This window comes from Enhydrobacter sp. (genome assembly GCF_030246845.1).
Lineage (GTDB): Bacteria > Pseudomonadota > Alphaproteobacteria > Reyranellales > Reyranellaceae > Reyranella.
In genome coordinates, this window is the sequence record NZ_CP126889.1 from 1,050,859 (window position 1) to 1,164,232 (window position 113,374).

Here is a 113,374-nt window from a genome sequence, read left to right on the forward strand (position 1 = left end):
CGCTCAGCCCAGTACCGTCGCAGCTCCTGGAGATTGAGGCTGTCCAGTCGGGCAATCTCAGCCTCCAGGGCGGGATCGGGTGTAATTGGCACTGCGGCCTCGTCACCCGGCGATGCGATAGACCCGCTCGGCTCCCTCCTCTTTGCTGGCGGTGATCTTGAGGCCCTGCTTCTTCTTCAGGCTGCCCGACATGGCGCCGCGGACGCTGTGCGCCTGCCAGTCCAGGGCCTTGGAGAGTTGGGCGATGGTGGCGCCCTCGGGGCGCTGCAGCATCGCCTGCAGCTGGCCGAGCTTGGACGTCGGGCGGGCGGCGCCCGCGGTTTTCGATGCTGCCTTCTTGGCGGTACGGCTCTTTGGCTTGCTCATGATCTGCTCCGTGCGTTGCATTACCGGCCTTTGCCGGCGACGCATGCACGCTTCCTTCGGGCACTCGCTCAAGCCGAATGACGGATCATGGCATTGCGATCATTGCTACAATTGAGCAATTCGATGGCTTGCCGCACGGGCGGCAAAACGGCCTAACTTTGCGGCTTTTATGACAACCGCCGCTTCTCCCAGCAACAAAACCGCCAAGATCGCTGAGCTCGTGCAGTTGCGGCGTCAGCCGAATGCCGGCACCCGCCAAGACGGCTATTCGCGGGACTATCGGCGGATTGAGGAGTTCCACGACGGTTTCTATGACCAGCATGGCTGGCTCAGCCCATGGACGGTGTCGGCATGCAACGTCGACAGCGAGCTGATGATCGTCGGGCAGGACTGGGCGTCGGAAGACTTCCTTTCAAAAGAGCCCGATTCCCGGATGCGCGCGCTTGGGCACGATCCGGCGCTGGCGACCAACCGGAACCTCAAGCGCCTACTACATGAAGCGTTCGGCCGGGGGTTCGAGAGTACCTTTGCTACCAACGCCTTCGTCTTCGCGAAGCCTGGTGGCATGAACACCCGTCTCCCAGCGGCAGACGTCGCCCTGAGCGCCAACCGGTTTACCTTGCGGGAGATCGGGATCATTCGGCCAAAGATGGTAATCTGCCTGGGCATGGGCACATTCAACGGCCTTCGGGCTGCACTGAACTGCCGGCCAGTGACGTTGCAGGAGATCAACTACGCCGGCCCTGCGCTGGTCCACCATGGAAGTGAGATTCACGGCGTGCCTCATGTCGGCGCCCGCGGATTGAGCGCCACCGGCGGCTACGACCGATCGCTTGCAATCTGGAAAATGCTCGCGGCCAGGCTGGACCGGTCCTCCTTTCATTCGGCCACATCTTTGAGCAGCGAATGGATCAAGACGGAGACCATATCGGACTCATCGGGCGCCTGACCGGGGGTTTGGCCAAACAACGTCGCAAGCAGCCGTACCTTGATCGCCAGCCCACCTGCCGTCCGTGCGCGAATGGCGGTGATACTCGCATAGACGTCTTCCAGGATGCTGCCTGCCTCTCGTTCGCGCCGAACGGCTGCGGTGTACCAAGCCGGACGGCGCCTACCCTTCCTCGATCCTTCCAATAGCCGCCGCTCCGCGCCCGCAAGCTCGTCCATGGCGGCGTGAAGCGCGTTTTCTGCCGCCTGCATCCTCTTGGCCAGGCGCAGTAGCCGGGCGTCGCCCTGACTGTCCGCCGCCTGGAGCGCCGCTCGCTCGCGCAGCGGCGTTCCCGTCATGCGTTTTTTCCGGGCCATGGCGCTACGCCCTCCCATCGATCCCGGCACCCCAAGAAGTACCGGGATCGACAGGTCCCTTCGTCTCGTCAGACAGTCAACTCACGCTAAGGGCGCTTTTCGGCGATTACTGAGGTTTATGGCTCCAGCCGCTAGGGCGACGAGTCCGACGCCATCAAGAGCGATTAGAGGGCCCTTTCCGCTCGATTGGCGGCACCTCCTGAGGCTTTTCCTCATTGTCCTGCACTTCCCGGAATTGGCGCTGTTGCTCGTCCGCCATCTTGTTGAACTCCTCCACGTTCTTCGCCATGCCCGGAACGAGCAGGAATCCGCCCTTGCTGGTATCTGCCGGCTGGTCGTAGCGGTCATGCAATTCATCGAGCATGCGGACCGCGGTGACGTTGCCCGCAAACGCATGCCTCTGGATGACACGGACCACCAACTCGAACGTGGTCTGCTTGTTCTTGCCTTCGCCCGCGCGCTCGTACGCAACAGTCTCCAATATTGCTACTCGATCCGCGTTCTTGCCTGTCCTCTTGGGACGCGGCACCTCCTCTTCATAGAGCTGTCGGTCGATCTCTTCCCGTGTCGCGCCGGGTGGAACGACGAGGACCCCATGCGTCCTGCGGCGCGGTGGAGTTCGGATGACCTTGTAGACCTCGCAGCGCTTCACGAACTGGATGGCCGCACGAAGGTTGCGCTCATTCACAGCCCGCGTCGCAAGGCCCCGGCAAACGACTTCATAGGCGCTCATCTTGCGCTCGCCGTCCGGCAGGGTGAACTCGGCATTGAGCACGGCCGCGATGTCGATCTCACCGGGCTTCGGCTTGCGGCCAGACTTCTTCGGCCGGCCTCGCGGATTGCCGGATTGGCCCTTCTTGAATTGGTGCTGTTTGGGGGGCCGGCCGTAGCCGACCCCCTCGTTGCTCTTTTCAGGCATCATGGTCAGCGACTCCCTTCATCAAGAGGCGTCTGATCCGAATCGCACTTTGCTGCCGGCTCGCGCTCGAGCGCACGCTCGCGCGCGACGTCGCTGAACTTGTCGCCAAGCGGCAACAGCACCGGCTCGACCTTCATCTCTTCGCGCAGGCGCTTCAGGATGAGATCGCAGTATTTAGGGTCAAGCTCCATTCCAAAGCCGCGCCGGCCAGTCCGATGGGCGGCAACGAGCGTCGTCCCACTTCCTGCAAAGCTGTCGAGCACGATGTCGCGCCGCTTTGAGCAGTCGCGGATGGCGTCAGCCACCAGCGCGACCGGCTTTACCGTCGGATGGCTCGCGAGCTTCTCATCGCGACCCTTGGCGAACGAATTCATGCCCGCGTAGTTCCAGACGTTGCTCCGGTTCCTTCCATGCGCGCCGAGCTGCACATGATTCTGGTGTTGTGCATCTCCCACCCGGAAAACCAGGAAGAACTCGTGCTGGCTTCGATAGAACGAACCCATGCCTGCGTTCTTCTTGAACCAGACGCAGGTGTTGACGTGCTTTGAGTACACACCCTCACTTGCCGCATGGACGTCAATCTCGTGGCGCCAGTCCATCGCGATATAGTTGAGCGCCCCGTCAACGCTCGATGCCGCGAGGTTGGTGAGGGCCTTTCGCAGGAACTCCCTGAACTCCTTGCTCGACATTTCGCCGCTCGCCATGACGAATTCACGGTGCTGGTTCTTGCCAAGGCCGCTCACATGGCCGTCGATCTTCACGTTGTAGGGCGGATCGACAAACACGGCGTTGGCCTTGCGGTCGCCAAGCAGCGTTGCGTAGTCGCGAGGGTCGGTGGCGTCGCCGCAAAGCAAGCGGTGCGGTCCGATTGCCCAAAGGTCGCCGCGCCGGGTCACTGCCGGACCTTCTGCGAGCTGCGGAATCGCCTCGGGCTCTTCGGCCTTGGCTGGCTTCAGCCCCTCCAGGATGTTGTCGATCTCGGCGTGATCGAAGCCCGTGATCGTCAGGTCGAAGTCGAGCTTTGGACCCTGGTCGATCAACCCCTGGAAAGTCTTGCCGAGAAGCAGCAAGTCCCATTCCGCCATTTGAGGCAGCCGGTTGTCGAGCACCCTCAGGGCGGTGATCTGGGCGTCGGTCAGGTCCTCGCACCGCATGGCCGGAAGCTTGTCGAGACCAGCGATCTTCGCAGCTTCAACGCGGCCGTGCCCATTGATGATGGTGCTATCGCGATCGATCACGATCACGCTCTTGAAGCCGAACTCGCGGATGCTCTCGACGAGCTTCCGGATCTGCTTCTTGCCGTGCTTCCTCGGATTATCCGGATGCGGCTTCAGCACCGCGATTGGCACCATCTCGATTCGGGGCATCGAGCCCGAATCTGGTGCCACCATTGAATTGTCCTTCAAGGTCAACTCCTTGGCGGGGAGTCGGCCGCTCATATGAATTAGGGCGCGACTCCGGATGAAACGCCATGGCCGGCCCTAAGCCGGAACATGGATCCATCAGGCGTCACGCCCTCACTTTGAGTGTACCTGCAGCCGTATCGCATCGCGCTAGGCAAGCGCATCTCGCGCCGCCCCGGACTGCCCTCCACTCGGACGGAGCTGACATATTCCCGCTCCACGCGGAATGCAACCCGTGAACGGGCACCGTCGGAGTGTGTGCTACTTGGCCCTCGGCTTTCGCGTGGGCTCATCCAGGAGCCGGCCAGCTGGCACCTTCAGCGCCTCGGCAATCTTCTCCAACACCACCACGGTGGGATTGCGAATCCCGCGCTCGACGCCGCTGACATAGGTGCGGTGCAGGCCGCACTCGAAGGCAAGCCCTTCCTGGCTCAGCCCCCGCTCCCTGCGGACATTCTTCACATTGAGGCCGACCCGCCGGCGCACATCCATGGCGCGAGCGGAGCCCGTATGTATACTACTGATCTACAGACTATGAGTCTCATTTTGCTGGACTTCTGTCGGCCAGCAAGGGACCAACCCTTTGTCGCAATTGAAGAAAGGGTCGACATGGAGAGCACGCCGCCAGCCCCTTCATCCACCACGCCCGTCGAAGCGGCTCATTCGAGCGCCCGGGAGAAGGTCCTGGAACACCTGTTCGTCGGGGAACTGCTGCGCTGCCTTTGGCGACGCGGTATCCGGAACATGGAGGTGCTGCGCGCCGAAGTGGACATGGGCGGCTACGACCTGGTGCTCGAAGCGAACAAGGTGCTGCGCTATGTGCAGTTGAAGTCGAGCCATCGCACCTCGGCCACCACCAACGTCCCGGTAAACGTCAACCTCGAAGGCAAGCCCGGCGGCTGCGTGGTCTGGATGAAGTTCGATCCGGAGACCGTCGAGTTGGGCCCCTATCTCTGGTTCGGCGCAAAACCCGGAGAGCCGGCGCTTTCCCTCGGCTCGAAGATCGCCCGCCATTCCAAGGCCGACAAGAATGGCGTGAAGGCCTTTCGTCCCAATATCCGAGTGCTGCCCATTGGGCGCTTCCAGAAGCTCGCCAGCATCGACGAGGTTGTCGACGCCCTCTTCGGAAGCCGGGTGCCAATCCAGCCGAGCTAGCTTGTCCAGAGCGGTCGCCATCCCGAACGGTGCGGCTTGATCGTCGGTCGATCGCATCGCTCCTGGTACCCTCACATTCGGGCCGAACACCCTGGTCAGCGTGAAGGTCTGGGCCGCCGAGATCTGCTAGCGGCGCCGGTCTCGCGAAATCTGACGGCTCGGCCGCCTTGAATTCTGTTCAGCCGATCCCCACTTCGTTCACACGGATAGGCTCGCGTCGCCTGTCCGGTTCCCGCCTTTTTCCCGATCCTGTTGATCGTCGGCTACGCGCTTTGGCGCATGCCGGTCCTAAGGCCGGCGACGGCCGCTCGTCGGCCGCGAAAGGGACTCCCATGAATATGCCAGCACATACCAAGCCCTGGATCCAGGGCGGCGTCGTCGGCGCCATTGCACTCGCCATCATCGGCTTCAGCTGGGGCGGCTGGGTGACCGGCGGCACGGCGGCCAAGGACAGCGTCGCCGCCTCGCACACTGCCGTGGTCGCTGCCCTTGCGCCAATCTGCGTCGAGCGTTTCCGGGCGCAGCCCGACGCTATCGTGAAGGCCGACGCCCTCCTTAAGACCAGCACTTGGGAGCGCAGCGGCCTGATCGAGAAGAGCGGATTCGCTACCATGCCTGGTAGCAAGATGGCCGATTCCGATGTCGCACGAGCCTGCGCCGAGATCCTGGCGGCGACGCCACCCAAGAGCTGAGGCTCACCTTCTTCAGTGCTTTTTGGCTCGGAATTCCGGTGCACCGCCAAGTGCGGTGCACTTCGTAACGAGGAACGCGATAGTGCCAGCCGGCCATGGCACGCAGCGTTCCTGACGCCTTGCGCGCCCCTAACGCTGCCGGCAGATTCGTGCGCTTCCGCGACATAGACGAGGCGGGCCGTCGATCCGAGCTGTTCCATGTGCGAGTGGCGAAGGTCGACCGGGCCGTGTCCAGTGTAGAGGCTGCTTACCCCTACGGCTGATCGCAACATCACCGGCCACGACCGGCGCCAGCACCTGACACTAATAGTAGGAGCAAGAAATCGATCCTGCTTGGCCTGAAGGAAGTGACCAAGGGCGTACCCCAGGTGCTGATCCCGAAGGAAAGTGATCGCCAAGCTCGCCGCGAACGGCCCAGGCCGCCAACATTGGGAGCGTCGGCTCGGCTGCGGTAGATTGCGGCCCTGCAAGAGGCGTTGGCCGACAGCGCACTATTCGGACGAACCCCCAAGCCATTGGGCTGCCCGCGATGGGATTGAACGATTAGCCTCCATAAGGCTAGTTGGGCGAGACGCCGCCGACAGCTCGATTTGAGCGACAAGCCAGACGAACCGGATGTTGCGCAATTGCAGCCGAAATCTGGCCCTCGCCGTTCCGGCCAGTTACTCCAAGGCCCCGATGCCTAAGGTGACGATGACGCTGTACGTGCCGCGGTCCTTGGCCAGCTTCAGGCGCACCTTGCCGTCAGAAGGAGGGTGGCTTGCTCCGTCGAGTTCCGCGGCGACCACGCCACGGCCGACGCCTTCCGGGTTGTGTATGGAGATCTCGTAGACCGACCCGCGATACCGTAGCGTCATCTCGAAGCCCGGCCATGAAGTAGGGATGCAGGGGTCGATCTCCATCAAGTCAGCCTTGATCCTGAGGCCGAGGATCGACTCGATGCCAGCACGATAGAGCCACCCAGCCGATCCTGTGTACCAAGTCCAGCCGCCGCGCCCGACATGCGGGACCACAGAGTAGACATCCGCTGCCACGACATAGGGCTCGACCTTGTAGCGCAGCACGCCCGAGCGCGTGCTCGCGTGGTTGATGGGATTGACCAGCGAGAACAGCTCAGCTGCCTTGTCGCCTTGGCCGAGGGCTGCGAAGCCCATGATGGCCCACGCGGCTGCGTGCGTGTATTGCCCGCCGTTCTCCCGGATGCCCGGCGGATAGCCCTTGATGTAGCCGGGATCACGCGCGGTCTTGTCGAACGGCGGTGCGAATAGCAGGGCCAAGCGGTCGCCGCGATGCACAAGCTGCCGGTCCAGAGCCGCCATCGCCTGCGCGGCGCGCGCCGGGTCGCCAGCGCCCGACAGGGCCGCCCACGATTGAGCGATTGAATCGATGCGGCATTCGTCGCTCTGTGCGGAGCCTAGCGGCGTACCGTCATCGTAATAGCCTCGGCGGTACCACTCGCCGTCCCAGCCTTCGCGATCGAGTACCTCGGCTAACGCGCCGGCATGCGCCGTCCATGCCGCCGCCCGTGCTCGATCGGCGCGGGCCGAGGCGATCGGGGCGAAGGCGGTCAGCGCGGCATGGAAGAACCAGCCCAGCCACACGCTCTCACCCTTGCCTTCCGCGCCAACGCGGTTCATCCCGTCGTTCCAGTCACCGGTGCCGATGAGGGGCAGCCCGTGCGAGCCGGTCTCGAGGCTCAGATCGAGGCCCTTGGCACAGTGCTCGTACAACGATGCGACTTCGTCTGACAGGCCAGGCTGGAAGTAGAGATCGTGCTCGCCCGGCTTAAGGGTGGGACCGTCGAGGAACGGCACTCTTTCATCGAGGATAGCCACATCGCCCGTAGTCTCGATGTAGTGCGCGACAACGGTTGCGAGCCATGCCCGGTCGTCGGAGATGCGGGTGCGCACCCCTTCCCCGGCCGGCGGAAACCACCAGTGCTGAAAGTCGCCTTCGACGAACTGCCGCGCCGCGGCGCGCAGGATATGCGCGCGCGCCAGCTCGGGTCGTGACACCATGAGCGACATGACGTCCTGCAGCTGGTCGCGAAAGCCGTAGGCGCCGCTCGCCTGGTAGAAGGCTGAGCGCGCCCAATAGCGGCAGGCCAAGGTCTGGTAGAGAAGCGGGCCATTCAACAGGAGGTCCATGGCGCGATCCGGTGTCCTGACCTGCACTGCGCCTAGCGTCTCCTCCCAAAAATCCGTGACCTCGCGGTGGACGGCGTCGAGATCGGCGGCGCGATAGCGCTCGATCAATGCCCGCGCTTCGGCGACATCGGCGCCCTGCCCCAAGAGGAAGACGATCTCCGTCGTCCCGCCGTGCTCGAGTTCCACCGTCGTCTGCAGAGCGGCGCAAGGGTCGAGCCCGGCGCCAACCCGCTGCGAAAGCACGACGCCGGCAGCCAGCGCTGCAGGGTTGCCGATCGAGCCGTTCCGACCGATGAATTCCCGGCGATCGCCCGTCCAGGCCGTCTGGCGGGCACCGAGGTCGGCGAACGCAACGCGCTCGCCGTGATGCATGTTCCAGGGGTTGCGCGCGAACAGTGCGCCGGTCGCGGCATCGCGTTCAGTTACGACAGTCGGCGCCGAGGTGCCGCGCGACAGGCCGAGCACCCATTCGGCAAAGGCCGTGATCGACAGCCGGCGGGGACGATCCGAGAGGTTGCGGAGGGTGAGCCGCGAAATCTTGAGGGAATCCGACAGGGGCACGTACTGCAGCAAATCGAGGCCGATGCCCTGCGTCGCGACTTCGAAGCGGCTGTAGCCGCGCCCATGCCGAGCCAGGTAGGACGCCGCTTCGACCCGGATTGGCAGCGCCGTTGGCGCCCACAGGACACCGCTGTCGAGGTCCTGCACGTAGAGAACCTCGCCGGGGCGATCGCCGACCGGATCGTTGGACCAGGAGGTGAGCTGGTTGTCGCGGCTGTTCCGCGACCAGGTGTAGCCGCCGCCTTCGGCTGCAACCTGGAAGCCGAACGAGGGATTGGAGATGACATTGATCCATGGCGCCGGAGTCGATTGCCCGGGCCCCAGCACGATGACGTATTCGCAGCCATTGGACGAGAAGCCGCCAAGTCCGTTGAAGAACTGCAGCGCCGCCAGATCCAGGCCAGGCTTCTCCGGTGGGCCGGCATCGATCACAGGCTTGCGGGCGGCAGGTGGCATCTCAGGGCGCGGCGCCTGCAGGCGATCGAGCTGATGTGCCAGGCCGCCGCGACGGCTCAGCAGGACGACGCGCGCGACGGCGAGCAGGAGGGCGCGGGTCTCGCCAGCAATCAGGTCGCTGCGCAAGACGAAGATGCCGCCAGCCTCGCGTTCAGCGCCAAGGTGGGTCCGAGAACGGCTGGTGCGGACCAGCATCTCCAAGGCGACCTGCAGGTCCTGCACGTAGGAGGCGCCGCGCTCGTTGAGGATCACGATGTCGACTGCTAGCCCCTTCAGGCGCCAGTACTCGCGGGCACGCAACACCTCGCGGACGACACCCGAATCCTCGACCTCGTCGATGCGCACTACGACGATCGGCACGTCACCGGAGATACCCTGAGCCCACAGCAGGTGCTGTGGGGCCAATCCTCGTGCAATGGTGTCCGATGAGGAGCGTAGCGCCGGATTGGCATAGATCACGTGGCCCGCCAGGCGCTGATAGAGGCTGGCCTGCAGGGGAGTGATGTCGAGATGGCGCAACTGTACCTGGGCCTGCGTCCAGGCCAGCGTGGCTGCTCGCTCGAAAGCATTGGCGTCCTGATGCTTGTCGATGGCATCGAGCAGCGCCTCGCGCGAGTTCGCGACGACCGTCCAGAACGCGACGCGCGCAGACCCGCCGGGTGGGACTCGCACGCGTCGGCGCAGCGCAAAGACCGGGTCGACTACCGTCCCGACGGTGTTGGAGAGCGGTCGGCCGTCGAGGGCGGCAACGGCATTGCCGACGGCATTGCCGCGGCCGAGGAAGCGCGCACGGTCGGTCTCGATCTCGATCCCGCCCACCGCCTCGCCCTCGACGACGGCAAGATGGGCGGCCCACAGTTCCGGCTCGTCCGGACTGCGTCGCCGTCGGGTCGCCAAGATGGCGCCGGCGCTTGCCAGATATTCCGTCTGCACGAACAGCTTGGAGAAGGCTTGGTGCGCGGCATCTGCCGCCGGCGGCGCCAGCACGATCTCGGCGTAGGACGTGATCTCGATATTGCGAGGCTCGCCGCCGGCATTGGCGATGGCGACGCGCCGGACCTCGGCATCGATCTCGGGCGAAACGACGACGTCGAGCGTCGTCGTGAGAATCCCGTCGCGTCGCACGAACTCAGCCCGATCCTCGGCGAACATGACGTCGTAGCTGTCAGGCCGGGTTCCGCGCGGCTGCCACGCCGCGGACCATACATCGGAGCTGTCGACATCGCGCAGCAGGACGTAACTGCCCCAGCCGTCGCAAGTCGTGTCCTCGCGCCAGCGTGACACGGCCTGTTCGCCCCAGCGGCTATAGCCGGATCCGGCGCCGGTAAGCATCACGGAATAGCGCCCGTTGGACAGCAGGTGCATCGACGGGCTGACGGCATGGGGATTGTGCAGGCGCCGCACGATGGGCGGTTCGAGATCATCGACGCTGGCGTCCGCGCCCACCTCCTCGGTACGCGGATGGGCAACAGCGACATCGCGCGGCGTACGTTCCTGCAGCAGAAGCTCCGTGGCCTGGATCATGGGCTCGGCGTGGAAGCGTCCGCGCATCACGCCGTCGAGCAAGGCGTTGGCCAGCGCCACGATCGTCATGCCCTGATGGTGGGCCATGTAGGTGCGCACGACCGCCTGGGTCCGGCCTTCGGGCAGGCGCGATGGCGTGAAGTCGAGCGCCTCGTAGAAGCCGTAGTGGCCGCGCCCGCCGATCCCTGCCAGCGCGACGAAATTGGCCGCCGCTGCGGTCGGATCGACCATGGCGGCGAGTGCCGTCGCGTAAGGCGCGATGACGAGGTTCTCGTTCAGGCCCCGCTTGAACCCCAGGCCCGGCAAGCCGAAGTTGGAGTACTGGTAGGTCAGCTCCTTGTCGCGGGCGTTGTAGGCCGATTCGGAGATGCCCCACGGCACGTCGAGCGCGGCCGCGTGGGCGATTTGCCGGCGCACGATCAGGCTATTGGTCCTTTCAATCAGGCTGCCGAACGGCGCCCGCATGACCAGCGACGGCATGAGATACTCGAACATCGAGCCCGACCACGAGACCAGCGCCGCGCCACCGCCGATCGGCGTCACCTCGCGGCCCAGCCGGAACCAGTGGCGCGCGGGCACCTCGCCCTTGGCGATCGCCATGAAGCTGGCGAGCCGCGCTTCCGACGCCAGCAGGTCGTAGCAGCTCGGATCGAGCGCATCCTCGGCCACCACATAGCCGATGGACAGAAGCTGGCGTTCACGGTCGAAGAGGAAGTCGAACTCCATGCCGTTCGCCAGGGTGCGGGCGGTTGCCTCGATGGCCCGCAGGCGACCGTCAAGCACGACGCGTCCTTTCGCGTCCTGGATTTGGTCGCGGCGACGACTCTCGATCGATCGGTGTATTGCCTCGACCCAGAACAGCACGTCCTCGCTCGCCGCATCGGCCCGCTCGTGGCCGAGCGCGCGGGCCACGTCGGCAGCTCTGGCCCCAAGAAGTGCGAGGTCGTCGAACCGCTCGGGCGATTCGCCCAGCGCCACGGCGAGCTCGTCGAGCACGCCGGCCAGCTCGCCTGGCATGACAAGGTGCGTGCGTCGGTCGTCGGGCAATGCCTCCAAGGCTTCGCGCGCGAGGGTCAGGCTGTCGTGCAGCCCGTCCGCGACAGTCGCGGCTTCCGTGGGACCGCCGCGCCACGAAGCGCAGGTGCCGGCGAGCGCGATCAGATGACCCGCCAAGTTGCCGCTGTCGACCGAGGAGATGTAGGCCGGATCAAGCGGACGAAGGTCGGTCGTGTCGTACCAGTTGAAGAAGTGGCCACGATAACGCTTCAGGTGGCCGACGGTCGCGAGCGTCGCCTCGAGGCGCTCGACGGCTTCGATCGTTCCGATCCAGCCGAATTCACGGGCAGCGGCGGTCGACAGCAGCAGAAGACCGATGTTGGTCGGCGATGTCCGATGGGCAACGACGCTGGCGGGATCCTCCTGAAAGTTGTCCGGCGGCAACATGTTGTCGGCTTCGGTCACGAAGGTCTCGAAGAACCGCCAAGTCCGTCGTGCAATCAGGCGCAGGTCGCGCGCGTCGTTTGGGGAAATCGCCAACCTGCCGGCATCGGCCGGCGCCACGCTTACCCAGCGCGCAATCGCGGGCGAGATCAGCCAGCCGAGAATCAAGGGGGCGGCGACCGGCACGGCCGCACGACCGGTATACCAGACGGCCAGCGCGGCCAACGAAGTGATGAACAGGCTTCCCACCATCTGGCCGGCAAAGGCCGGCCAGCCCGGCCGGAGCAGGCCCATCGACTGGGCGGCGGTGGTCCAGTCGAGCAGGCGACGGCGACTGACATACAGGCGGTAGAGAGTCCGCCCGATCGCATCGAGCATGAGCCAGGCTTGATGGGGAAGAAAGGCCAGGAGCAACGCCGTCTGCGACGCCGCATGCCGGATGTCGGACACGAGCGCCGACAGATGGCTGCGCGTGGTAATGGCGGAGTTGCGAGGCAGCAGCGCCGAAATCACGGGTAGCATGGTCGGCAGGCCGATCGTCAGCACAATGAAGCCCGTCCACACAAGCGCGGCGGGAAGCGGCAGGGTCCAGCCGGCCAACAGGGAGACGAACGCGGCGGGCGCCGACAGGGTGCGCCGTAGATTGTCGAACATCTTCCACAAGCCGACGGCCGTCACGGGACTGGTCCGTCGTTGAGATAGACTGCCTTTCACGCGGCCGAACAGCCAGGGCAGCAATTGCCAGTCGCCGCGCGCCCAGCGATGCTGGCGGGCCGTGGCGACGTCGTAACGGGCAGGAAACTCCTCGACGACCTCGATATCGGAAACCAGACCTGAGCGCGCGAACACGCCCTCGAAGAGATCGTGGCTCAGCATCGTGTTGTCGGGAACGCGGTCGGCCAGAGCGGTCTCAAAGGCGTCGATGTCGTAGATGCCCTTGCCCGAGTAGGAGCCTTCGCCGAACAGATCCTGGTAGACGTCCGATACCGCCGATGAATAGGGATCGATGCCGCTGCTGCTCGAGAAGATCCGCTGGAACAGCGATCCTTCCGCGCCGACCGGCAGGGATGGCGTGACGCGCGGCTGCAGCACGCCGTACCCCTCGACAACCCGGTTCAGCGCGCTGTCCACTCGCGGCCGGTTGAGCGGATGCGCCATCTTGCCGACCAGCCGCTGGACGGCATCGCGCGGCAATCGTGTATCGGAATCGAGCGTGACAACGTAGCGGGCGTCGATCGGCGGACGAGATGCGGTGTCGAGGAACGTCGTGTCTGCTGCCCCGCGCAGCAGGCGGTTGAGCTCATGTAGTTTGCCGCGCTTTCGCTCCCAGCCCATCCAGCGGCCCTGAGCGTCGTTCCAGACCCGCCGCCGGTGCAGCAGGAGGAAGCGATCGGCGCCGTCGACGGTCGGATGGCGGCGATTGAGGCGCGCGATACCAGCGATGGCCGCGGCCAGAAGGTCGGCGTCCTCCGGGACCGTTTCGGCTGCCGCGTCGGCCCAATCCGACAGCAACGCGAAGTGCACGGCGCCGAGAGGATTGGAGAGATAATGCACCTCGAGCCGTTCTATCTGCTCGTCGACGCCGCTGCGGCTCGTGAGCAATGTCGGGATGGCAACCACGGTGCGCAGGGGAGACGGCACACCCCTGCGCAAGTCGAGGCCGGGCAGCAGGGTAGCGCCGAAACCACCGGTGATCGCCCGATTGACCAGCAGCAAGGCGGCGTCGACCGCCGGCAGGAGACCCACCAGGGTCATGATCGTGACCTGCCAAGCGGAAAGTCCGACCTCCGCCATCACGAGCAGCGGAAGGGCCAGAAGCAAGGCGGCGGCGCTGGAGACGCTAGCAACATAGCCGGCGATCCCCATGGCGGTGAAACGGCGCCGCAAGGCGAGGCCGCGGGGACGGAAATCGAGTGAACGCTCGAACGCAGCTCGGCCGCCACCGATGAGGTAGTAGCCGGGTTCGCGCTGCCGCTCGTCGTCATCGCATTTATCCGCCCGCGACGCGGCCTCGAGGGCACGAAGCGCGATCGCCGGTTCCGTGAACCCGCTGCCACGCGCCATCTGCTCGATGGTGGTGCGATAGAGGTTGCGCGTCGCGAAGTCCATGGTGGAGAACATGCTGCCGGCGCGCAGGATATCGTCGACCGGACTCACCTCCTCGAACAGCATCGCCCAGTCGACGTCGGATATCAGCCGCATGCTCGTGATGATGTTGCGCACCGTGACGTTGGTCGCGCCCTGGAGCTGATGCTCCCGGCGCACCAGCTCGTCGGCATTCGTGCCCTCGGCCTTCAGCCGTTCCTCGAGCCAGCCCACGGCGGGCGTCGATTGCGGATCCTGATCCCGCAGCCGCTGTACTAGCTGGACGATGAAGCCTTCGGAGAGCCGCGCTCGCGGGTGGAGCGCGAGCGCGGCCGGATCGGCGACCAGATCGTTCACGCCCAACAGCCGGTCGGCCACGGCATCGGCCTCCTCGCGCGCTGACCAGCGGCTCATGATGGCCACGGCCGATCGCCGCAGGTTCTCGACCAGAACGATGCGCAGCGTGATCGCCACCGCCCAGAGCTCGCCGATACTAAGCGGCTGGACGGTCTGGTAGGCGCGCACGAAGCGCGTCAGGGCCTCCGGGTCGAACCGGCTATCGGTATGGGCGACGAACGCCCAGGCCAGACCGAACACGCGGGGATAGCCGGCCAGCGGGCCACTGCTCAGCTTGGGGAGCTGCTTGTAGTAGCCCGGCGGCAGATCCGTGCGGACCTCGCGTACCTGGCGCTCGACCAGATGGTAGTTGTCGAGCAGCCACTCTCCGGCGGGCGTGATTGGGCGACCCGCGCCAGCAGCTTTCGCGATGGCGCGATAGGATTCGAGCAGGATGCGCTCGTTGTCGGCCAGACGAGCGACCAACGACCTGACCTTCGGTGCCGAGGAGGAGACAGGCTGGCTGGCGGCGAGGCTTATCGCGTGCTGCTCGAGCCGTTCCACGCTGAACAGTTCGCTGCGGATGGGATCGCTTTCATTCCAAAGAGCAATGGATTGCGAGGGGCCAAGAACCTTCTGCAGGAGAGCGTACAATCTACCGCCTTTCCGGGCCCACCGAGTGCGCGAGCGGAGTTCGCCGCACTCGAATTGCTGGACCTGCTCATTGAAGATGGAGAGGACCGTAAGAACCCGAACTAGCTCGATCCGCTCCGCTTGTTTCGATTTTTCCGAAGGATAAGACGACGGGCGTGTGTCTGGAATTGAAGCGCAGGCAAGAGTAGCAGTACGACGGACGGAACAACGCGGCTCGACTTCGTACGAGGAGCGCTAATCAGCCGGTGGCCACTGGTGGCCCGCAGGGTTGGAGATTGAAATGGTGAGGCTCAGATAACCGGCCGACCGCAGGTCCTTTGTGCGGCGTTGCGCCTCTTCGAGCGTCGCGCAACTCTCTCCATGAAACTTGGCCGTGTCCGGGTGGATGCAGGACACGGTGTAAGTCGCTGGCGGATCAGAATCAGCGGAACGGGTCACGGTGAGGCCGCCGGACGCAGAGTCGAGTCCTCTTCTTCGTAGTCGGCCATGCGATCCCAGAGCCGACCATCGTTGAGCAATACGTTACGAGCATCTTCGCTCAAGGCGCTTTCCGCGCGCTCTCGAGCCTTTTTGGCCTTGGCTCGGTACCAGGCCGTCTCCGTTTGGAACCGGGACACGCTGATCATCGCTTCGGCACCACATCAGATGTCGCCAAGATATCGGCGCAAGCACGCGCTACGTCGGAATCAGCCGTCGTGCTGCCAGGCATCGTGGCGAAGCCGCTTTTCTCGATCAATGATCCGCGTTCCCAACTGCTGGCTTTGACCAAGGCGGTACGGACGACGGCGTCGCCCTGAGTGCGGAAGCGCTCGACGCAGATCGGGGCGAGAGCTGCCACTACCGCTTCGTGCGATGCGGCAGCGCTGTTCCTGGCGGACGTGCCGCCGGTCACCCAGCCACCCCCCAGCCAAAACCGCTGATGGCGAGTGCAATGGCCCCGACGATGCCGCCCTGGATCCAAGGCTTGGTGTTGGCTGGCATATTCATGGGAAATCCTTCGCGGCCGGCGAGCGGCCATCCTCGCCGGCCAAAAGACCAGCGTTGGCGCGGGAGTGCGCCTAGCCGACGATCAAGCAAGAAGGAGAACCGAGAACTGAACGGGCTAAATGATCCAGCTCCCCCGAGGACATGGGGATCAGCTCAATCGAATCCAAGGCCACTGATACGAGGTCGGCCGGCGGCGGCGCAGGATCACAATGGCTTTGGTGAGGGCACTCATTGCAAATATCACCGCGTCATTTGCCGCGATGTCCAACCCAAACGGTAGCACGCGCGAAGATATATACCGGCGCCATCCCCTGATAATCGGCCGCCTTCGTGACCATCTCTCGACCAGTGGCGCCGACGCGATGTCTGTTCCGGCAGCTGCTCACCAACAACCATAAGGATATCCAATGACCGATCAGCCTTCGACGGCCTCTCCCAACGCGGCCAACCGCATGCAGGACAATCCTGCCGAGGCCCGGAAGCTCCTGCGTGCCGAGATCGGCAGCAAATGGGGCAAGTTTTCCGCCCAGGAACTCACCGACCTCAAGGACAACGACGACTTGGTGAGCCAGCTCGTTGCCAAGTACGGTCTCGAGAAGAACGCCGCCCAGCGCGATGCCGCGGCGGTCGTCAAGGGCCGCACCTTCTGACGGCTGCAGCCGGAGGACGGAGCCCCCGGGTCGCGCCTCCGGCACGCGTCGAGGATACAACCACGTGCACGCGATCCGAGAGCGCGTCTGTACGCACACTGCTCTTTCTGCCCGGCGGCGCTTCGACCGGGCAGCCGGCGGCGAAAGTAGGAGATGAAATTGTTCGCAACGATGGCCGCGCTGTTATTGGGCGGTCTCCTGGGGACGTCGCTGCTCGGAGACCTTCTGCAGTATCGCGCGGACGCGCCGCATCCGGTCGATCTTCGTTATTCGCCCGGATCCGAAGCTATAACCGACCCTGACGGTTGGCCGACTCGGCGGGCAGTACCCGGTTCGCCTCGGCAGGAATTGCCCATTCTTACCTGGAACGACGAAAGCTGACCTGGACGCTGCAACGGCCCTTCAACTTTCCCGAGAGCGACGACGCAGCCACTAGCAAGCTCGTTTGCTTTCAAGAACCTAGAGTGTCCATCCCAGTTCATGCCCAAATCCTCTCCCAAGATCAAACCCCAGCCAAACGTCCTCTTTGAGGCTACGGTGCGCCGAATGCTGGCTACTCGGCTTCCGCCCAAGTCCGCGATCAAAAAGAAGCCGGCCAAGAAGAAGCGCCCCTAAATCGCATCCTGTGGCTTGAGTGCAGCGAAGGCGGGTGATTGCAACAAAGCATGTGCCGCCGCGAGGCCTCCCGTTCTGGACCACCAAATTGTGCGCTTCGGTCACTCACCAAGGCGACCGCTCTTTCCTCTATGATGAGATCACTGTAGGGCGATCGCATGCCGCCACAGGCGAGGGCGGTAGCTGCCCCTCACGATGACGAGGACGAGGAAGCAGGCCACCACGCGTTAGCCTGGGAAGCGGACTGGCTGCAACGCCGGCGCTCGACAGCTTACGGCGCGCGGCTGCTTCACTTTCGTTGCCGGCGAGAGTTGATTCACATCGTCGTCAGGAGACGAGTTAGCAGCAAGATCGGTTGTCAGGCGGGCCGGATTTGTGAGCCATGTTCCGGAGGACCCAGGCAGTGGCCGCCTACCCTTGGGGTAAACGGTTCTATTCGGCGGTGGCTAGGCGTCGGCGCTGGGCAAGTGCCGAGCGGACGCGGGCAAGGTCTTCACTGCGCCTCTTGACGACGGCGCCGCTTCCGCCCGCGGTCGTGGCGAAGAGGGCGAGCTTGTCCATCTCCTCGTCTACCACCGGCTCAAGCGCGAGATCGGTATAGTCGTAGCGCCCGGGATCGTTCTTCACCTTCTGTCCGATGCGCCAGCCTCGCCATGCTAAACGGCCATAGATCGCGAGCTTCCTCCAAGTTTCCCGCGCCAGCTTGTAGTGGAACACCCCGGCCGGCTCGATCGGAATACCAGAGCGCCGATCGCGGCGATATTTCATGCGCACAATGCCGCCTTCCAGAGGATGGATGCCCTCGGCTTCGAACATGATCTTGAACATCGTCATGAACCGCGCCGGCTCGCCGGGGTTGCGGCCCTTGGTGGCGCCATGCCGGCGCGCCACTTGTTGAGATCGGGATCCATCCATATGCCGGCCTTCCACATCGTCTGGTGGTCTTCGGATCCTGGCAGCGGCGTCAGGATGAACAGCTCGAGAATATCGAGCGGCAGCTCCTTCTTGATGATCTTCATGTCGCGCAGGATCGATTCGCGCGTATCGCCGGGGAAGCCCAGGATGTACCCCGCCAAGGTCGAGGCGCCGCTGGTGTGCCACGCCTGTAGCATCTTGCGATATTCGGTGATCTTGTTTTGGCGCTTCTTGGCCGCCAGCAGATTGTCAGGGTTGATATTCTCCAGCCCGATGAATACGCGATAGACGCCGGCCCAGCGCGCCTTGTGGATGAAGTTCGGGATGCGATGGCACTGGGTGTCTACCTGGATGATCAGCGACACGGCGATGTCCTCGTTCTCCTTGAGCTCGATCAGCCGGTCGAAGAAGTCCTCCCAGTGCTTGTTGGGGGCCATGTTATCGTCGGTGAAGAAGAATGACGTGATGCCCTGCTTATAGTTCTCGCGCACGATCGCCTCGAGGTCGTCGGCGGTGCGGAAGCGGCTCTTGGGCCCTGCACGTTGATGATGGTGCAGAATGAACACTGGAACGGGCACCCTCGGCCGAGGTCGAAGCTTGTGTTGCGGCCTTTCGTTGCGCGCGAGTGCGGCGGCCGGCAGGCGGGGCACCGGCTCGCCTTCAAGGTTCGGTAGATCGCCGACATAGTTGTAGAGCGGCTTCAGAGTGCCGGACCAGGCGTCGCGCAACACAATGTCGAGACGATTTTCCTCCGCTTCGCCGGCGAAGATCGAGATACCCATGTCCATGGCAGCCTGGATCTCGGTGGGCACCACCGGCAGCATCGAGATGCACCCAGCGGTGTGAAATCCGCCAAGCGCCACCGGCAGTCCGACCTTGAGAAACTGGCGAGATCGATGGCTCGGGGAAACTGGTTGCTTTGCACGCCGACCAGGCAAATCAGCCCCTTGCCGCCGCTGCTATGGATGTCGGCGATGATGCGATCAGAACGGATACGGGTGTTGGTCTCGTCGCGTCCGTCGGCACGACCATGCCCACGAGCCAGACTTCTGCCTCGGCGGCGCTTGAAGGTGGTCGCCTGCCAGTCGCGCGCTCCGGACCCGGAGCAGACGAAGCACAGGGTATCGATCTGTGTCATGTCGCGCTTGCAGCCGCCGAAGCGCTCGGCTGGAATCAAAGCGCGCCGCCTGCAGCCGAGGCATTCGATGCCGAGCGCGGCTGCATGCAGCGCATGAAGAACGTGTGCACGTTGCCTCGGCCTTCCGGCGCCGGATCGTAAGTTGGCGGCCGTTCGGGCGGCGGCTCGAGGTGTGGCAACGGCTGCGCGCGTGGCTCGATAGTCCAGTCGAAGCCGCAAGTGTGGGCCCACCGCTGAAAGGCCGCGGCTTGGTCGGGGGTCTTGAAGCCGAACACGGACGCGCCGGCCTCATGCCCCCACCAGCGCACTGCCGGTGACCTGGTAGTGTGCTCTGCTGCAATGGGTCGAAGTGCCAGTCGAGTTCCGACTACCTTGGTTTTGCTCAATTTCTTGTGGCATCTTCGTCCATTCCAAGCCCCCTCCCAAGACCAAGCTCAAGACCAGCCCAATGTCGTCTTTGAGGCTCCGGTACGCCGCATGCTGGCGACTCGGCCTCAGCCTAAGAAGGCAGTGAAAAGGAAAGTGGCGAAGAAGGCGCGCTAAAAGCATATTCTGCAGGGGCTAGCAGGCTTCGACCGCGGTCAGAAGACAGGCTGATTGGAGGGGCGATGGACGAAGATTCTGACGATGCCGCGTTTTCCGCTCCAGTTCGCTCGACACGCCATATGCCGCGACCCCACGTCGTAAGAAGCGTCCGGGCTGCCATTGGATTTGTGAATGACGATTTGAACGAAGCCGAGAGGGCGAGGCCTCATTGGCAGTGGGCAAGAGCCGTTCTGTATGATGCGCTCGCGTCGCCACACAGTCTTGGCAAAGTCGCAGCGGCCGAAGAGGCATTCCGAGCCGCAATGGAGAAGGACCGCTGGTTGATCGGAACCTGACGCGCTCTTCTTACTTTGGGTAAGCACAATACGAATCCGCGCATCTCTCTCGCTCGAGCGCGGGACTGTAAGGGCTGGTTGGTAATCACTGAAAGTCGTGCTCTGGTGAGTAAAGGACGCTGCCGGCTCGCCGACGATTAGGCCGCCGGATTGGTTGATTCGATCGGCGAGAGCTTGATCTCGCTGTCGTCCAGGCGGCTGTCGATCGTCAGCGCGACATCCCACAGCTCGACGCCGGTCGGACCATCGCCCTTGGTCGCCGCTTCCGCGCAGGCGGCGGACAGGCTGGCGGGCGCGTTGATGCCGCCCATCGCCACCTCACGGCCAAGCTCTTTCAGCGTGTCGCTGTTCATCGTCGCGACGAAGTGGGTGATTCCCATGGCCGCCGTCTCGCGCGCGGAGTAGAATAAGCGCTGCAGGGTATCGAGCGTCGGTCGGGGTGAATGTCTGGGCAGGGGCTGCTCCGTGGCGCGCAGAATTGCATAGATGACGAATATCGCCGGTAGGACGAGCGGAAGCACTACAAGCAGGACGAGCCAGTCCTTCCAGACAAACATGGACATATAGCGACCTTCCATCCGGTCGGCGGCGAGCGCCGCTCGGAAGCTCAGCGATCGGCAGAGGCCGGAAACCCTAGCGGGCCCCGACCCCGGTTGCCTGCTCAGAAGGCGCGGCCCTGGACGACCGTCGCGGCATCGCGCGTCGCAGCGCCCTTTTCGAGCCCGTACTTCGCGACGAGCGCCGCCACCTGGGCGTCGTTGTCCTTGAGGTCGTCGAGTTCCTGCGTGGTGAACTTGCCCCACTTCTTGCCGATCTCGGAGCGCAGCATCTTGGCTTCCGCCTTGGCTTGCATCGGGGTGGGCTCGCCCGCGTTGGTGGGCGACGCTGTCGATGGCTGGTTGGTCATGGGAAATCCTTATGGTTGTTGGTGAGCGGCCGCCGGAGCGATCATCCGGCCGGCCACTGGTTGAAACGTGCTTCCCCACGCGACCGATTGTCAGGGGGCATCGTCGGTATATATCTTCGCGCGCGCTTCGGATTGAATTTGACATCGCGGCAAATAGCGAGGTGCTGCTATTTGCTGTCCTGGGTGGATTTTGATCTCGCGGTAGTCGGCGAGGCGGCGGCGCTAGTCGCTGAGGTGATCGGCGAGTTCGCGAAGATTGATCCGGGTACATAGCGGCGGTCGAGCTGATGGAGTCCGCCGCGAACTTCTCGAGCAGCTATGCCAAGGCGATCCTGGCGGCCACAAGGCAAACAGATCTAGCCCAGCCGGACAAGCCGAAGGCCGTCCACGGCATGACCCCGGAGCAAATGGGCCGGACGGAGCGGGAAATGGAGGCGCTGCAACAAGAGTTCAAGCGGTCGAAGCCACCTACGGCGACGATGTCCTGCTGCTGGTGATCGCGACGGGATATCTATCGAAGCTTGTTGGAAACCGGAAGGTGGAGCGGTACCTGTCCCACAATCAACCTGAAATCATTGCATTGGTGAGTTCCGTTCCATCATTACAGCGGCGACACCGGAGCGGCTGAGCACAGCGGCTCATATGTAGGTCGATGGATGAGGTTGTCAGGCCGGCCGATATCCCGCCCAGCTCATGCTTGCCTGATCAGTCACAAAGGTCGGCCAGCATCCAGGAGCGCGGTCGCCTGCCCGCGAGGATCGCCTGCTCGTCGCCGTCGCGGACCGCTGCTATGTCGCCACAGCTGGTTCGGAGCACATGACGCTTGTCGTGGACGGCGAAACGGCGACCGTCAGCCTCAAGGAGGCCACGAAGCGCGTCGAGCATGTCGAGACGCAAGAGGAGGCGGACCGCGAGGCGCGGCGCAGCCAGGCGGCGGCCCGCAAGGGCTGGGACCTTTACACGAGGCTTCACCAGCCACGGCCGCGATGGGACTACAAACATGCTGGCCTCCTTGGCGCTTGAGATCGACAATGCCGGCTACCTCGGCGTGCGCAAGCGCTGGTCCGATACGCCCCATCGAAAGCTGGAGACGATGCTCAACGACGTGCTGGCGGGGTTTGCGGGCCATGCGGCAGCGTGCAAGCTCGACCGCGCAGAACGAGAGAAACGCGAGCGCGAATGGAAACTACAACAACAACGGGCCGAAGAAGCCCGCGCGGGAGCAGCGTTGGAAAGGGCGCGCGTCGAGTTCCTCGCACCGCGCCTGGACGCCTTCGACGAGATGGTCCGGCTACAACGGTTCCTGGGCCGACTGCAGAATGCGACCCATTGGCCACGGCCACCGGAGCGAGGCGGGCTGCCCGGTTCTCCAGCTCAGCGGCATCGCGCATGAGTTGGTCACGGGCGGCGCCTGGCGCTTCGGCTGTCGACAATTTTCGCGTCCGGCGTGCCTCGGCGAAAAGCGCATCGGCCCTACGCAGTAGGGTATCCTTGGTGACGTCCATGTATCGGCCTCCGCCCGAATTGGAATTCGGCGCCTCCCCGCCGCGCGATCCGCCAGTAAAGCCGTGGCCGGCGGCAGCGGGGAAACGAGGGCGCCGCTTCCGGCAGTCCGTATTGATTGGGAATCAGCCGACCCGCTTCAGGTTCTCGGCCGACATCTTGCCGCGGCGATCCTGCACGCAGCGCGATTCGCTTGCCTACCCGACCCATCTTGTCGCGCCAGCGCATACGCGCAGCGCAAGCGGTCGGCGTTCAGTTCAGATGCCCTCTGCTGGCGCGCGGCACGCGGACGAACAGGACATCCGCAAGGTCCGGGGCAATATCCTTGATCTCATCAAAGAACACGGTGAAATAGCGGGGCAAGAGCGCCTGCACTTCGTCGCCGATCAGCATGGCGCCAGTCTGAGACATCATCGTCAGCGAGCTGGCCTGCTGAAACCAGAGCACTACTTCTTCTACCGAGTCCGGATCATCGAGGATGACAAGGAAACCCAAATTGGAGGCGCCGTGCCTTCGCTTGATCTCGGCGATCGTCTCATCGTGCGGGTCAGCGAGCGAGAACCCCACGGTCACCAAATGACCTGCGTCCAGCTTGACGCCGTATTGGCGCCACGCGAGGGTGCCTACCGGTTGGCCTTGGGAACGCGGCAATATGGCCACCAGCTAAGCTGTTGTAGACTGTTCAGCGTAGGCCAGTACCAGCCGCTCCTTCGCAGCCAAATACTCAAGCCATTCTAGCTGAGTGTCCTTTGGGCAGCCGGATAGCTCGATCACGGTATAAGGAAGGGCCGAATTTGCCCGGTCTTCGGCAATATGCAGCCAGGCAGCGTACGCTTCCTGGAGCTCAAGTCGCAGTCGGGCTCGCTTCAGGTCGAGGTTGTTCATCTAACGCTCCTGATCTGTGGTCGTACATCCGACTGGAAGGCGATACGCCGCAGAGTAATGGCTTCATCGTCGATGAGCTTGAATAGATGCGAGAGTTGGCGTGCTTTGGCGCGCCATGAACGAAGACCTCGCCGTTGCGTTCCCCGCATTTCCTTTCTGGAGACGCGGGGCGTCATTGCCTTGCTCCGGCTGCCAGTACATCCGTGGTCAGCCGGAAGAGAAGACGGCGACCCGAACGTCAGCCGACGGTCTTGAGGTTCGCGGCGGACAGCTTGCCGCTGCGCTGATCCGACATCAGGTCGAACTCGATCTTCTGTCCTTCGACCAGATGATTGAGGCCAGCCTATTCGACGGCGCTGATATGGACGAATGCATCCTTGCCGCCATCATCCGGCTCGATGAAGCCGAAGCCCTTCGCCGAGTTAAACCATTTCACGGTTCCCATAGACATGAGGAGAACCCTTTCACTACATAAGTTGACAAAATGCACGCCCGCCCGCTGCTGGACGCAGAGGACTGACCGTCGAATTTGCATTGATTTTCGGAGCAAGTCGCTGGCAGGCGCCTTTAAGGTGAGCGGCGCGGCCAAATCATCAGTCCGTCTATCGACGCGCTACAAGTGGGCCCTTCGCGCAGTCTTTGCAAGGCCCATTTGCAATGCGCAAGCCACGCCCCCGCGAGAACGGGCGTGCGCCAGTTGTCAGCGATCTCTCAGGAGCGCCACGCTGGCGCATCGTCGTTCAGGGGTTGAACATGGCTATACGATCCAACGAGAGCAGCGTTCATTTTCAGCCGACCCTTTGGCACGTTCAGTTCGATCGGACGTAATCGGCTTGCTCTGAGACCCATCTTTGGACCGCCCGGGGTTAGAGTTTCCCGGCTTCGTCATGATGGCGGGCTGGGCATGCCATCACGAACCAGCAATGTTATCGGGGCCTTTTGCCCGATCGCTCCGTGCGGGCGCTCCTCATTGTAGTACCTGCGCCAAGCCTCCATCTTTTGCCGAGCATCTTCACGGCTCATGAACCAGTGGGCGTTCAGGCATTCCGCCCGGAAGCGTCCGTTGAAGGCTTCGATGAACGCATTGTCCGTGGGTTTGCCGGGCCTCGAGAAGTCGAGCACCACGCCTCTCGTGTAGGCCCACAGATCAAGGTCGCGCGACACGAACTCGGTGCCCTGGTCGACACGGATCGTCGCCGGGTAGCCGAGCTGGCTGCAAACCCTTTCCAGAACCTGCACCACGTCCTCGCCGCGATAACTGAACCGCGGATCGATCGCCGGCGAAAAGCGCGTGAAGGTGTCGACCACGGTCAGCACCCTGATCTTGCGGCCGGTCGCCAGTTGGTCGTGCACGAAGTCCATTGCCCAGGTCTCGTTCGGCCGCGTCGCCTTGCGATCGTCCCGCAGCTTGGCCTTGACCCGGCGCTTGGGCGTCTTGTTGCGCAATTGCAGCCCCAGTTCGCGGTAGATGCGACGGGTCTTCTTCTGGTTGATCCGCCAACCCTCGCGACGCAGCAACACGTGAACGCGCCCTTCGCCGCGCCGACCGATCATCTCGTGATCGCCAGCGAGGTCGAGCTGGAGCTGGGCGCTGAGCCGTGGCCGGTGTTCGACATCGCCGCGGCTGCGCTCACCTGGCCGTTCGCCTACACGGCGGCGGACCAGGCCGACCTCGGCGCGCTCGCAATGCCGCAATATATGACTCCGCCGGGCAAGGGTGCGGGGCGGCTGCGCGCCTGGGCGGAGGGATTCGTAATGGGCGAGCGCACCAACACGCTGGCGCTGCTCAAGGACCTCTCGGCGGGCGTCGCCGCACAGATCAGTTACCAGAGCCGCGAGAGCGAGGGCACGCAGTCGCCGCTCGAGACGCTCGACCGCGGGTGGGGCTCGTGCCGCGACCTTGCAGTCCTGTTCGTCGAGGCGTCGCGGTGCTTGGGCTTCGGAGCGCGACTCTGCTCGGGCTACCTGCACCGGCCCGAGCTCGAAGCAATCCCGACGCAGGAAACGACGCATGCCTGGGCGGAGGTGTTCGTGCCGGGCGCGGGCTGGATCACGTTTGACCCGACCAACCGCAGCGTCGGCGGGCGCAACCTCATGCCCGTCGCGGTGGCGCGTGAGATCTGGCAGGTGACGCCGGTCAGCGGCAGCTTCACCGGGGTCAGCAACGCGTTCCGTGCGCTGGAGGTCGAGGTGAGCGTGCGGCAGACCGCAGACGCGATCCGATGACGGGACATCATGACGGCACAGCATGAACGGGGGTACAGCATGAACAGGTTCACCGGAGATGCAGGCCCGATGCCGGACGCGCCGCGCTCGCGCAGGTTCGCGGTACTAATCGATGCCGACAACACCTCGCCCCGGATCGCGGCAGGCCTGTTCGAGGAGATCGCGCGATTCGGCGAAGCGACGGTGCGGCGCATCTACGGCGACTTCTCGAGCACGCGGCTGCGCTCGTGGAGCGAGATCCTGCAGAAGTTCGCTATCCCCAGCAGTTCGCCTACACGTCGGGCAAGAACGCCTCCGACATGGTAGTGGGTCAGTTTGACGGGGAGCGGTACTGTTTTGGATGGACTCGACAGGCCGGCGCAAAGGGCGCACGAATGCATCGGACCTTGGTGTCCTGGTGCGAGCCATGCAGGAGTACATCCGTAGGGCAAATATAGCGAATTATCGTAAGCTGCTAGCAACAACGACCGATGAGCAGCAACGTCGTACGTTGTTGCGACTGCTGCGAGAGGAGAAAGCGAAGGCGCCCCCTCCCGAAGAAAGGCCCGACGCCGACGACTAACGTTGCGTCGCTTCCCACTCTTCGATCATCGTGACTACATCGCCCATGGACCACAGCGTCTTTGACACGCCAGCGGCCATCGCAGGAGTGACGCGAAGGGTCTGGTGAATGCGGACGTAGTTGTAGTGCATGAAGTAGATGGCCAGCGCGTAAACGTGGTTCTCGACCTTCTTGCTGAAGGCGTTGGTCAGGCGGGTGAAGCGACGGATGCCCACGCCCCACATGCGGGCTGGGAACAGCAATAGGATAAATTCAAACAGTGTGACCGGCAGCCACTCGGCAAAGTGCATGTCCCGGAGATGATCGCGTCGAGGCACAAGCCCGACTAGCACTACGGCGAAGCGCTGGCCCGGGCAGCATGCCAACACACGCCGCGCCTCTCGTGCCTTAATCTAAGATCGCGGCGTTAGCGAGCGCGCCGCGGCGCCGACAACGCTCTGCTATGCCGACCACGGATAACGAGATTGCGTATTTCGCGGCGTGCAAAGGTCACGATCGCGCCGCGTCATTTGGGCCAATGTCCAACGCAATCGGGCGCCTTGGCGAAGATAAATACCACTGATGCCCCCTGATAATCGATCCTACCCGGGCCCATCTTTCAAACAGCGGCGCCGAACCGATGATCGCTCTGCCGCCGCTCACCAACAACCATAAGGATCTTCCCATGACCGACCAGCCTTCCACGGCCAGACCGAATACGTCCGCGTCCACCCCGATGCAAGCCCGGGCCGAAGCGAAGCTGCTTCGCAGCGAGATCGGCAACAAGTGGGGCAAGTTCACCCCGCAGGAGCTCGCCGACCTCAAGGACAACGACGACCTGGTAGCAGCACTCGTCGCCAAGTACGGACTCGCCAAGGACGCCGCGACGCGCGATGCCGCGACGGTCGTCCAGGGCCGCCCTTTCTGAGCAGCAGCCGGCGTCGGGCCCCGCGAGGGTCCCGACTCGGCCTCCGCTGACCGGTTTGCCGATGTCCACGCGATCGACCGAGCGCACGCTCACCTTCCGGCGACAGTTCAGCCTGTCTGCCGTCGACGGGTCGCTGCCCGCCGGCCACTACTTGGTGGTCACCGAGGAGGAGCCGCTCGAGGGCCTGTCGTTCGCCGCCTGGCAACGCGTCCGAACGCTGCTCTTCCTTCCCGCCGATGCGCTGCCCGGCCAGGCGCGCGAGGTGGTTCCCATCGATCCCAACGAGCTCGACGCGGCGCTGGCCGCTGACGGGCTGGAAAGCCAAGACTAAGATGCCGAAGACCCCTTTCGTCTGGAAGGACTGGCTCGTCCCGCCCGTCCTGTTCCCGCTCTTCCTCGCGGCGATGGTCGTCGCCTACGCGCTGCTGCGCACCCCGACTTAGTCTCCGGCCCGGAAGGCGACATGTCGTGACGGAAAAGCCGATCGATCTCGACCAGCATCGCGGGCTTTCTGCCCAACGAGCAACGGAATCGCGGCGGCTGCTCTCCGAAGTCGAAGCGCACGAGGCAAAGCTGCACCGGCTCCGAGTAGAGGCGGAGGAGCAGTTCCTAGCCCTGCCGGCGGCAACCTGGGAAGAGGCCGCCGTGAAGGCGAAATATCTGCTCAGGCTTCACGCCGAGACGCTGGCCGGCGGCGATGCCCGGACGAGGCGGCTGATTGCGGCGGTGCTGGAGGACTTCGAGCGGCTGTCCGTCTCGAGCGCCGAAGACCCGTAAGTCCTTTCGCGGTCCGTCATTTCTTCGACAGCCGGTCGCCCGTGATCGATTCGGCGCGCGGCCAAATGACTAGGGTTGGCGGTGCGATGGAGGGCTGTCGACGTTGTCGGCCTGCAGATCGGCTTGGCCCTGCAGCTCCTGGGCTTCGCTCTCCAGCTGTCGGGCTGTGCGAATCAGTCCTTCCCGATCCGCTTCTCTCGTGACGGAGCCGGCGAGCCGGCGCGCCCGAGCCGCCATCTCCCGCTTTTCCTGCGCTTCGGCCGAGTACGACATTGCCGGTTCTTTCCCACGGGCACTGAAGCGTCCGTGATGCTTTCCCTAAGCAGCCCCCGCCACAGATCCCCGCGGCATCTTTTCCGCCGCCTTCGCCCGCCGCACTGTCGACATCTGCGTCGACGCCGCCCGGCGACTGCTCGCGAGAAGGCGGTGAAGGGCAACTTCGCTTCGCAGGAGACGCTCGACGGTTAGCGGGCCTTCCGGCCGCAAAGCGCTGGCCTTGTGCCGCGACATCATGAGTTCGATTGGCTTTTTCACGTATTTCCTTTGCAGCGAGCGCATCGGGACGACGAACGGGCCCTCAACGAAGCCGGTCGGTCCTGGAAAGATCGTTGGGGACCCGCTGAAAGGGCGGGATCGTCGAGCGACGCTACTTGATAGATGGGCCCGCCGCTCCAAGGTTGTAAGGGGGAGAATGGCCTATTTCTTTCCGGGCGCAGAGACTCCTCCGATCATTTCTGGGCGGGAATGCCCTGTACAAGCACCCATGACCTGGAAAGGACGGATTGCCGGCGCGCTCGGCTTCGGAACCGTGCCGTTTGCCCTACATCGATCGGATGCGGACCTGGCGAAGGCGGCCATCCGGGGAGCCAAGGCCGACGACGGCGCCACCTGCGAAGACTTCGCCTGCGCCGCGATTCGGCGATGCTCGACAAGGCTCTGGAAGCTTTCCGGCTAGATAAGGGTTTACGCGGCCGCCCGCGCGGCCTCGCGGAAGCTGGCCAGCCGCCGCCTCGTCCCTCAGGGTGAGCCACGGCGCGCGCAGCCCGCCCCACAGGCTGAGGGCTTGATCGGCCACAGCGCCTGCACAGCCCTGTGCGCCGCGGCGAGCCGGTAGCTCGGCACGCGCGTGTTGAGATGGTGGACGGTGGTGGAAGCTGATGTTGCCGGTCAGCCAGTGCAACAGACGCAGCGTGCCGAATCAGGACGACGCCTCCATCGACGCCACGGTGGGATCCCAGTCGGAGCGCCGCGCCCAGCGTGCGGTCTCGAAGCGGTGCTACAGCGAGAACAGCCAGACGCCCAAAATCGAGGCGACGACCATGACCGAGAGATGGATCGTGGACGGGATGCGGTCGTGCATCCGACGGAAGGAAGGCCTCGGCAAGAACTTGCAGCGAAGTCCCAGTAGGAAGGTCCATGATGACCGAATGCTTTACAATCCAGTCAATGTCGTTGCGGCAGGTCGCTCACGAAAAAGCTTTTCGACGCTGGTGGAACCTGTCACTCGGCAAGGAGATGCCGCTCGCCGTGGCACTTCTCGTCAGCATCGGGGTGAGCATCGGCTCCTCGGCATTGGACTTGATGGCTTTGTGTAGAGCGGCAGAGCCTGGGGGCTCAGGATTCCCTGCCCGGGCCAGGGACTAAGTCGCTACCTCACGCGGAAGGGTCAATATATGTTCTGTCGGAGCGCTCCCGCGGCGGCGCCTCAATGCGGGTCGAGCTCAATCAGCTCGCCGGTCGTGTAGGGCCGACGTTTGAGCCGCGCTGTCTGCAGCGATGTCCAGTGCTTTCGGCCGGGACTGGGGGGAAATAGAACTGACCTTGCCCCTCACAATGGGGCGTATCGGCACCATCTGCCGGGAGGGCATTCGAGCGACGATCGTTCGACGCACGACACCGGCGACCTGAGGACAAGGAGAAAAGCATGACAACGGGCACAAGCAGCCATTCGTCCACAATGAATCCAGACCGGGAGGATGTTCTCAATGAGATCGCCCGGAAGTGGACTAAATTCTCCAAGCGGGACCTGACCAACATCACCACCAACGATCAGCTCATCGGCGAGATCGTGAAGAAGTACAACATCAAGAAGGAGGCTGCCCAGCGCGAGGTCGACATCCTGATGGACGGACGCAACCTCTCTCCCTGAGAGAAACCGGCGCGTCAAAAAACAGGACGTCCACTCCTATCTCATCGGGACCGGCGGGGCGATGAGCTGACGGCCACACTCAAGGACAGCGGCGACGGCGAGGAGAACGATAAAGGTCTGGCAAGAAGCGCCGCACACCCTGGCTCATGGACGGATTCGACCTCATCTGTGGCGAGCTAGGTCTCGACGCTGCCTGCCCTGTCTGGAGATGGAGCCCATAATGACGCGCATGCGCAGCAGTGAGATCGCGACCACGTTCCGGCATCCCTTCGTTCTTGCTGCCCTGGAAACGACGCAGCCCGCCGGAACCTATCGACTTGTTATCGAGGAAGAGCAGATTCCTGGACTGTCCTTCCTGGCCTGGCGCCGCACGGCGACACTGCTGCATCTGCCCGCCCTCTCGGTGACGGGCGGCCAGCATCAGGTCGTGGCCATCGATCCCGTGGAATGGGCCGCCCTCGTGGAGGCGGATGAACGGGACTAGGACCTATTTTGCCCGTGACGGCCGAAAAGTCGTCGCGATTGGATCATTTCGAACAGACGTCGCTTGTGCGCTGCTTGGGCATCACCATCTCTCTACCAGCTGTTGCATCGCGAGTGCCGAGCGCTCGCCTCCCAACGCCCCGAAAATTTGGAGTGAGATGCCATGAAATTCAGGCCGCTGCACGATCTCGTGCTCATTCGCCGCGTCGGCCCCGAAGGCAAGACGACGGGCGGGATCATCATTCCCGACGCCGCGCAGGAAAAGCCGATGGAGGGCGAGATCGTTGCCGTCGGCCCTGGTGCCCGCGACGACAATGGCGCGGTGGTGCCGCTCGACGTCAAGCCAGGCGACCGCATCCTGTTCGGCAAGTGGTCCGGGTCCGAGATCAAGCTCGATGGCAAAGATCTCCTGATCGTGAGCGAATCGGACATCATGGGCATCATCGACAGCCCGGCCGTCGCCAAGAAGGCGGCGTAAGGCCCTTTCAAGTCTCAAAGCTCAAACAAGGAATAAGAATCATGGCAGCAAAAGAAGTACGATTTGGCGGAGATGCCCGCACCCGCATGATGCGGGGCGTCGATCTCCTGGCCGACTCGGTAAAAGTCACGCTCGGTCCCAAGGGCCGCAACGTCCTGATCGACAAATCCTACGGCGCACCGCGCATCACCAAGGACGGCGTCACCGTCGCCAAGGAGGTCGAGCTTTCAGACAAGTTCGAGAACATGGGCGCTCAGCTTGTGCGAGAGGTGGCGACCCGGACGTCAGAGAGCGCCGGCGATGGCACGACCACGGCGACCGTGCTTGCCCAGGCGATCGTGCGCGAGGGGGCCAAGTCGGTGGCCGCCGGCATGAATCCGATGGACCTCAAGCGCGGCATCGACCTCGCTGCCGAATGGGTGATGGAAGAGCTCAAGAGCCGTTCCAAGAAGGTCTCGACCAGCGCGGAGATCGCCCAGGTCGGTACGGTGTCCGCCAACGGCGACCGGGCCATCGGCGACATGATCGCCAAGGCGATGGACAAGGTTGGCACCGAGGGCGTGATCACGGTCGAGGAGGCCAAGAGCTTCGAGACCGAGCTGGATGTCGTCGAAGGCATGCAGTTCGATCGCGGCTATATCTCGCCGTACTTCATCACCAACGCTGACAAGATGATCTGCGAGCTCGAGAATCCCTACATCCTCATCCACGAGAAGAAGCTATCGGGCCTGCAGGCCCTGCTGCCCCTGCTCGAGGCGGTCGCCCAGTCGGGCCGGCCGCTGTTGATCGTGGCCGAGGACGTCGAAGGCGAGGCGCTGGCGACGCTGGTCGTCAACAAGCTGCGCGGAGGGCTCAAGGTCGCAGCGGTCAAGGCGCCGGGCTTCGGCGACCGCCGCAAGGCCATGCTGGAGGACATCGCCATCCTGACCGCCGGCCAGGAGATCAGCGAGGATCTCGGCATCAAGCTCGAGAATGTGACCCTTGACATGCTGGGCACAGCCAAGAAGGTGCGCATCGACAAGGAAAACACCGTCGTCATCGACGGCGCCGGCAAGAAGAAGGATATCGAGAACCGGGTCGGCCAGCTGAAGGCGCAGATCGAGGAGACGAACTCGGACTACGACCGCGAAAAGCTGCAGGAAAGGCTGGCCAAGCTGGCCGGCGGCGTGGCCATCATCAAGGTGGGCGGCGCCACCGAGATCGAGGTCAAGGAGAAGAAGGACAGGGTCGAGGACGCCATGCATGCGACCAAGGCTGCGGTCGAGGAAGGCGTTGTCGCAGGCGGTGGTGCGGCCCTGCTCTATGCGACCCGCGTCCTGGAAGGCAAGAAGGGTACCAATCATGACCAGCAAGTGGGCATCGAGATCGTGCGCCGTGCCCTCCAGGCGCCGATCCGCCAGATCGCCGAGAACGCCGGCTTCGACGGCGCCGTGGTCGCCGGCCGAATGCTCGACCAGAAGGACAGCAATTTCGGCTTCGACGCCCAGAAGGCCGAGTTCGTCAACATGATCAAGGCCGGCGTCATCGATCCGACGAAGGTCGTCCGCGCAGCGCTTCAGGGCGCGGTGTCGGTGGCCGGATTGCTGATCACGACCGAGGCCATGGTGGCGGAAGCGCCGTCCAGGACCGTGCCACAGGGAATGCCTGGCGGTGGCGATCTGGGCTTCTAAGCCCGGCGCTTCTTGTCCTCGCGGGCAGAGCAGTATCCCACGCCCGCGACGACAGGTGGAACAGGAGGCCTCATGACCTTGCGTCCGGAATACTCCCTCGGTCACTCTCCGTATAACGCGTTTCTGTTCGCCGCCATCGGTGAGGAACAGGTCGGCGGGCCGCTTACGGTTCTTTCCGCGTTGACGCGGCTGGGCTTCGACCCGTGGCAGGAAGCCGCCCGATTGGCGGGCCTGCCCCGAGAGACAGCGGCTCGGGTCTTCGCCGTGACGATTGCGATGCTTCCCGAAGGAGACTGGAAGGCATCGGAATCGGAGGCCATCGCCGCGCGTCTGGTAAACTGGCTGCCGGGGCAAGTCCCGCAGGCCATTCCCCTACTGCAAGGCGAATATGTCGACAACAAGAGAACGAAGTTAAGAATTGCGACAGCGCTGGCCTGGGGCGTGCTTGCCGCCGCCCTGCTCTTTTTTACCCTGCATCTCTTCAGCAAAAACAATTTCGCATTTGGCCACGAGGCCGGCGTGTCGATACATGGTTAGAGGGCCGTCAGTCACTTGTCCCCAGCAACGTCGAAATTTAGGAAAGACGAAGAGAGAAAGTAGACGCCGTCCCGCTATTGACCGCCCCGGTGCTATTAACGTGGTGCACCGTCGTGACATCTTTGGAGTCATCACGGACGATCGTTTCTTCCCTTCACCGCAGCTGGCCTTCCATGCCGCCGAAAAAGTGGCGGCCGACTCGGCATCGGATGGCGATTTAGCCAGTATCCCGCCGCGCGGCAAACGATGCTTTTCGCTAACATCGATCCGCTTCCGAACACTGTGCTGCCGCCATGGAATGGCATCCGGTCATGAGTGGAGAGCCGACGGCTACGAGCAGATGATGATAGGGCATTCTCAGGTCCTTGACATCAGATTGCAGCCATCTTCCGAGTGAGCGTACGCCCGTCAGGGACCCGCCAAAGCCAGTGCCGTCCGCATGAATGACGGCCCCGCTTGCATTGCCCGGATCAGGCTCTAGTCTTACTGAGTCAGAAAGCCACAGGGCGTGCGCGGCGGAGATTGGCGTAGCTTTTGGCGATTCGTTCAGGAAGGAGAGCTTGAATGGATCGCCGGTCAGCGGGCAGCGAGGCGCGATTTGCAGCCTACGTTGATGATCTTGTTGGGGTGATCGGTCACGCGGACCGTGCCAAGCCGCTGCGGGACTACTGCACGGGGCTGTTGATGCCCTGCGAGCGCAAGAGTGTGGAGCCGCTGGCGGCGGTGACTGCGCCGGAGCGGACGGCAGCGCAGCATCAGTCGCTTTTGCATTTTGTCGGCGAGGGCGGCTGGTCGGACGAGAAGGTCCTGGCCAAGGTGCGGACCATAGTGCTGCCCGTGATCGAGCGTGCGGGACCGATCGAGGCCTGGATCATCGATGACACGAGCTTTCCCAAGAAGGGCATGCACTCGGTGGGAGTGGCGCGGCAGTATTGCGGACAACTTGGCAAGCAGGACAATTGCCAAGTCGCCGTATCATTGTCGCTGGCCAACGCCCATGCCAGCCTGCCGGTGGCTTATCGGCTTTACCTGCCGGAGGCCTGGGCCGGCGATCCCGTGCGTCGCAAGAAGGCGGGCGTGCCGACAGAGATCGGCTTTCAGACCAAGATCGAGATCGCGCTCGATCAGATTCGTGCGGCCTGCGCGGCGGGCTTGCCACGCGGAGCGGTGCTGATGGATGCGGGCTACGGTACCCACATCGCGCTGCGCACGGCTCTCAGGGCGCTCGAGCTGTCCTATGTTGCCGGCATTCTGTCGAGCACCACGGTATGGGCGCCGGGCACGAGTCCTCTGCCGCCCAAGCCTTATGTGCCTGGCCGCGGACGGCCCACCAAGCGGCTGCGCCGCGATGCCGAGCACCGACCGGTCAAGGTCAGGGACCTGGCCTTCGGCCTTCCGACCAAGGCCTGGAAAACGATCACCTGGCGCGAAGGCACGAATGTGCCGCTCAAATCGCGCTTTGCCCGGCTGCGCATTCGCATCGCCCATCGGGACTTCAATCGCAGCGAGCCCTGGCCGGAAGAATGGCTTCTGATCGAATGGCCCAAAGGCGAGAAGGAGCCGACCAAATACTGGCTCTCGAGCCTGCCTTCCGACATCGGCTTTGCCCGTCTCGTCGAGCTCGCCAAGCTGCGCTGGCGCATCGAGCGTGACTACCAGGACCTCAAGCAGGAAGTCGGCCTCGGGCATTTTGAAGGGCGAGGCTGGCGCGGCTTCCACCATCACGCCACGCTCTGCATCGCCGCTTACGGATACCTGATCTCCGAGCGGGAGACGATTCCCCCCTCAGGACTGCGTTCCTCCACGGCTTTCCAAGCGCCTCGCCTTCCCGACAATTATCGACCCCGCGGATCCGCCGCTTAGAACCGAGCGTCACATTCCCAACTCGATCACGACCTTGCGGCGAAGACTGGCCGCAGCGATTGTCCGGCGCCTCGTACGATGTCCGTGCTGCGCAATAACCATCAAACAAACATCAACGACCCGGAACTTGTGACGCAGTAAGACTAGAACCGTGGCTCCCCAGACTGAGCAAAGTGCTTGCTTCAGAACCGTGGCCCAGGATCGCGCTGAATCATCAGTCTTCCTCCCGACGTCGGTCCATCTCGCGAGGATACTGGACCGGGCCGAACAACCACGCGTCTCGGTCGGCTGGCTGATGCAGCAGCTTGGGGAGCGTTCGTTCGGCCTGACCCTCTTTATGATGGCCGTTATCGCGTTCATTCCCGGCGCCTCCACCGTCATGGGCGTGCTGATTGCCTGGCCCGCGGTCCAGATGATGCTCGGTCACGACGTCGCCGCTCTGCCGCGCCTGATTGTGCGCAAGCAAATCGGCGTCGAGAGGCTGGCGCGGATCATTGGCATCGTCGCACCTCGGCTCGAGTGGATCGAACGGCTGGTGCGCCCGCGCTGGCGCACTCCCTTCGAAACCACCAAACGGCTGACGGGCGCCGTGATGCTCCTGTTGGGCCTCTCGTTGATCTCCCCTGTGCCTTTCAGCCACATCCTTCCGGCGCTGGTCATCATGCTGCTGGCGTTGGCCTACCTGGAAGAGGATGGGGTCGCGCTCGTGGTCGCCCTGATTGCCGCGCTCGCCTCGCTTGCGGCCACCGGGGCGATGCTGTGGGGCACGGTGGAAACCATCGACTGGATCGATCCCGCGACACCAGGCTGAAGCACGCTCGGCACTCGCGTTAGGACGTCACCTGAACCTCGACCGACATACCCTGGTAGGCATCGCTTGTGCCGACAAATGTCCCGGTCATCGGCATCACCTGGTCGATGATGCGGCCGACCGCGACCGGAATAAGATCATGGCCGCCGACCGCGCGGTTGGTCGGATCAAAGGTGATCCAGCCTGCGCCCGGCAGGAATATCTCCGCCCAGGCATGCGTCGAGCCTCCCTCGGAGGTGGCGGCAGCGAGCGGGCGATCGGGATTGTACAGGTAGCCCGAGATCAGGCGCGCTCCGAAACCCAAGGTGCGTGCCGCCTCGGCAAACAGCACGGCGATATCGCGGCACGACCCCCAACCGCGGCCGAGCGTCTGCACCGGAGATTGGGTGCCCTCTTGGTCGCGACTTTGGTAGGAGATCGCTGCCGCGACGCCAGCAGCCAGGTCCTTCAGAAGCGCCAGCGTATCGGTCCCCTGGCTGCGCACGAAGCCCCGCGCCCAATCAGCCAGCCTCGCCGGCGGATCGGGATAATGCGGCTGCGCCAGCGCGCCGAGGTCGGTCCTCTCGTCGTCGGAATAGTCGAACGGATAGCGGATGGCCGAGGCCGCGATATCGAACACCGGCCACGGCCCGGCGGCGAGCTCGACGACGGCCAGGCTTTCGATCGTCAGCTGCTCGGTCAGATCGGAGAAATTCGCCGTGGCGACAGCGTTGCTGAATACGTCATTGGTCCATGACAGCGTTGCCGCAGGCAACATGTCGAGCTGGGAGGAAAGCAGACGCAGGTCGTGGCCTTCGCGTGGCCGCAACATTAAGCGGTGCGGCCCCAGCTGCACCAGCTCGCGATAACGATAGGTCGTCTTGTGGCGGATGCTGAGCACGGTCATTGGAGACTCCCGGCGGCAACTCGAGGCCCGGGCTGCGGAGTCGGGCGCCTGCTGATCCCGACTGCGAACTCGTGCAGCTTGGCCACGCCAAGCCGGACCTCGTGGCGTGAGGACCATGAACGGACGGTCCGCCTGAGTCACGTCCAGGCTGGCAGTCCCTCCCGAGTTCCATCAGCTCGCCACTGGACGTGCGCCCACCTGTACCGTGTACGGATCTTTTAGCATCGCAAACCAAGCGTCGGCTTGCGATGGCTGAGAGGTCCGTGCACTCCCGCCCCAATTCGCGAGGTCACCGATGCGCGGCTGGCTCGCCCCGCCCGTTCTGTTTCCGCTTTTTTCTCATCCTGTTGATCGTCGGCTACGCAATCCTGCGGGCGCCGACATGACGGCCGCACGCCGGCCGTGAAAGGATCTGCCATGCAAGTTCCAGCCAACACAAGGCCCATTCTATGGGGTGCCGTCGGCGGCGCCGTGCTCTGTGCGATCGTCGGCTTCACCTGGGGAGGCTGAGTGACTGGTGGCAGTGCCCGCCAGCAGGCGGTTGGCTCGGCCCGCGACGCTGTCGTCGCGGTACTGGCGCCGATCTGCGCCGAACGGTTCCGCGCCCAGGCCGACGGCGCGGCGCAGGTTGCGGCGCTCGCCAAGTCGAGTTCATGGGAGCGCGGCGCGATCGTCGAAAAGAGCCGGTTTGCACTCATGCCCGGCAGCAAGACGACCGATTCCGACGTGGCACGCGCCTGTGGAGGGATGCTGGCGACTCCAGCAGCTACCAAAAGCTGACGCTGCTCCGGACGGAGCGGCCTCGGCGCCCGGCGCCGCCGCTAAATGGCTATCCCGCGCTGTGGGGTTGGCCACCTTTTGGCGGTCGCTGCTCGGAGGCTTTCCCTTCCCAGATCCGCGGCAGGCAATCCCTGTTCCCAGACTTGGGATTCCCTGTTCGAAATCTCCCCGCAAGTGCCAGAAAGGCCCGGAAAATCGACCTCGGAGTAGGTTCGTGTGGGCTAGGACACCTACGATTCGATGGAATTCCCTGCTATTTTCCCTGTTACGGGCAACGGCGCCGGAGAATAGTTCGTGGCAGACTGCGCCCACCGCCAATCCACTCTCGGAAATGCCACGACACGATGGAGCGGGTACGCGAGGTCAGAAGCCTCGTCATGGACATCCTCTCCGACTGCAACGACAACGACGACCCGCTCCATCGGGTCGACTGTCACCCGACCGTTTGGCGGCCGTGATCCGCGAAGTCGAGTGCCACTGATCAAGATGCGGTCTCGTCGGGAGAGCTGAGCAGGCCGGATGCTAGTCCGCCTCCAACGTTCGCCTGAGTTGCTAATCTGATAGTTGATCGCGCGCCGGGGTCGTGTCCCGGATGGTGGTGTAGCTGGGGAGAGCAAGGCCGCGAGCGAGCGCGCTGTTTGATGGCGCCGTAGCGAGGGAGCGGCCTTGCGGGGGTCACCGGCGATTTCCGGTTAGGGTTTGGTTGCGAGCTCCAACCTGCACGCGAGGAACCACCGATGACCGAAGAGATGATGGACCTGCGTTCGCTTGTCGAGAAGGCCCCTGACGCTGACGTTCTGCGCGAGATGATCGCCTTTGCTGCCGAGCGCCTGATGGAGATCGAGGTCGGTGCGCTGACCGGCGCCGCCCATGGCGAGAAGAGCGCCACGCGACTGGCCCAGCGCAACGGCTATCGCGACCGGGATTGGGAGACGCGGGCCGGCACGGTGGAGCTGCGCATCCCCAAGCTGCGCCGCGGCAGCTACTTCCCCAGCTTCCTCGAGCCGCGCCGCATGGCCGAGAAGGCCCTGACCGCGGTGATCCAGGAGGCCTACATCCAAGGCGTCTCCACCCGATCGGTCGACGACCTGGTCAAGGCCTTGGGCATGAGCGGCATCTCCAAGAGCCAGGTCAGCCGGCTGTGCGAGGAGATCGACCAGCGGGTGAAGGCCTTCCTCGACCGGCCGATCGAGGGCGACTGGCCCTATCTGTGGATCGACGCCACCTACGTGAAGGTGCGCCAGGCCGGCCGCATCGTCTCGGTCGCCGTCATCGTCGCCGTCGGCGTCAACGCCGACGGCCGGCGCGAGGTGCTGGGCATGGATATCGGCCCGTCCGAAGCCGAGACCTTCTGGACGGCGTTCCTCAGGAAGCTGACGCGCCGCGGCTTGCGCGGCGTCAAGCTGGTCATCTCCGACGCCCATGAAGGTATCAAGGCAGCGATCTCCAAGATCCTCACCGCCACCTGGCAGCGCTGCCGCGTCCACTTCATGCGCAACGCCTTGGCGCATGCCGGCCGAAGCGGACGCCGCGTGGTCTCGGCCTTCATCGCCACCGCCTTCGCCCAGGACGATGCCGAGCAGGCGCGTGCGCAGTGGCGGCGTGTCGCCGATCAGCTCCGACCCAAGGTCCCCAAGCTGGCTACCCTGATGGACGAGGCAGAGCCCGATGTGCTCGCCTACATGAGCTTCCCGGCACAGCACCGGGTCAAGCTGCACTCGATCAACCCCCTGGAGCGCCTCAACGGCGAGATCAAGCGCCGCACCGAGGTCGTCGGCATCTTCCCCAATGAAGCGGCCATCGTTCGACTCGTCGGGGCCATCCTGCTCGAGCAGAACGACGAGTGGGCCGTCCAGCGCTCCCGCTACATCACGCTGGAAAGCATCGCCCCCGTAAGCGATGATCCTCTCGTCGGGCTGCCTGCTGTGGCTGCCTGATCGATCCGGCTCACGCCGAAGATCGCTGTGCTGACTCAGCGCCAGCTACACCACGTCTCGGGGCACGATCCGCGCCGGGGACTGGCCGATCCTTGCATGGTCACGGAGAGGAAGCGCCATGGCCATTCCAGCGTACCATGAATTGATGCTGCCATTGTTGAGGCACGCGGGGGATGGAGCGGAGCATCGCTTGCCACTAATTGCGCCTCTCGTCGCACGGGACGCAGGCCTCACGCCCAAAGACCTTGCGGAAGTTCTGGCCTCGGGCCAGAACCGCTATCGCAATCGCTTGGCATGGGCAAAGGTGTACCTGTCGCGAGCCGGGGCCTTGGAGCCAGTGCAGCGTGGCAGCTTTCGGATTACGGAGCGCGGCAAGCAGTTGCTTGCAGCCAGTCCCGCGGGAATTACCCTCGATACGCTCAAGCAATATCCCGAGTTCAACACCTTCCTCAACAAGACCGCACCAGAAGGAGAAAACAAAACTACCGGTTTTGGGGAGGCGGGTGACAAGGACGACACGCCGGAAGAGACCCTGGAAGCCGCGTATGCGTCAGTCCGTGCAGCGCTCGGTCAGCAAGTGCTTGCGGCTGTAATGGCAGCGACACCTTCATTCTTTGAAAACCTGGTCTTGGACTTGATGTTGGCGATGGGCTACGGCGGATCGCGCGTGGATGCCGCTAGCAACATCGCGAAATCGGGCGACGGTGGCATTGACGGCATCATCAGCGAAGACCGCTTGGGGCTGGACTTCATCTACCTTCAGGCGAAGCGCTGGACCAACTCGGTCGGTAGCGACGAGGTCCGCAACTTTTCCGGAAGCCTCGACGCTCACGGTGCCCAGAAAGGTGTCTTCATCACGACGTCGACGTTCACCGCCAGCGCCTTGAAATACGTCCGAGACGTGAAACACAAGAAGATTGTCCTGATCGATGGCGAGCGGCTCGCTGCGCTGATGATGGACTTCAACGTTGGCGTGGCGCCCGCGAAGACTTTCGAGGTCAAGCGGATGGACTTGGAATACTTCGAGGAAGAGACTGCCTGACGCAGGCCGCGCGGCGTTAGCCGCAGTCCCCGACTGGGAGACTGAAGAGGCGTTACGATATCCCCGTCTCAACTGCGACTGTCGGGAAGCGTACCTACAAAAGACGCCAAATGACCCGGCCGCACCGGAGGACAGGGGCTAGCATCCATCATGAGGGTTCCATGCTTTGTCTTGACGCCCGACCGGCACGGACCGGCACTCAACGTGGTCGGCACGCAAGTCACCGTGCTGGCTTCCAACGCCGCGACGCAAAACTATGGGATCACGCTGCAGCGGGGTGACGAGGGCACCGGGCCGCCTCCTCACAGTCACGACTGGGACGAGGCGTTCTACGTGCTGAGCGGCGAGATCCGGTTTCTTTGTGACGGACAGGTCCATATGTGCCTGCCCGGCACGCTGGTTCACATCCCTCATGGAACAGTGCACGGATTCCAGTACGGCAAGGGTGGAGGCCAGATGCTGGAGATTACCGGGGCGAACGCCCGGGCGGCCCAGATGTTCGCCGCCGTCGATCGGGCCATCCCGCCGGGCCCGCCAGACATTCCGAGGCTGTTGCACGTGCTCGAGCAGAACGGGGTCACCGTAGCCGGTCCCACCTGAGGATTTCCGGCCAAGAAGCGGGCCGCCGTCACCGTCGCTCCACCGGCAAGGAACCTTGCCTGTGGCCGGTCGTTCGATCTTGCGACCGCTCTTGCCGAAGAGGTTTCCATGTCGCTCGCTTCGCCGACGATCCGTCTGCTGATGGCCCTGGCTCTCGCCGCGCCTGTCGCGGCCTGCGACGTGTTCCAGGGCAAGCAGAACGTGGCCGAATACGCCGACGATTCCGCCATCACCAACAGCATCCGCGCCAAGTTCGTGGAGGATCCGATGGTTCATTTCGGCGACGTCGGCGTGACCACGCTGAACGGCAATGTCCGGCTGACCGGGCAGGTCAATTCGGAGCGCGAACGCCAGCAGGCGGCCCGTATCGCCCGCGGCGTGAAGGGCGTGCGCAGCGTCAGCAACGAGATCGCCATCCGCTGAGTTCCGTGGCGGACCGAACAGCTCGACCGTATCCGCTTTCAGGCTGGAGGCGAGAAGCGCACGTTTTGCGATATCTCGCGACCGGGATCTGATCCGGGCACCGGCCCCCGAAAACGCTGCGGCAGTCCGTCGCGTCGGCGGCTCGCCCTGCACGTCATCGGCAGAGTCGGTTGCCGCGGCTGGTCGGAAGCCCGACAATGCGCATAACGGACGGCAAAGTCCGGCAATGCAGGGTGGAAGCGCCACTTGCCAGCGCGAAGAACGATCGAATGTCGGGCCGGTCGCCGCAGCCGGCGAGGGCGACCGGACGGCCGAGCAGCTCGGCGCCGATGAGCATTTCCGAACCCTTCATTCGCCGGCCGATCGCCACTTCCCTGCTGATGCTCGGCGTCTTCGTGTTCGGCATCGCGGCCTATCGACTGTTGCCGGTCGCCTCGCTGCCGAATGTCGACTACCCGACGATCACCGTCTCCGCCGATCTGCCGGGGGCGAGCCCGGAGACGATTGCCTCGGCGGTCGCGACCCCGCTCGAGCAGCAGTTCAGCTCGGTTCCGGGGCTCACGGAGATGACCTCGCTGTCGGGCGTCGGGACGACGACGATCACCCTGCAGTTCGATCTCGCGACCGACATCAACGGCGCCGCGCAGGACGTGCAGACCGCGATCAATGCGGCGAGCGGCCTGCTGCCCAAGGATCTGCCGAGCCCCCCGACCTACCGCAAGGTCAACCCGGGCAATTTCCCCATCCTGATCTATGCCGTCCATTCGGATGCCCTGCCCGCCTACAAGGTCGACGAATATGCCTCGACGGTGCTGGCCCAACCGCTGTCCATGGTGCCGGGCGTCGGCGGCGTCTTCATCTTCGGGCAGGAGAAGTACGCGGTGCGCGTCGAGGTCAATCCGATGGCGCTCGCCGTCCGCCATCTCGGGCTCGAGTCGGTGCGCACCGCGCTCTCCAACGCCACCGTCGATCTGCCGAAAGGCGAGATCATCGGCCGGGGACGTGCCGTCAGCATCGACAGCAACGATCAGCTCACAGATGCGGCGCCTTATCGCGATCTGATCATCGCCTATCGGCAGGGCCGGCCGATCTACCTCAAGGACGTCGCCGAGGTCGTCGATTCCGTCGAGAACTCGCAGGTCGGCGCCTGGTACGACAACAGGCCGGCCGAAGGGCTGGCCATCGAACGCGCCCCCGGGGCCAACACCCTCGCGGTCATCCAGCAGGTGAAGGCGCTCATGCCGAGCTTGCAGCAATCGCTGCCGCCTTCGGTCAAGGTCGAGCTGATGTCCGACCGTTCCGAACTGACGCGTGCGGCCATTACCGATGTCCAGTACACGATGCTGTTGACGATCGGCCTCGTCGTCGTCGTCATCTTCGTGTTCCTGCGCAGCCTGTGGGCGACGCTGATCCCGAGCCTCGTCGTGCCGCTGTCGCTGCTCGCCACCTTCGCGGTCATGTACGTGGCGGCCTACACGCTCGACAACATCTCGCTGATGGGCCTGACCATCGCGGTCGGCTTCCTGATCGACGACGCCATCGTCATGATCGAGAACATCGTCCGCCACATCGAGGCGGGCGAGCGGCCGATGCTCGCCGCCCTCAAGGGCGCCGGGGAGATCGGCTTCACCATCGTCTCGATCACCTTCTCGCTGATCGCGGTGTTCATTCCGATCTTTTTCATGGGCGGGATCGTCGGCCGGCTGTTCCACGAGTTCGCCGCAACCGTGGCCCTCGCCGTGTTGGCTTCGGCCTTCTTCTCGCTGACCTTGACGCCGGTCCTGTGCTCGCTGTTCCTCAAGCCGGCCGCCGAACGGCACAAGAACCGGCTCAACGAGGGTGTCGAGCGGGCGTTCGCCACGGTTCTACGCAGCTACGATCGCGGCCTCGACTTCGTCTTCCGCCATCGCTTCGCGACACTCGTCGTAACGCTCCTGCTGGCCGGCGCGACCGGCTATCTCTACGTCGCAATACCCAAGGGCTTCGTGCCGCAACAGGATACCGGGCTGTTCTTCGGCATAGTGGAGACGCGCCAGGACTCGTCGTTCGATCGCACCGTGCAGGCGGCCCGCCAGATTCTCCATATCATCGATCATGATGCGGGAGTGGCCGGCGTCTTCCTGCACGCCGGCTCCTACTCCTACAATCCGGGCGAGAACACCGGGCATATTTTCGGCCAGCTCAAGCCTTATGCTGCACGCGATCCGGCCGAGACCATCCTCCAGCGCATCAAGGACAGGGCGGACTCCGTCATCGGCGCCAAATTGTACATGCAGGTTCCGCAGAACATCCGGATCGGCGCGCGGCTGGCGCGCACCGAATACCAATACACGCTGACCGATACGAATATCGAGGAGCTCAATCACTGGGCGCCGATCCTGGAACGGGCAATGGAGAAGCTGCCCGAGTTGCAGGACGTCGCCTCCGATCAGCAGATCGCCGCGCCGCACATCGATGTCGTGGTCGATCGCCGGCAAGCCGAGCGGCTCGGACTCTCGGCCGCCCTGATCGACCAGACCCTCTACGACGCCTTCGGCCAGCGCCAGGTGGCGACGATCTACGGGGCGACCAGTCAGAGCAAGGTCGTGCTCGAGGTGGCGCCGCAATTCAGCGCCGACCCGACCGTGCTGCAAAAGCTGTTCGTGGCGGCGCCGGATGGCACCGAAGTGCCACTGGCGGCGGTCGCCCACTTCACGTCGCGGGTGGAGCCGCTGACGATCAGCCACCAGGGCGTGTTTCCGGCGGTGACGCTCTCCTTCAATCTCGCTCCCGGCGTGGCGCTCGGCCCGGCGGTGACGGCCGTCGACCGGATGGCCGCCCGGCTCGGCGCGCCGGCCACCCTGCACGGCTCCTTCGAAGGCACGGCGAAGGCGTTCCAGACCTCGCTCGCTTCGATGCCGCTGCTGCTTGGGGCGGCCATTCTCGTCGTCTACATCGTGCTGGGGATCCTCTACGAGAGCTACATCCACCCGGTCACGATCCTGTCCGCCTTGCCGGCGGCCGGGGTCGGCGCGCTGATCATGCTGTGGGTTTGCCACTACGATCTGTCGGTAATCGCGATCATCGGCATCGTGCTGTTGATCGGCATCGTCAAGAAGAACGCGATCATGATGATCGACTTCGCGCTGTCGGCCCAGCGCGGCGGCAAGAGCCCGCAAGCGGCGATCCGCGCGGCGTGCCTGTTGCGCTTCCGGCCGATCATGATGACGACCTTCGCGGCACTGTTCGGCAGCCTGCCGATCGCCTTCGGCCAGGGCGCCGGCTCCGAATTGCGCCAGCCGATGGGCATCGCCTTCATCGGCGGGCTCCTCGTGTCGCAGTGGCTGACGCTGTTCACGACGCCGGTCATCTATCTCTATCTCGATCGGCTCGCCGCACGGCTCGGCCGAGCCTACCGGCTGCCGCGACTGGCCGAAGCGCTGGGCGAGGTATCCAAGGGAGACTAGCGGCAGACCCTCGCCGAGGCCTATGGCGGGCCGAACAGCTTGGCCATGCCCGCCTTCGGGCTGGAAGCACGAAGCGCGCCTCTTACGATGTCCCACAGCCCTTCATAGGCGATGTACAGGGGGTTGTCGGGCCGTGAGCGCGCATGCACGAGGCCGTAGCGGATCGCAACGTCCGGCCGCTCGGGCTGGTAGGTGCCGAAGAGATGATCCCAGATCATGAGCGTGCCGCCGTAGTTCTTGTCGATGTATTCGGGGTTGCTGGCGTGATGCACCCGGTGCGCCGACGGCGTGTTGACGAACCATTCGACCCAGCGCACGTGCGGCACCAGCTCGGTATGAACGAAGAACTGATAGGCGAGATCGGCCGAGACCATGCCATAGACCCAGACGGGGTCGAAGCCCAGCCAGACGATCGGCAGATAGAACAGGAACAGGCCGGACAGGATCGGTGTCCAGGCGAGGCGAAACGCCGTGGTGGCGAGCATCTTCTCGCTGCTGTGATGCACGCTGTGCGAGGCCCACAGGAAATTGATGCGGTGCGAGCAGCGATGCTCGACATAGAAGCCGAGGTCGACCAGCACGAATAGCAGGACCAGGTTCGGCCAGTCGCCGAACGACACCGGGATGGTGGCGAGCCGGTGCTCGTAGACAAAGGCGGCGAACACGCCCAGGACGATGCCATGGGTGGCTGCCTGGGCGACGATGTGGCCGACGGTCATCACCACCGACACCGAGGCGTTCTTCCAGGGATAGGTGCCATCCCGGCGCATGAGGAAGAAGGCTTCGACAACGACGACGATGGCGAATACGCCGAGCGCGATCATCGTCGGCGCATACCGTCCGGCGTCTCCCGCAATTTGCGTGAAGCTAAGGTAGAACTCCATTGGCCATCCCCCGTGCGGTTCGGACACCGCCGCCAATCGACCCCGCCGACATCATAGCGGAACCGGCGTTTCACGACAGCAGGGCTCGCGCCGGAGGTGTCGGCGCGATATTGCTCACCGGTTGCGACAGTGCGGCCGGGCGACGGCTCGGCTAGCATGGCCCATATCGCCGGCGAACAGGCCGGTCCCCGGACCGACCAGGGGAAACGCGATGAAGCGTCCCGGCCTTGCTCTCGTTCTGTTCACTGTCGCCGTCCTGGCGGGCTGCGCGAATTGCCAGTCCTGCAGGCAGATCCCGGGATGGGATGGTCGCTACGCCAACTACTACAGGGGTCCGACAGGGGAAGGCGGACTTGGCCTGCCGATCACACCGTATGTTCCCCGGTAACGCCCATGAATTCTAGCCCTGCTTGCGCAGATCCTCGAGGAGCCGAGCCATACGAGCCTTTCGTTGCGCGGCGACGACGGCCTGCTCGAGGCTCTCCTGCAGCCGGATCAGCCGCAGGTAAACCGCGGCCCAGAGCGGGACGATGACAAGGCAAGGAGTCGGCAAGACGAGGAGATAAAAGACCAGGATCTGCGACGAGAACGGCCGCACGCACAGGGAAAAGAAACACGACAGAACCGCCGTCGAGACGATTGCGAGCAACGTCATGGTCGCGACCCGCAGGATGCCTTTGGCGATGCGGCGCGTTACCTCATAGGTGAACCAGCCGGCGATCAGACCGGACACGCCGATCTGGAGACCGAGCAGGGTGGCGCGCGAGATCCACCGCAGGCTTTCCAGAAAATACGGGACCGCCTGCAAGGCGACTCCAAGCCAAGGCGCTGCGGCGATGAGCAGAAGCCCGCCCAGCCCCACGCCAAATCCGAATCCGTTCTTGCCTGAAGTCATGGCGACGCGCCGCGCTCAACCGGCTATGACGCCCCATGGCGGCAGAAGCCCGCAAGCGCTCCGATCTACAGCCCGATAAACCTAGAACGGCTGAAGCCGGCGATGGTGTGACCGTTGGCCCCTACTCGATCTAATACATGTGCCCCGCGCTGCCCGATGCCGGTGCATGGCCGCGACCGCCAGTCCTGTCCGAAACGACTACCCTTGTGGAGGAAAGCGCTCGAAGGCAGGCAGTTCGTGCGCGCGCTCCATCCAGCGGATCCGTTCGGCGACCTGGATGTGAGCCTGTGGCGGAACAATGCCGGGATCGTCATAAGTCGCGCTCTGGACATCGATCCTGCCCGGCAGCATTTCCGAATTGACATAGAAGAGCCCGGTGCCGCAGTCGGGGCAGAAATGGCGCCGGCCATGCCCGGAGGATGCGTAGACCCTGGGCGCACCCTTCGTCACCCTGACGGCGCCTAGCGGGTACATCGTCCAGCCGACCATCGGCGCCCCGGCATGGCGCCGGCAGTCCGTGCAGTGACAAAGCGCATGCGTCAGCGCCTCGCCCTCGATCTCGTAGCGGATCGCGCCGCAGTGGCAGCCGCCGGTGATCATGCTCTCCCTCCTCTCTCGCGAGGCATCCGCGCTTCGCGCCTCTCGCGATACTGACTGCGGCCGAGCAGAGAATGCTCGTTTGCCCCGCAAGGCGTCGTCAAGGGCCGCCCATGGCTTGCGTCGCTTTGCGCCTCACGAGGAGCGCCGCCGCCTCCGGACATAGACGAATACGGCGACGGCGATCGCCAGCACGACGAGCCACAGGATCTCGGTCGAACCGTCGCCGTTGTCGGGCGAGAGGCCGAAGAGTCGCTCGATGAAGTCCATCTCGCCCTCCTTGTCGATCAGGCCGTGGCCACGTGCCGGATGCGCGCCTTGACCAGCGCGGCGTTGAGCTCGGCGACGTCGCGCGCGGCGATCGCCTCGAACTTCGCCACCTCGCTGTCGACCCTGGCCATGACCTCGCGCGACACTTCGACGGTCTGGCTGGTCGGCGGCCGGTCGGCGGTGGTCGCCATGGCGACCATGTCGAACAGCGTGTCGTTGAGGCCGGCCGGGTTGCGCAGCACGTCGCGCACCGATTTGCGCTCGGGGTCGACCATCACGCGCTCGATGTCGGAAAGCTTCCGGCCGATCGCCAGGGCCCTGGTCCTGAGGGCGCGCTCGCCCCGGCCGAGACGACCCGCGGTTTCACCGAGCTGACGCTTCACGCTGCGCAGGCGGTTGACGGCCTGCTTGAGCTTCGAGAGCGAGGCCACCAGGGCGCGGTGAAGCTCGAACTGCGCGGCGTACTCGGCGTCGGTGGTCGAAAGGCGCGGGTCCTTGACGACGGTGAAGGTCGCGGAATGGAGGTTGGTTTTGGTCCTGCCCTTGCTGTCGCGGCCGACGGCCAGTTCCACGCGATAGAGGCCGGGGATGGCCGTCGGGCCGGGCGGATTGTCGGGATCGGGGATCAGCGGCCTGGGCCGGGGCGGCGCCAGGCTGTAGTCGAGCCGGGTCGGCCCGGGATATTTCATGTCCCACACGAACCGGTTCAGCCCCGGCTTGGCGGTCGGCCGTCGCGCCGGCGGGATCGATTCGTCGTCGCTCCTATAGTCGATGATCTTGCGGCCTGCCGAATCGCGGAAGGTGAGTGTCACCGGTCCCTGAGCCTTCTCGGCCAGCCAGTACCAGACGATGGCGCCGTTGGGCGGGTTCTCGCCGACGTCGAGATGCTCGCGCACCCGCGTGCCGTCGGGCCGCTCGACCATCACCGTGCTGCCGTCGATGCCGAAGGCGGGACCGTAGGCGATGCCGGTGCGCACATTGGCGCCGGCGCTCCAGTGCAGCTTGGTGCGAATTGCGGTGCGCGGCGCGAAGAGCCGCGTCGACCGGCGACCGTTCACGAGACCGCGCAGCGCCGTCACGTCGTCGAGGATCCAGAACGAGCGGCCGTGCGTTGCGGCCACGAGGTCCGTGTCCTTGAGCTTGAGATCGTAGACCGGCACGACCGGCAGGCCGCCGCCCATGCGTGCCCAGTGCGCGCCATCGTCGAGGCTGAAAAAGATCCCCGTCTCGGTACCGACGTAGAGCAGGCCCCGGGCGACCGGATCGGCGCGCACGACACGCGTGATCTCGCCGGATGGCAGATCGCCCGCGATCGACTTCCAGCTTCGCCCGCCGTCGCCGCTCTTGAAGAGATAGGGCTTGTAGTCGGCGAGCTTGTAGCGCGTGGCGGCGACATAGATCGTGTCGGGATCGTGGGCGGAGAGCTCGACCGTGCCGATATAGGCGAGCTCGGGCATCGCCTTCGGCGTCACGTTCTGCCATGTCTTGCCGGCGTCGCGCGTGACATGGACCAGGCCGTCGTCGGTCGAGGCCCAGATCTCGTCGCGCCGGTGCGGCGATTCCACCACGCAGGCGCAGGTCGCGTGGACCTCGGCGCCGGCGCTCTCGCGCGTGATCGGGCCGCCGGACGCACCCTGGCGCTTGCGCTCGTTCAGGCTGAGGTCGGGCGAGATCCGCTGCCAGCTCATGCCCTCGTCGCGGCTGCGGAACACGCAGTTACCGCCGGCGTAGAGCGTGCCGGGATCGTGCGGCGAGAACACGATCGGGAAGGTCCAGGCGAAGCGGTACTTGAGATCCTCCGGGGCGATGCCGGTCGATTCCTCGGGCCACACGTTGACGAGCTGGATCTGGCGCGTGCGGTGGTCGTAGCGCTGCAGCGCGCCGGCGCCGCCCGGGCTCGAGCCGATGGCGCCGACATAGACGACGTTGTGGTCGCGCGGATCGACGGCGATGAAGCCGCTTTCGCCGGTGCCGGGATAGGAGCAGTCGGCGAGCGTGATGACGCCCCATTCGGACGCGCTCGGCACCGAGATCGACGTGTTGTCCTGCTGGGTGCCGTAGACGCGATAGGGATACTGGTTGTCGATGTCGAGGCGGTAGAACTGCGCCGTCTTCTGGTTGTAGATCGTCGACCACGAGGCGCCGCTGTTGAACGACACGTGGGCGCCCCCGTCGTTGCCCTCGATCATGCGCTGCGGGTCGCGGGGATCGATCCAGAGGTCGTGGTTGTCGCCGTGCCGGGTCGAAACCTCGGCGAAGGTCGTGCCGCCGTCGGTCGACTTCCACATCTGGAGGTTGGTGACGTAGACGGTGTCGGCGTGGCCGGGGTCGGCGAAAACGTGGGTGTAGTACCAGGGCCGGTGCATCAGGTCGCGGTTGGGCGACACCATGGTCCAGCGCATGCCGAAGTCGTCGGAGCGGTAGAGCCCGGTCTTGTCGCCCTCGGCCTCGACCAGCGCCCACACGCGGCCGGCGCGCGCCGGAGAGACCGAGACGCCGATCTTGCCCAGCAGCCCCTCGGGCAGGCCGGGCCGGCGCGAGATCTCCTCCCACGTGTCGCCGCCGTCGGTGCTGCGGAAGAGGCCGCTGCCCGGGCCGCCGCTCGATATGTTCCAGAAGTTGCGCCGCGCCTCCCAGATCGAGGCGAACAGGAGGCGCGGGTTGGCGGGATCCATCGTGAGGTCGATCGCGCCGGCGACGTCGCTGCGGTGGAGGATCCTCTCCCAGTGCGCGCCGCCGTCCCTGGAGCGATAGACGCCGCGCTCGGCGTTGGGGCCGAACACGTCGCCCAGCACCGCCGCATAGACGAGATCGGGATTCTGCGGATGGATGCAGAGGCGGCCGACGAACTTGCTGTTCCCGAGGCCGACATGCCGCCAGGTACGGCCGGCGTCGGTCGATTTGTAGATGCCGTCGCCGTAGGAGACGTCGAGGCGGATCGCGGTCTCGCCGGTGCCGGCATAGATGACGTTGGGGTCCGAAGGCGCCACCGCGATCGACCCGACCGCCGCGCTGCCCATGAAGCCGTCCGACACGCAGCGCCAGAACACGCCGCCGTCCTCGGTCTTCCAGATGCCGCCCGCGCAGGCGCCGAAATAGAAGACCATCCTGTTCATCGGATCACCCGCGACGGCGACGACGCGGCCGCCGCGCGGCGGCCCGATGCAGCGCCACTTCAAGGCGTCCCAGTCCGGTGCGGCCGCCTCGGCGGATTTGCGGCCCGGATTAGAGGGGGCAGGTCTTTTCACGTGCGTATCGGCCCAAACGTTAGGCCGGTTTTGCACGGCAACGCAATCGTTGCAGCGTTTTCTGCTCCGTTTCCTGTGGATGCCGTCGCTTCGCTATCGGTCGATCATCCATGCTGCAACGCCGTCGAGCAGCGCCGCCAGGACCTCCTTGTCGGAACGGCCGCTCCGCGCTGGAACGTGAAACGAGTGATCGGCATCGGGCGCGAGGATCAGCTTGGCGCGCGGGCAGAGCGCGTCGATGGTCCGTTTCAGCAGCGGCAAGTCCGCCAGTGTGTCCCGCGTGCCTTGCAGGAACAACATCGGCAGCGCGATTTCGGCGAGATGCTCGGCGCGACCGGTCGACGGCTTGCCGGCAGGATGGAGCGGAAAGGCGAAGAACACGAGGCCGCGCACGCCCGGCAGCGGCCGGGCGGCCTGGGCTTGCGAGGTCATGCGGCCGCCGAACGAGCGCCCGCCGGCGAACAGGGGAAGCGGGCCAGCGAGTGTCGCGGCTCGCGCACAGGCCGCGCGCACGGCGGCGTGGGCGATGGCGGGTGGATCGGGACGCCGCGATCCGCGCTCCATGTAGGGGAACTGGAAGCGCAGCGTCGCGACAGCGCGCGCGGCGAGGCCGTCGGCCAGCGCCGCCATCGACTTGTGCGTCATGCCCGCGCCGGCGCCGTGGGCCAGCGCCAGGCAGGCACGCGCCCGCGGCGGCCGCAGCCACAGGCCGGAGACGCCCGCGCCTTCGGGCAGCTCGATGGTCACGTCCTTCGCCGTCATGCTAGGCTCGCCGCAAGTTCGGAAATCCGGAGGCCTGCCGTGAACCATAGCATGAGCCTGTCGCAGCGCGCCGACGCGCTGGAAGCGAAGATGGCGCAGGAGCTCGACTACGTCGTCGTCAAGTCGCGCCTGCATGCCCTGGCCGACGGCGAGACCGGCCCGGCGCCGAGCCCGGGCGCGCTCTTGAAGGCAAGACCCGGAGCGCGCCTGCTGATGGGCGACGATCCGCGCCTGCCCGCGATGCCGGAGAAGCCGACCCTGATGGATTTCTTCAAGCTCCGCTTCGGGCCAAGCATGCACCTCCTGCAGAGCGCGCGGCACGCGGTGACGGCCGGCCTGCCGGAGAAGATGGTGCTGGCCTGCCTGCTGCACGACATCGCGGTCGTGGGCTTCATCCGCGGCGACCACGGCTACTGGGGCGCCCAGCTCGTCGAGCCCTATGTCGACGAGGAGGTGGCCTGGGCGATCCGCGCCCACCAGGTGCTGCGCTTCTATGCCGACGAATCGGTGGGCTATGCCTATCCCCAGTCGTACGTCGCCTGGTTCGGCGAGGACTACCGGCCCGATCCCTATGTCGACGCGGAGTACAAACGGCTGCGGAATCACAAATGGTACATGTCGGGCCGGATGATCACCGTGCACGACATCTACTCGTTCGATCCCGATCTCAAGGTGGAGCTGGAGGAGTTCACCGACGTGATCGGCCGCCACTTCCGCCAGCCCGCCGAGGGCCTGGGCTTCGACAACAGCCCTGTCGCCCACATGTGGCGCTCGATCATCCGCCCGTCGAAGTACCTGTAGGTTCCGAATATCCTGTGCCATCCCGAGCGAAAGCGAGGGGTCCTCGGCCAGCGCCGGGAAAGATCTCTCACTGCGGTCGGGATGACACCGGATGTGCGTCGTGCGAGAGATCAGTTGCGTCGAAAAGAACGCTGGACAGCCGCCCCCTATCCGGCGCCCCTGCCCCGCGACCTACCCGGCCGATCGCTCCGACGACATGCGCGAACCGAACGCGCCGGCCTTCGCGAACTTCTCGATCGCGGGCGCCTGCCAGCCGAGCCACTCCGAGAGCACTTCGCCGGTGTGCTCGCCGAGAATCGGCGGCGGCGTCGAGGGCGCCGGCGCTTCGTCGTCGAACCGGATGGGGCGAGCCACGAAACGTAGGTCGCCGGCAACGCGATGCGCGACCGATTGCACCATGCCGCGCGTGACCAACTGTGGCGCCTCGCACACCTCGCCCACCTTCTTGATCGAGCCCGCCGGAATGCCTGCGGCACGGAACGCCGCCAGCCAGGCCTCTCGCGTCCGCGTCGCGAAGATCGGCTGCAAGAGGGCTGCGAGCGCGGCACGGTTCGCGGCCCGCTTGGGCGCGGCATCGAAGTGGCCATCCGCCTCCAGGTCCTTTCGATCGATGACCGAGCAAAAGAGCGTCCAGAATTTGTCGTTCGCCACACCGACGTTGATCCACCCGTCGCTCGCCTCGAATGTCTCGTACGGACTGATGGTGGGATGCACATTGCCACGGCGCTTGGGGTTTTCGCCGGTGGCGAAATACATGCCGGCATTGAACGTCAGAAGGGACGCCATCGCGTCGAGCATCGACACGTCCACCCTGCCGCCCGTTCCCGTCCGTTGTCGCTTCACCAGTGCCGCGAGCACCGCCTGCGATGCATAGAGGCCGGTCACGAGATCGGCGATCGACGTGCCCACCTTCATCGGCGGACCGTCGGGATCGCCCGTGATGTCCATCACGCCCGACTCTCCCTGAATGATCAGGTCGTATCCCGGACGATCGGCGTCCGGGCCGGTCCGTCCGAATCCCGAAATGCTGCACTGGATGAGGCCGCGGTTCTCGCCGCGGAGCGCCTCGTAGCTCAAGCCCCACTTGTCGAGCGTACCGGGCCGGAAGTTGTCGATCACGACATCGGCTACGCTTGCCAGAGCGCGCACGATGTCCCGGCCGGCCGCCGACTTGAGGTCGACCGCGCAGCTGCGCTTGTTGCGATTGACGGACAGGAAGTAGGCGCTCTCGCCCGCGACGAAGGGAGGACCGTAACGGCGACTTTCGTCGCCGTTTCGAGGATCTTCGATCTTGACCACGTCGGCGCCGAGATCACCGAGATGCATGGTGGCGAATGGCCCCGAGACGACCCGGCAGAGATCCAGGACCTTGAGGCCGCTGAGCGCTTCGGCGTCAGACGATCGCATCGGCCAGATCCGCCATCGTCGGCACCAGGATGTCCGGCTGATAGGGTGTTTCGCCGAAGGGACGGCGGCGGCGGTCGATGAAGGCCGTGCGCATACCGGCTGCCTTCGCACCGATGCAGTCGAACGCATGATTGGCAACGAAGAGGATCTGATCCAAGCCGACGCCGCACAGTTCCGCGGCCTTCGTGTAGGTTGCGACATGTGGCTTGAAGGAGTTGGCCTCGGCGACGGAGATGACCTGGTCGAACGGTATCTTGTGATACTGCTTTGCCGTCTCGAGCATGTCGGGATCGCCGTTCGAGAGCACGACCAGCCTGTACCTCGTGCGGAGCCTCGCGAGCGCTTCCGGGACCTCCGGGAACGGCTTCAGCTTCTCGATCTCGCCGACGAGATACCTGACCTCGTCCCTGGTGTACTCGATGCCGGCGCGATCCATCACGTGGGCCACGGCGCGCTGACCGATCTCGCGGTAAGACGTATGCTCCTTGTGGAGCAGCGCGTCGATCATCGAGTTCTCGAAATGGTTGCGTCGCCACCACGTCACGAACGAATTGGGATTGCCCTTCCAGCCCTTCTTCTGGAGGAACGGGGTGGCAATCGCCGTGAGACCGCCCTGCATGTCGACGACGGTGCCGTACTGATCGAACATGCACACTTTCACATCCTTGATCGCGTCGTCGGTCATCGTGCCCATCCCTCGGGTTGTCCTTCAACGGGTGCACACTTATGCGGTCGATCCTCATCTGTTAAATGGATTTATTGTCTATTAATATTCATGAAAGCAATGATTGGGAAGAGCATATCGCTGCGTTCGATCGACCTGAACCTGCTGGTCGCTTTGGATGCCCTGTTGTCGGAGCGGCATGTCACGCGCGCGTCCAGACGTGTGGGACTCAGTCAGCCGGCCATGAGCAATGCGCTGGGCAGATTGCGAAGGATGTTCGGCGACGAGCTTCTCGTTCGCACATCGACCGGCATGATGCCCACGCCGCGCGCCACAGAGCTCGCGGAACCTTTGCAGCAACTTCTGCGCCAGGTCGGACGCGTCCTCGAAAGCGACGCCAGCTTCGACCCGAAGACCTCGAACCGCGCCTTCAACATTCGGATGTCGGATATCCTGGGCTGCCTCATTCTGCCGCCGCTCATGGCGCGCAAACCGGCGACGTCGCAGACGACCTACAACATTCTGCATCTGCCGCCAGCGGATACTGTCGACGCCCTCGAGAGGGACGAGATCGACGTAGCGGTCAGCATGCAGCTCGAGCCTTCCAACGCAATCCGCGCCGAGAAAGTCCTTAGTCCTTAGAGCCTATCCGGAAAGAACTTGAGTCGGAAGAATCTGTTGTGATTCATTGTTCGGCACTCTGTGGTTTGAGACAGGTGCCAGATGTGGACGACAGAGCATCGTCGGGCTCATGAGCGCAAGGCGCTGCGCTACCCCAGCGATTTGACGGATGCGGAATGGGCACTGGTGGCGCCGCTGATTCCCCCCGCCCGCCGTGGCGGGCGGCCGCGCGACGTCAATATGCGGGAAGTGCTGAACGCCGTGTTCTATCTGCTGTCGACCGGTTGCCAGTGGGACGCCTTGCCCAAAGACCTGCCGCCCAAGAGCACGGTGTACGACTATTTTGCGCTCTGGCGCTCGGATCGGACTCTGCTGCGCCTGCATCAGGCCCTGTATGTCCAGGTGCGCGAGGCGGCGGGACGCAAGCCCGAGCCGACAGTAGCAATCCTCGACAGTCAGAGCGCCAAAGCGGCGCAAAAAGGGGGGCCTCGATCGATCCGCAAGGCTACGACGCGGGCAAGAAGGTGACCGGTCGCAAGCGACATATCGTCGTCGATACGCTCGGCCTGTTGCTGAACGTCGTCGTCCATCGCGCCAATGTGCAGGATCGCGACGGCGTCCGCCGGCTGCTGCGCAACGCAAGACGCCGCTTTCCCTCGATCCTCAAACTCTTCGCTGATGCCGGTTATCAAGGGCCACGCGTCGCCCAAGTCGTTGCCGATATCGGCTCCTGGCAGATCGAAATCGTCAAGCGCACCGAGGCGCACAACTTCAGCGTTCTGCCCAAGCGATGGATCGTCGAGCGAACCTTCGCCTGGATCTCTCGCAACCGCAGGCTCGCTCGTGACTTCGAACGCTACGCCTGCACCGTCGTCGCCTTCATTCGCCTTGCCATGATCCGACTCATGCTCAGGCGCTTGACCAGGCCAATACATTGTTCCTGAATCACAACTTCTCGGATCGGCTCTTACCGATCGCATGGTCTGCATCATGCGCGCCGGTCATCCGATCGCCGATCGAGCGCTCACCGTCGAGAACTTCATCGCACAGGAGCACATGAAGCAGTCGATGAGCCCGACCGACATGCGCTTCGTCGACGATGTCCTCGCCGGCATGGGATGCCGGCGGCGAATAGCCTTGAACGTGCCTCACTGGCTCGTGATGCCCGACATCCTCAAGCAAACGAACCTTCTGGCCGTGATGCCCGGCCTCCTGGCTGCGGCTCAGATGGACGACGGTCTGCGGATGCGCGCACTGCCGTTCCGATCAGAACCCTTCGACTGGATGATGTACTGGCATCGTCGATACGATCAGAGCAAAGCGAACTGCTGGCTGCGCGAAGAGCTGCGGCAGGTGTGCGCGAAACTGGCACCCCGGCCGCGTCAGCCCTTGTCGGCGAGGCCGAGGCGATCGCAATCGGTGGCCAGGGCGGCGCCCGCCAGCTCGGGCCGCGGGATATAGAGCGTGCGGGGGTCGACCCTCTCCGTCTTTTGAGCGGGTAAGGCGATCGGATAGCGCGTCTCCTCGGCATGGTCGTGCAAGAGCTTCTCGACATTGTACTGGCGGCCGAACTTCCAGAGGGTTTTTACGAAGTTGACCAGGCCGCGCGCAAGATGGCCTGCGGCGATCGCGGCGCAGCTCCAGAGCGCCTGCCAGCCCATGTGCTTGCGGGCCAGGATCTGCTGGGTCCGCACCAATTCCTCGTAGAACTTGCGCAGCGGCAGCCGCGTGGGCAGCACGGCGTGCTGCACGTCGAACAGCTTGTAGTTGCGGGTCGAGAGGCCGCGCGCGTCGGTCGCCCAGGTCTCGGTCCCGGGATAGGGTGTGTTGACGGTAAGGTGCACGATCTCCGGCACCGAGGCGGACCATTCACGCACCAGGGCGAAGCGGGCCTCGTCCCAGTCGGGATCGGCGATGATGTTCACCGCCCGGAGATGCCGAGCGAGCGCGCGTATTCGAGCGCCTCGAAGCTCTTGCCGAGGCTCACCCGCTTGCGGTGCCGCCGCAGCCCCTCCTCGTCGATCGCCTCGACGCCCAGGAACATGTAGCTGAGGCCGAGCTGCTTCCAGCGCGCGAACACCTCCTTGTTCTTCAGCAGCACGTCGCAGCGCGTCTCGAGATAGTACTTCTTGCGGATATTGCGGCGCTCGACCTCGTCGGCGATCGCCTGGCCGTGCTCGGCGTGGATGAAGGCCACATCGTCGACGATGAAGACGCCAGGCTCGCGCAGCCGCGCCAGGTCCTCGCCGATCACCTCGGCGCCGACCTTGCGGTAGCTACGCCCGTAGAAGGTCCAGGCGCTGCAGAAGGCGCGGTTCCAAGGGCAGCCGCGCGAGAATTCGACCGACGCGCAGGGATCGAGCACGCCGATGAAGTACTTGCGCCGCCGGACCAGCAGGTCGCGCGCCGGCAGCGCTGCGTCGAGCAAGCCGATCAAGCGCGGCGCGGTCCCTCGCCCCCGGTCGTGACCACGCCGGGAAGCGCGCCGAGCGCCCCGCGCGTGGGCCAGGATCTCGCCGGCGGTGAAGCTCGCGGAGTGGCCGCCCACGAAGACGAGCGTGTCGCGCAGCAGATCGCGCGTCAGGCGCGCGAGGTCGACGACCTCGGGAATGTTGGCGAGGTAGTTCAGCGAGAAGCCGACCGCGTCGGGCCGCCAGGTGTCGAGCATCTTCCGGAAATGCCGGTGCCGGAAGACCTGCAGGTCGAGCAGCCGCACCTCGTGGCCGGCCGCGCGGCAGGCCGCCGCCACCCGTTCGAGCCCCAGCGGCTCGAGCCGCAGATAGACCTCGGTGTACATCAAGCCGCTGGGATGAACGAGCAGGACCTTCATCTTGCGCTCCCCATGCCGGTTCAACAGGCCGCATCGGCCGGTCAGTAGTCGTCGCCCGTCGCCCTCTTCACCTCGTCGTAGAGCAGGCGGTGGCCACGCTCGCTGAAATGGATGTCGCCGTGGATGAAGTACTTGCGCACCGCCACGTCGGACGGCTCGCGGAAGAACGGTGCGAAGCCGTCGATGAAGCGGACATGGCGCGCGGCGGCCCACGCGCGCCAGTGCGTCACCTGGATGCTGTCGCGGTCGCCTGCCACGATGTTATCCGGCCACGGATAGACGACCAGCGTCATGCGGCAATGCCAGTCGTGGCACATCGTCACGATCTGGTCGAGGTTGCGGCCCGCGATCTCGAGGCCACGCCGGCCCCACTCGTTCATGAGATCCGGGTCGAACGTCCATCGGGCGCGATCCTGACCGAGAGAGCCGACCGTGGCCAGCGAGGAATGCAGGTAGAGGTCGTAGGTCAGCCGGAAGGTCGCGAAATTGCCCAGCAGAAATTGACCGATATTGTACCAATGGAAGGGCGACGACGTGACCACGCCGTCGGCTCCGACGCGATAGACGTTGGCATCGTCGTAGATGTCGGAGAGATCGAGGAAGACGTAGATCTCGACCGGCTTGATGCCGAGCTCATGAGCGACGGCGCGGATCTTGCGGAAGTAGATCGCCGGGCTGTAGGAGGCGACGCCAAGGTTCCATACCGCCTTGCCCTGCCGTGCGGCGTCGCAGGCCATCAGGCCGGTGAAGCTCTTCTCGTAGCTCGAGCCGATCGGCTCGACGAAGGAATCGCCGATGACGAAGATCGCCGGCCGGTCCTTCTCGGCCTCGCCCGGCGCGCACTTGCCGATCCTGAGGCCATAGCGGTCCGTGTGCCAGGGATAGTCAATGGTGCCCCACACGCGCGTCGAGCTGGCGTTGGGCGCGAGATCATGGTCGTAGGGGGTCCTGATGTAGGCCTGCGTATAGGCCGAGGCCGCGTCCGCCCATTCGCGCTTCCAGCCCGAGAACACGGTCGCGAGCAGGGCGTAGTCGAGGGCCAGCGTTATCGCCAGGATGACCAGCACGCGGCCGGTCGCGCGCAACAGCCACAGGGCCGCCCGCGAGGCCGACCTGCCCAGATCGCCGATCCTGCCGACAACGACGCTCGTCATCTCCGCGGGATATGCTGCGCGAGCCGGTCCTCTCCAATCAACCTCTTTTGCTCGCGAAAGGAGCAGCTACAGCCCGGCCTTGACGAGGCCCTCGCGCAGATGCGCCAGGTCGGCGTTGTCGGCATAGTGCATGGTCGCCAGGAACTTCGGCAGATCCAGTTCCGGATCGAGCTCGCGCACGCGCGCGACATGGGCCGCCGCGGCCGTGCGGTCGCCCAGCCAGCCGTAGCAGGCGGCGACGAAGGCATGCTGCTGGATGTCCATGGTCGACAGATGCATGAAGGCCTCGATCGCCTGCGCATACTGCCGGCCGACGAAGTGCGCACGGCCGAGGTGACTCCAGAAGCGCGCGGGATGATGCGGGTTCAACCGCATCGCCTTGCGGATCCACTCGATCCCCTCCTCGGCATGACCGAGCCAGGTGAACAGCTCGCCCATCTGCACCACGACCAGGTCGTAATTGGGATTGAGCGTCAGCGCCCTGTCCTGGTGGTAGCGTGCGCGATTGAGATCGTCCTGGGCGATGGCGACGGCGGCGAGAATGCGATGCACGTCGGCGTCGTTGTCGTCGAGCGCCAGCGCCTTGCCGAGCTCGAAGGCGACCTCGTTCATGGTCGCCTCCTTGTCCTTGCACCAGCCGTAGGTGAAGGCCTGGCCGAGGATGCAGCCGCGCCAGGCATGGGCGTGCGCATAGTCGGGATCGAGCTGCAGTGCCCGGTCGACGAGCGTCAGCGCCTCGAGGTTGTCCTCGCGCGTGCTGCGATGATGCAGGACCTTGGCCGCCAGCACGCATTCGTAGGCAGCCATGCTCGAAGGCTTCATGCGCGCGAGCTGATCGTGCTGGGCGGCCTCGAGCCGGCCCGGCAGGGTGGCGACGATGGCGGCGGTGATCTCGTCCTGGATGGCGAAGATATCGTCGAGCTTGCGGTCGTAGCGCTCGGCCCAGATGTGCGCGTCGCTCGCCGTGTCGATCAACTGCACCGTGACACGCAGCCGGTCGCCCGCCTTGCGCACGCTGCCTTCGACGAAGTAGCGCGCGCCGAGCTTCTGCGCCACCTCGCGCAGGTTGGCGGCCTGGCCCTTGTAGACGAAGGTGGAGGTGCGCGAGATCACAAACAGCTCGTGCCGCCGGCTGAGCTCGGTCAGGATGTCCTCGGTCAGCCCGTCGACGAAGAATTCCTGCTCGGGATCGCCGCTCATGTTGGTGAACGGCAGCACGGCGACCGTAGGCTTTACCACCGCCTTGGGCACAGCCTGGCCGCCGCCGGCCGCCGGCCTGCCCTCCGGCACGCAGGCCACGATCCGGTAGACCCGCACCGGGCGGCTGATGTTCTTCAGGAGCTTCTCGCCCAGATCCTCGAAGGCGACGTCGAGGCGGCCGTCGACCTGGTCGTGGACGGCGGCCGTGACGCAGATCCCGCCGACCTCGGCGAGCTGCTCCAGCCGGGCGGCGACGTTCACGCCGTCGCCGTAGATGTCACCGTCGTCGAAGATGATGTCGCCGAGATTGATGCCGATGCGGAAGTTGATGCGCCGCTCGTCGGGCACGTCGGTATTGCGCCGGCGCATGCGCTCCTGGATCTCGACGGCGCAGCGGACGGCGTCGGTGACGCTCTGGAACTCGACCAGCATGCCGTCGCCGGTCGTCTTGATGACGTGCCCCTGGTTCTTGGCGACGGCGGGGTCGATCAGCTCGATGCGATGGGTGCGCAGCCGCGCCAGCGTGCCGCGCTCGTCGGCTTCCATGAGCCGGCTGTAGCCGACCATGTCGGCCGCCAGGACCGCTGCCAGCTTGTGCTCCATCGCTTCGACCTCCGGCGCGGGCCGCCGGTCAGGCGGCCTCGCGGCGGCAGAGGCACGATGCCCGGACCGGCACCTCCGCCCGCGCCAGCGCGAGTTCCAGCCGCGACTTGATCAGGGGCGCCTCCACGGTGTCGCCGCGGCGCGTCAGGCACTCGTGGAGGCCGTGCAGGCTCCAGACATTCTCGAAATGCTGGCAGGCACGGCTCAGCTTGCCGTCGAAGCCGAGGTCGGAGCGATAGACCGCTTCCGCCTCCTCCACATGGCCCTGCTCCAGCAACAGCGCGCCGAGCGCATGGCGCGCCGGCTGCATCCAGCCCCACGGCTCGTCGTAGGGCAAAGCGTCGTCGAGCTCGACCGAGCGGCGCAGATGCCGGAAGGCGGCATCGAAGTTGCCGCGGCGATATTCCAGCTCGCCGTTCAGCATCTCCTCGGCGATGCCCAGCAGGTCCTGCACCGTGTTGTTGTGCACGCGCCGGCTGTCGGGCACGCGGGCCTTGGCCTCTAGGAAGGCGGCGCGCGCCTTCTCGGCCTCGGCGATCTCGCCCAGCGTCGAGTGCGCGACGCCCTTGGCATAGAGCATCATCGCCGTCGTCGAGCAGTAGAGCTCGCGATCCTTCGGCAGCTCCTGGGCGATGATCTCCCGCCACTTGCCGAACCGTACCAGCACGTGCTGCTTCATCGGAATGTAGCCCTCGATGAAGTCCGCCATCGGCGGCGAAGGAATGCGCAGCAATTCCTCCGGCGTGGTGTCGATCAGCTCCTGTGCCGCCTGCATCGCGGGCGTGTACTGACCCATGAACATCGCGCCATAGATCGCGAAGTGATGGTTGTGGGTGCGGTAGAGCGCATAGACGTTCATCGGCCCTTCGCGTGCCAGGAACTTGCGGTCGGCGACGATGGCCTTCTGGTTGTAGACCACGACGTCGCGATAGTGCCCGCACAGGACGTCGATATGGGTCGGCATGTGGATCAGGTGCCCGGCATCGGGCACCAGGTCGCGCAACCGGTCGCCAGCCCTGAGCGCCCGTTGCGGGAACGGCGACATCTCCATGAGATGGACATAGAGGTGCAGCAGGCCGGGATGATCCCACGATCCCGGCATGTCCCGGAACGCGCTCTCCAGAACCTCGACCGCTTCCGGGGTGCCGGCATCCGCGGCCGGTCCGCCGGTGGAAAGGTCCCACATCTGCCAGGGCGTCTCGTTCATGATCGCCTCGGTGAACACGCAGCGGACATCGAGGTCGTCGCGGTAGCGCTCGAACACGGAGCGCATGGCCTTGGTGTAGGCCTTGTCCCAGCCGGATTGATCCTCGATCGGCTCGCGCTGCGGATAGCGCGCGGGCAGCGCCTCGATCAGCGCCCGCTCGACCGGCGTCGCGAGATGGGCGCAGGCGAGCGCGCCCTGCATGGCGTCATAGGCGGCGGCGAGCGCCTTGGCCTTGCCGGCCGGATCGTAGAGATGCCAGGGCAGGTTGTAGTTCGGGCCGGCGGCATAGGCGATGCCCCAGTGGGCCATGGCGCAGCCCGGGTCGCGCTCCAGCGCCCGGGCGAAGCACTTGATCGCTTCCTCGTGATTGAAGGCGAAGACCCAGTTCAGGCCGCGATCGAACCAGACCTGCGCCTCGGGCGACTTGGTCGTGACCGGCCGGGCATACGCCCCGAGATCGTAGTAGGTCATGTCTTCCCCCACAGAAGTGGCGGCAACAGGGACACACGACTTGCCGCGTGCAACACCCCAACCCATGACCGCGGCTGACGCCAAGCCGTGTTCGATGCCTTGGCGACTCTAGCCGCCGGCGGCGACGGCCACCAGCCAAGAATGGCTACGTCAGTTTCTCCACGACGCGGCCCAGCCGCTCCAGGGTGCGCAGCACCGTTGCCTGGCCGAGACCCGGCCATTGTACGCGCAGCAGCATGTGATCGGTGCCGGTGCGCTCGCCGTAGCGGGCGATCCGGTCGACCACCTCGGCCTCCGAACCGATGATGAATCGGCTGTCGGCGAACTTGTCGAAGTCGGAGCGGATGCCGTCGGCCGGCACGAAGCCCGAGTCGCCGCCCCAGCTCGCATAGGCCTCGTACTTGAACGAAAGCGGCTCGCGCACCTCGTCGAGCGCCTTCCCGCCAGAGCTGCCCACGTGGCATTCCCGAATGACCGGGAACTCGGCCGCCGGCGCCAGGCCGGCCGCGGCGCGGGTCTCGCGGAACAGCGCGCCCAGCCGGCCCACCTCCTTCTCCGTCACCATGGGCGAGGGCATCCATGCATCGGCGAGCTTCGCCGCGCGCTTCACCGCGGCTTCCACATCGCCCGCCATCCAGATCGGCGGACCGCCCGCTTGCCTGGGCCTCAGGCTGGCGCGCACGCCGGCAAGCGTATGGAACCGGCCGCGATGCTCGACGACATCATCGCGCCAGAGCTTGCGGATCACCTCCACCCCTTCGACGAAGCGCGGCACACGTTCCTTGAAGGGCACGCCGATCGAGTCGAACTCCTCCTTTCGGTAGCCGAGCCCCAGCCCGATGATCGCATTGCCGCCGGTCAGCCAGTCGAGCGTTGCCGTCTCCTCGGCGACCACGACCGGATTGAGGAGCGGCAGCAGCAGGAGGCCCGGCCCCAGCCGCATGCCGTCGGCCTCGGCGGCGAGCCGCGCCAGCAAGGGCATGGCCTGGAACATCTGCAGCGGGCTCGACAGGAAATGCTGGCCGACCATGAGCGAGACCAGCCCGCTCGCCTTGGCCGCCCGCGTCTGCTCGACGAGGTTGGCGAGCTCCGGCCCGAGATCGGCGCCCTCGCGCCACTGCGTCGCCATGTAGAGGCCGAGCTTCATGATGCCTCCTCCTGTGTTTCGCCGTCGGGCGTGCGCGATTCACCCGGGGTGCCTTCCCGGTCAAATGCTGAGTCATCCCGAGCCGAAAGCGAGGGATCTTTCGCAACGCCGACCAAAGATCCCTCGCTGCGCCCGGGATGACACCGAAGTTCGTGGGCATCCGATCCTGCTTCTTATGACTGGCACGTTATGATTGGCACGCACTCCGCTCAGCCTCAGGCACCAGCATAAGGCTGGCCCCAGCGATCCTGATAGACGATCTGCTCCAGCGGCGCGCGCCGGGTCGGGCCGAACTTGCCCATCGGATAGCCGATCGGGAGGATGGCATAGGAATGCACGCCGCGCGGCAGGCCGAGGGCGGCCTCCGCTTCCTTCTCGTAGAGGAGATGCCGGGTGGTGAGCGTCGTGCCGAGGCCGAGCGCCCGCGCCGCCAGGATCATGTTCTGGACGGCCGGATAGACCGATGCGCCGGCGGCGCGGCCGGGATTGGCGCCATCCTCCTGGCAGGCGACGATCCAGACCGGCGCTTCGTGGAAGTGGTCGGTCAGATAGGCCACCGCTTCATGCTGGCGGAGGTAGCGCTCCTTGCTGACGCCGGGCGGCGGCTCGCTCGCGAGGTAGCGCGGGCCGATGGTCTCGTCGAAGGCGCGCTTGTAGAGGACCTGCACCGCCTTCTTGATCTCGGGATCCCTGATCACGAGAAAGCGCCAGCGCTGGAAGTTGCCGCCGTTGGGCGCGCAGGTGCCGGCCTGCAGGATCTTCGCGATCAGCGCGTCGGGCACGGGATCCGGCTTCAGGCGGCGCATCGAGCGGCAGGTCTCCATGATCTCGAACAGGTCGGGCATTGGCTCCTCCATTTTGTTTCGGCAAAGTCACGGGGCGGCGCAACGAAGAGGATGTTCACCCATGGCGCTCTACGAGCTCAGGACCTACACGCTCTACGTCGGCAAGATGGCCGAGGCGGTCAAACTCTACCAGCAGTTCGGCTTCCCGGCCCTGCAAAAGGGCGGTCACGACAAGAACCTGGTCGGCTACTTCCAGGGCGACACGGGAACCATCAACCAGATCGTTCATCTGTGGAAATTCGCCGACGATGCCGGACGCCGCGCGCACTGGGCGGCCGTCTTCGCCAATACCAATTTCACCGAAGGCTTCGCCGCCAAGTTCCGCCCGCTGGTGATGACGCAGGAGGTGAAGCTGCTGCACGCTGCCCCCTGGGGCCCGCACCCGTGAGCTGGGGGCGGACTTGAGGGAAACGGCTCACCGAGACCGAATCACAAAGTAGGTCCGGACCGATCCTTTTCCCTTAAGGTCGACAGCGCCGCGCGGCTCGATCTCATATCGGTCGCCCAACTGCTCGACCACCGTCTCCGAGACCTGGATCCGATTGGGCAACGAACCGCCTTCGAGGCGGTTTGCAACATTCACCGTGTCGCCCCAAATGTCGTAGGCGAAGCGATGCTTGCCGATGACCCCGGCGACCACGGGTCCCGAATGGATGCCGATTCGCATCTCGAGCGACCAGCCAAGCTCGTCGTTCACCTGCTCAAGCTTCGTCAGCATGCCCAACGCCATTTGCACGACGGCTTCACAGTGATCCTCGCGCGGCTGCGGAATGCCGGCCGCCACCACATAGGCATCGCCGATTGTCTTGACCTTCTCGACACCCAGCGCGGCGGCAAGCGCGTCGAACTCGGAAAACAGCCGGTTCAGGTACTGAACGACCTCGGCAGGAGTGGCCGCCGCAGAGCGCGCCGTGAACCCGACGAGGTCGGAAAAGAGCACCGTCGCCTCATCGACACCGTCGGCGATCAGCACCTCGCCCTGCCCCAGACGATCGATGACTGGCTTCGGCAGGATGCTGAGCAAGAGACGCTCGAACCTGGCCGCCTCCTCCTCGAGCCGCGTCAGGTACTGCCGCTCCTGATCGCGCCAGCGCTTCTTGCCAAGGGAAGCGTTGATGCGCGCGCGCAACAGGACAGGATCGAAGGGCTTGGTCAGATAGTCTTCGGCACCGGCTTCTATGCACCGGATGGCGCCTTCGGCTTCGTCGAGGGCAGATATCATGATGACTGGCACCCGCCGCAGCCTCTCGTCGGCCTTCATCCGGACGAGCACCTCCAGGCCGTCGAGATCCGGCATCATCAGGTCGAGAAGGACAAGGTCGAAGTCCTCGCCTGCAAGTGTCTCGAGCGCCTGGCGCCCGCCATCGGCCATGGCGACCCGATAGCCCTCGCGGATCAGCCGTCGAGACAAGACGTCACGATTGGCTTCAATATCGTCGACTACCAAAACATGACCGGCACCCCCGCAGTCGGGCGACCCCCCGGCCGGCAGCAAGACATCCCGAAGAGGATCATGGCCGGCAAGGGGCATCGCCAGAGGTTCTGCATCGGCCGCGGTCCGGCTTCGCGTCGAGGGAAAGCGGATGACGGCATCCAAATGAGACAGCAGTTCGCGCGCGCTCGCGTGCAGCTTTGCAATGTCCGATCGCAGATCGGTGAAGTCCGTGTCGGCGAGACCCTCGATCAGCATCTCGCCATAACCGATGATGGCATTGAGCGGCGTGCGCAGCTCGTGATGCAGGGTATGCTCTTCGTTCGCGGCGTCGGGCTGCGAAGCGGCCCGGCGAGCGTCGTGCCAGGACAGCAACCGCGTGACCCTGTCCACAAGCGTTCGCGCCGCTGCCAAGATCAGCTCGATGTCCCGGACGGGATCATCCAGTGTCCGCCGACGCGCCTCCTCATAGGCGATCTCGGCGTACCCGACGATCGCGTGGACGGGCGCGATCAGCTCCTGTCGAACATGCCAGAGCCAGGCTCTTCGAGCGCGTCGATCGTCTTCCGAGGACGAGTCCGTCACGTCAGGCGGGTCCATTCGCGGCGCCTACGCTTTCCGGGCGTATGTGTGCCGCGCCATGAAATTGTCGAAGGGGTGCTCGGCCACCTGGAACCACAGCTCCTCGTCGCCGAGAAACCGTTTCCATGCGTCGTAGACGTTCTTGAACCCAGCATTCCTGCCAGCGACGTCGTCGTACAGCTCGACTGCGGCCTGGAAGCAGGCCTCGAGCACCGGCCGCGGGAACGGCCTGAGCTGAGTGCCGCCCGCCACCAGGCGCCGCAGCGCCGCCGGGTTCTCGGCATCGTACTTTCCGATCATCCAGTTGGTCATGTCCGAGCAGGCGAGTTCCAGAAGCACCCGGTAGCTTTTGGGCAGCGACTCCCATTGGGCAATGTTGACGTAGACCACCAACTGCGCTTGCCCTTCCCACCAGCCGGGGTAGTAGTAGTACTTGGCTATTCTGTGCAGGCCGAGCTTCTCGTCGTCGTAGGGACCGACCCATTCGGCGGCATCGATGGCGCCCTTTTCGAAGGCCGAGTAGATGCGGCCGCCCGGGAGCGCCTGTGGGACGACGCCCAGCCGGGCCAACGCCTGTCCCGCCAGAACGCTGCCTATGCGGAACTTGAGGCCTTTGAGATCGTCAACGGTTCTGATCTCCTTGTTGAACCATCCGCCCATCTGCGCGCCGGTATTGCCGGCCGGGATCGGATAGACGTCATACTTCCCAAAGAACTCGCGAATGAGCTCACGACCGCCGCCATGCCGCATCCAGGCATTCTGCTGGCGTGCGTTGAATCCGAAGGGCATAGTCGAGTCGAATGTGAAAGTCGGATCCTTGCTGGAGAAGTAGTAGCTCGCGGTATGGCCGAGCTCGACCGTCTTGTTATGCACGGCGTCCAGCACCTCGAAAGCCGGCACGATCTCCCCTGCGGCAAAGACGCGGATCTGGAACTTGTTGTCGGTGGCCTCGGCGATGCGCCGGGCCAGAAACTCGCCGCCGCCATAGATCGTGTCCAGGCTCTTGGGGAAGCTCGACGCGAGGCGCCACCTTATCTCGGGCGCGGATTGTGCAATTGCCGGCGCCGCGATGGCGCCAAGCGCCACGCCGAGTCCGCCGGCTTTCAGGAATGGGCGTCGTCGCATTGATTTCCTCCGTGTCGGGTTACACAGACGCGCGTTCCTTCACTGGCGTGCGTTGGGGAAGAAGCCGATCGATCGCCGCCAACAGGGCCGCCCCGTCGGCGTCACCCTTCTGGACGAATCCCTGCATGTGACTGTTGAGCTGCGCCCGCTCCTCGGCCGTCAAAGTTTTCGCGGTGACCACGACGATCGGGATATCCTGACAACGTGGCTCCGCGCGGACCCGCGCGATGAACTCGAAGCCGTCCATTTCCGGCATCATGATGTCCAGCAGGATGACGTCGGGGCGTGCCTCGGCCAGCCGCTCCAGCCCGGCCAACCCATGTTCGGCTTCGACGACGGTGCAGCAATTCTTCTCCAGGATGCTCCGCATCAGCTCGCGGGTCGGCGCGTCGTCTTCGACGATCAGCACCCGCCGCTCGGCCAATTGCGGGTGGCATCGCCGCAGACTCTGCAGAAGTTGCTCCCGTCCGACGGGCTTCATCAGATAGTCCGAGACGCCCTGCGATATCGCGAGCTCCCGGGTGTCAGTAACCGACACCATGATCACGGGGACGTCGGCGAGCGCCGGATTCTCCTTCATTGCGGCGAGGACCGTCCAACCGTCCATCTGTGGCATCAGCACGTCGAGCGTCACGATGTCGGGTCTTGCGGCGCGGGCAAGCCGCAGCGCTTCCTCGCCGCCGCTCGCCAGGGTGACCGCATAGCCGGCCCGCTGCAGGTATCGCCTCAGAAGATCCCGTGCGCCTGGATCGTCATCGACCACGAGGACAGAGGGCGCGCCGTCGGCGGACAGGCCCTCCACATTCGCGGCCTCTGGGGACGCCTCCGCCGCAGCGGCGTGCGCCAAGGCCGGGAGCCGGGCGGTGAACACCGTGCCCTTGCCCGGCTCGCTCTCGAGCGTGATGTCGCCGCCCAACTGCCGGCAGAAACTTCGGCTGATGGCGAGGCCGAGGCCGGTGCCGCCGTACGCGCGCGTCGTCGATGCATCGGCCTGGGTGAAGGCCTCGAACAACCTCGCCTGCTGTTCGTTCGTCATGCCGATCCCGGTGTCGCTCACGTCGAAGAAAATCCAGTCGGCGTCCGGGCTCGACCCGCGACGGGCCGTCAGAGTGACGACGCCGTTCCGTGTGAACTTGCAGGCATTGCTGAGCAGATTCAGCAAAGTCTGCCGGATCTTGGTCAGATCGCTGCGCATTGCGCCGACGGCGTCGGAGCAATCAACTTCCAGCCGGTTGCCATTCTTTGCCGCAAGCGGTGCTATCGTTCCCGAGACCGATTCGATAAGGGGACGGACCTCGAAGTCCTCGAGGTAGAGCGTCATCTTGCCGGCCTCGATCTTGGAGAGATCGAGAATATTGTCGATCAGCGCCAGGAGATGCTTTCCGGCATCCTGGATCTTCTGCAGGTCCGCGGCGTCGGCTTCGCGGCCGCCGTCCTGTGCGTCCTCGAAAAGCATGTCGCTGTAGCCGATGATCGCGTTGAGCGGGGTTCGCAGCTCGTGCGACATGTTCGCGAGAAACTGCGATTTGAGCTGGCTCGCGGCTTCGAGCTCCCGGCCCTTCACCCGGACTTCCTGGAACAGCCGCGCGTTCTCGATGGCGATCACCGACTGCGAAGCGAATGTCTGCAGCAGCGTCACCACGGATTGCGCGAACCGGCCCGGCGAGCGGCGTCGAACAACCAGCGCGCCGACAATCAAGCCGTCACGCAGCAGCGGCACCGCGAGAAGGGCACGCATCCCCGCACCTAGCAACAGGCCGCGCAACCTGTAATCCTGCTCGTTCTCGACATCCGGGATCTCGACCGGCGCGCGCACCGCCGCGCAGCGACCAACCACTGTGTCGCCGATGCGAATCCGCGATTGCCTGAGCGCCTCCACCAGCTCGCGGCTCAGACCGTAGTTCGCCCTCGGCTCGAACACCCCGGCCGCCGGATCGAACTCGTAGATCGTGCCGGCGTCGCCGCGCGACAGGTGCACGGCATGGCTGACGATGGTGGCGAGCACGGTGTCGAGGTCGAGCGAGGAGCCGACCGCCCGCCCGACTTCACCGAGCGCCCGAAGCTCCTCGACCGAGCGCGCGAGCTCGTCGGTGCGCTCCGCCACTCTCCGCTCAAGCTGTGCTGCAGTCTCCGACCGCTCGGCCAGCAGCCGATCCAGCTCGATGGCGTTGCGCCGGAAGACATCGACCGCCTTGCCCATTGCCGCGATCTCGTCCGTCCCGTGGGTGGCGACGGGCGTGTCGGTCTTGCCTCCGGCGATTTCCAGCATCACGCTGCTGAGCTGTGTCAGGCGAGCCGCGACGTTGCGGCCGACATAGAGCCAGACAACGAAAAAGGAGCTTAGCAGGGCGAGCGCTGCCGCGGCGAGAAGGATCGTCTCGGCATAGGTCTTTGCAGATTGCGCGGTATCGCTGGCCGCCGTGATCTCGTCGCGCGACCTGTTGAAGACATGCCTGACCGCCTCCCTCAAACGCACGGACAGATCCTCGCTTTCCGCGATGAGCCGCCTGCTCTCGCCGTACGCAGTCAACTCCCGATGCCGGAGGGCGACGATGCTGCCGTCTCCTGTGACGCCGGCGCGCAGGCGGTCGATCGGTTCCGACAGTGCCGCAGCGACATCCGGTCCGGCGTCCCGGGCGAGCTCGTTCATCGTCGAGATCGACGTCCGCGCGCGTTGCTGAATATCGTCGATTTGGGCGACGTCGGTGGTCTGCGCCGCACGAACGAGGAATGCGAACGCTGTGCCGGCTTCGCGCTGGATTTGCACCAGAGAGGCGAGAGCGGCGACCGCTCGGTCAAGGGCCTGCAGACTGGCATGACGTTCGGGGGCCGCCGTGTCGGGCGCCGCAATCGTCGCCTGCAGCTCCGCGACCCGATTGCGCAAAGCGGCAAGGTCGGGTGCCAGCCGGTCGGCGACCTGCCGGTTCGCGGCGAAGATCTCGTCGGTGAGCTTCTTCTTCTGATCCTCGACAGAAAGGCGCGCCAGCGTGGCCGATCGAATGTCCGACACGTTGTCGCCGAGCTCCTCGAATATGTCCTTGATCTCGTTGAGCATGTCGACGTCGAGGTCCGCGAGCGACAGCACGACAAGCTCGTTCGAGGCGCTCGCCAGCCCGTTCAGTGTCTCGGCCGATCGCGAGTCGACTTCCTGCTCGCTGGTGGCGTTCGGCACCTCTGTGGCGGCGGCGACGATGCTCTCGGTCTGCCGAGACAGTTCGGCGGCCGCCAAAGACGGCGGTACAGCCTTGACCGTGACCTGGTTGAGGGCCCGCTCGACAATGTGAAGACTGTAGAGCCCGACGGCGGCGGCAATGACGACGAACAGGCTGATGACTGCGAACGCCAGAAGAAGGCGACCCCTCAAGCCGAAGGCGACATTGCGCGCGGCTGGGGTCGAACCGTTCATGTTCGGCGCGCCGGACTCGTCGTCATGGTCGTCGGCGTGCCTGCTTCCGGGCCGCCAGCAGGCGCTCGATCTTCTCGATCAGTCGCGGCAACTCGATGGGCTTTGTATCGTAGTCGTCGCATCCGGCTTCCAGCGCCTTGTCGCGGTCGCTGTCCATGGCATGGGCGGTGAGGGCGATGACGGGAATGCCCCGAAGCTCGGCCGACGCCTTGATGCGCCGCGTCGCCTCCCAGCCGTCGATGATCGGCAGGCTCATGTCCATGAGAATGACGTCGGGGCCATCGCTCATTGCCGTGATGACGCCGCGTTCGCCGTCCTCAGCCATGATCACCTCATAGCCTTTGCGAGTCAGGCGCCGAGACAGCATGTCCCGGTTCATCTCGTTGTCCTCGACGATCAGGATTTTGGTCACGGTCTGTTGCCCCGGTCGACGACCGTCTGAACTACCGACTCACCACTCCCCTTCCCCGCGGCCCGGCCCCAAGCAACACTCCGGACACGACAGTGTTGCTCTCGAAAGGCGCGTTTGACCAGCGGAATCCCGCGAAGGGAGCACGATAGCGACGACTTTCGGGCGCGCCATCAGGGCAGCTACCCCCGCAACACAAGGTCATCGTCATATGCGACAGGGACTTTCACGGAAACCCCGGTGTCGGTTCGAGGCCCAGCAGGAGGCGGCCGGCGCTTTGCCATGTTCCTTCCGACAGGAAGGCGTGTTGCAGCACCACCAGGGCGTCCTGCAGCGTGTAGGCGAGGGGATGATCGGTGAAGATCCCGGTCGTCCCGGAGATCGTATAGGCCATCCGGGCGACGTCGGCGCCGACCTTGGCGGCGTTGCTGGCGCCCAGACGCAGCAGCGTTCTCATCTCGAGATCGAGTTCCCCCGCCGGCCTCGAGCGTCTCGTAAGCCTCGTCGGTCGTCTCGTAGAGAAAGGCCCGCGCCGAACGCAACTGCGCCTCGGCTTTCGCCAGCTCGATCTGGACATTGGGCCGGTCAGCCAGAGCGGGCGCGCCGGTGATCGACTTGCGCTTGCCGGCCATGGCGATTACCTCGTCGAGGGCCGCTCGCGCGGCGCCGAGACCCACGACCGCCAGCACCTGCGAGGCGATCACCAGGGCAGGATAGCGAAACAGGGGCGAATCGAGGCTCGAACCGCCGCCGCGAATGAACGTCCAGTCCTCGGGAACGACAACCTTGTCGACCACGATATCGTGACTGCCAACGGCCTCAAGGGAACTGCTTCAGCAAGCCGACGATGTCGGGGCTCAACTGCCGCTGCTTGGCGAACTCCGCGCGCCGCGCTCGCGCTTCCACCAGCACCCGCTCCAGTGCCCGTTTGCGGTCGGGCATGGTCGCCGGCGGCTCGCGCTGGAGTCCGTCGGACATGGCGTCTCCTCTCTCCATCTGCCCGTGAGACTTGCCCTGGTCTATCTCCCCGCCACGGCGGAAGCGACCTATCCTCTCAACACTTTCCCCGCCTTCGCCTCGGTGAGCCTGCCCTGCTCCCAGGTGACCGCGCCGTTGACCAGGGTGTACTCGACGCCTCTCGACGGCATCACGATGCGCTTGGCGCCGCCGGGGAGATCGTAGCGGCGCTCGCCGTGGTTGTTGGAGCCGATGCGCGCGGGATCGAAGATCGCGATATCGGCCGGTGCGCCCTTGGCGAGGCGGCCGCGGTCCTTCAGGCCGAACAGGTCGGCCGGGTCGGAGGTGAGCTTGCGCACGCCCTCCTCCAGCGTGATCGCCTCCTTCTCGCGCACCCACGTGCCGAGCAGGTAGGTCGGGTAGCCCGAGTCGCACAGCATGTCGACATGCGCGCCGCCGTCGCCCAGCGCCATCAGGATCGCCTTGTTGTTCAGGAGCTCGCGCATGCGATCCTCGCGCGTGTTCCACGAGGCCATGGTGAGCTCGCAATCGAGGTTGTCGGCCAGCACCGTGTCGAGGAAGGCATCGACGCCGTCCTTGCCCTGCTCCTGGCCGATCTGGGCGATCGACTTGTCCTCGAGATGCTTCAGCGCCGGGTTGCGCACGGCGTGCACGACAACCCGGCCCCAGTTGCTGAAGCCGGTCGGATTCTTGAGGTCCTCGCGGAACTGGTTGCGGAACGCCGGATCGGCGTAGACGGCCTTCTGCGCCGCCTTCGAGGTGTCGGCGAACACCCGCTTCCAGGAGGGGAAGGCGGCGAAGGAGAAGGGATTGTCCATGTTGACTTCGCGCGTGAGCGGCAGCGGCGAGGTCTGCGGCCGGGCGCCCTTGGCAATCATCGGCGCGGCGAGCCGCAGCGTGTTGCGCACCGCCTCCGGGATGTCGTCGCGGTCGAACAGGGCGATGAAGGTCACCGGCCGGCCGCTCTCGTCGAGCAGGAAGTCCAGCAGCTCGCACTGGTCCTCCTCCAGCACGCCGACCTGGCGCGTGAGCGCGATCTCGATCGCGCCCTTGCCGCGCGCCTTCAGGACGTTGGCATAGGCCTTCAGCTCCTCGCGGCTGGCGTTGCGGCAGGCGAGCGGCTTGCCCTCGAAGCCCATATGCTGGTTGAGCGTCGTCGACGAGAAGCCCAGCGCGCCGACATCGACGGCCTCGGCGATCAGGGCCGCGATCTTCGCCGTCTCCTCCGCGTCGGCCGCCCGCTCCATCGACGCCTCACCCATCACGTAATGACGGAACGGCGTGAGCGGCGCGATGAAGGCGAGATTGAGCGATGGCCGGCGGGCGGCGGCCGCATCCATGAACTGCGGAAAAGTCTCCCAATCCCAGGTGATGCCCTTGTTCAGCACGTCGAACGGAATGCCTTCGACACTCACCAGGTCGCGCATGGCGATCTCGCGCGCCGCGGGCCGGCAGGGCGCGATGCCGACGCCGCAATTGCCCATCACCACGCTGGTGACACCGTGCCAGGACGAGGGCGTCACCGCGCCGTCCCAGCAGATCTGCGCATCGTAATGCGTGTGGGGATCGACGAAGCCCGGCGCCACGACCAGACCGTCGGCATCGATGGTGCGCCTGGCGCCTTCGGTGACCTTGCCGATGTCGGCCACCTTGCCATCGGCGACCGCCACGTCGGCCCGGTACCTCCTGGCGCCGGTACCATCGACCACGATGCCGTTCCTGATCACGAGATCGTAGCTCATCGAGTCCTCCCAGAACCACGAGCCGACGGTACTCCCGACAGACGGCCGCGACACATGCGAAATCCATCGGCGCGCCATGCCGGATCGACAGGCGGTATCCCGCGGCGACGGAGTTCATGTTGAAACGACACTCGAAAACTCATGACAGCCCCAGAAGTCTCTTTGCTGGAGGAATTGACAAGTTTGGAAAACAAACTGACTGTCCAGCGGCAGGAGGGATCCATGGCATCCAGGCAGGCGACGGCGGCCGTGATCGGCGCCGGGGACTTCATCGGCGCTGCGATCGCGCGCAAGTTCGCGGCGGAGGGCTTCATCGTCCATGCCGGCCGGCGCAACGGCGACAAGCTGGCGCCGCTGGTCGCCGACATCGAGAAGGCGGGCGGCAGGATCTCGGCGCGCGGCCTCGACGCCCGCAAGGAAGAGGACATCACGGCCTTCCTGCAGGAAGCGGACCGGACCGCCCCGCTGGAGGTCTGCGTCTTCAACGTCGGCGCCAACGTGAACTTTCCGCTCACCGACACGACCGAGCGCGTGTTCCGCAAGGTGTGGGAGATGGCCTGCTACTCGGGCTTCCTCGCCGGCCGCGAAGCCGCGCGCCTGATGCTGCCGCGCGGCAAGGGCTGCATCTTCTTCACCGGCGCGACGGCGAGCCTGCGCGGCGGCGTCGGTTACGCGGCCTTCGCCTCGGCCAAGGCCGGCCTGCGTGCGGTCGCCCAGGCCGCGGCCCGCGAGCTCGGACCGAAGAACATCCACGTCGCCCATCTCGTGATCGATTCGGGCGTCGACACCGCCTGGGTGCGCGAGCGCCTCAAGGAGCGCGAGGGCGCCGAGGCGCTGGCGAATCTGCCGCCGGACCGATTGATGCGCCCCGAGGCCGTGGCCGACGCGTACTGGATGCTCTACCGGCAGCCGCGCGACGCCTGGAGTTCCGAGCTCGAGATCCGCCCCTTCGGAGAAAAATGGTGAGTCATGCCCAAGGTTGAATTCCTGTTCGATTTCGGCAGCCCCAACGCCTATCTCAGCCACCTCGTCATTCCGGTGATCGAGAAGCGCCAGGGCGTCAGGTTCGACTATGTGCCGGTGCTGCTGGGCGGCATCTTCAAGCTCACCAACAATCGCTCGCCGGCGGAGAGCAATGCCGGCATCAGGAACAAGCCGGAGTACCAGCAGCTCGAAACCGAGCGCTTCATCCGGCAGCATGGCATCACGCGCTACAAGATGAACCCGCACTTCCCGGTGAACACGCTGGCGATCATGCGCGGCGCCGTTGCAGCGAGGAAGCTCGGCATCTTCGAGCGCTACGTCGACGAGATCTACCGGCACATGTGGGCGGAGCCCAAGAAGCTCGACGATCCCGCTGTCCTGCGGGCAGCGCTGATCGAGTCGGACCTTCCGGCCGACCGGCTGTTCGAGCTGGTGCAGACGCAGGAGGTCAAGGACGCGCTGATGGCCGAGACTCAGCGCGCGGTCGAGCGCGGCACCTTCGGATCACCCACTTTCTTCGTCGACGGCGAGATCTATTTCGGCAAGGACCGGCTGCGCGACGTCGAGGAAGCCATCGCGGCGAGTAAGTAGAGGCCGTCGATGCGCTGGAGCCATCTCGAGGAGGAGACCTGCTCGCTGGCCCGCACCGTGTCGGTGATCGGCGATCGCTGGACCCTGCTGATCCTGCGCGATTGCTTCCTGCGCGTGCGGCGCTTCGAGGATTTCCAGGAAAGGCTCGGCATCACGCGGCCGATCCTGGCGAGCCGGCTGCGCAAGCTCGTGAAGCACTTCGTGCTGGCGAAGGTACCCTACCAGGAGAGACCGTTGCGCCACGAGTATCGCCTGACGCAAAAGGGCCGCGACCTCTATCCGATCATCCTCTCGATCGTTCACTGGGGCGACGAGCACATGGCGGGCAAAAGGGGACGGCCGTTGCTTCATCAGCATCTGACTTGCGGCAAGACCTTCGACCCGGTGATGGTGTGCTCGGGCTGCGGTGAGCGGATCGACCCGCGGCAGGTCCATGTCCATCGCGGGCCCGGGGCGGCCGGCAGCCGCAACGTGCCGGCCGGCCTCGCGACCGACGAGAAGAAACAGCCGCGGTTCCAGGGCCGCTGAGGCTGCCCTATAACGACAAGGCACGGAGGGCAGTCAATGAAGACCAGGATCACGGAACTCCTCGGGATCGAGCATCCGATCATCCAGGGCGGCATGCATTTTGTGGGCTTCGCCGAGCTGGCGGCAGCCGTCTCCAACGCCGGCGGGCTCGGCATCATCACCGGGCTCACGCAGCGAACGCCGGAGGCGCTGGCCAGCGAGATCCGCCGTTGCCGTGAGATGACCTCGAAGCCGTTCGGCGTGAACCTCACCTTCCTGCCGGCGGTGACGCCGCCCGACTATCCCGGCTACATCCGCGCCATCGTCGACGGCGGCGTCAAGATTGTCGAGACCGCCGGCAACAACCCGCAGAAGTGGCTGCCGGCGCTGAAAGAAGCCGGCATCAAGGTGATCCACAAATGCACGTCGGTGCGCCATTCGCTGAAAGCCGAGTCGATCGGCTGCGATGCGGTGAGCGTTGACGGCTTCGAATGCGGCGGCCATCCGGGCGAGGACGACGTGCCGAACTTCATCCTCCTGCCGCGCGCCGCCGAGGAGCTCAAGATCCCCTTCGTCGCCTCCGGCGGCATGGCCGACGGCCGTTCGCTGGTCGCCGCCCTGTCACTGGGCGCCGACGGCATGAACATGGGCACGCGCTTCATGGCCACCAGGGAAGCGCCGATTCACGAGCATGTGAAGCAGGCGTTGGTGGCCGCCAGCGAGCTCGACACGCGGCTCGTCATGCGGCCGCTGCGCAACACCGAGCGCGTGCTGAAGAACGCCGCCGTCGAGCGCCTGCTCGAGAAGGAGAAGGCGCTGGGGCCCAAGATCAAGTTCGAGGACATCCTGCCCGAGGTGGCGGGTGTCTATCCGCGCATCATGAAGGACGGCGAGATGGATGCCGGCGCCTGGTCCTGCGGCATGGTGGCAGGGCTTATCCGCGACGTCCCGACGGTCAAGGAATTGATCGACCGCATCATGCGCGAAGCGGACGCCATCATCAATCAGCGGCTTGCCAGCTACGCGCGGAAAGCTGCATGATTCGCAAGAGCCCTCGTTGCGCCTGATCGCAGCGAGGGATTTTTCTGCCGCAAGCGCGCGGCCGCACCGATGGACAAACCGGATTCGTTGCCCTTGAATGCCGGCCAACGAAAGGGCGAGACGCATGAGAATCGGATCGCAGCAACATCGCGATGCCTTCTGTCGACATTTTGTGCAGACCTACACCGACTACGATCCTCACACCCTGCCCTGGCCCGAACTGGACGACGCGGCGCTGCAGCGCCTGAGGGCCGTGCCGTTCTGGGAAGAGGTCTTCTACACCGAACGCCGCGCCGGGGCGATCGTGGCCGCCTTCACGCAGACGGTGACCGATCCTGTCCTGCGCGACGCGCTCGCCCTGCAGGGCGAGGAGGAGACGCGGCACGCCAAGCTGATTCGCGTCATGATCGAGAAGTACGGCCTTGACGCGCCGGAGCGGCCGCTCGAGGACATCAGCGACAACATCGAGCGACGCTTCAAGGATTTCGGCTTCGGCGAATGCCTCGATTCGTTCCTGGGCTTCGGCCTGTTCAAGATCGCCTTCCAGGCCGAGTTCCTGCCGAGGGAGATGCTGAAGATCTTCGAAACCCTGATGTACGAGGAGACGCGCCATATCGTCTTCTTCGTCAACTGGATGGCCTACACCGAGGCACGACGCGGCTGGCTGGCGCGGACCGCGCTGCCCCTCACCAGCCTGCACTACTACCTGCGGGCGCTGGTGCGCATGATGGGGCTCGCCAAGCGCGGCAAGGAACTGAACGACGGCAAGAACTTCGCCGCGACCCAGGTCAGCATGTTCCTGGATGGCTTCAACTTCCGGAAGTTCCTCGAGGATTGCTATTCGGAGAACAGCCGGCGCATGGGAGCCTTCGATCCCGAGCTGCTGCGCCCGAGCTTCCTGCCGCAATTGACCGAAGTGGCGCTGCGCGCGATGCGGCTCTGGAGCGCGCGATCCAAGCTGGAACCCGACCAGGCCCTGTCGCGCTGACTGCAGCGCGTCAGAACCAGAGCTTGCTGTGCGGCGAGCGCGCGAGCAGGGCCGGCCGGAAGAGCAGCGTGACCAGAAGCTCCCAGCCGAGCGAGATCATCAGGAGCCGGCCCATGCTGGCGGTGCCCGGGTGCGTGGATAGCCACAGCGCTCCGAAGGCATTGGCGGTGGTGAGCGCGCTGAAGATCACGGCGCGCATCAGGCTCGACTTCAGCATCGCCGTCTCGCCCGCGCGCCACGCCATCACGAAGTAGATGTTGAAGGCGACACCCACGCCGAACAGCAGCGGCAGGGCGATGATGTTGGTGAAGTTGAGCGGCAGGTCGAGCAACCCGCAGGTGGCGAATGTCAGCAGTCCGCTCAGCAGCACCGGCAGCATGGTGAGCACCACGTCGCGGGTTCGCTGCAGCACCAGCGCCAGCAGCACGACGATGGCCAGGATCGAATAAGCGCCGGCCTGCAGGAAAGCGTCGACGATGGTGTCGCCCGAGGCCCTGGTCGAGATCGGCGCGCCGGTCGCGTCCGGCGCGATGCCCTGGACGGCGGTGGCGAAGCGCCGCAGCGAGTCGTTGTCGTGCCGGCCGTCGCGCGGCAGCACCTGGATGCGGGCGCGCCCGTCCTTTGTCGTCCAGTCCGAGACCAGATCGGCCGGCAAGGTCGCGATCGTCACCGGGCCGGCCTTCAGCTCGGCGCGGATCTGGTCGAGCACGACGTGAAGCGGCGCGACTATCGCGGCGGCAGCCTTGGCGCGGATATCTGCCGGCGCGGCCTCCAGCCGCTCCAGGGCATCGGCCAGCCGGCGCGCCGAGGACGAGGCCGCATCGGCCGCCTGGGGAGCCGAGGCGCGCAGCGCCGCCGCCGTGCTGGCGAGGCTTTGACGCAGCTCCGCCTCCGGAGGAGCAGGCCGCGGCGCTCGCGCCTCGAGCGCCGGCCCGATGGCTTTCGCCGCATTGGCGACAAGCGCCAGCTTCTCGTCCTGTCGGGCCGGAACGAAGCTCTGGAGTGTGACAGTGCGCGACACCTCCGGCAGGCCATCGAGGCGATGGGCGATCGCCTGCGCCTCGCCAAGCGTGGCGGCGAGCACATTGATCGCATAGGGCGTCCAGTCTGGGTCGGCGGCGAGAGCCTTCAGGGTGGTCATCGATTCCACCCTGGGACTCTTGAGGTTCAGCGGATCGAAGTCGAAGCGCACGAACGGCAGCAGCGCCAGCGACACGATGGCGGCAATGAGCGCCGAGCCCAGCACGCCGAGCCGGTGCCGGGTCACGAAGCGATCGACCGGCGCCAGCATGGTGAAGCCGACCTCGGCCATCCGTGCCGGCGGGAATCGCAGCAGCGCAAGCAGCGCGGGCAGCAGCACGATGCTGAGGGCGAACGCCACGCCCATGCCGAGGCCGGCGATTGTTCCGAGCTCGGCCACGCCGACATAGGTGGTGGGCAGAAAGGCGAAGAAGCCGACGCCGATCGCCGCTGCCGACAGCGCGAGCGCCCGGCCGATGCTGGCGCCCGCCTCGGTCAGCGCCGCCTCGCGCGTCGGCTGGACGAGGCGTTCGGCGAGGCTGCGGACGCTGAACTGGATGCTGAAATCGACGCCGAGACCGACGAAGAGCGGGATGAAGGCGACGGAGATGAGATTGAGCCGCCCGGTGGCCATGAGCCCGATGGCAGCCGTGATGACGAGGCCGACGATCGTCGTGACGACGATGGCGAGAACCACGCGCACCGAGCGCACCGCCAGCCAGAGGATGCCCAGCAGCGCCACCAGCATGGCGCCGAGCACGAGGTGCGCGTCCTGGGCGAGCGAGGCGAACTCCTCGTCGGCGAGCGGCACCGGGCCGGTCAGACGGACGGTGACACCGTGCGCCGCATCGAGGCCGAGCGACTGCGCCGTCGTCCTGATCGCGCTGCTTGCCGCGGCGCCGGGTTCCAGCGCCGTATAGTCCATCACCGGCTGGACCAGCACGACACGCCGCGTCGCATGCGTTCCGGCCGGAGCACCACCGATCACCGTCTGCCAGGAGAAGAAGGCCGGCCGGCCGGCCAGCACCTTCTCGAAGGCATCGGCGAGAGCGCCCGTCATCGGCTCGATGTCGTGAAGTGTCCCCTGCCCGTGCCTGATGCCCGCGAGCATGTTGGAAAGCGCCGACAGAACGCCGCGCAGGCTGGGATCGGCGGCCACCTGCGCCAGCAACGGCGTGGCGCGCACGAGGCCGTTCGTGGTCGCTCTCACCTGATCGAGCGGCAGCAGCAGCAGGCCCTCCCGCTCGAAGAACGGACCGCCGTCGGGACGCCGCACGGTCCGGAAAAGATCCTGCTTCTCCTGCAACGCGGCCGTCAGGCGCCTCGCCGCATCGTCGGCCAGCTCGGGTGTGGCGCCGTCGATCACCACCATCGTCAGATTGTCGAGCTGGGGGAATGCCGCCTGGAATGCCAGCTCCCTCTGCCGCCACGTCAACTTCGACGAGATCAGCTGCGAGGTGTCGGCGGTCATCGCGAAATTGCCCGCCACATGGAGCAGCGCCGCCAGCGTGAGGCCGAGGGCGCCCAGCAGCACGATCACGGGATGCCGGCTGCTGGCCGCAACGATGCGACCGATCAACGAGGTCCGGGTCGACACGACGCCTCCACAGAAGCCACGCCTCCCGGGCGTCCTTGTTCCCTACGGCGGATGAGGTTATTCGCGAGTGCCGGAAGTAAATCCGCACCTGGCCACCGGCTGTCAAGCCGAGCCGCAGTCCATTCGCGGCTTCCCGTCGACCACGCGACATGTTGACGCCGCGTCGCCGCCCGACACACAGTCCGGACGCGGTTACGCGGCACCCGGCGCCTGCACGTCGAACGACGATTCATCGATCGAGCCTTGCAACTGTGGCAAAGCGGCCTGACGACACCAAATTCCGGTTGCGGCAAGCCCGCTGATGGAGGAGTTGATCTGGATGCGGGTTCTGTTGGCCCAACCTCGAGGGTTTTGCGCGGGCGTCGTGCGGGCGATCGAGATCGTCGAACGGTCGCTCAAGAAGTTCGGCGCGCCCGTCTATGTTCGCCATGAGATCGTGCACAATCGCCATGTCGTGGAGAAGCTCGAACGCATGGGCGCGGTCTTCGTCGAAAGCCTCGACGAGATCCCGGACGGCGCGACCACCATCTTCAGCGCGCACGGCGTCGCACAGTCGATCATCGACGAGGCCAAGGCGCGCGGCCTGCCGGTGCTGGACGCCACCTGCCCCCTGGTCTCCAAGGTCCACCTGCAGGGCAAGCGCTATGTCGCGCGCGGCCGCGCCCTGATCCTGATCGGCCATGCCGGCCATCCCGAGGTCGAGGGCACGATGGGCCAGGTCGACGCGCCGGTCCATCTGGTCTCGACGGTCGAGGACGTGGCGCGGCTCGACATTCCCCCTGATGCGCCGGTCGCCTATGTCACGCAGACCACGCTCAGCGTCGACGACACCCGCGGCGTGATCGCCGCCCTGCGCGCGCGGTTCAGCGACCTCGAAGGGCCGGACGTGGCCGACATCTGCTATGCCACCCAGCATCGCCAGTCGGCGGTGCGGGAGCTGTGCGAGCTGGTCGACCTCCTGCTGGTGGTGGGCAGCCGCAACAGCTCCAACTCGAACCGGCTGCGCGAGATCGCGGTCGAGAAGGGCCTGCCGAGCTACCTGATCGCCGACGGCGGCGAGCTGGATCCGGCCTGGCTCGCCGGGGTGAAGACCATCGGGCTGACGGCGGGCGCATCGGCCCCGGAAGAGCTCGTCCTCGACGTGATCGAGGCCCTGCGTCGCCATGGCGACGTCGCGGTGGAACAGATGACCGGCGTGCACGAGGACATCGAGTTCCGGCTGCCCAACGAACTCAGGGCGACGTCGCCGGCTGGATAGTAGAGGAGCGCGTTTTGGGAATTCCCTTGTTTCAGGCGGCCCGCATCGGGACCTACATCCTTCGCCAGCATCTGGCGCGGCGGGAACGCTATCCCCTGGTATTGATGCTGGAGCCGTTGTTCCGCTGCAACCTCGCCTGCGCCGGCTGCGGCAAGATCGACTATCCTGACGAGATCCTGGACCAGCGCCTGTCCTACGACGACTGCATGACGGCGATCGACGAATGCGGCGCGCCCGTCGTCTCGATCGCCGGCGGCGAACCGCTCCTGCATCGCGAGATGCCGCGGATCGTCAAGGGCTTCCTGGCCAAGCGGAAGTTCGTGATCCTGTGCACCAACGCCCTGTTGCTGGCCAAGAAGATCGACGACTACGAGCCGCATCCCTCCTTCACCTGGTCGATCCATCTCGACGGCAACCGGGCCATGCACGACAAGTCGGTCTGCCTGCGCGGCACCTACGACAAGGCGGTCGAAGCCATCAAGCTCGCGAAGGCCAAGGGCTTCCGCGTCAGCATCAACTGCACGCTGTTCAACGACGCCGATCCGGCCGAGGTCGCGGCCTTCTTCGACGACATGAAGGCGCTGGAGCTGGACGGCATCACCGTCTCGCCGGGCTATGCCTACGAGCGCGCGCCCGACCAGCAGCACTTCCTCAACCGCACCAGGACCAAGGAGCTGTTCCGCGGAATCCTGTCACGCGGCGACGGCGGCAAGAAGTGGCCGTTCAGCCAATCCATCAACTTCCTGAATTTCCTGGCCGGCAACGAAGCCTATCGCTGCACGCCGTGGGGCAACCCGACGCGCACCGTGTTCGGCTGGCAGAAGCCCTGCTATCTCCTGGGCGAGGGCTACGCCAGGACCTTCCAGGAACTCATGAACGACACCGAGTGGGACAAGTACGGAGTCGGCAACTACGAGAAGTGCGCCGACTGCATGGTGCATTCGGGTTTCGAGGCCTCGGCGGTGAAGGACATGATGCGCCGTCCGTTGAAGTCGCTCACGGTCGCGATGCGCGGTGTGCGCACCGATGGTCCGATGGCGGAGGACATCCCGCTCGACAAGCAGCGCCGCGCCGAATTCGTCTTTTCGAACCACGTCCAGCGCAAGCTAGGCGAAATCCGGGCGGCAAAGGCCCGACCCGAGAAGACGGTGGCCGCGGAGTAACGCCCGGAAAGCGCGTTCCGCCTCCCAGGCGGTTCGGATCAGCGCGGGAATCTGGCCCGGCTCGGCGACAAGCGAGCGCAGGACGGCCGTCACATCCATGCGGCCGTCGGGGCGCATGCCGACGAGCGCGGCGGCCGGAAGCGAACGGTGCGCCGGATCGCAGATCACGCGCGCCGCGGCGAAGGGCAACCGATGGCGTGCCGCGACCCGCGCCGCGACATGCGACTCCATGTCCACCGCGATCGCCCCGGTTGCGCGATGCAGGGCCGCCTTCTCGGCTTTCCCGGTAGTGATCGTATCGACGCCCAGGAACGGGCCATCGACCGCGCCGGGCAGTCGCGCCAGGAGCGCATCCGTCCAGTCGGTATCGGCCGGCAGCACCATGCCCCGGTCGAGAACTGCGCGCGCCACGACCCACTGACCCGGGCGGAGACCGGGCGCCATTCCGCCCGCGATTCCCATGCTGATAATGCCGTTCGCCCAGGCTGCGCGTTCTTCGAGCCTCGCTTCGAGGCGCCGACGATCGCCGCCGCCGGCGACAACCTCGACTTCCGGACCGCTAAGCAGGCGTGCCTCGCGCCGCAGGCCGGTGACCACGAGGATCGTCACATGCCGTACGCCACCCGCCGGTCATTGGCGCGGCGCAGGTTGCGGTAGCGCGCCAGCGCCCAGAGCGGGAAGAACTTGGGATAGCCGTGGTAGCGCAGGTAGAAGACCCGCGGGAAGCCGCCGCCGACATAGGCCTCCTGCTGCCAAAGGCCGCTCTCGTCCTGCGTGCGGCGCAGCCAGGCGATGCCGCGCGTCACCGCCGGATGGTCGACCTCGCCTGCGGCCATCAGGCCGAGCAGCGCCCAGGCCGTCTGCGAGGCGTTGGATGGCGCCGGTTCGTAGCCGCGATAGTCGAGCCGGTAGCTGGTGCAATCCTCGCCCCAGCCGCCATCCTCGTTCTGGATCGAGATCAGCCAGTCTGCCGCCTTGCGCACGCTCGGCCGCGTCGCGTCGAGGCCTGCAGCGTTCAGCGCGCAGAGCGCCGACCAGGTGCCATAGACGTAGTTCACACCCCAGCGGCCGTACCAGCTCCCGTCCGCCATCTGTTCGCGCTCGAGGAAATCGACCGCCGCCCGCATGCGCGGGCTCCCCGGCGCCTCGCCGAGCTGGGCCAGCATGCCGATGCAGCGCGCCGTCACGTCCGATGTCGGCGGATCGAGCAAGGCGCCGTGGTCGGCGAACGGAATGTTGTTGAGATAGTGATCGACATTGTCGGCGTCGAACGCGGCCCAGCCGCCGTTGCCGCTCTGCAGGCCGGCCGTCCATTCGACGGCGCGATCGATCGCGCGATCGAAGGTCGTGCCGGCGCCGAGCTCGCGCCGCGCGCGGTCCATCGCCATCACGACGACAGCGGTGTCGTCGAGATCGGGATAATGGGCGTTGCGATACTGGAAGGCCCAGCCGCCCGGCCGCACCCCGGGCCGTCGCTCCGCCCAGTCGCCCTCGACCTCGAGTTCCTGCAGCGGCGCCAGCCAGTCGAGGCCGCGGCGCGCCGCCGTGTCCGCCTCCACGCCGCCCGCCTCCATCAGGGCATGGGCCGCGAGCGCGGTGTCCCAGACCGGCGAGACGCATGGCTGGCAATAGGCTTCGTGCTCGCGGATCACCAGCAGCTTCTCGATCGAACGCCGTGCCGTCGCGCGGTCCGGATGGTCGGCCGGATAGCCCAGCGCATCGAACATCATGACGCTGTTGGCCATGGCCGGGTAGATCGCGCCGAGACCGTCCTCGCCGTTCAGGCGCTCGGTCACGAAGGCAAGACAGCGCTCGATGGCGCGACGACGCAGCGGCTCGGGCCAAAGCGGCTCCACCGCCGTCAGCGCGACGTCAAGGCCATTGAAGAAGAGCGCCCAGCCGCGATGGCGATGCGTCGGTCCGCGCTTCTTCTTCACCCGCCTTGTCGTGAAGAGCTCGCGGATGCGCACGCCGCGCGGATTGCGCGCCCGGCGTCTGAGCGCGGCCAGCACCAGCAGCGGCACGATCACGGTGCGCGCCCAGTAGGACATGCGCGAGAGATGGATGGGAAACCAGCGCGGCAGGAGGATCAGCTCCACCGGCATGGTGGGCACGCGCCGCCAGGACAGCTCGCCGAACTGCGCCAGGAGGATGCGGGTGAAGACGTTGGCCTCGGCCGCGCCACCATGCGCCAGGATCGCCTCGCGCGCGCGCACCATGTGCGGTGCTGCGGGGTCGTCGCCGATCATCTTCAGGCAGAAGTAGGCTTTGACGGAAGCGCTGATGTCGAATGCGCCACCGTGGAACAGCGGCCAACCGCCATGCTCGCCCTGGATGCGGCGCAGGTAGACGCCGATCTTGCGCTCCAGCCCGAGGTCGTCGGGCTCGCCGAGGTAGTGGCGCAGCAGCACGTACTCGGCGGGAATCGTCGCATCGGCCTCGAGCTCGAAGACCCAGTGCCCGTCGCTCCGCTGCAATTGCCGCAAGGCCGCTGCGGCCCGGACGATATCGCCCTCGAGGCCGGCCGCATCCGTCAGGATGAGGTCGTTCATCGCGAGGCCATGGCGAGCGCCGCCGCCTTCTCACCCGAGCGCAGTGCGCCTTCGATGGTCGCCGGCAATCCGGTCGCGATCCAGTCGCCGGCGAGGAAGGCGTTGGCCCACGCCGTGCGCGACGCCGGACGCCGCGCTTCCTGCGCGGGCGTCGCGGCAAAGGTGGCGCGCTTCTCCTTCACGATGCGGCACGGCGGCGCAGGACCGGACAGATCGTGGACGGCGGCAACGTCACGCCACAGCAGGTCGGTCAGAGTCTGGTTGTCCATGTCGAGAAGACGATCGGCGGCACTGACGGTGACGGAAAGGCGATCGGGAAAGGCGAAGACCCACTCCGCCGTACCGCCGATCACCCCGACCATCAACCGGGCATTGGCAGGGCTTGCCGTTCGAAAATGAGCGTTGACGATGGCGCGGAAATCGTCGGGCACCGTCATCTGCGGCAACAGGGCCTGCGCCGTCCAGGGCGGCACAGCCAGGACAACCTTGTCCAACGGACCGAGCCGTTCCTCGCCGTCGTCGAAAGTCAGCGCGGCAAGTCGGTCGCCGGCGACCGTGACGGCGCGCAACGGCCGACCGAGCCTGATCTCGACACCATCCTCGCGCAGCCGGCCGAGCGCGGGATCGACGAAGGCCGCCGCGATGCTCGGCGTTGCAATGCGCGGCCAGGTCTGCCGGCCGCCTTGCGTCAGCGTCTCGCGGAAGACGGCGCCGGCCAGGTCGGCCGACGCCTCCTCGGGTCGTGTGTTGAGAATGGAGACCAGCAACGGCCGCAGGAGCTTCTCCCAGGCGACGCCGTGGCAGGAGACGACTTCATCGATGCGACGGCCGGGATGCGGCCGTGTCAGGGCAAGCAACGGAAGATAGTCGGCGAGCCGTGTTCCGGGCACGCGCCGACTTGCCGACAGGACCCACCAGGGAACACGGCCGTCGTTGGGGCGAAGCGTCCAGCGCCGGCCACTGCCGCGGTCGAGAAACGGAAACTCGGCACTCAGCGGGCCGGTCAGCCTGTCCTGCGCGCCGATCGCCTTCAGATAACGGCCGACCGCCGGATTGCCCGACAGCACGAGGTGGTTGCCGTTGTCGATCACCATGTCCAGGACGGAGTCGCGATACGAGCGGCAACGGCCGCCCGCCTGCCGGGCGGCTTCTGACAGCACGACCGTCATGCCGCGATCCGCCAGAGCGACGGCCGCCGACAGGCCGGCGAGCCCCGCGCCAATGACGTGGACCCGGGCCGCTGCAGCGGGCCCGGTCATCCCGACACACAGCAGCGCGCGACCAGCGCCAGCAGCCGGAGCTTGCCGATCCGTGCCCGACGACGCGGCGGCGCCCATCCCTCGGCCAGCATGTCCTGCAGCAGCGTCTGATAGACCGCGGCCATCAGGCGAGGGGCGAGCAGTCGGCCGCGGGGACGTGCACGCAGCACACGCTCGGCGCCGGCAAAACGATCCTGCGCCTGTGCCGCCAGCCGTCGACAGGCGGCATCGACGCGGGGATCGCCGATCGCCGCCACGGGGTCATTGGTCTCGATTCCCGCCTCCGCCAGCAGTTCGCGCGGCAGGTAGAGGCGGCCAATGCCCGCGTCCTCGTCGAGATCGCGCAGGATGTTGGTCAGTTGCAACGCGCGGCCGAGTTCGCGCGCCAGCGCGAAGCCCGGCTTGTCGTCCATGCCGAAGATACGGGTCGAAAGCCGTCCCACCGCCGACGCCACGCGCTCGCAATAGAGATCGAGCGTCTCTAGGTCGGGCGCGCGAATGTCGGCCGAGACATCCATGCCCATGCCGTCGATGACGGCGAGAAAGTCGGCTTCCCGAAGCTTGAAGTCGCGCACGGCCGCGGCGAGGAAAGCGGCCTGCCCTGCGGGCTCGCCGGCATAGAGGGCGGCGATGTCCGCGCGCCACCGGTCGAGCGCTTTCGCCCGCTCCGGCCGCGACCGCGTGCCGTCGTCGGCGATATCGTCGACCAGTCGGCAGAAGCCGTAGATCGCGAACATGGCCGTCCGCTCCGCCTTCGGCATGAGAAGCATGGCGGCATAGAAGGAGCTGCCGGAGACGCGGGCCTGGATTTCCGCAAGGTCCGTCTGCGGTTGGGACACCGCCGTCATCCCCGACTGCCGCGCAGATCGGGTTGTCTGCCGCCTGCCATCCGCCAGAGGCGGCGCATTGCGACGCCCAAGCCGCCACGCAGGGCAAGGCCCAGCATCTCGACGGGATGATGATGGACACGCTCCGACAGCGGGTCACGGCGCGCGAGCCTCGTTGCAAGACTCTCCGCCAGGATCTGGATGACCCCCACTTCCAGCCCCAGCCGCCGGTCGGCGATCTGTCCGGCGAAGACCCGCGATTGGTCGAGCAGATCGTCGGCGCGTCGGGCCAGACTCACGATCGCGGCACGCAATGCGGAGGAAGCCTGCTTCTCGCCGAGCGCCTCGACGCCGATGCCGTGCATGGCGAGGACATCGAGCGGAATATAGACGCGGTCGAGATCGCGATAATCCTTGGCGCAGTCCTGCAGGTGATTGATCACCTGCAGTGCGCTGCAGAGCGCATCGTTGGCGGGCCATGTCACGCGCGGTTCGCCATGCAGATCGAGGACGAACCGCCCCACGGGCGCCGCCGAGTAACGGCAATAGTCCATGAGGTCGTCCCAGTCCGCATAGCGCCGCTTGGTCACGTCGCGACGGAAGGCTTCGAGAAGATCGAGCGCATGCTGATCGGTGACGCCATGCGCGCCCAGTGCCGCGCGCAGGCGCTCGCCTTCGGCGCTGACGCCGCTGGCACCACGCAATCCAGCTTCCATCCGATCGAGCTCGGCAAGCTTCTCCGCGGCGGTCGCCGTCGCATGATCGGCCACGTCGTCGGCCGCGCGCGCGAAGCGATAAAAGGCGAGGACCGGCGCGCGCAGGGCAGGCCTGATCAGCCAGGAGGCGACCGGGAAATTCTCGTCCCGATGGCCCTTGCCGGATGCGAACCGGGCGGTGCTCGTCATGTGCCGCCCGTCATCGCCTGTGCCCGGCCCTTCCACATGCCGCCGCGGCCGCGCCAGACCTGGAGCGCGGAGTTGATGGTGAACAGCGCATAGACGAACGCAATCGCGGGCATGGCGAGTCCCCAAAGCGGCGAGACCCGATAGAAACGGAGCATCGGCTGGAGCGCCAGCGCCATCGCAAGCCAGGCGGCGAGCCCCAGCCAGCGGGCCGGGCCCGTCGCGAGGAAAGTGATCGCGGGCGGCGCGAGATAGATCCATCCCATACCGACGACCGTGCCGAGAAGCAGCAGCGGCGAGTAGTCGAGCTGGGCATAGGCGGAGCGCGAGACCATGCGGCCGATCTCGGCGAAGCCGCCGTAAGGGCGCAGGCTCCGGGCGCGTCGCGTGAGTCCGAGCCAGATCGCCCCCTGCCCCTTCAGCCGGCGCGCCAGCGCACAATCGTCGATGATCTCGGACCGGACGGCGGCGATGCCGCCGGCCCGCTCCAGCGCCTCGCGCCGGACGAGCACACAGCCGCCTGCCGCCGCCGCAGTCCGGCGCCGCCGCTGCGCCACCCAGCGGAACGGGTAGAGCATCTGGAAGAAGAAGACGAAGGCCGGGATCAGGAAGCTTTCGGCCCAGCTCCTGCAGAACAGCTCCGCCATCAGCGAGACCAGCACGCGCTGCTCCCGCTCCGCGCGCACGACGAGCGACCGCACATTGTCGGGCGCATGGCCGATATCGGCGTCGGTCAGCAGGATGTAGTCCGGCCTCGCGCCCGACAGCGCGACGTGCTGGACGCCCTGCTGCAACGCCCAGAGCTTGCCCGTCCAGCCCGACGGCAGGGCCGCGCCTGCGAGCACCTCGAGGCGGTCGCGCATATCCAGCGCCTCGGCCGCCCGCGCGGCAGTCTCGGCCGTGCCATCAGTGCTGCCGTCGTCGACCAGGACGATCCGGAACGATCCGGCATAGTCCTGCCGCAACAGGCTTTGCACCGATTGAGCAATCACATCGGCCTCGTTGCGCGCCGGCATCACCGCGACGACGCTCGGCCAGTGTGCGGCCTGGAATCCGCCCTCACCACCGTCGCGCTCGCGCGCCAGCCAGAAGCCCCCGCGGCCGATCAGCAGATAGAGCCAGACCGCCACCGCCAATCCGCCGAGGATCACGGCCGGGGTCATCTCAGGTAACCCGCCTTCCGGAACCAGGCCAGCGCGTCGACCACGCCCTCCATGTAGGAGCGGCTGCGGTAGCCGAGCTCGCGTTGCGCCTTCGCCGAGGTGAAGTACATCTTGTAACGGGACATGTGCAGGCTATCGACGGTCAACAAGGGCTCCCTGCCCGTGAAACGCGCGATGGCCTGCGCGCCGAACGCCAAAGGATAGAGCGGCCGGCGCGGCAGCCTGACCCGGGGCGCGCGCCGGCCGGCGACCTTCGCGACCGCCCCCAGCAGCTCCTGCAGCGACAGGTTCTCGCCGCCCAGGATATAGCGCTCGCCGATCCGGCCGCGCTCGAAGGCAAGCAGGTGGCCGTGGGCGATGTCGTCGACGTGGGCGAAGTTCAGTCCCGTGTCGACGAAAGCCGGGATCCGACCGCGCGCGCCGTCGAGCAGGATGCGGCCGGTCGGGGTCGGCTTGATGTCGCGCGGCCCGATCGGGGTCGTCGGGTTGACGATGACCGCCGGCAGCCCCTGCCGCCGGATCATCTCCTCCACGGCGCGCTCGGCCAGCGTCTTGCTGCGCTTGTAGGCGCCGACCGCCTCGTGCGGCGCGAGCAAGGCCGTCTCGTCGACCGGTGCGGTCGCGCCCGCGATCTTCAGGGTGGCGACGCTGCTCGTATAGACGATGCGCTCCACGCCGGCCGCCAGCGCCTCGCGCATCAGGCCGGTCGTGCCGTCGACATTGACGCGCAGGATGACCGACGGATCGCGTGCCCAGAACCGGTAGTCGGCCGCGACATGGAACAGGTAGCGCACGTCCCGCAACGCCGCCCTCAGCGACTCCCGATCCGTGAGATCGCCGACGACGGTTTCGCAGTCGAGGTCCCGGAAATTGTCACGTGGGCTCGTCGAGCGTACGAGCGCGCGCACCTTCACGCCGCGGCCGATCAGCATCCGCACGACCGACGAGCCGAGAAAGCCCGAGCCGCCCGTGACGAGGACCAGATCTCCCGGCTGCAGCGATGCACTCATCGACGACTCGACCTTTGCCCGGCTCGCGGCTTCAATCCGCCGGCTGCAGTCGGCCGCGCGCCCGCTTCCTTGCCCACGGCCTGGAGACGAACAGTGCGAGCCTGATCAGCAGCGGTACCGTCGTCGGCCGCACGAGCCGGGCATCATACCCCGCGAAGCGGCGATCGTTCTCCTGCAGGCAGAGCTGCATGAGGTCGCGCGCTCCAAACTCGATGGGGCTGAGGGCGCTCGCCCCCTTCACGGTGAAGTTGCTGTTGTCATGCCGCGCACCCTCCTTGGGCCCCATGCCGCGCGCCATCCCGATCCGGTCGCGGGCGATGGCCAGCCAGACGGTCGCGATGCGGGCCTCGAAGAAGGGGCGCCGCCACCACGGCATTTTCGCGCGATGCCAGGCCAGCCAGTTGGCGAAGAGCAGGATGTGGCGGCATTCCTCCTGCATGACCGGCTCGAAGGTCTCGACCAGCTCCGGCGGAAAGAAGCCCGACTGGCGGGCCAGCTCGAACAGGCCGAAAGCGAAGAAGCTGTCGATGCATTCCGAGAAGCCGGTGAACAGATAGAACCATTCGACATCGCCCGGATACTCGTAGGCGGGCTCGGGCGCCAGCGCGATGCCATAGGCCTCGACCAGCTTCGACAGCACCTCCTTGTGGCGGTTCTCCTCCCAGGCATTGAGCATGATCGCCGCCCGCATATCGGCATCGGCGACGGATCGCGCGTAGGCGGCGAAACGCAGCCGCGCCCGGCCTTCGGTATGGACCGCGATATCCCAGATCGGCAACGACGTGAGGCGCTGCAGCTCCTCCGGCCTGAGTTTTGGCCAGGCGATGACCGAAGGCCGGTAGGGATTGAAGGTCTCGCGGAACATCCGGCAGACCTCGCGCTTGTGCTCCTCCGAGCCCGGCCGCAACGCACCGGCATGATTGCTGGCCCAGGAACGGGAGATCCGGTCGACGTCGTCGAGAGTCGATGGTGTCGCGGGCACAGACGGAAAGCCGGGCGGCGAAAAGCCGGAAAACAGCGCTTCGGTCGCAGCAAGTTCATCGCGTTCGATCATCGCCCTCGCAATCCTTCGATCCCACGCCGGCCTTTATACCGGCTGCCGCCATACATAGTCTCTTTGCGGCAGTTTTGCGTCATGGAACGCCACGGACAAGATGCATCGGTGGCCATGTCTCGGTCGCAAATGGTATGCGAAGGCAAACCGAAGAGGACGACCGTGACATTGCCGCTTGAAGGAGTTCGCGTCATCGAGGTGGGCCAGGCGCTGGCGGGCCCCTTGGCCGGGGTGCTGCTCGCCGACATGGGCGCCGACGTGATCAAGGTGGAAAAGCCGGACGGCGGCGATGATGCCCGTATCTGGGGCCCGCCCTACGGGCCGGACGGCGTCACGTCGCTCTATTTCTACGGCCAGAATCGCAACAAACGCTCGGTCACCCTCGACCTCAAGGCGGCCGCCGACGTCGAGGCGCTGCACCGGCTTTGCGAGACCGCCGACATCCTGATCCAGAACCTGCGGCCAGGCGTTGTCGACGAGATCGGCATCGGCCCCGAGGCGATGCTGAAGCGCCATCCGCGGCTCATCTACTGCTCGATCTGGGCCTTCGGCTACCAGGGACCGCTCAGGATGAAGCCGGGCTTCGATCCGCTGCTGCAGGCCTATGGCGGCATGATGAGTGTCACCGGCCGCCCGGACGATCCGCCGACCTTCTGCGGCGCCTCGATCAACGACAAGGCGACCGGCATGTTCTGCACCATCGGCGCGCTGGCGGCGCTCAGGATGCGCGACCGCACCGGCAAGGGTTGCCTGGTCGACACCTCGCTGTTCGACTCGGCGGTGCACTGGGTCGAAGGCCAGCTCAACGGCTATCTGGAGACCGGCGTCCTGCCCAGGCGCCACGGCACCGGCGGCGCCGTGATCGTACCCTACCAGACCTTCGACACTGCCGATCGGCCGCTCTGCCTGGCGCCCGGCAACGATCGGCTGTGGGCGCGCTGCGCCAAAGTGCTCGGCCATCCGGAATGGGCAGCCGACCCGCGCTTCGCGAAAAGCGCCGCGCGCGTGCAGAACAAGGAAACGCTCATTCCGATGATCGCGGCGGCGATGCGCGACCATCCTCGCGCGCATTGGCTGGAGGCCTTCGAAAAGGCGGGCGTGCCGTGCAGCCCGGTGAACGACATCGGCGAACTGGCCGCGACCGAGCAGCTCGCCGCGTCGGACCTGGTGCATCAGCTTCCCGTCCGGCCGGGAGAAACCAGGGCGCCGCGCGTGGTCGGCCTGCCGATCTCCTTCGACCGCCAGCGGCCGCACTCACCGCGGTCTGCGCCCAAGCTCGGCGAGCACAACGACGAGGTGCTGGGTTAGCGGATTGTCGAAGGAGAGCCGGGCCCTGGAGCCCTGGCCTATCCGTTTTCTTGCCATCTAACCCAATGGCATCATCTTCGCAGGCACCGCGGATGGAGCCCGTGAGCCAGCTTACATGTCACGCCCGGAGTCCGCGCAATCAATTTGTGCTCATCTCACTGTGTACAGCACCTTTGCGCAAACGGTTTGGCCTTCGACGCTGGTGATCACCCCACCCTGCGCTGCGCAATGGCGGCCCTGCACATCGCTGCCGCCTGCCAGGAAAATGAACACCCCAATCAGCGCCACCAGCAGCATTGCCAGCAATGCATCGTTCCGCGTGACCCTTCCCACAACCGACTCTCCTCGCTCATGCGATCAATCACATTTCTCCCGCCCCAAGACCGGACCCCAGAAATCCAGTTGCAGTATTAATGCTTGTATTTTGTGATTCGCGCAATGGTTAAGCAACGATCTTGTCCACAACCAGTGATAGAATATCATACGGTCGCGGGCGGCGCGCGACGGGACGCCGAGGCGCCATCCTTGCCGCGCTACGTGAGCGCTTGGCGAGAAGGGGTGGATTGCGAAGGATTTGTGATCGGGCACGGCTTTCAATACGCTGTCGGCCGACGAAGGGTTCTGTTCGTTGGCAGAGAATGGGCGTCGTTGCATCCGGGAAAGGGGGGAGCAGGATCGACAATCGCCCATCGGGATAAGGCTATGGCAAGCATGCAGCGCCGCCTTGTGGCCATCGTTCATGCCGACCTCGCCGACTTCACCCGCATGATGGAAGGCGCGGAAACCCTCACCTTTCAGCATCTCAAGTCGGCGACAAGCGACGTGTGGCGACCCGCGATCGAAGCCGGCGGTGGCCGACTGGTCGGCATCGTCGGCGACGCCATGCTCGCCGAGTTCGGTTCGACGGTGGCGGCCGTCACAGCGGCAATCGACATTCAGGCGCGCATGACGCGGTTCAACGAGACACTCGAAGAGAGCGAGCGCCTGTTGTTCCGCATCGGCGTTCATGTCGGCGAGATCATCGTCGATGAGGACCAGAACATCTTCGGCGACGGCGTGAATCTCGCCGCCCGCATACAGGCGCTTGCCGAGCCTGGAGGCATCGCCGTTTCCCGCACGGTGCGCGACGTCGCCGAACTGCAGATCGATTGCGCCTTCGTCGACGGCGGGGAGCATCACGTCAAAAATGTCAGCCGCCCTGTCCACATCTATCATGTGCGCCGCCAGACGGCCCTTTCCGATCCCACGGCGCCCATCCTGCCTCAAGCCACGTTGCGCTTCGAGGGCGCCGACTTGATCGGCCACAAATACGGCTTCGACCTGGCGCTCGACAAATTGTCGACCCGACCGCAGGGAGCGGTCATCGGCCGCGCAGTCGATCAATGCGAGCTCGTGCTGGCACATAGCACCGTGTCGCGGCGGCACGCGCGCCTGAGCCTTGTCGGGGAAGCGCTGCAGATCGAGGATTTGGGCTCGACCAATGGCACTTCCGTGGATGGCGCGCCTGCCCGCGCAGGCGCGCCGGTGCCGGTTCAGGTCGGTTCCAAACTCAGGATCGGCGAGGTCGAACTTGTGGTTCGCCCCATCGCCTCCCGCTCGACGGAACAGTAGGCCGGGCGGCCGCTGCGGAAATAACTACGGCCGCAGCCCGCGCACGACGAGGGCGTTGAGCCGCCGCGTGAAGGCGGCCGGATCGGCGGGCACCTCGCCGTCGAGGATGTAGGCCTGGTCGAGCAGCAGGCTGGCGATGTCGCCCACCTCCTCCTTACGGTCGGCGATGCGCGCCGCATCGAGCGCCTTCACGAGCTCGTGCCGCATGTTCAGCTCCAGGATCGGCTTCGCTCCGCTGCCGCGATTCTGGCGCGCGAGCAGCCGCTCGAGCTCGCGGTCGCGCCCCTGGGCGCTCGCCACCAGGCAGGCCGCGCTCTCCGTCAGCCGCTGCGAGGCGCGCACCTCGGCGACCTTGTCGCCCAGAGCCTCCTTCGCCGCCTTGACGATCTCGACCTCGTCTGCCGATGGAGCCTTCTCCTCGTCCTTGTTCAGGAGCGGAATGCTGCCGAAATCGACATCGCCCTGGCTCAGGGATTTCAGCGGCTTTCCCTCGAACTCCTGCGGCATCATGGTCCAGAAGGCGTCGATCGGATCGGTGAGCAGCAGCACCTCGATGCCGCGCGCCCGCGCCGCCTCGAGCTTGGGATTGGAGCGCAGACGTTCCGCGCTCTCGCCGGCCAGATAGTAGATCTCGGTCTGGTTGGGCTTGAGATCCGCAACATATTCCTTAAGCGAACGCGGCTTGTCGCCGGCCGTCGAGCTGAAGCGCGCGAGGGCAAGCAGCTGGCTGCGGCGTTCGTGATCCTCGTAAAGCCCTTCCTTCAGGACCGGACCGAAAGCGCTCCAGATCCTGGCGTAGGTCTCGGGTTCCTTTCCGGCCGTGCTCTCGAGCTCGCCGATCACGCGGCTGGCGAGGCCGCTGCGGATCTGTTTCACCTGCGGGTTGTTCTGCAGCATCTCGCGCGAGATGTTGAGCGGCAGGTCCTCGCTGTCGACGACGCCGCGCACGAAGCGCAGATAGGCCGGCAGAAGATCGGCGTCGTCGGTGATATAGACGCGGCGGACATAGAGCTTCACGCGGCCCTTGCGCGCGGGGTCGGCCAGATCGAAGGGCGGCGTCGAGGGCACGAACAGCAGCACGGCGTAGGACTGACGGCCCTCCACCTTGTAGTGCAGCGTGAGCGCCGGTTCGTCGAAGGCCATCGCGATCGAGCGGTAGGCCTGCTTGTAGTCGTCGGCCGTCACCTCCGATTTCGCGCGCTGCCAGAGGGCGCTAGCGGCATTGACCTGCCGGGCGGCATCCTTGTCGTCCACGAGCTCGATTGGAAACAGGATATGGTCGGAATAGGTGCGGATCACCCGTTCGAGCTCGAACGGCTGCAGATAGCGCGCCGCATCCTCCTTGAGGTGCAGCACGATCTCGGTGCCGCGCGGCACGCACTTCGCCTGCTCCTCGTTCGCCGGCGCCACTTCGAAGCCGGCGCCACCCTCGGAGCGCCAGACCCAGGCCTCGGCCGTACCGGCACGGCGGCTCGTCACCTCGATCCGGTCGGCCACCATGAAGGCGGAATAGAAGCCGACGCCGAACTGGCCGATCAGGCCCAACCCGTCCTTGGCTTCCTTCAGCCCCTGCAGGAAAGCTTTGGTGCCCGATCGCGCCAGGGTGCCGAGATTGTCGATCAGCTCCTGGCGGTCCATGCCGATGCCGTTGTCGGTGATCATGAGCGTCTTGGCGGCGGTGTCCGGCCTGATCCGGATGACGAGCTTGTCGTCGCCGGCCAGCAGCTCGGGCCGCGCGATCGCCTCGTAGCGAACCTTGTCGCAGGCGTCGGAGGCGTTCGAGATCAGCTCGCGCAGGAAGACGTCGGTCTCGGAGTAGACCGAGTGGACCATCAGGTTCAGGAGCTCCGCGACCTCCGCCTGGAATTGATGCGTCTGCGTGGTTGTCGTGTCCCCGTTCATTGTGTTTCAAGCCCGTGTGAATTGCCGGCGGTGGATATAAGACCTCCATCGACGGGGGCAAGTGGCCTGTCGCCGCGTCACGACGTGATCGACAAGGGCGGCGCGGGCTGCAACCCTTGGCCAAACGGCTGAAACATCCGAGGACGTCATGGGCGAGAAGACAACCGGCAAGAATCTGCGCATCAACGGCGAGCGCCTGTGGCAGAGCCTGATGGAAATGGCCGGGATCGGCGCCACCGACAAAGGCGGCGTTTGCCGGTTGGCGCTCACCGATCTCGACCGACAGGGCCGCGACCTGTTCGTGCGCTGGTGCAAGGAGGCCGGCTGCACGGTGTCGGTCGACCGCATGGGCAACATTTTCGCCCGCCGGCCGGGACGCGACAATTCCCTGCCGCCCATCGGGACCGGCAGCCATCTCGACAGCCAGCCGACCGGCGGCAAGTTCGACGGTGCCTACGGCGTGCTGGCCGGCCTCGAGGTCATCCGCACGCTGAACGACCTCAACTACGAGACTGCCGCGTCCATCGAGGTCGTGGTCTGGACCAACGAGGAGGGTTCGCGCTTCGCGCCGGCCATGGTGGCGTCGGGCGTGTTCGCCGGCGTCTTCGACGAGGAGTACGGCCTGTCGCGCCAGGATCTCGACGGCAAGACCATGGGAGAGGAGCTGAAGCGCATCGGCTATGCCGGCGACCTGCCGGTCGGCGGCCGCAAGTTCGGCGCCTTCTTCGAGGCGCATATCGAGCAGGGTCCGATCCTCGAGGCGGAGAAGAAGACCATCGGCATCGTGCAGGGCGCGCAGGGCCAGCGCTGGTACGAGGTCACGCTTACTGGCCAGGAGGCGCATGCCGGCCCGACCCCGATGCGCCGCCGCAGGGACGCGCTGCTCGGCGCCGCGCGGATCGTGCACGAGGTGAACCGCATCGGTCTTGCCCATCAGCCCCATGCCTGCGCCACCGTCGGGCTGATGCAGGTGAGCCCCAACTCGCGCAATACGATTCCGGGCAAGGTGTTCTTCACCGTCGACTTTCGCCATCCCGACGACGCGACGCTTTCGAAGATGGACGCCGAGCTGCGCGCGACCGCCGAACGCATGGCGGGCGAGATCGGCCTGCGGCTCCAGCTCGAGCAGATCTGGTATTCACCGCCGATCGCCTTCGACAAGACATGCGTGGCGGCGGTGCAAGCGGGCGCCGACACCCTGGGCTACGGGAACATGCCGATCATCTCGGGGGCGGGTCACGATTCGTGCTACATCGCCCGCGTGGCGCCGACGGCGATGGTGTTCGTGCCCTGCGAGGATGGCATTTCCCACAACGAGGTCGAAAACGCCACGCCGTCCGACATCGCGGCCGGCTGCAACGTCCTGTTGCAGGCGATGCTGAGCCGCGCCAATGCCACCTGACGCGATTGCCGTGGCCGACGCTCACTGTCGGCTGTCAATCCGAGCCTTTGAGGCCGATCCGCTGCTCCCGACCGCCGACGGCGTGCGCGAGCCGCAGAACCGCCGCGTCGTGATCGTGATCCAGTAAGGGCCACGCACAGGAACGAAAAAGCCGCCCGAAAGGGCGGCTCAGGCCGCTGACAAACCCCGTCGATTTTTCAGCGGGGTTTTTTGTTGATGGTGTTGGAATTTGATCGGATCAGGCCGGAACGGGGATAGGCGCCATTGCGAGAGCGATTTTCTTGATGTTCTGGGCAGCGGCAGCCAGCAAGCACTGGCAGGCCACGGCGAGGAGACCACGGAAGCGGGCATAGCGGTGGCCGTGGAGTTGCTTGGCATCAGCGAAGGAGCGTTCGACCGTCTCCTTGCGTCGCTTGTAGATGCGCTTGCCCCAAGGGGTCAGCCGATGAGCGTCGGTGCGCTCGCGAACCTCGGCCCAGACATGACGGGTAATCAGGCGCGTTGCGTTGGCGCTGGACGTACAGGAAGCGAGCAACGGGCAGGCTCTGCAAATGGCCGGATCGCTGGTGTAGTGTCGATATCCGGTGCGATCGGTGGTGGCGTAGGTGAGAAGCTGGCCCTGCGGACACCGATAGCCATCCACCTCTGCCTCATAGTGGAAGGCCTTGTTCGGCATCATGCCGGATCGCGGCGGCGTCGGTCGGCGATAGCCGATCACGCCCAGTACACCGCGCTCCTCCAAGCCCTTGGCAATGCCAGTGGTCGCATAACCGGCATCGAGGCCGACGGCGCCGACATTGAAGTCGAAGCGGCGGCGTTGGCGGTCGAGGCGGCCGAGATACACGATGGAATCATGCACGTTGGCGGGCGTCGCATAGGTGTCAGTGATGATGCCCAGGCGACCATCGACCGTGCGGTGGTCGAGATAGAAGAAGCCCTTCGGCTTGCCGTCACGCACCATGTAGCCGCTCTCCGGATCGGTGCGTGAGACCTTGGTCTCCTTCTCGATCGGCTGGCGCGCTTTGTCCTTCAGCGGCTTCTTGCCGTGCGCGGCACGATCCTCCCCGATCGCTGCATCAAGCGCATCCCAATAGTCCGAACGCGACTTGGCGACCACGGCAACGTCATAGCGGTTCTTGTTGGCGTTGGCCTTCAGGTGCGTCGAGTCGGTGTACAGCACCGTGCCATCGACCAGGCCGTGACGGATCGCCTGCTCCACGATCGCATCGAAGATGTCCTGCGCGACCGACGTGTCGTTGTAGCGCCGGCGTCGGTTCTGCGACAGCGTCGAGGCGTCGAATACCGGATCGGTCAGCTTCAGCCCCAAAAACCAGCGATAGGCGATGTTGACCTCGATCTCGCGCACCAACTGCCGTTCGGAGCGGATCCCGAACAGGTAGCCAATGAACAGGGCCTTGAACATCGCCACCGGATCCAGCGGCGGGCGCCCATTGTCGGGGCAGTAAAGCCCCGCCACACGCTCATGGATAAACGAGAAATCGATCACCGCTTCAATCTTGCGGAGCAGGTGATCCTTCGGAACCAGACCCTCGATCGCCACGAGTTCGAGTTCGATCTGTTGCGGTAGCGCCTTCTTCAGCATACCGCCTTGAATCAAAAACCCCTGGCAAATGCCAGGGGTTTGTCAGCGGTCTGAGGCGGCCGATAGGCCGCCTTTTTTGTCGTCGATCTCGTTCAGCACTGCAACAAGACGGCGGTACCAGCCATCCACCGTAGTGGCCGACACGCGGCCCGATTTCTGATACAATTGCAACCAAGTTGGTCGCGATGATCCTTGTGTGCCGGGTCCGGCTCGCTCAGATTGGATAGGCTTTCAGGAGCGCACGAAATCGTGACGAAAATGCTGCCGGCCCTCGTGGCCGCCGGAACCGCTCTGATCACTACCGCGATGGTGCAGGCGGTGTATGCGCTCTGCTGGTTCGGACGCTATCTGCTCGGCGGCACGGCCCCTGCCTACGACTGGGCCGGCGCCTTCATCACCTCCGGCATCGTCACCACCGTGGTCCTGCTGGCGAGCCTCGTCACCCTGCGTCTCATGGCGGCCCGGCCGTCCGAAGAGATGTCCAGGAACGACCAGCCGGCCGGACCCGATGCCCTGCCCGTGTTCCGCATCGCCGGCAGCCCGGAATAGCATCCCGCCAGCGACGATATCCGCCTTCCGGTCACTCCGCCGCCGACCAGGCGGCCGACCGACGCGCGCCGGCAAGTCGAAACACCAGGAAGCCGACAATCACGAGGTTCAGGAGATTGAAGGCCACGCCGACGCCGAAGGCCGGGGCATAGTAACCGAAGTGGTCGTAGAGGGCGCCGGCGAACCAGCTTCCGAAGGCCATCCCGCTCATCGCGGTGAACAACGTCAGGGGAATACGCCACGAGGCCTCGGCCGCGGGGAAGAGGTCGCGGACCGCCACCGAATAGGACGGGATGATGCCGCTGAAGCCCATCCCGAAGGCCGCGGCGATGGCGAACAGGCCGACTTCGTCCTGGGTCAGCAGGAAGCAGCCGATCGCCACAGCCTGGCAGGCCGACCCGGCCATCACGGTGCGCAAACCGCCGATGCGGTCGGCGAGCGCGCCCCAGGCCTGACGCGCGAGGAAAGCCGCCCCCAGCATCACCGACAGCATGGCAGCGCCGTGGGTTGGCTTGATGCCGATGTCACCGCAGAACGCCACGAGGTGCGAGGACGGCAGCGACATGGGGATGCAGCAGCAGAAGCCGGCGAGGCACAGCAGCGCCTGCAAGAGGTTGGGATGGAGGCTCGCAATGCGGTGCTGGCGGCCGGCCGCTGCCGCTGACCGCGCCGCGCCGACGGCAGGGCGCACGGCAGGAGCAAAGCCCGGCACGGGCCTCAGCATGACGGTGGCAGGCAGGATCAGCGCCAGCACGACGCCGGCATAGGCGAGCATCGCCATCTGCCAGCCGAAGCCGTCGATGGCGCGCTCGAACAGGGTCGGCCAGGCGACGCCCGCCACATACTGGCCCGAAGAGATCAGGGCGATCGCCGCACCGCGCCGTCGCTCGAACCATCGGCTGACATAGACCAGGAGCGGCGGATAGACGCCGCCGTTGCCCAACAGGCCGATCATCAGCCCGTGGCCGACATAGAGCGCCCAAATCGTGCCCGTGGACGAGAGCGCCAGCCCACCGGCGATCATGCAGGCGCCGATCATAACCGTGCGGCGAACGCCGATGCGATCGGCCAGCCAGCCCATCAGGATGCCGCCCGCCCCGGTGCCGACCCAGACCAGCGAGCCTGCGAGCGCCAGCAGGGAACGGTCGGTACCCAGTTCCGCCTGCATCGTCCTCATCCCGACCACGATCAGGAGCGGCGAGCCGTAGGACACGGACAGGATCGCAAGCGTCAGCCATGCCATTCGCCACGAGGCGCGACTGTCGAGGCCGGCTGCGGCCTGAGCGCCCGCGGCGCCGGTCCTCTTCGTCCCCTCGTTCGACATTTCCACCCGTTCCGGCCCGGCTGCGGCGGGCTCCGGATCATTATGCCTTCGGATGGCGAGGGTGCGCAGGCGAATTCACATATATGGCATGCAAATAGCGGCGTTGGCCTGCATCGCCGATCAGCGCAGTCCCCTTTGCGCCCGTGCCGGCTCACGCGGCGGCCACGGCATCAGGGTGGCCTGCCGGCCTTCGTCGCGCAACGCAACGGCATCCGCCTGGCGCTCGATCCACCCGGCTTCTGTTCCCCAGATCAGAGCAGGTTCCAGCTCCCGTACCCCGACCCGCAGGCGCCGGGCGACGACATCGAGCAGCACGCCCGAGCTGGCGTTGCCCGTGAGCGCCTGCAGCTCGACGCAAAGGCGGCGCGCCAGCGCAACGGCATTGGATTCCTCGAGCGACCCGGCAGCGCGAGCAGCACGAGCTGGCGAAGTGGACATCGAACCTCCGGTGCGGCTGACAAGGGGACACGCAGAGAATGTGACGACGGTCGTTGCGTTCCCAGCCCTCGGGAAGTTTTCCGGCCTGTGGCTTGCCGGCAACACCAAGCAGGATGGCGGAGGTCAACCCCAGCGCGCTTGCGCCGCACGCCGATTGGAATCAGTGCTCGCGACCGTGGCCGCACGCGCCGTTTCGTCCTCGACGGTTGGTCGAGATTGTGCGTTGCGCTTCAGAAACAGGCGGAACGATGCTTTGCGCCGCTGCATGGCGAGAAGCCTGAGCGTTTCCACCTCGGCATTGACGCTGCGCCCGAGACTGCGGCTGTCGGTCTCCTTTTCCATACTGTTGTAACTCCGCAACGGGGCGAAAGGTTGCGGATTTGTCACTCGATATCGGGAACCTTCGGCTCCGGCAGTGTCGGCAAAGAAAAGAAAGGCCGTCCCGGTCGTCGATCGGGACGGCCTGACATCACCTGACGTCAGTTGCGCATGTAGCCTTCCAGCTCGTTCTCCGCCCAGGCGATCGTCTTTTCCATGGCTTCGCCGCGGAAGTAACGGACAGCCATCTGGGTCTGCGTCGCCTGGGTGTAGATCCGCTCGCCGATGGAGTGAGGCGCCGGCGCGCCCGCGACCGACAGGATCTGCTGGTGGTACGGATCCGGATAATGGAACAGCGTGCCCTTGGGCGGCTCCTCCTCGGCCCACACCTTGAACTTGGTGAGCTTTTCGAACGAGGGCAGATCGTAGCCTCCGCTGGCTTCGACCATCTTCTCGGCCGATGACGCCTGCGACAGGTGCATCAGCAGGCTCTTGGCCGCGGACACGTTCTTGCTGAAACCCCAGATGCCCCAGAAATAGGGCGTGAAGGGCGCGAAGCGGCCCTTGGGCCCCTTGGCGAAACCGTGCGTCCAGCACTGCTCGGCGACCTTGGGCGCGTCGCGCTTGGCGACCGCCCAGGCGCTCGGCGGGTTCATGATCATCGACGCCTGGCCCGACACCAGGAACTTGTTGTTCGAGGCGTCATCCCAGGCCGGCACGTCGGGCGGCAGGAATGCCATCAGCTTCTTGTAGAAGTCGAGCGCCTCGCGCACCGCATCGCTCTTCACCGTGATGTTGCCCTTGGCGTCGACCAGGTCTGCCCCGAAGCCGTGGAAGATGGCGCCGGCCGAGTCGACATTGTCGGCCGTGGTGCCGAGGCCGATCCCGAACGGATGGCCGCCCTTGTGACAGGCCTCGGCCGCCTTCAGGAAGGTGTCGAACGTCCAGTTGTCGGCCTTGGGCGGCGCCCCTGCGGGATACATCGCCTGCACGTCGAGGCCGGCATATTGCTTCATGTAGTCTATGCGCGAGCACGGGCCCTTGATCTGGCTGCCGACGGTCGCCGGGATGGCGATCCACTTTCCTTTGATGTGCCCGAGGTACTCGACTGTCGCATTGACCTTGCCATTGGTCTTGATCAGCTCGTTCATCACGTCGTCGACCGGCGCGAGCTGGTCGGCGTAGCGCGACGGCAGCCAGGTCGATTGCGCCAGGATGTCGTGGCCCGACCTCGCCTGCGATTCGGCGGCGCCGGTCAGCAGGAGCTTGTTGCCCTGCGAGGTGATGAAGTCGATCTGGACCTCGACCTTCTCCTTCTCGGCCCACTCCTTCACCAGCTTCTCCGTGGCACCGTTCGCGCCCGGCACCCAGTGATCCCAGAAGCCCATTGAGAGCTTGCCCGCCGCGTGGGCGCCGCGCACGAACGGCGCGGCGATCAGGGTAGTCGAGAGCGCGGCCGTGCCGGCCGCAAAACGACGACGACGAATCTTGGTTGAAATCATGTATTCCTCCGCTGACTGGTCTTCAGGCGAGACCTTGGCCGCGACGCTAGGCGTCCGGAGGCCGAGCGGCAACCGGATTCACACGATCGGCAAAATCGGCCGCACCATGTCCGTGGCGGCGGTAGACGAGATTCTCGGCATTGCGGGCGGCCCGATCAGCGTCCCGGCGCGCGGCCTCGACCACGCCATGGTCGGGCGACAGGGCGCAGACCGGGTCGGTGCGCGCGGCGTCCCCGGTCAGCAGAAAGGCCTGGCACCGGCATCCGCCCCAATCGACCGTACGCCGTTCGCAACTTCGGCACGGCTCGGGCATCCAGCCGGTGCCGCGGAACCGGTTGAAGGCTTCGGACCGGTACCAGATGTCGGCGAGGCTCGCCTGCCGCACCGAGGGAAAGTCGAGCCCGGGCAGCATCTCGGCGGCATGGCAGGGCAGCACCCGACCGGCCGGCGAGATGTTCAGGAACCGGCGCCCCCAGCCGCTCATGCAGCTCTTCGGCCGCACGCCATGATAGTCGGGCACGACATAGTCGATCGCCAGCACGCCCTTGAGCTTTTCGCGCGCCGCCTCGACGATCCGGGTCGCCGCGTCGAGCGCGGCGCGGCTCGGCAGGAGCGCCGCCCGATTGGCGAGCGCCCAGCCATAGTACTGCACATGGGCGATCTCCAGCCGGCGCGCGCCCAGCGTCGTCGCGAAATCGATCATCCGGCCGACACTGTCGAGATTCTGCCGGTGGACGACGACATTGACGGTGAGCGGCAGGCCGACGGCACGCACCGCGTGCGCGAACCGGATCTTGCGCTCGTGCGCGCCGGCGAGGCCCGCAATGCGATCTGCCGGGTCGGCCGCGACATCCTGAAAGCTGAGCTGAACGTGCTTGAGCCCGGCCGCCGCGAAGGCCCGCAGCTCGGCTTCGCCGCCCAGCGTGCCCGAGGTGATGAGATTGCCGTAGAGACCGCGGTCGTTCGCCTCGCCGATCAGCGTCGCCAGATCGCGCCGCGCCATGGGCTCGCCGCCGGAGAAATGCACCTGCAGAACGCCCAGCACCGCCGCCTCGCCCAGCACGCGGCGCCATTCCGCCTCGCCGAGCTCGTCGGAGGCGCGCTCCAGCTTCAATGGATTGGAGCAATAAGGGCAATGCAGCGGGCAGCGGTGAGTCAGCTCGGCGAGCAATGCGAGCGGCGGATCGATGCCGGGATCATCGGCCGGCATCGGACGACCCTGTGGCGAGGCAGCCCTTGTCCGCGAGATCCTGCAGCATCGCCGTGACGTCCTTGGCGATCACGTCGCGCGGCGCCCGGGTGTAGCGCGCGGCCAGCGTATCGACGATCGCCGCCACGCCGGCCTTGCCGTCGACGAGCCGCAAGATCTCGACCGCCTGCTCGTCGGGCAGCATCAGCCGTTCCGGGGCCATGATGACCCAGCGCTGCCGCGTGTCGTCGAAGCGAAAGACGATGTGCGGCGCGAAGCGCAGCACCGTCGCCGCGGAAACGACCAGGCGATCGTTGGTCCCGGCCATGGCTCACTCCGGCACGAAGGCGCCGGGCGGGATCATCGCGGGCTCGACGTAGGCGAGGTAAAGCGCGTCGAGCTGCGCCCACAGCACGTCGCACTTGAAGCGCAGCGCCGACAGCACCGCTTCCTGCTCGATCCGGGTGCGGGCCTCGGCCTTGACGTAGCCGAGCGCGAAGTTCACGTCTTGCGGCGCCTGCGTCAGCCGGGGCGTGAAATAGGCCAGGGTCTCCGCGGTGACGAAGGAATAGCCTTCCAGCATGCCGCGCACGCGATCGGCGATGATGCCGGGCGAGAACATCTCGGTGAGCGAGGAGGCGATGCCTTCCAGGATCGGCCGGTCGCGCACGAAGTTGACGTAGGCTTCGACGGCGAAGCGGGTGCCGGGCAGGATGCCCCGGGTCGACTGCACGTACGCGCGATCGAGTCCCACTCCTTCGGCGAGCTTCAGCCAGCGCTCGATGCCGCCGGCGCCCGGTCCGTCGCCGTCATGGTCGATGATGCGTCGCCGCCACTCGCGGCGCAGCTCCGACGTCGGGAGCTTCGAGAGCGCATGGGCGTCCTTGATGGGGATCATGGCCTGATAGTAGTAGCGGTTCAGCGCCCAGGCCTGGACCTGCCCACGCGAGAGCTTGCCGCCATGCAGCAGGCGGTGGAAGGGATGCAGGTGGTGGTAGCGCTCGGCGCCGATCGCGCGCAGCCGTTCCTCGAGCTCGTCCGGCGTGAGCAGACGACCGTCCACCGAATCATCGACACGAACGTTCATGGGCTCACCTCCATGCCGTCGTAGGCCACCTCCCAACCCTCCTTCTCGAGGACGGCGCGCTCGGGCGAGTCGTCCAGCAGGATCGGGTTGGAGTTGTTGATGTGGACCAGGATCCTGCGCCTCACCGGCAGGCCGCGGAAGGCGGCAATGGTGCCGTCGGCGCCGCTCACGCTCATATGGCCCATGCGCTGGCCAGTCTTGGGACCGAGGCCGAGGCGGATCATCTCGTCGTCGTGCCACAGCGTGCCGTCGAACAGGACAACCGATGCACCGGCCAGACGCTGTCTCAGGCCGTCGGTCATCCGTGCGCACCCGGGCACGTAGATCAGCCGGTCGCTGCCGGCGCGGAGTTCCACGCCGACAGTATCGCCCGGCCGGCCGGCGAGCGCCTCCGGCGCGTCGCCTGGTTCGAGGTAGAGCGCGACCTTGCCCGGCACATCGAACAGCTCGGCCGCAATGCCGCTGTCGCTGCCGTCGATGTGGCGAAGCTCGAACGTCTTCTCGAGCGGCACCGCTTCGCGACGCACGCACTCCTCCGCCAGGACGCCGAAAATCGGATTGGCCTTCAGCACATCGATCACGCGCGCCGTGGCGTAGATCGTGAAGGCCTGCCGCTCACGCAGGTGCAGAAGACCGGCGATGGCGTCGACGTCGGCGCCGGTCAGCACCACGCCCTCGATCGGCGACGAACGCAGGCCACGACGAGGATGAAGGAACGGGCGCGCCTCGATCTGCTGGCGCAGATCCGGCGACGCATTGACCAGGAACCAGCGCTCGCCATCGCCGCTGACGGCCAGCGACGCCTGTGTACGGGGCATCGCCTTCCCGTCGCCGGCACGCGCACGACGACAGGCTTCGGTATTCGAGTTCCATTGCGGGAAGCCACCGCCGGCGGCCGCTCCCAGGACGACCGCCCTCATGGCGGTTGCCATCGACTAGCTCGCGGCGGGCGCGCCGCGATTCGAAGCGCGCCTAGAGATCGGCGCAGGCGTAGGAATTGATCTCCATTCCGACGGCAATCTCGACGATGCGCGGGGTCTTCCAAGCCATGGATCCGCTCCCTTGAGATGGACGAGGAATGATGCGGACGATTCAAAAAGGGTGTCAAGGCTTGCTCGCGAGGTAGGCCGCGATCATCTCGATATCCTGGTCTTGCAGAGTCACTGAGACCTCCATCATTGCGCCCATGCCGCGGCCGCGCCGGACGCCGGCGCGGAAATCGTGCAGCGCCTTCACCAGATAGTCCGGCCGCTGCCCGGCCAGCCGCGCGGTTTCCCCCTGGCCAGAGAAATCCTCCTTGTGGCAGCTGTCGCAATGACGCTGCGTGATCATCGCCTTGACCTTGTCGACATCGACCGCCGGCGCGTCCGCCAGGGGCGACGGAGGCGGCAGCGCGGCATAATAGGCGCCAAGGTCGCGGATATTGTCGTCGCTCAGGGTCTTGGCGATCTGCTGCATGACCTCGACCGGACGAACGCCGTCGCGAATGAAGACGAGCTGGTACTGCAGAAAGATATCCGGCTGGCCGGCCAGCGAGGGGGTGTTCACGATCGCCGACACGCCGTTCTGGCCGTGGCAGGACGCGCAGGTCTCGACGATGTCCTTCACCGTCGCCGGCGGCTCGGCCGCCCGCGCCGCCGTCGCCGAAAGCAGAAGACCAGTCGCCATCAGGGCGGCGCGCACCGAACTCGATCTTGCAGACATCGCCCCTCGGCAACCCTTCGCAGGAAAGGCGGAACACCTTCCCCGCCCGATCATTGCCGGGCGGGGAGCAGCTGTCGGGAGGCGCGCTACTTGTGATAGCTGATCTGGTAGATCGCACCTGCCTGATCGTCGGCGACCAGCAGCGAGCCGTCGGGCGCCTGCAGGATATCCGCCGGACGGCCGAGGATCTTCTGGTCGTCGAGCCATGTCCCGGCGAACACGGTCTCCTTGGGATTCTTGCCGTCGGGTCCGACCGAGATGAAGACGATTCGATAGCCGTTCTTCTTGTGCCGGTTCCAGGACCCGTGCTCGGCGATGAAGATGCCGTTCTTGTACTGAGCCGGGAACTGGTTGCCGGTGTAGAACTTCATGCCGAGCGGCGCGACATGAGGGCCGAGCTTCACGACGGGCGGCGTGAACTCGGAGCACTTGTGACCCATGCCGAACTTCGGATCGACCATGTCGCCCTCGTGGCAGTAGGGATAGCCGAAGTGCTGACCGAGCCTGGTGACATGATTGAGCTTGTCGCTCGGCTTGTCGTCGCTGATCCAGTCGCGCGCGTTCTCGCTGAACCAGAGATCGCCGGTGCGCGGATCAACCGCGCCGCCGACGCTGTTGCGGATGCCCAGAGCCACCAGCTCGGCCGTGCCGTTCGCCGGATTGACGCGCCGATACTGCGACACGCTGGTCGGCGGCAGGCAGATGTTACAGGGCGGCCCGAAGGGGATGTAGAACCAGCCCTTGCCGTCGGGAACGAGATACTTCCAGCCGTGCGGCACGTAGGGCGGCATGTCGTCGTAGACGACGGTGGGAGTCGGCGCCTTGTCGAGGTTGGCTTCGGGATTGTCGTATTTGTAGAGCTTGTCGATGTCGATCACGTACAGAGCGTGATCCATGAAGGCGACGCCTGTCGGCATGCGCAGGCCGGTGATGAAGGGCTTGGCGACTCTCTTGCCGTTCACCTCGGTGACGGCCGACACCGTCCCCTTGTCGAACGTCCCGACGAACAAGGTACCCTTGTCGCCCAAGGCCATTTGCCGCGCTTGCGGAACGTTGCTCGCCCAGACGCTGATCTTGAAGCCTTGTGGCAGCTTGATCTTGGCGAGGATCTTCTCGAGCTCGGCCTGCGGCGTCGGCAGCGGCTGGCCGGCGTTCGGAGTCAATCCCTTCTGGTCCTTGGTCTCGTCACCGAGGAACCAGTCGGGCGGCGGATTGAGCCAGAAATTCTTGCTGTTGGACTCGTAGTGCTTCAGGCCGCTCGACTCCGCCGTGGTCTGGGCCCCCGCCGACAGGGCCCCGCAGCCAACGAGGAACGCGACCGCGCCGACAAGGCACACTTTCGACAGAGCTGTCTCTTGCCGTCTCATCTGGGTGTCTCCTCTGTTTTGCTTGCGCAGGAGACGCATCGGTTGAGTGGACGTGTGGGCGTCTACTGCCGAGCGAGGAGGCTATGCCCCTCCCCCAGCCTATTCAAGCCGCGCGGCTTAGAGGGCGGCCGCCGGTTCGGCCTCGGCAATCGTTGTGCGGTGCATCAAGCAACACCGTGTGGCGCCACCGCATGAACTGTGCAACCGCGACCGCGACAGTCTCGCGATGGTAAACTCGCCGCAGGACATCACAAAAGAGCGAGAACCATGGATTTCACCGGCAAGGTTGCTCTGATCACCGGCGGCGGCAACGGCATCGGCCGCGCCACCTCGCTGGGCTTCGCGGGACACGGCGCCACGGTCGTCATCGTGGATCGCGATGGCCCCGCGGCCGAGGCGGTCGCCGGCATCGTCCGGCAGAAGGGTGTCGAGTCGCTCGCCGTCACCGCCGACGTCACCAGGACCGAGGACGTCCGCGCCTATGTGAAGGCCGCGGTCGACCGCTTCGGCCGGATCGACTGCTTCTTCAACAATGCCGGCATCGAAGGCCGGGTGGCACCGACGGCGGAGTACGACGAGGCGGTGTTCGATGCGGTGATCGGCGTCAATGTGAAAGGCGTCTTCCTGGGCCTGCGGCACGTGCTGCCGCAGATGATCCGCCAGAAGAGCGGCGCCATCGTCAACACGGCGTCGGTCGCCGGGCTGGTGGGCACGCCCGGCATGCCCGCCTATGTTGCCTCCAAGCACGCCGTGATCGGGCTCACCAAGACGGCGGCCGGGGAGGTCGCGCGGCAGGGCATCCGCGTGAACGCGGTGTGCCCGGGCCCCGTGGACACGCGCATGATCCACGCCCTCGAGGAGCAGCTCGCACCCGGCGACGCTGCCTCGATCGGCGAACGCTACCAGGCCGCGCAGCCGACCGGCCGCTACACGACGCCGGAGGAGATCGCCAACATGGTCCTCTTCCTGTGCTCGGACCTCGCCGCCAACACGACCGGCGGCCAGTTCGTCGTCGACGGCGGGCGGACGGCGACCGGCGGCGCCGTCACCAATCTCGTTTCGCGCTGAGAGGCCTGCGAGGATCCCTCGGCTTCGCCTCGGGACGACACGGCTCCGCCAAGGACGGGCGTGTCATCCCGAGCGCAGCGAGGGATCTTTGGATTTCGCTCACATCTTCTTCCAGTCGCCCGACTGCTCGAAGGCATAGGCGGCCTTGTAGATGGTCGGCTCGTCCCAATGCTTGCCGACCAGCATCAGCGACACCGGCAGGCCGTCCGACATGCCGCACGGCACCGCCATGGCGGGATGGTGCGTGATGTCGAAGGGCGCGGTGTTGGAGATCATGTTGAGCGCCCGCTCGACATAGAGTTCGCGCGGCGCATCCGGCGTCGGCAGCGGCGTCGCCTTGATCGGCGTGGTCGGCATCATCAGGAGATCGTACTGGCCCAGCGCCTCGTCGTAGGCCGCCGTGAGCAGCCGCGTGAGGTTCATCGCCTTGCCGTAGTAGCGACTGCCGTAGTAGCGGCGAATGTAGGTGCCGAACATGGTGAAGAGCTTGGTGGTCTCCGACATCTCGTTGGCGCGCTGGCGCCAGTTGCGGTGGAAGTCCATCAGGCTGGTGACATAGAGGTCGGGCCGACTGACGCCGTAGCCGTCGCCGTACATCATGGTCTGGGTCAGGCCCTCGGTGCCGATCGGCATCCAGAGCGCACCCGCTGCAAGATGCATGGGGATCGAGACCTCGCCCACCGTCGCGCCCAGCGCCTCGAACTTCTTGACCGTCGCCTTGACCTTGGCATTCACGTCCTTCTCGGCATTGGGCTGGGCGAAGCCTTCGCTCACGAGGCCGATCTTCATGCCCTTGATGTCGCCCTTGAGCGCCTCGGTGTAGCGGTGCGTCTTGACGTTGATCTGACGCGAATCATAGCCGTCCGAGCCCGCCAGCACCTCGAGCAGCAGGGCATTGTCGCTGACATTGGCCGTCATCGGGCCGGTATGGTCGACATAGATCTCGATCGGCATGATGCCGGTGTAAGGCACCAGCCCATGCGTCGGCTTCATGCCGTAGGTGCCGCAGAACGACGACGGCATGCGGATCGAGCCGCCCTGATCGCCTCCCAGCGCCATGTCGACCTCGCCCAGCGCCACCAGCACGGCGCTGCCCGAGGACGAGCCGCCGGCCGAGTAGCCGAGCTTGTGCGGGTTGTGCACCGGGCCGGTCGCGTTGGTGTGGCTGCCGCCGGACAGGCAGAAATTCTCGCAATGTGCCTTGCCGACGATCGTGCCGCCGGCGTCGAGCACGCGCTGCACGACGGTGGCGTCGATATCGGGCACGTATCCCTCGAGCGTGGCCGCGCCGTTCATCATCGGCACGCCGGCCAGCATGATGTTGTCCTTCAGCACCACGGTCTTGCCCTTGAGCTTGCCGCGCGAGGCGCCCTCGACCCTGGTCTTGACGTACCAGGCATTGTGCTTGTTCTCGCTGGCCGGCGGCCGATAGCCCGGCGTGCGCGGATATTTCACGCGCGGCAGGTTGTCGGGCATGGCATCGACCACGTTGTAGGCGGCCACGCTCGGCCGCATGAGGTCGATGAACGACCTCACGTCGGCGTCGCTGAGCGCGAGACCGACCTCGGCCGCTACCTCGCGCAGTTGCTGTTCAGTCGGCACTTGAACGGCCATGGCTTCCTCCTTCTCCTGTCATGGCGCCAGGTGGCGCATCAGTTGCGGATCTCCTTTCACGGTCATGGCGGGCCCTTCGAGGGCGACGTGTCCGCGATCAATGACGTAGGCGTGCTGCGCCAACTCGAGTGCGAGCTCGATATGCTGCTCGACCAGAATCACCGCCATCTCCTTCGAGAGCTGCTTCAGCCGATCGGCGATCTCCTCGATCACGCCGACCCAGACGCCCTCGGTCGGCTCGTCGAGCATCAGGAGCCGCGGTCGGCCCAGCACGGCGCGACCGATCGCGAGCATCTTGCGTTCACCGCCGGACAGGGTGCCCGCGGTCTGCGCCAGCCGCTGCGCCAGCTTGGGGAAGAAGTCGAGGACGTAGTCCATGCCCGACCGGTCGGGCTGGCGCACGCAACCCAGCAGCAGGTTCTCGCGCACCGAGAGCTTGGCGAAGATCGCGTGTTCCTGCGGCACGTAGCCGATGCCCCGCCGCACGCGGCGCTCGGCCGACTCGCCTTCGATCGCCGCGCCGTCGAGACGGATCGCGCCCGCCATCGGCGGCAGCTCGCCGAACAGCGCCTTGAGCAGCGTCGACTTGCCGGCGCCGTTGCGGCCCAGCACCGCGACCGCGCCGCGCGCCGGCACCTTCAGCGAGACGCCGAACAAGGCCTGGCTGTGCCCGTAGCCGGCGCTCAGCCTGTCGACCTCGAGGAGGGCCGCGTCAGACACGGGTCGTGAACACCTGCTGGACCTTGGGCGAGCGCTGAATGGTCTCGACGTCGCCCTGATCCAGCACCTTGCCCTGATCGAGCACGGTCAGGTAGTCGCAGATGTCGCGGATGAAGTGCAGGTCGTGCTCGACGATGACCAGGGCGCAGTGGGCCTTGATCGGCTCGAGGAGCTTGCCGGTCACCTGCCGTTCCTCGGGGCTCATCCCGCCCGTCGGCTCGTCGAGCAGCAGGAGCTTGGGTCTGAGCGCCAGCGCCATCGCGATCTCCAGCCACTGTTGCTGGCCGTGGCTCAGCTCGCCCGCGAGATCGTCGGCGCGGTCGAGCAGGCGGAAGCGCTCGAGCAGGCCGCCCACCTCGTCATCGAGGGCA

The 113,374-nt window shown here is 65.6% G+C and carries 107 protein-coding genes and 6 pseudogenes (2 of these 113 running past the window's edge); 46 read left to right on the plus strand and 67 right to left on the minus strand.

Annotated elements, in window-relative coordinates; all coding sequences use genetic code 11:
* Positions 1-92, minus strand: the 5' end (the start) of a protein-coding gene (locus OJF58_RS05440; RefSeq protein ID WP_300782350.1) for a DUF2924 domain-containing protein. 355 nt of this gene lie to the left of the window's left edge; only the first 92 of its 447 coding nucleotides appear in the window; it begins with the start codon at positions 90-92; its stop codon lies beyond the left edge, outside the window.
* A gap of 10 nt (positions 93-102) precedes the next feature.
* Complete coding sequence (locus OJF58_RS05445) at positions 103-366, minus strand: DUF3489 domain-containing protein (protein ID WP_300782352.1); 264 nt, start codon at positions 364-366, stop codon at positions 103-105.
* 169 nt (positions 367-535) lie between these two features.
* On the opposite strand from OJF58_RS05445, the gene OJF58_RS05450 reads away from it, so the two are divergent.
* Positions 536-1,315: a hypothetical protein gene (locus OJF58_RS05450; RefSeq protein ID WP_300782355.1), complete on the plus strand. Its 780-nt coding sequence runs from the start codon at positions 536-538 to the stop codon at positions 1,313-1,315.
* On the opposite strand, the gene OJF58_RS05455 is transcribed toward OJF58_RS05450, so the two are convergent.
* The 4 genes from OJF58_RS05455 to OJF58_RS05470 form a co-directional block, all read right to left on the minus strand.
* Complete coding sequence (locus OJF58_RS05455) at positions 1,246-1,671, minus strand: hypothetical protein (RefSeq protein WP_300782358.1); 426 nt, start codon at positions 1,669-1,671, stop codon at positions 1,246-1,248. The two genes, OJF58_RS05450 and OJF58_RS05455, sit on opposite strands and share 70 nt — an antisense overlap.
* Positions 1,672-1,825: 154 nt before the next feature.
* The gene (locus OJF58_RS05460; protein WP_366526819.1) at positions 1,826-2,593 is read right to left on the minus strand and encodes a DUF5681 domain-containing protein; all 768 of its coding nucleotides are present in this window, start codon (positions 2,591-2,593) and stop codon (positions 1,826-1,828) included.
* A 2-nt stretch (positions 2,594-2,595) separates the two neighbouring features.
* On the minus strand, positions 2,596-3,996 hold the full coding sequence (locus tag OJF58_RS05465) for a DNA methyltransferase (protein WP_300782361.1): 1,401 nt from the start codon (positions 3,994-3,996) through the stop codon (positions 2,596-2,598).
* Positions 3,997-4,254: 258 nt separating this feature from the next.
* The gene (locus tag OJF58_RS05470; protein WP_300782364.1) at positions 4,255-4,485 is read right to left on the minus strand and encodes a helix-turn-helix transcriptional regulator; all 231 of its coding nucleotides are present in this window, start codon (positions 4,483-4,485) and stop codon (positions 4,255-4,257) included.
* 117 nt (positions 4,486-4,602) lie between these two features.
* On the opposite strand from OJF58_RS05470, the gene OJF58_RS05475 reads away from it, so the two are divergent.
* Both OJF58_RS05475 and OJF58_RS05480 read left to right on the plus strand, forming a co-directional pair.
* Positions 4,603-5,148 (plus strand): hypothetical protein, encoded by a 546-nt coding sequence (locus tag OJF58_RS05475; protein WP_300782367.1) that lies wholly within the window; start codon positions 4,603-4,605, stop codon positions 5,146-5,148.
* A 332-nt stretch (positions 5,149-5,480) separates the two neighbouring features.
* Positions 5,481-5,840, plus strand: coding sequence for a hypothetical protein (locus tag OJF58_RS05480; RefSeq protein ID WP_300782368.1), 360 nt, complete (start codon positions 5,481-5,483; stop codon positions 5,838-5,840).
* 662 nt (positions 5,841-6,502) lie between these two features.
* On the opposite strand, the gene OJF58_RS05485 is transcribed toward OJF58_RS05480, so the two are convergent.
* On the minus strand, positions 6,503-14,875 hold the full coding sequence (locus OJF58_RS05485) for a glucoamylase family protein (RefSeq protein WP_300782372.1): 8,373 nt from the start codon (positions 14,873-14,875) through the stop codon (positions 6,503-6,505).
* Between the two features lie 57 nt (positions 14,876-14,932).
* Here OJF58_RS05485 and OJF58_RS05490 point away from each other — a divergent pair, with 57 nt between their 5' ends.
* On the plus strand, positions 14,933-15,148 hold the full coding sequence (locus tag OJF58_RS05490; RefSeq protein ID WP_300782375.1) for a hypothetical protein: 216 nt from the start codon (positions 14,933-14,935) through the stop codon (positions 15,146-15,148).
* 517 nt (positions 15,149-15,665) lie between these two features.
* Here the strand turns inward: OJF58_RS05490 and OJF58_RS05495 are convergent.
* A complete protein-coding gene (locus OJF58_RS05495; RefSeq protein WP_300782377.1) occupies positions 15,666-15,935 on the minus strand; it encodes a hypothetical protein in 270 nt (89 codons plus the stop codon).
* 502 nt (positions 15,936-16,437) lie between these two features.
* Here OJF58_RS05495 and OJF58_RS05500 point away from each other — a divergent pair.
* Positions 16,438-16,680 (plus strand): hypothetical protein, encoded by a 243-nt coding sequence (locus OJF58_RS05500; RefSeq protein ID WP_300782380.1) that lies wholly within the window; start codon positions 16,438-16,440, stop codon positions 16,678-16,680.
* 1,047 nt (positions 16,681-17,727) lie between these two features.
* Here the strand turns inward: OJF58_RS05500 and OJF58_RS05505 are convergent.
* Both OJF58_RS05505 and OJF58_RS05510 read right to left on the minus strand, forming a co-directional pair.
* Positions 17,728-18,129, minus strand: a complete 402-nt coding sequence (locus OJF58_RS05505) for a hypothetical protein (RefSeq protein WP_300782382.1) — start codon at positions 18,127-18,129, stop codon at positions 17,728-17,730.
* Positions 18,126-19,148 carry a radical SAM protein gene (locus OJF58_RS05510; RefSeq protein WP_300782385.1) on the minus strand — a complete coding sequence of 341 codons (1,023 nt, stop codon included), beginning with the start codon at positions 19,146-19,148 and terminating at the stop codon, positions 18,126-18,128. The genes OJF58_RS05505 and OJF58_RS05510 overlap by 4 nt, the downstream gene beginning before the upstream one ends.
* Here OJF58_RS05510 and OJF58_RS05515 point away from each other — a divergent pair.
* Positions 19,130-19,489 (plus strand): hypothetical protein, encoded by a 360-nt coding sequence (locus OJF58_RS05515; RefSeq protein WP_300782388.1) that lies wholly within the window; start codon positions 19,130-19,132, stop codon positions 19,487-19,489. The genes OJF58_RS05510 and OJF58_RS05515 overlap by 19 nt on opposite strands.
* An 877-nt stretch (positions 19,490-20,366) precedes the next feature.
* On the opposite strand, the gene OJF58_RS05520 is transcribed toward OJF58_RS05515, so the two are convergent.
* A complete protein-coding gene (locus tag OJF58_RS05520) occupies positions 20,367-20,792 on the minus strand; it encodes a hypothetical protein (protein WP_300782390.1) in 426 nt (141 codons plus the stop codon).
* A gap of 98 nt (positions 20,793-20,890) precedes the next feature.
* Entirely contained in the window at positions 20,891-21,136 is a 246-nt protein-coding gene (locus OJF58_RS05525; protein ID WP_300782392.1) for a hypothetical protein, read from the minus strand.
* Between the two features lie 287 nt (positions 21,137-21,423).
* On the opposite strand from OJF58_RS05525, the gene OJF58_RS05530 reads away from it, so the two are divergent.
* From OJF58_RS05530 to OJF58_RS05540, 3 genes are all read left to right on the plus strand, one after another.
* Positions 21,424-21,633 (plus strand): plasmid partitioning protein RepB C-terminal domain-containing protein, encoded by a 210-nt coding sequence (locus OJF58_RS05530; protein WP_300782395.1) that lies wholly within the window; start codon positions 21,424-21,426, stop codon positions 21,631-21,633.
* A 319-nt stretch (positions 21,634-21,952) separates the two neighbouring features.
* Complete coding sequence (locus OJF58_RS05535) at positions 21,953-22,159, plus strand: hypothetical protein (RefSeq protein WP_300782396.1); 207 nt, start codon at positions 21,953-21,955, stop codon at positions 22,157-22,159.
* Positions 22,137-22,529, plus strand: a complete 393-nt coding sequence (locus OJF58_RS05540; protein ID WP_300782399.1) for a hypothetical protein — start codon at positions 22,137-22,139, stop codon at positions 22,527-22,529. The genes OJF58_RS05535 and OJF58_RS05540 overlap by 23 nt, the downstream gene beginning before the upstream one ends.
* A 362-nt stretch (positions 22,530-22,891) precedes the next feature.
* Here the strand turns inward: OJF58_RS05540 and OJF58_RS05545 are convergent, their stop codons facing one another.
* The 4 genes and pseudogenes from OJF58_RS05545 to OJF58_RS05560 form a co-directional block, all read right to left on the minus strand.
* On the minus strand, positions 22,892-23,212 hold the full coding sequence (locus OJF58_RS05545) for a hypothetical protein (protein ID WP_300782401.1): 321 nt from the start codon (positions 23,210-23,212) through the stop codon (positions 22,892-22,894).
* 90 nt (positions 23,213-23,302) lie between these two features.
* A complete protein-coding gene (locus OJF58_RS05550) occupies positions 23,303-23,524 on the minus strand; it encodes a hypothetical protein (protein ID WP_300782402.1) in 222 nt (73 codons plus the stop codon).
* A 238-nt stretch (positions 23,525-23,762) separates the two neighbouring features.
* Positions 23,763-23,975: pseudogene (locus OJF58_RS05555) on the minus strand (cold-shock protein).
* A 434-nt stretch (positions 23,976-24,409) separates the two neighbouring features.
* Positions 24,410-25,390: pseudogene (locus OJF58_RS05560) on the minus strand (IS3 family transposase); the annotation flags it as partial.
* On the opposite strand from OJF58_RS05560, the gene OJF58_RS05565 reads away from it, so the two are divergent.
* Positions 25,280-25,750, plus strand: a complete 471-nt coding sequence (locus OJF58_RS05565; RefSeq protein WP_300782404.1) for a transglutaminase family protein — start codon at positions 25,280-25,282, stop codon at positions 25,748-25,750. The pseudogene OJF58_RS05560 and the gene OJF58_RS05565 sit on opposite strands and share 111 nt — an antisense overlap.
* Positions 25,751-25,819: 69 nt before the next feature.
* Positions 25,820-26,058: pseudogene (locus tag OJF58_RS05570) on the plus strand (NYN domain-containing protein); the annotation flags it as partial.
* Positions 26,059-26,308: 250 nt separating this feature from the next.
* Here OJF58_RS05570 and OJF58_RS05575 read toward each other — a convergent pair.
* A pseudogene (locus OJF58_RS05575) lies at positions 26,309-26,521 on the minus strand (IS1 family transposase); the annotation flags it as partial.
* A 455-nt stretch (positions 26,522-26,976) separates the two neighbouring features.
* Between OJF58_RS05575 and OJF58_RS05580 the strand changes: the two are divergent.
* The 12 genes from OJF58_RS05580 to OJF58_RS05635 all read left to right on the plus strand — a co-directional run bounded on the left by OJF58_RS05580 (position 26,977) and on the right by OJF58_RS05635 (position 35,987).
* The gene (locus tag OJF58_RS05580; protein WP_300782406.1) at positions 26,977-27,219 is read left to right on the plus strand and encodes a hypothetical protein; all 243 of its coding nucleotides are present in this window, start codon (positions 26,977-26,979) and stop codon (positions 27,217-27,219) included.
* A 61-nt stretch (positions 27,220-27,280) separates the two neighbouring features.
* Positions 27,281-27,550 carry a hypothetical protein gene (locus OJF58_RS05585; RefSeq protein WP_300782408.1) on the plus strand — a complete coding sequence of 90 codons (270 nt, stop codon included), beginning with the start codon at positions 27,281-27,283 and terminating at the stop codon, positions 27,548-27,550.
* 137 nt (positions 27,551-27,687) lie between these two features.
* Entirely contained in the window at positions 27,688-27,996 is a 309-nt protein-coding gene (locus OJF58_RS05590) for a hypothetical protein (protein WP_300782410.1), read from the plus strand.
* A gap of 691 nt (positions 27,997-28,687) precedes the next feature.
* Complete coding sequence (locus tag OJF58_RS05595) at positions 28,688-28,951, plus strand: hypothetical protein (RefSeq protein WP_300782411.1); 264 nt, start codon at positions 28,688-28,690, stop codon at positions 28,949-28,951.
* A 202-nt stretch (positions 28,952-29,153) separates the two neighbouring features.
* Positions 29,154-29,591: a hypothetical protein gene (locus OJF58_RS05600; RefSeq protein ID WP_300782413.1), complete on the plus strand. Its 438-nt coding sequence runs from the start codon at positions 29,154-29,156 to the stop codon at positions 29,589-29,591.
* Between the two features lie 329 nt (positions 29,592-29,920).
* A complete protein-coding gene (locus tag OJF58_RS05605) occupies positions 29,921-30,145 on the plus strand; it encodes a hypothetical protein (protein ID WP_300782414.1) in 225 nt (74 codons plus the stop codon).
* Positions 30,146-30,365: 220 nt separating this feature from the next.
* A complete protein-coding gene (locus tag OJF58_RS05610; protein ID WP_300782416.1) occupies positions 30,366-30,629 on the plus strand; it encodes a hypothetical protein in 264 nt (87 codons plus the stop codon).
* A 162-nt stretch (positions 30,630-30,791) separates the two neighbouring features.
* Positions 30,792-31,106 (plus strand): co-chaperone GroES, encoded by a 315-nt coding sequence (locus OJF58_RS05615; protein ID WP_300782417.1) that lies wholly within the window; start codon positions 30,792-30,794, stop codon positions 31,104-31,106.
* Positions 31,107-31,147: 41 nt separating this feature from the next.
* Positions 31,148-32,776, plus strand: coding sequence for a chaperonin GroEL (gene groL / locus OJF58_RS05620; RefSeq protein WP_300782420.1), 1,629 nt, complete (start codon positions 31,148-31,150; stop codon positions 32,774-32,776).
* Between the two features lie 72 nt (positions 32,777-32,848).
* Positions 32,849-33,313, plus strand: coding sequence for a hypothetical protein (locus OJF58_RS05625; protein WP_300782422.1), 465 nt, complete (start codon positions 32,849-32,851; stop codon positions 33,311-33,313).
* A gap of 564 nt (positions 33,314-33,877) precedes the next feature.
* Positions 33,878-35,176, plus strand: coding sequence for an IS701 family transposase (locus OJF58_RS05630; RefSeq protein WP_300779852.1), 1,299 nt, complete (start codon positions 33,878-33,880; stop codon positions 35,174-35,176).
* Between the two features lie 190 nt (positions 35,177-35,366).
* A complete protein-coding gene (locus tag OJF58_RS05635) occupies positions 35,367-35,987 on the plus strand; it encodes an exopolysaccharide biosynthesis protein (RefSeq protein WP_300782424.1) in 621 nt (206 codons plus the stop codon).
* A 19-nt stretch (positions 35,988-36,006) separates the two neighbouring features.
* On the opposite strand, the gene OJF58_RS05640 is transcribed toward OJF58_RS05635, so the two are convergent.
* Positions 36,007-36,873: a transglutaminase family protein gene (locus OJF58_RS05640; RefSeq protein WP_300782426.1), complete on the minus strand. Its 867-nt coding sequence runs from the start codon at positions 36,871-36,873 to the stop codon at positions 36,007-36,009.
* Positions 36,874-37,383: 510 nt separating this feature from the next.
* On the opposite strand from OJF58_RS05640, the gene OJF58_RS05645 reads away from it, so the two are divergent.
* The 6 genes from OJF58_RS05645 to OJF58_RS05670 all read left to right on the plus strand — a co-directional run bounded on the left by OJF58_RS05645 (position 37,384) and on the right by OJF58_RS05670 (position 45,101).
* On the plus strand, positions 37,384-37,653 hold the full coding sequence (locus OJF58_RS05645; RefSeq protein ID WP_300782428.1) for a hypothetical protein: 270 nt from the start codon (positions 37,384-37,386) through the stop codon (positions 37,651-37,653).
* 737 nt (positions 37,654-38,390) lie between these two features.
* A complete protein-coding gene (locus OJF58_RS05650; protein ID WP_300779380.1) occupies positions 38,391-39,590 on the plus strand; it encodes an IS256 family transposase in 1,200 nt (399 codons plus the stop codon).
* A gap of 118 nt (positions 39,591-39,708) precedes the next feature.
* Complete coding sequence (locus tag OJF58_RS05655) at positions 39,709-40,632, plus strand: restriction endonuclease (RefSeq protein ID WP_300782431.1); 924 nt, start codon at positions 39,709-39,711, stop codon at positions 40,630-40,632.
* Between the two features lie 150 nt (positions 40,633-40,782).
* Positions 40,783-41,232 carry a cupin domain-containing protein gene (locus OJF58_RS05660; protein ID WP_300782434.1) on the plus strand — a complete coding sequence of 150 codons (450 nt, stop codon included), beginning with the start codon at positions 40,783-40,785 and terminating at the stop codon, positions 41,230-41,232.
* Positions 41,233-41,340: 108 nt separating this feature from the next.
* Complete coding sequence (locus OJF58_RS05665; RefSeq protein WP_300782436.1) at positions 41,341-41,655, plus strand: BON domain-containing protein; 315 nt, start codon at positions 41,341-41,343, stop codon at positions 41,653-41,655.
* Between the two features lie 329 nt (positions 41,656-41,984).
* Complete coding sequence (locus tag OJF58_RS05670; RefSeq protein WP_300782438.1) at positions 41,985-45,101, plus strand: efflux RND transporter permease subunit; 3,117 nt, start codon at positions 41,985-41,987, stop codon at positions 45,099-45,101.
* Positions 45,102-45,121: 20 nt separating this feature from the next.
* Here the strand turns inward: OJF58_RS05670 and OJF58_RS05675 are convergent, their stop codons facing one another.
* The 6 genes from OJF58_RS05675 to OJF58_RS05700 all read right to left on the minus strand — a co-directional run bounded on the left by OJF58_RS05675 (position 45,122) and on the right by OJF58_RS05700 (position 51,757).
* On the minus strand, positions 45,122-45,985 hold the full coding sequence (locus OJF58_RS05675) for a sterol desaturase family protein (RefSeq protein ID WP_300782441.1): 864 nt from the start codon (positions 45,983-45,985) through the stop codon (positions 45,122-45,124).
* Positions 45,986-46,385: 400 nt separating this feature from the next.
* Positions 46,386-46,880 carry a hypothetical protein gene (locus OJF58_RS05680; protein ID WP_300782443.1) on the minus strand — a complete coding sequence of 165 codons (495 nt, stop codon included), beginning with the start codon at positions 46,878-46,880 and terminating at the stop codon, positions 46,386-46,388.
* Between the two features lie 198 nt (positions 46,881-47,078).
* Positions 47,079-47,480 (minus strand): GFA family protein, encoded by a 402-nt coding sequence (locus OJF58_RS05685; protein ID WP_300782445.1) that lies wholly within the window; start codon positions 47,478-47,480, stop codon positions 47,079-47,081.
* A gap of 132 nt (positions 47,481-47,612) precedes the next feature.
* Complete coding sequence (locus tag OJF58_RS05690; RefSeq protein WP_300782450.1) at positions 47,613-47,747, minus strand: hypothetical protein; 135 nt, start codon at positions 47,745-47,747, stop codon at positions 47,613-47,615.
* A 17-nt stretch (positions 47,748-47,764) separates the two neighbouring features.
* On the minus strand, positions 47,765-50,995 hold the full coding sequence (locus OJF58_RS05695; RefSeq protein WP_300782451.1) for a hypothetical protein: 3,231 nt from the start codon (positions 50,993-50,995) through the stop codon (positions 47,765-47,767).
* A gap of 93 nt (positions 50,996-51,088) precedes the next feature.
* Positions 51,089-51,757: an alpha/beta family hydrolase gene (locus OJF58_RS05700; RefSeq protein ID WP_300782454.1), complete on the minus strand. Its 669-nt coding sequence runs from the start codon at positions 51,755-51,757 to the stop codon at positions 51,089-51,091.
* A gap of 39 nt (positions 51,758-51,796) precedes the next feature.
* On the opposite strand from OJF58_RS05700, the gene OJF58_RS05705 reads away from it, so the two are divergent.
* Entirely contained in the window at positions 51,797-52,558 is a 762-nt protein-coding gene (locus OJF58_RS05705) for an HD domain-containing protein (RefSeq protein ID WP_300782456.1), read from the plus strand.
* Positions 52,559-52,729: 171 nt separating this feature from the next.
* On the opposite strand, the gene OJF58_RS05710 is transcribed toward OJF58_RS05705, so the two are convergent.
* Both OJF58_RS05710 and OJF58_RS05715 read right to left on the minus strand, forming a co-directional pair.
* Positions 52,730-53,965, minus strand: a complete 1,236-nt coding sequence (locus OJF58_RS05710; RefSeq protein ID WP_300782459.1) for a CoA transferase — start codon at positions 53,963-53,965, stop codon at positions 52,730-52,732.
* Positions 53,952-54,650 carry a haloacid dehalogenase type II gene (locus OJF58_RS05715; protein ID WP_300782462.1) on the minus strand — a complete coding sequence of 233 codons (699 nt, stop codon included), beginning with the start codon at positions 54,648-54,650 and terminating at the stop codon, positions 53,952-53,954. Before OJF58_RS05715 ends, OJF58_RS05710 begins: the two co-directional genes overlap by 14 nt.
* 90 nt (positions 54,651-54,740) lie before the next feature.
* Here OJF58_RS05715 and OJF58_RS05720 point away from each other — a divergent pair, with 90 nt between their 5' ends.
* The 3 genes and pseudogenes from OJF58_RS05720 to OJF58_RS05730 all read left to right on the plus strand — a co-directional run bounded on the left by OJF58_RS05720 (position 54,741) and on the right by OJF58_RS05730 (position 56,711).
* Positions 54,741-55,271, plus strand: coding sequence for a LysR family transcriptional regulator (locus OJF58_RS05720; RefSeq protein WP_300782464.1), 531 nt, complete (start codon positions 54,741-54,743; stop codon positions 55,269-55,271).
* Positions 55,272-55,352: 81 nt separating this feature from the next.
* Positions 55,353-56,194, plus strand: a pseudogene (locus tag OJF58_RS05725) (IS5 family transposase).
* A 46-nt stretch (positions 56,195-56,240) separates the two neighbouring features.
* Positions 56,241-56,711, plus strand: coding sequence for a LysR substrate-binding domain-containing protein (locus tag OJF58_RS05730; RefSeq protein ID WP_300782467.1), 471 nt, complete (start codon positions 56,241-56,243; stop codon positions 56,709-56,711).
* On the opposite strand, the gene OJF58_RS05735 is transcribed toward OJF58_RS05730, so the two are convergent.
* The 7 genes from OJF58_RS05735 to OJF58_RS05765 form a co-directional block, all read right to left on the minus strand.
* The gene (locus OJF58_RS05735) at positions 56,633-57,175 is read right to left on the minus strand and encodes a hypothetical protein (RefSeq protein ID WP_300782469.1); all 543 of its coding nucleotides are present in this window, start codon (positions 57,173-57,175) and stop codon (positions 56,633-56,635) included. The two genes, OJF58_RS05730 and OJF58_RS05735, sit on opposite strands and share 79 nt — an antisense overlap.
* Entirely contained in the window at positions 57,172-58,080 is a 909-nt protein-coding gene (locus OJF58_RS05740) for a cobalamin-dependent protein (RefSeq protein WP_300782472.1), read from the minus strand. Before OJF58_RS05740 ends, OJF58_RS05735 begins: the two co-directional genes overlap by 4 nt.
* 41 nt (positions 58,081-58,121) lie before the next feature.
* Positions 58,122-59,234 (minus strand): SGNH/GDSL hydrolase family protein, encoded by a 1,113-nt coding sequence (locus tag OJF58_RS05745; protein WP_300782476.1) that lies wholly within the window; start codon positions 59,232-59,234, stop codon positions 58,122-58,124.
* Between the two features lie 66 nt (positions 59,235-59,300).
* Positions 59,301-61,037 (minus strand): adenylate/guanylate cyclase domain-containing protein, encoded by a 1,737-nt coding sequence (locus tag OJF58_RS05750; RefSeq protein WP_300782478.1) that lies wholly within the window; start codon positions 61,035-61,037, stop codon positions 59,301-59,303.
* Positions 61,038-61,065: 28 nt separating this feature from the next.
* Positions 61,066-62,715: a hypothetical protein gene (locus OJF58_RS05755; RefSeq protein WP_300782480.1), complete on the minus strand. Its 1,650-nt coding sequence runs from the start codon at positions 62,713-62,715 to the stop codon at positions 61,066-61,068.
* A gap of 145 nt (positions 62,716-62,860) precedes the next feature.
* Positions 62,861-63,862 (minus strand): LLM class flavin-dependent oxidoreductase, encoded by a 1,002-nt coding sequence (locus OJF58_RS05760; protein WP_300782483.1) that lies wholly within the window; start codon positions 63,860-63,862, stop codon positions 62,861-62,863.
* Positions 63,863-64,077: 215 nt separating this feature from the next.
* On the minus strand, positions 64,078-64,707 hold the full coding sequence (locus OJF58_RS05765; RefSeq protein ID WP_300782486.1) for a nitroreductase family protein: 630 nt from the start codon (positions 64,705-64,707) through the stop codon (positions 64,078-64,080).
* Positions 64,708-64,768: 61 nt separating this feature from the next.
* Here OJF58_RS05765 and OJF58_RS05770 point away from each other — a divergent pair, with 61 nt between their 5' ends.
* Positions 64,769-65,095, plus strand: coding sequence for an NIPSNAP family protein (locus OJF58_RS05770; RefSeq protein ID WP_300782488.1), 327 nt, complete (start codon positions 64,769-64,771; stop codon positions 65,093-65,095).
* Between the two features lie 27 nt (positions 65,096-65,122).
* Here the strand turns inward: OJF58_RS05770 and OJF58_RS05775 are convergent, their stop codons facing one another.
* The 8 genes and pseudogenes from OJF58_RS05775 to OJF58_RS05805 form a co-directional block, all read right to left on the minus strand.
* Positions 65,123-66,739 carry an adenylate/guanylate cyclase domain-containing protein gene (locus OJF58_RS05775; RefSeq protein ID WP_300782491.1) on the minus strand — a complete coding sequence of 539 codons (1,617 nt, stop codon included), beginning with the start codon at positions 66,737-66,739 and terminating at the stop codon, positions 65,123-65,125.
* Positions 66,740-66,748: 9 nt separating this feature from the next.
* The gene (gene dctP / locus OJF58_RS05780) at positions 66,749-67,846 is read right to left on the minus strand and encodes a TRAP transporter substrate-binding protein DctP (protein ID WP_300782493.1); all 1,098 of its coding nucleotides are present in this window, start codon (positions 67,844-67,846) and stop codon (positions 66,749-66,751) included.
* A gap of 19 nt (positions 67,847-67,865) precedes the next feature.
* Positions 67,866-71,252 (minus strand): response regulator, encoded by a 3,387-nt coding sequence (locus OJF58_RS05785; protein ID WP_300782496.1) that lies wholly within the window; start codon positions 71,250-71,252, stop codon positions 67,866-67,868.
* 22 nt (positions 71,253-71,274) lie between these two features.
* Positions 71,275-71,664: a response regulator gene (locus tag OJF58_RS05790; protein WP_300782499.1), complete on the minus strand. Its 390-nt coding sequence runs from the start codon at positions 71,662-71,664 to the stop codon at positions 71,275-71,277.
* Between the two features lie 223 nt (positions 71,665-71,887).
* Positions 71,888-72,118, minus strand: a complete 231-nt coding sequence (locus OJF58_RS05795) for a hypothetical protein (RefSeq protein ID WP_300782502.1) — start codon at positions 72,116-72,118, stop codon at positions 71,888-71,890.
* A 70-nt stretch (positions 72,119-72,188) separates the two neighbouring features.
* Positions 72,189-72,293: pseudogene (locus OJF58_RS27085) on the minus strand (hypothetical protein); the annotation flags it as partial.
* Positions 72,294-72,480: 187 nt separating this feature from the next.
* Positions 72,481-72,639, minus strand: coding sequence for a hypothetical protein (locus OJF58_RS05800; protein WP_300782505.1), 159 nt, complete (start codon positions 72,637-72,639; stop codon positions 72,481-72,483).
* Positions 72,640-72,707: 68 nt separating this feature from the next.
* The gene (locus tag OJF58_RS05805; protein WP_300782508.1) at positions 72,708-74,381 is read right to left on the minus strand and encodes an amidohydrolase family protein; all 1,674 of its coding nucleotides are present in this window, start codon (positions 74,379-74,381) and stop codon (positions 72,708-72,710) included.
* Between the two features lie 222 nt (positions 74,382-74,603).
* Here OJF58_RS05805 and OJF58_RS05810 point away from each other — a divergent pair, with 222 nt between their 5' ends.
* The 5 genes from OJF58_RS05810 to OJF58_RS05830 all read left to right on the plus strand — a co-directional run bounded on the left by OJF58_RS05810 (position 74,604) and on the right by OJF58_RS05830 (position 78,492).
* Positions 74,604-75,347 carry an SDR family NAD(P)-dependent oxidoreductase gene (locus OJF58_RS05810; RefSeq protein WP_300782511.1) on the plus strand — a complete coding sequence of 248 codons (744 nt, stop codon included), beginning with the start codon at positions 74,604-74,606 and terminating at the stop codon, positions 75,345-75,347.
* A 3-nt stretch (positions 75,348-75,350) separates the two neighbouring features.
* A complete protein-coding gene (locus tag OJF58_RS05815; RefSeq protein ID WP_300782513.1) occupies positions 75,351-75,956 on the plus strand; it encodes a 2-hydroxychromene-2-carboxylate isomerase in 606 nt (201 codons plus the stop codon).
* A gap of 9 nt (positions 75,957-75,965) precedes the next feature.
* Positions 75,966-76,484, plus strand: a complete 519-nt coding sequence (locus tag OJF58_RS05820; protein WP_300782516.1) for a helix-turn-helix domain-containing protein — start codon at positions 75,966-75,968, stop codon at positions 76,482-76,484.
* A gap of 36 nt (positions 76,485-76,520) precedes the next feature.
* The gene (locus OJF58_RS05825; protein ID WP_300782519.1) at positions 76,521-77,504 is read left to right on the plus strand and encodes a nitronate monooxygenase family protein; all 984 of its coding nucleotides are present in this window, start codon (positions 76,521-76,523) and stop codon (positions 77,502-77,504) included.
* A 124-nt stretch (positions 77,505-77,628) separates the two neighbouring features.
* Entirely contained in the window at positions 77,629-78,492 is an 864-nt protein-coding gene (locus OJF58_RS05830; RefSeq protein WP_300782522.1) for a hypothetical protein, read from the plus strand.
* A gap of 10 nt (positions 78,493-78,502) precedes the next feature.
* On the opposite strand, the gene OJF58_RS05835 is transcribed toward OJF58_RS05830, so the two are convergent.
* Positions 78,503-81,109, minus strand: coding sequence for an MMPL family transporter (locus tag OJF58_RS05835; protein WP_300782524.1), 2,607 nt, complete (start codon positions 81,107-81,109; stop codon positions 78,503-78,505).
* Positions 81,110-81,428: 319 nt separating this feature from the next.
* Here OJF58_RS05835 and ispH point away from each other — a divergent pair, with 319 nt between their 5' ends.
* Complete coding sequence (ispH, locus tag OJF58_RS05840; protein WP_300782527.1) at positions 81,429-82,367, plus strand: 4-hydroxy-3-methylbut-2-enyl diphosphate reductase; 939 nt, start codon at positions 81,429-81,431, stop codon at positions 82,365-82,367.
* A gap of 14 nt (positions 82,368-82,381) precedes the next feature.
* On the plus strand, positions 82,382-83,530 hold the full coding sequence (hpnH, locus tag OJF58_RS05845; protein WP_300782529.1) for an adenosyl-hopene transferase HpnH: 1,149 nt from the start codon (positions 82,382-82,384) through the stop codon (positions 83,528-83,530).
* Here the strand turns inward: hpnH and OJF58_RS05850 are convergent.
* The 8 genes from OJF58_RS05850 to OJF58_RS05885 are packed head-to-tail and all read right to left on the minus strand — an operon-like array spanning position 83,474 to position 92,297.
* Positions 83,474-84,127 (minus strand): phosphorylase, encoded by a 654-nt coding sequence (locus OJF58_RS05850; RefSeq protein WP_300782532.1) that lies wholly within the window; start codon positions 84,125-84,127, stop codon positions 83,474-83,476. The genes hpnH and OJF58_RS05850 overlap by 57 nt on opposite strands.
* A gap of 8 nt (positions 84,128-84,135) precedes the next feature.
* Complete coding sequence (shc, locus tag OJF58_RS05855; RefSeq protein ID WP_300782534.1) at positions 84,136-86,082, minus strand: squalene--hopene cyclase; 1,947 nt, start codon at positions 86,080-86,082, stop codon at positions 84,136-84,138.
* Positions 86,079-87,341, minus strand: a complete 1,263-nt coding sequence (gene hpnE / locus OJF58_RS05860; RefSeq protein ID WP_300782536.1) for a hydroxysqualene dehydroxylase HpnE — start codon at positions 87,339-87,341, stop codon at positions 86,079-86,081. Before hpnE ends, shc begins: the two co-directional genes overlap by 4 nt.
* Positions 87,338-88,189, minus strand: a complete 852-nt coding sequence (hpnD, locus tag OJF58_RS05865; RefSeq protein ID WP_300782539.1) for a presqualene diphosphate synthase HpnD — start codon at positions 88,187-88,189, stop codon at positions 87,338-87,340. The genes hpnE and hpnD overlap by 4 nt, the downstream gene beginning before the upstream one ends.
* Positions 88,186-89,073, minus strand: coding sequence for a squalene synthase HpnC (hpnC, locus tag OJF58_RS05870; protein WP_300782541.1), 888 nt, complete (start codon positions 89,071-89,073; stop codon positions 88,186-88,188). Before hpnC ends, hpnD begins: the two co-directional genes overlap by 4 nt.
* On the minus strand, positions 89,070-90,233 hold the full coding sequence (locus OJF58_RS05875; protein WP_300782543.1) for a glycosyltransferase: 1,164 nt from the start codon (positions 90,231-90,233) through the stop codon (positions 89,070-89,072). The genes hpnC and OJF58_RS05875 overlap by 4 nt, the downstream gene beginning before the upstream one ends.
* Positions 90,230-91,243: a hopanoid-associated sugar epimerase gene (gene hpnA / locus OJF58_RS05880; RefSeq protein WP_300782546.1), complete on the minus strand. Its 1,014-nt coding sequence runs from the start codon at positions 91,241-91,243 to the stop codon at positions 90,230-90,232. Before hpnA ends, OJF58_RS05875 begins: the two co-directional genes overlap by 4 nt.
* A 31-nt stretch (positions 91,244-91,274) precedes the next feature.
* Positions 91,275-92,297, minus strand: a complete 1,023-nt coding sequence (locus OJF58_RS05885; RefSeq protein ID WP_300782549.1) for a hypothetical protein — start codon at positions 92,295-92,297, stop codon at positions 91,275-91,277.
* 162 nt (positions 92,298-92,459) lie between these two features.
* Between OJF58_RS05885 and OJF58_RS05890 the strand changes: the two genes are divergently transcribed.
* Positions 92,460-93,605: a CoA transferase gene (locus OJF58_RS05890; protein ID WP_300782551.1), complete on the plus strand. Its 1,146-nt coding sequence runs from the start codon at positions 92,460-92,462 to the stop codon at positions 93,603-93,605.
* A 150-nt stretch (positions 93,606-93,755) separates the two neighbouring features.
* Here the strand turns inward: OJF58_RS05890 and OJF58_RS05895 are convergent, their stop codons facing one another.
* Positions 93,756-93,911 carry a hypothetical protein gene (locus OJF58_RS05895; RefSeq protein ID WP_300782554.1) on the minus strand — a complete coding sequence of 52 codons (156 nt, stop codon included), beginning with the start codon at positions 93,909-93,911 and terminating at the stop codon, positions 93,756-93,758.
* Between the two features lie 396 nt (positions 93,912-94,307).
* On the opposite strand from OJF58_RS05895, the gene OJF58_RS05900 reads away from it, so the two are divergent.
* On the plus strand, positions 94,308-95,216 hold the full coding sequence (locus OJF58_RS05900) for an adenylate/guanylate cyclase domain-containing protein (RefSeq protein ID WP_300782557.1): 909 nt from the start codon (positions 94,308-94,310) through the stop codon (positions 95,214-95,216).
* Between the two features lie 24 nt (positions 95,217-95,240).
* On the opposite strand, the gene htpG is transcribed toward OJF58_RS05900, so the two are convergent.
* Positions 95,241-97,118, minus strand: a complete 1,878-nt coding sequence (htpG, locus tag OJF58_RS05905; RefSeq protein WP_300782559.1) for a molecular chaperone HtpG — start codon at positions 97,116-97,118, stop codon at positions 95,241-95,243.
* 148 nt (positions 97,119-97,266) lie between these two features.
* Between htpG and OJF58_RS05910 the strand changes: the two genes are divergently transcribed.
* Positions 97,267-98,520 carry a Zn-dependent hydrolase gene (locus tag OJF58_RS05910; RefSeq protein ID WP_300782562.1) on the plus strand — a complete coding sequence of 418 codons (1,254 nt, stop codon included), beginning with the start codon at positions 97,267-97,269 and terminating at the stop codon, positions 98,518-98,520.
* 238 nt (positions 98,521-98,758) lie between these two features.
* On the opposite strand, the gene OJF58_RS05915 is transcribed toward OJF58_RS05910, so the two are convergent.
* Positions 98,759-100,123, minus strand: coding sequence for an IS1182 family transposase (locus OJF58_RS05915; protein ID WP_300778177.1), 1,365 nt, complete (start codon positions 100,121-100,123; stop codon positions 98,759-98,761).
* 249 nt (positions 100,124-100,372) lie between these two features.
* Here OJF58_RS05915 and OJF58_RS05920 point away from each other — a divergent pair, with 249 nt between their 5' ends.
* Positions 100,373-100,672 (plus strand): hypothetical protein, encoded by a 300-nt coding sequence (locus OJF58_RS05920; protein ID WP_300782565.1) that lies wholly within the window; start codon positions 100,373-100,375, stop codon positions 100,670-100,672.
* A gap of 31 nt (positions 100,673-100,703) precedes the next feature.
* Here the strand turns inward: OJF58_RS05920 and OJF58_RS05925 are convergent, their stop codons facing one another.
* From OJF58_RS05925 to OJF58_RS05975, 11 genes are all read right to left on the minus strand, one after another.
* Complete coding sequence (locus OJF58_RS05925) at positions 100,704-101,996, minus strand: MFS transporter (RefSeq protein WP_300782566.1); 1,293 nt, start codon at positions 101,994-101,996, stop codon at positions 100,704-100,706.
* A 120-nt stretch (positions 101,997-102,116) separates the two neighbouring features.
* Entirely contained in the window at positions 102,117-102,434 is a 318-nt protein-coding gene (locus tag OJF58_RS05930; protein WP_300782568.1) for a hypothetical protein, read from the minus strand.
* Positions 102,435-102,557: 123 nt separating this feature from the next.
* Complete coding sequence (locus tag OJF58_RS05935) at positions 102,558-102,776, minus strand: hypothetical protein (RefSeq protein WP_300782569.1); 219 nt, start codon at positions 102,774-102,776, stop codon at positions 102,558-102,560.
* 137 nt (positions 102,777-102,913) lie between these two features.
* On the minus strand, positions 102,914-104,254 hold the full coding sequence (locus tag OJF58_RS05940) for an extracellular solute-binding protein (protein WP_300782572.1): 1,341 nt from the start codon (positions 104,252-104,254) through the stop codon (positions 102,914-102,916).
* Between the two features lie 46 nt (positions 104,255-104,300).
* On the minus strand, positions 104,301-105,464 hold the full coding sequence (pqqE, locus tag OJF58_RS05945) for a pyrroloquinoline quinone biosynthesis protein PqqE (RefSeq protein WP_300782574.1): 1,164 nt from the start codon (positions 105,462-105,464) through the stop codon (positions 104,301-104,303).
* A complete protein-coding gene (gene pqqD / locus OJF58_RS05950; protein ID WP_300782576.1) occupies positions 105,451-105,771 on the minus strand; it encodes a pyrroloquinoline quinone biosynthesis peptide chaperone PqqD in 321 nt (106 codons plus the stop codon). Before pqqD ends, pqqE begins: the two co-directional genes overlap by 14 nt.
* A gap of 3 nt (positions 105,772-105,774) precedes the next feature.
* A complete protein-coding gene (gene pqqC, locus OJF58_RS05955; protein ID WP_300782577.1) occupies positions 105,775-106,530 on the minus strand; it encodes a pyrroloquinoline-quinone synthase PqqC in 756 nt (251 codons plus the stop codon).
* Positions 106,527-107,450: a pyrroloquinoline quinone biosynthesis protein PqqB gene (gene pqqB, locus OJF58_RS05960; RefSeq protein ID WP_300785186.1), complete on the minus strand. Its 924-nt coding sequence runs from the start codon at positions 107,448-107,450 to the stop codon at positions 106,527-106,529. Before pqqB ends, pqqC begins: the two co-directional genes overlap by 4 nt.
* Before the next feature lie 52 nt (positions 107,451-107,502).
* Positions 107,503-107,580, minus strand: a complete 78-nt coding sequence (gene pqqA / locus OJF58_RS05965) for a pyrroloquinoline quinone precursor peptide PqqA (RefSeq protein WP_085934747.1) — start codon at positions 107,578-107,580, stop codon at positions 107,503-107,505.
* 54 nt (positions 107,581-107,634) lie between these two features.
* A complete protein-coding gene (locus OJF58_RS05970) occupies positions 107,635-108,234 on the minus strand; it encodes a c-type cytochrome (RefSeq protein WP_300782579.1) in 600 nt (199 codons plus the stop codon).
* Between the two features lie 86 nt (positions 108,235-108,320).
* Positions 108,321-109,601, minus strand: coding sequence for a PQQ-dependent sugar dehydrogenase (locus OJF58_RS05975; protein ID WP_300782581.1), 1,281 nt, complete (start codon positions 109,599-109,601; stop codon positions 108,321-108,323).
* Between the two features lie 267 nt (positions 109,602-109,868).
* Between OJF58_RS05975 and OJF58_RS05980 the strand changes: the two genes are divergently transcribed.
* On the plus strand, positions 109,869-110,669 hold the full coding sequence (locus tag OJF58_RS05980; RefSeq protein ID WP_300782583.1) for a glucose 1-dehydrogenase: 801 nt from the start codon (positions 109,869-109,871) through the stop codon (positions 110,667-110,669).
* Between the two features lie 99 nt (positions 110,670-110,768).
* On the opposite strand, the gene OJF58_RS05985 is transcribed toward OJF58_RS05980, so the two are convergent.
* The 3 genes in view from OJF58_RS05985 to OJF58_RS05995 are tightly spaced (at most 18 nt apart) and all read right to left on the minus strand, a layout consistent with a single transcriptional unit that may run on beyond the window.
* The gene (locus tag OJF58_RS05985; RefSeq protein ID WP_300782585.1) at positions 110,769-112,283 is read right to left on the minus strand and encodes an amidase; all 1,515 of its coding nucleotides are present in this window, start codon (positions 112,281-112,283) and stop codon (positions 110,769-110,771) included.
* A gap of 18 nt (positions 112,284-112,301) precedes the next feature.
* Entirely contained in the window at positions 112,302-113,003 is a 702-nt protein-coding gene (locus OJF58_RS05990; protein WP_300782586.1) for an ABC transporter ATP-binding protein, read from the minus strand.
* Positions 112,996-113,374 carry the 3' portion of an ABC transporter ATP-binding protein gene (locus OJF58_RS05995; protein ID WP_300782588.1) on the minus strand. The gene runs 356 nt beyond the window's last position, so 379 of the gene's 735 nt are visible here — the last part of the coding sequence; its start codon lies off the right edge, out of view; it ends in the stop codon at positions 112,996-112,998. Before OJF58_RS05995 ends, OJF58_RS05990 begins: the two co-directional genes overlap by 8 nt.

Bases quoted from the DNA above. Each gene is read 5' to 3' on its own strand.
- OJF58_RS05445 (WP_300782352.1), bottom strand. From the start codon at position 366: ATGAGCAAGCCAAAGAGCCGTACCGCCAAGAAGGCAGCATCGAAAACC.
- OJF58_RS05450 (WP_300782355.1), top strand. From the start codon at position 536: ATGACAACCGCCGCTTCTCCCAGCAACAAAACCGCCAAGATCGCTGAG.
- OJF58_RS05455 (WP_300782358.1), bottom strand. From the start codon at position 1,671: ATGGCCCGGAAAAAACGCATGACGGGAACGCCGCTGCGCGAGCGAGCG.
- OJF58_RS05460 (WP_366526819.1), bottom strand. From the start codon at position 2,593: ATGATGCCTGAAAAGAGCAACGAGGGGGTCGGCTACGGCCGGCCCCCC.
- OJF58_RS05470 (WP_300782364.1), bottom strand. From the start codon at position 4,485: ATGGATGTGCGCCGGCGGGTCGGCCTCAATGTGAAGAATGTCCGCAGG.
- OJF58_RS05475 (WP_300782367.1), top strand. From the start codon at position 4,603: ATGGAGAGCACGCCGCCAGCCCCTTCATCCACCACGCCCGTCGAAGCG.
- OJF58_RS05480 (WP_300782368.1), top strand. From the start codon at position 5,481: ATGAATATGCCAGCACATACCAAGCCCTGGATCCAGGGCGGCGTCGTC.
- OJF58_RS05500 (WP_300782380.1), top strand. From the start codon at position 16,438: ATGACCGATCAGCCTTCGACGGCCTCTCCCAACGCGGCCAACCGCATG.
- OJF58_RS05505 (WP_300782382.1), bottom strand. From the start codon at position 18,129: ATGACGATGTTCAAGATCATGTTCGAAGCCGAGGGCATCCATCCTCTG.
- OJF58_RS05520 (WP_300782390.1), bottom strand. From the start codon at position 20,792: ATGTCCATGTTTGTCTGGAAGGACTGGCTCGTCCTGCTTGTAGTGCTT.
- OJF58_RS05525 (WP_300782392.1), bottom strand. From the start codon at position 21,136: ATGACCAACCAGCCATCGACAGCGTCGCCCACCAACGCGGGCGAGCCC.
- OJF58_RS05530 (WP_300782395.1), top strand. From the start codon at position 21,424: ATGGAGTCCGCCGCGAACTTCTCGAGCAGCTATGCCAAGGCGATCCTG.
- OJF58_RS05535 (WP_300782396.1), top strand. From the start codon at position 21,953: ATGACGCTTGTCGTGGACGGCGAAACGGCGACCGTCAGCCTCAAGGAG.
- OJF58_RS05540 (WP_300782399.1), top strand. From the start codon at position 22,137: ATGCTGGCCTCCTTGGCGCTTGAGATCGACAATGCCGGCTACCTCGGC.
- OJF58_RS05550 (WP_300782402.1), bottom strand. From the start codon at position 23,524: ATGAACAACCTCGACCTGAAGCGAGCCCGACTGCGACTTGAGCTCCAG.
- OJF58_RS05565 (WP_300782404.1), top strand. From the start codon at position 25,280: ATGGGCGAGCGCACCAACACGCTGGCGCTGCTCAAGGACCTCTCGGCG.
- OJF58_RS05580 (WP_300782406.1), top strand. From the start codon at position 26,977: ATGACCGACCAGCCTTCCACGGCCAGACCGAATACGTCCGCGTCCACC.
- OJF58_RS05585 (WP_300782408.1), top strand. From the start codon at position 27,281: ATGTCCACGCGATCGACCGAGCGCACGCTCACCTTCCGGCGACAGTTC.
- OJF58_RS05595 (WP_300782411.1), top strand. From the start codon at position 28,688: ATGGCCTATTTCTTTCCGGGCGCAGAGACTCCTCCGATCATTTCTGGG.
- OJF58_RS05600 (WP_300782413.1), top strand. From the start codon at position 29,154: ATGTTGCCGGTCAGCCAGTGCAACAGACGCAGCGTGCCGAATCAGGAC.
- OJF58_RS05605 (WP_300782414.1), top strand. From the start codon at position 29,921: ATGACAACGGGCACAAGCAGCCATTCGTCCACAATGAATCCAGACCGG.
- OJF58_RS05610 (WP_300782416.1), top strand. From the start codon at position 30,366: ATGACGCGCATGCGCAGCAGTGAGATCGCGACCACGTTCCGGCATCCC.
- OJF58_RS05615 (WP_300782417.1), top strand. From the start codon at position 30,792: ATGAAATTCAGGCCGCTGCACGATCTCGTGCTCATTCGCCGCGTCGGC.
- groL (WP_300782420.1), top strand. From the start codon at position 31,148: ATGGCAGCAAAAGAAGTACGATTTGGCGGAGATGCCCGCACCCGCATG.
- OJF58_RS05625 (WP_300782422.1), top strand. From the start codon at position 32,849: ATGACCTTGCGTCCGGAATACTCCCTCGGTCACTCTCCGTATAACGCG.
- OJF58_RS05630 (WP_300779852.1), top strand. From the start codon at position 33,878: ATGGATCGCCGGTCAGCGGGCAGCGAGGCGCGATTTGCAGCCTACGTT.
- OJF58_RS05640 (WP_300782426.1), bottom strand. From the start codon at position 36,873: ATGACCGTGCTCAGCATCCGCCACAAGACGACCTATCGTTATCGCGAG.
- OJF58_RS05650 (WP_300779380.1), top strand. From the start codon at position 38,391: ATGACCGAAGAGATGATGGACCTGCGTTCGCTTGTCGAGAAGGCCCCT.
- OJF58_RS05655 (WP_300782431.1), top strand. From the start codon at position 39,709: ATGGCCATTCCAGCGTACCATGAATTGATGCTGCCATTGTTGAGGCAC.
- OJF58_RS05660 (WP_300782434.1), top strand. From the start codon at position 40,783: ATGAGGGTTCCATGCTTTGTCTTGACGCCCGACCGGCACGGACCGGCA.
- OJF58_RS05665 (WP_300782436.1), top strand. From the start codon at position 41,341: ATGTCGCTCGCTTCGCCGACGATCCGTCTGCTGATGGCCCTGGCTCTC.
- OJF58_RS05670 (WP_300782438.1), top strand. From the start codon at position 41,985: ATGAGCATTTCCGAACCCTTCATTCGCCGGCCGATCGCCACTTCCCTG.
- OJF58_RS05675 (WP_300782441.1), bottom strand. From the start codon at position 45,985: ATGGAGTTCTACCTTAGCTTCACGCAAATTGCGGGAGACGCCGGACGG.
- OJF58_RS05680 (WP_300782443.1), bottom strand. From the start codon at position 46,880: ATGACTTCAGGCAAGAACGGATTCGGATTTGGCGTGGGGCTGGGCGGG.
- OJF58_RS05685 (WP_300782445.1), bottom strand. From the start codon at position 47,480: ATGATCACCGGCGGCTGCCACTGCGGCGCGATCCGCTACGAGATCGAG.
- OJF58_RS05690 (WP_300782450.1), bottom strand. From the start codon at position 47,747: ATGGACTTCATCGAGCGACTCTTCGGCCTCTCGCCCGACAACGGCGAC.
- OJF58_RS05700 (WP_300782454.1), bottom strand. From the start codon at position 51,757: ATGACGGCGAAGGACGTGACCATCGAGCTGCCCGAAGGCGCGGGCGTC.
- OJF58_RS05710 (WP_300782459.1), bottom strand. From the start codon at position 53,965: ATGCGATCGTCTGACGCCGAAGCGCTCAGCGGCCTCAAGGTCCTGGAT.
- OJF58_RS05715 (WP_300782462.1), bottom strand. From the start codon at position 54,650: ATGACCGACGACGCGATCAAGGATGTGAAAGTGTGCATGTTCGATCAG.
- OJF58_RS05720 (WP_300782464.1), top strand. From the start codon at position 54,741: ATGAAAGCAATGATTGGGAAGAGCATATCGCTGCGTTCGATCGACCTG.
- OJF58_RS05730 (WP_300782467.1), top strand. From the start codon at position 56,241: ATGCGCGCCGGTCATCCGATCGCCGATCGAGCGCTCACCGTCGAGAAC.
- OJF58_RS05740 (WP_300782472.1), bottom strand. From the start codon at position 58,080: ATGAAGGTCCTGCTCGTTCATCCCAGCGGCTTGATGTACACCGAGGTC.
- OJF58_RS05745 (WP_300782476.1), bottom strand. From the start codon at position 59,234: ATGACGAGCGTCGTTGTCGGCAGGATCGGCGATCTGGGCAGGTCGGCC.
- OJF58_RS05750 (WP_300782478.1), bottom strand. From the start codon at position 61,037: ATGGAGCACAAGCTGGCAGCGGTCCTGGCGGCCGACATGGTCGGCTAC.
- OJF58_RS05755 (WP_300782480.1), bottom strand. From the start codon at position 62,715: ATGACCTACTACGATCTCGGGGCGTATGCCCGGCCGGTCACGACCAAG.
- OJF58_RS05760 (WP_300782483.1), bottom strand. From the start codon at position 63,862: ATGAAGCTCGGCCTCTACATGGCGACGCAGTGGCGCGAGGGCGCCGAT.
- OJF58_RS05765 (WP_300782486.1), bottom strand. From the start codon at position 64,707: ATGCCCGACCTGTTCGAGATCATGGAGACCTGCCGCTCGATGCGCCGC.
- OJF58_RS05770 (WP_300782488.1), top strand. From the start codon at position 64,769: ATGGCGCTCTACGAGCTCAGGACCTACACGCTCTACGTCGGCAAGATG.
- OJF58_RS05775 (WP_300782491.1), bottom strand. From the start codon at position 66,739: ATGGACCCGCCTGACGTGACGGACTCGTCCTCGGAAGACGATCGACGC.
- dctP (WP_300782493.1), bottom strand. From the start codon at position 67,846: ATGCGACGACGCCCATTCCTGAAAGCCGGCGGACTCGGCGTGGCGCTT.
- OJF58_RS05785 (WP_300782496.1), bottom strand. From the start codon at position 71,252: ATGAACGGTTCGACCCCAGCCGCGCGCAATGTCGCCTTCGGCTTGAGG.
- OJF58_RS05795 (WP_300782502.1), bottom strand. From the start codon at position 72,118: ATGAGAACGCTGCTGCGTCTGGGCGCCAGCAACGCCGCCAAGGTCGGC.
- OJF58_RS05800 (WP_300782505.1), bottom strand. From the start codon at position 72,639: ATGTCCGACGGACTCCAGCGCGAGCCGCCGGCGACCATGCCCGACCGC.
- OJF58_RS05805 (WP_300782508.1), bottom strand. From the start codon at position 74,381: ATGAGCTACGATCTCGTGATCAGGAACGGCATCGTGGTCGATGGTACC.
- OJF58_RS05810 (WP_300782511.1), top strand. From the start codon at position 74,604: ATGGCATCCAGGCAGGCGACGGCGGCCGTGATCGGCGCCGGGGACTTC.
- OJF58_RS05815 (WP_300782513.1), top strand. From the start codon at position 75,351: ATGCCCAAGGTTGAATTCCTGTTCGATTTCGGCAGCCCCAACGCCTAT.
- OJF58_RS05820 (WP_300782516.1), top strand. From the start codon at position 75,966: ATGCGCTGGAGCCATCTCGAGGAGGAGACCTGCTCGCTGGCCCGCACC.
- OJF58_RS05825 (WP_300782519.1), top strand. From the start codon at position 76,521: ATGAAGACCAGGATCACGGAACTCCTCGGGATCGAGCATCCGATCATC.
- OJF58_RS05830 (WP_300782522.1), top strand. From the start codon at position 77,629: ATGAGAATCGGATCGCAGCAACATCGCGATGCCTTCTGTCGACATTTT.
- ispH (WP_300782527.1), top strand. From the start codon at position 81,429: ATGCGGGTTCTGTTGGCCCAACCTCGAGGGTTTTGCGCGGGCGTCGTG.
- shc (WP_300782534.1), bottom strand. From the start codon at position 86,082: ATGAACGACCTCATCCTGACGGATGCGGCCGGCCTCGAGGGCGATATC.
- hpnE (WP_300782536.1), bottom strand. From the start codon at position 87,341: ATGACCGGGCCCGCTGCAGCGGCCCGGGTCCACGTCATTGGCGCGGGG.
- hpnD (WP_300782539.1), bottom strand. From the start codon at position 88,189: ATGACGGCGGTGTCCCAACCGCAGACGGACCTTGCGGAAATCCAGGCC.
- hpnC (WP_300782541.1), bottom strand. From the start codon at position 89,073: ATGACGAGCACCGCCCGGTTCGCATCCGGCAAGGGCCATCGGGACGAG.
- OJF58_RS05875 (WP_300782543.1), bottom strand. From the start codon at position 90,233: ATGACCCCGGCCGTGATCCTCGGCGGATTGGCGGTGGCGGTCTGGCTC.
- hpnA (WP_300782546.1), bottom strand. From the start codon at position 91,243: ATGAGTGCATCGCTGCAGCCGGGAGATCTGGTCCTCGTCACGGGCGGC.
- OJF58_RS05885 (WP_300782549.1), bottom strand. From the start codon at position 92,297: ATGATCGAACGCGATGAACTTGCTGCGACCGAAGCGCTGTTTTCCGGC.
- OJF58_RS05900 (WP_300782557.1), top strand. From the start codon at position 94,308: ATGGCAAGCATGCAGCGCCGCCTTGTGGCCATCGTTCATGCCGACCTC.
- htpG (WP_300782559.1), bottom strand. From the start codon at position 97,118: ATGAACGGGGACACGACAACCACGCAGACGCATCAATTCCAGGCGGAG.
- OJF58_RS05910 (WP_300782562.1), top strand. From the start codon at position 97,267: ATGGGCGAGAAGACAACCGGCAAGAATCTGCGCATCAACGGCGAGCGC.
- OJF58_RS05915 (WP_300778177.1), bottom strand. From the start codon at position 100,123: ATGCTGAAGAAGGCGCTACCGCAACAGATCGAACTCGAACTCGTGGCG.
- OJF58_RS05925 (WP_300782566.1), bottom strand. From the start codon at position 101,996: ATGTCGAACGAGGGGACGAAGAGGACCGGCGCCGCGGGCGCTCAGGCC.
- OJF58_RS05930 (WP_300782568.1), bottom strand. From the start codon at position 102,434: ATGTCCACTTCGCCAGCTCGTGCTGCTCGCGCTGCCGGGTCGCTCGAG.
- OJF58_RS05935 (WP_300782569.1), bottom strand. From the start codon at position 102,776: ATGGAAAAGGAGACCGACAGCCGCAGTCTCGGGCGCAGCGTCAATGCC.
- OJF58_RS05940 (WP_300782572.1), bottom strand. From the start codon at position 104,254: ATGATTTCAACCAAGATTCGTCGTCGTCGTTTTGCGGCCGGCACGGCC.
- pqqE (WP_300782574.1), bottom strand. From the start codon at position 105,464: ATGCCGGCCGATGATCCCGGCATCGATCCGCCGCTCGCATTGCTCGCC.
- pqqD (WP_300782576.1), bottom strand. From the start codon at position 105,771: ATGGCCGGGACCAACGATCGCCTGGTCGTTTCCGCGGCGACGGTGCTG.
- pqqC (WP_300782577.1), bottom strand. From the start codon at position 106,530: ATGAACGTTCGTGTCGATGATTCGGTGGACGGTCGTCTGCTCACGCCG.
- pqqB (WP_300785186.1), bottom strand. From the start codon at position 107,450: ATGAGGGCGGTCGTCCTGGGAGCGGCCGCCGGCGGTGGCTTCCCGCAA.
- pqqA (WP_085934747.1), bottom strand. From the start codon at position 107,580: ATGGCTTGGAAGACCCCGCGCATCGTCGAGATTGCCGTCGGAATGGAG.
- OJF58_RS05970 (WP_300782579.1), bottom strand. From the start codon at position 108,234: ATGTCTGCAAGATCGAGTTCGGTGCGCGCCGCCCTGATGGCGACTGGT.
- OJF58_RS05975 (WP_300782581.1), bottom strand. From the start codon at position 109,601: ATGAGACGGCAAGAGACAGCTCTGTCGAAAGTGTGCCTTGTCGGCGCG.
- OJF58_RS05980 (WP_300782583.1), top strand. From the start codon at position 109,869: ATGGATTTCACCGGCAAGGTTGCTCTGATCACCGGCGGCGGCAACGGC.
- OJF58_RS05985 (WP_300782585.1), bottom strand. From the start codon at position 112,283: ATGGCCGTTCAAGTGCCGACTGAACAGCAACTGCGCGAGGTAGCGGCC.